The following is a 113541-nucleotide window of genomic DNA, read 5'->3' on the forward strand; positions in this document are numbered from 1 at the left end:
CTACGAGTCCAGAAACCCCACCGTCACCCTCGCCGCATGACCATCCCAAACACCCGCACACCAGGCACCACGTCCTTGACGAAGGACATAGAGACACCCCCCCCAAGGCCGAGACGGCATCGGGTGCACAACAGCCCGCGAACACATCGTCCGCATGACCGGCTGCTGGAGCAGCATGCGCGGTCGTGGTCCACGCCGAGGACGCGATCATCCTCCTCATCACCACAGAGTCCGCACCGGCCCTCATGGTCTCGCCTCATCGCCTCGTACTGCTTGGGCGATATCCGGTACGTGTCGCATACTCGGCAGGCGGAACAGTAAGGCGCCAGTCCGTCGGGGTAAAGCGGCGACGCGGGGAACTCCGTCGCGGCCTTCCACGTGCCGCACATCCCGCACTCCTTGCGCCCCTCATCGTCACGCACCTGAGAGGCTCCAGGACGCCTGGACACGGGCAGCCTTGTCAGCGTCCCCTTCCGGTCCCGCTGGGCAGCGTGGCGCCCGCACAGGCCCTCACGGGCAGCTGCTCTACCGCAGCCGTCGAACGAGCAGAGCCGACGGGGCGGGGCGGGCCGTTCCGGGCGTTGAGATGTAGTGAACCGGCGGTATCTGGCTATGGCGTGTCCGGGGCATCTGGGGCCCACCATCGCCGTGTTGGCGCACTCGGCTTCCGCGCACGGTGGCCCTACAGAGTCGTTCACGATTCCTCCCGAGGATGGGAGGAGCGTCCTCCCTACCTCGTAGTTATCGGGTGCACGACGTCAGATGTGACGGCCGGCGCCGCTTCAACTCGCTCAGCCCGGAGGAGAGTGCGGGGATCGAGGAGCGGCACCGGCCGTGGCAGGGGGCGACGAGTACGTCTTCCCCCTACGATCTAGTTATCGGGTACGAGTTCCTGTCGACCTGAAACGCATTTCTTCCCGCCTCCCAGGGGCGGGCGCAAACTGACAAACTAACCCCCTATTTCTACTTCTCTCTAACGCGCGTTAGGAGAAAGGAAAATAGGGGGTAGTTTGGCTTTCTGCCCAGACTCGGCACACTGTCACTACCCGCAGTGATAACAGTCAACTGAACGGTGACTCAATGGAGTTACCCACATCGCCCTGTGGATAACTCGACCGGAGGAGGTGGGCGGCCGACGTCGACGAGGCGGGAGGGAGAGGTGCCCGGGGAGGCTCATCTGCGACTGGGATCCCCGGACACCGCAATTGAACCGTTACCTTAGAGATCGGCCTGATACGCCGCGTCGTCCAACGCATCCCGCTCGGGGTCGATATGTCCGGGGGTCACGAACTCCACAGACAGCCTACCTCTGACGTCCCGAGAGCCCCTGTACGTCTTCCCCACCGTCACCCGAAGCCCAACATCGTGGAGCATCCGACGGCACCCCTCAACGTCCCCTCGCTCCTTGGCCTGGCGCCACGCGTCGCCGTACGTGACGCCCGTGCGGATCTCTTCGGTTCGCGCAGGCACTACAGGACGCTCCTGAAGGCGCTCCAGCTTGTCGGAGCGCCCCTGAATCTGCTTACCAACGGCGACTGCCGCAGCGCCGCGGAGATTACCCAGTTGCCCCGCCAGAGTGTCGATGTCAGCCATCAACTCCGCGATCTCGTCACGGTGGTCAACACCGGGGATGGTGATCACCTCAACCAGCTCGAAGCCGCCCATGCGGTCCAGGAACGCCTCTTCGACGCACGCGTCCACCGGGTCGGCTGTGACGTACGCGGGCTTCGTGCACGCCCTCCCGTGGGCGCGTGCAGCGCATCGGTATTGACGCTTGGCCACTTTCCGGTTAGGCCCCGGAGCCATCCACCCTTGGTAGAGCTTCCCGCAGCATGATCCGCAGAAGGCCACGCCCAGCAGCGGATGTGCGTCTGACTTATTGCGCAACTCCCCATCGCCGTTTCGGTCGTCCATCTCCTTCTGGAGGCGCCGCCATGTCTCGTCATCGATGAGGACATCCCCCATCAACACCGGGTCCCCCACTTCATCTCGTACTGGCTCGCCGTCAAGCGTCATCCAGCCGCGCAGGCTCGGCTGACGAAGCAGTGAGCTGACCATTCCGGGATTCCAACGGGCGCCGGGATTCGTTTCCCTCGGCGGGGTGGCAACCTCTTTACGGTGGTTGGCCGGCGTAACGCCCGAGTGTTTTTTGTTCAGCCAGGCCGAAATGGCGTGGTAGGACTTCTTGTCGAGCACGAGCGAGACCATGTCGTCGATTATCGACGCTGTCTTTTCGTGACGTCCTAGCCACCACCCTTCGTCTTCATCCGGGTGTGGAATGGGGACGCGGCCGAAAGGAACCCTACCTCCGCCCCACCGGCCGACGCTCCGAAGGTACTCGGCCGCCCCTTGCGTCCTTTCTTTAATTGCCTGGACTTCCATCTGAGCGGCGAACGCAAGGATCATCAGAATGAGTTCCGACATGGGGGATGTCATGTCGAGTTCAAGACGCCCTCCGCCCGGACCTTCCGCGAATATGAGCCGCTTCTTGTGGTCCCGAGCCCACCCCGCAAGCCATGCCATGTCCCGCATGCTTCGAACTGCCCTGTCGAGACGCCACCATGCGATAGCGTCGAATTCGTCGGGACGCTCGAACCACGGTCCTAGCTCCGGCCGGTCTGCTGGTGCCACCTTTGCGGCGCTGACGTCGAGATCATCGGCCCATGCGACAACGCGTCCCCCGACGGACGCCGTTACGACCTCAATCGCTATCCCCTGTCGATCAAAGGACGTTGAGTTGTCCTTGACACGACTGAGCCGCCTAGCGCCTAACACGCGGGTTGTCATAGGTGCACTATACATACGCAGGTATCCCCCTACACGCATTGTCATACTGAATCCATTCCTTGCCGCGCAGGGCGTGTCCGACGGGCGACTTGACGCGCTCGGCGAACTCCATCACCTCGGCGTGCGCACCGGCCGTACCGCTGCCGCAGAAGAGCGTGACGCGTTCCGCCTCGTCGATCATGCGGGCGAGCTTCTCGATCTCCGCGTCCCCGGGGCGTACGGACGGCCGCGAGGTGATCATCGCGTGCTCCACCGCCTTCTCCGGGGCGGGCGCGGAGGCGATGTCGCCGGGCAGGGTGACCACGCTGACACCGCTCTGTCCGATCGCGTGCTGGATCGCCGTCTGGAGCAGCCGGGGCATCTGCTTCGGGCTGGAGATCATCTCGCTGTAGTGGCTGCACTCCTGGAACAGCCGGTCGGGGTGGGTCTCCTGGAAGTAGCTGAGGCCGATCTCGCCGGCTGGGATGTGGGAGGCGAGGGCGAGCACGGGGGCCATGGAGCGGTGGGCGTCGTACAGACCGTTGATGAGGTGCAGATTGCCGGGGCCGCAGGAGCCCGCGCAGGCGGCGAGCTTCCCGGTGATCTGGGCCTCGGCGCCGGCCGCGAAGGCGGCGGTCTCCTCGTGCCTGACCTGGATCCAGTCGATGGCGGGGGTACGGCGGATGGCGTCGACGACGGGGTTGAGGCTGTCGCCGACGACTCCGTACAGGCGCTGGACGCCCGCCCTGACGAGGATGTCGACCAACCCATGCCGGACGCGGTTACGCCTCCCAGACGCCGACGGCCGTGCGGTCGGCGGCGTGCCCCTTCACCTTGAGCTGGGTGTCCGACAAGTACTGGGACAAGCCCGGCGGATCCACGGGGCTCCAGCGGTCGGCCAGCTCACCGGCCAGTCCGGCCGCCCTTCCGTCTATCCTTCCGTCTGCCGGTCCGTCTGCCGATCCGTGTGCCGGGAAAGGCCCGGCGCGCAGCGGGTCGGCGAGACCGGTGCTGCACAGCAGGAGCGTGTCACCCCGTCTGGCGACGGAGGCCCGGAACCGGAACGGTTCGGCGGGCGGCACCGGCCGTTCGGCAGCGGGGGACGGCAGCTTCGTGATCCCCGGATCCATCGTGAGCCGCTCGCCCTCCGGGGTCTCGGCGGGCGGGGAGCCGAAACCGACGACAGGCTCGCCGGTGACGGCCGCGAGATCGGGGAGCGGCGGCTCCAGGTCCTGCCAGACTCCGTCCCTGAGCCGGAAGAGGCCGCCGTCGCCGACTCCGAAGAACACCCGGGTGCGGCACTCCGGATCGGCGGAGAGCAGCAGGCAGCGCAGGCTCGCGGTGTACTCGTGCGGCTCCACGCCGAGTTCGGCGGCGCGGGCCCGGAGCCGGCCGAGACCACGGTCGGTGAGCCGGTGCAGCCCGGATCTGAGATCGCCCCTGCGGCCGGCCCGGATGTCCTCGGACAGCCGGACATGGCTGCGCCCGACGGCGCCGCCCATCCAGCGGCAGGCGTCGATGGCGGCACGGGTGCTACGGGCCACGGCGACGAGGACGAGCGCGTCGGCGCCTTCCCCGAAGCGCGCGGTGAGCAGTGCGTCCCGTCGTGGCTCTCCCCGGTCGCGCGCGGAATCTCCCCGTACGGACACGGCCCGCAGGGTGTACGTCCCGTAACGCGCGCCGTCGAGGACGGTGTCGGCGACGATCTCGTCCACGCGCTCGGCGTGCGCCGGGGGCAGCGCGGTGGGATCGGGGTCATAGGCCGGTGGTCCACCGCCCGGAGAGGTGCCCGGGACGCGGGCGACGGGGACGCGGGCCGGGGGCGCGAGGTACGGGACGCGGGGGTCCGGGCGTTCCGCGCGGCGCGGTACGGCCGATGGAACTACCGCCGACGGAGGTACGGCCGGTGGTTCCGGCTGCTCCCACCAAGCGCGTTGCGCCGTTGTCCCGCCTTCCGCGAGGGTCTCCATGTCGAGGTCAAGGTCGATATCCGCGTCCACGTCCGTGCCCGGGGCCTCGTACGGGGGCTGGTCCGGGGTCTCGTCCGGAGTCTCGTCCGGGGTCTCCTGGGCGTCGGTCGAGGCGCCCGTCGACCCGTCCGTGTCTCCAGCCGCATACCCCGGCACGTCCCCCGCCGGGTGTCTCACCGCGTCCGCCGCCGAGTCGAAGCGGTCGTCGAGTGTGTCGCCCGCAGCCGTGCCGCCGGGGCCGGTGTCCGGCACGGACGCGTCGTACAGCCGGTTCCACCAGTCGTCGCCGGACGGCCTCTCCCGCTGCTGGCTCATGCTCCTATTGTCGACCGCGCCGCGCGTACGAAACGGCCCTTGCGGAAAATGAGTTCGCCGGACGGCCCCACCCCCCACGGGAAGGACGCCCGGCGAACCTTCACAGATTCAGCGCGGGGGCGGATACGCGGAAGCGGAGCCGCACGTATCGCTCTCCCGGGCAAATCCAGGCCATGAACACCGAAGAGGCATATGACCGGGGTCTGTTGCTGCTGTGATGGCGCCCACCCTGGCAGAGTGTCAGGCCGTACGGGGGATGATGGACCTGGCGGGTTTACGCCATGGCCGGTACCCGCCATGGCGCGCCGGAGAGGCCGTGCCGGCAGTCGGGGAACGACAGGTCCGGACCGGCAGGTTCAGGGAGGGAAACAGGGATGCTGGGAGCGATAGGTCTCGACGAGAGACAGGAATCCGCGTATCGCGCGCTGGTGGCGGTCGGAGCCTCGGATGTCGTTGATCTGGCCCACCGGCTCGCTCTCCCCGAGCCGGACACCGAAGAAGCCCTGCGCAGACTGGAACGGCAGGGTCTGGCCGCGCAGTCCTCGTCCGGAACCGGCCGGTGGGTCGCGGCGTCGCCCGCCGTCGCGCTGGGCGCGCTGCTCACCCAGCACCGCCATGAGCTGGAACGGGCCGAGTTGACCGCGGTACGGCTCGCCGAGGAGTACCGCGCTGAGGCCACCGAACAGGCCGTACACGATCTCGTGGAGGTGGTGACCGGCGCGAGTGCCGTGGCCCACCGTTTCCTCCAACTCCAGCTGAGTGCCGCCGAGGAGGTCCGCGCCCTGGTCACGGCGAAACCCGTCGCCGTCAACTGGATCGACAACGAGGCCGAGGAACGGGCGGCGGACCGGGGCGTCGGCTACCGGGTGGTGATCGAGCGCGAGGTGCTCTCGCTGCCCGCCGCCATGACCGAACTCGCCACGGTGCTCGGCCGGCACGAACGGGTCCGGACCACCGAGCGGGTACCCACGAAACTGGTGATCGCCGACCGAAGTCTGGCGATGGTCCCCCTGACATGCCGCGGGGCGGAACCCACCGCCCTGGTCGTCCATGCCAGCGGCCTGCTGGATTCGCTGATGGGCCTGTTCGAGGCGGTATGGCGCGAAGGGCTGCCCCTGCGGCTCGGCACGGACGGCGCGGTGACGGAAGGCGAGCTGCCGGGGCCGGACACCATCGACCTGGAGATCCTGTCGTTGCTGCTCGCCGGGATGACGGACGCCAGCGTCGCCAAACAGCTGGACCTGGGTCTGCGGACGGTCCAGCGCCGGGTGAGGGGACTGATGGAGCTGGGCGGCGTGACGACGCGGCTCCAGCTGGGCTGGCACGCGTACGAGAAGGGCTGGGTGGCACGCGAGCGGCAGACATGAAGCGGATGCCCCTGCCCCCGGGGCGGGCCTGCGGATACGAGCCGGATCGCGAACTGCGGGAAGGAGCGGGGTCCTGCACAGTTGGCAGATGGACGTGTGGCAGCTCGTGCTGGTGGGCCTGGTCCTGCTGCTCGGCCTGTTCGGCGTGCTGGTCCCGGGTGTGCCGGGGCAGGCGATCGTATGGGCCGCCGTGCTCTGGTGGGCGCTGACCTCCCCCACCCGGCTGGCCTGGTCCGTCCTGATCGGGGCGACGGCGCTGCTCCTTCTGAACCAGGCGCTCAGGCCCCTGCTGCCGACCCGCCGCACACGCAGCACCGGGGCCCCGCGCCGCACGCTGCTGGTGGGCGGGATCGCCGGGATCGTGGGCTTCTTCGTGGTGCCGGTGCTGGGCGGGATCCTGGGTTTCGTCGGCGGGATCTACGGCGCGGAGCGGGTACGGCTCGGCAGCCACCGGGACGGCCGGGCATCGGCCCGTACGGTCATGCGCACGGCGGGTTGCCCGCTGCTGGTGGAGCTGTTCGCGTGCCTGCTGGTGGTGGGCGCCTGGCTGAGCGCGGTGATCTGGGGCTGACGGATCAGGACCGGGACCGATCCCGGGACCGGGACCGGGACCGGGATCGGGATCGGGATCGGGACCATGACCGGCACCGCTTCCGATGCGGTGTACGGCGTAACCGTGTGACGCTGGGATCATGACCGAATTCAGCGAGGCCGAGCGCGTATATCTGAGATCCCAGCGGCTGGGACGAATGGCGACGGTCGACCCCAAGGGCCAGCCGCAGGCGAATCCCGTCGGCTTCTTCCCTCAGGACGACGGAACCATCCTGATCGGTGGTTTCGCTCTGGGGACGACGAAGAAGTGGCGCAATCTCCAGACGAATCCACGGGTGGCGCTCGTCGTCGACGATGTGGTGAGCACCGAGCCGTGGACGGTACGGGGCGTGGACATCCGGGGTGAGGCGGAACTGCTGACCGGGCCGCACGACCTGGGGCCGCACTTCAGCGAGGAGCTGATCCGTATTCACTCTCGTAAGATCCACAGTTGGGGCCTCGACTGAGGGCGTCTCAGCCATACGGGGCGGGGCAGCATCAGCCATACGTGGCGGAGCGGGCCCGTAGGTGCCGCACCGCGTAGGAACGCCAGGGCCGCCACGCCTCCTCGTCCTCCTCGCCCTCGGGCGCCACATCGGGATCGCCGAGCGCCCGCATCCGGATCAGCGCGGCGGTCCGGGGCGTCACACCGGACACGGCGAGGAGCGTGAGCTCGGCCTCGTCGCGGTCGGCTCCGGGATCGAGCCGTACGGTCCCGTCGGCGAGCGCGGCCGCGAGCGGGCCCGCGACGGGGTCGTCGCGCAGCGCCGACGGCTCCGGGAACAGCCGGGTGAGTTCGCCGCTCGGGTGCTCCAGCGCCTGCCCGTACCTCTCGACGAGCGAGCCGGCCGCCGCGTAGCCGACGAGCGCGCGCAGCGCGTACTCCTCCGGATCCGCGGCGCCGGGCGAGCGCAGCCCGGGGCGGGCGAGGACGAGAGGGGCGAGGCGCGGATCGGCGCCTAGGCGTTCGTCCACGGCGTACGGGTCGGCATCGAGGTCGAAGAGGCGGCGCAGCCGCTGGACGACGGTGGTGAGATCGCGCAGGTCAGTGAGGTGGATCCGGGCCTCCAGCCAGCCGCTTCTGGCCCGTGCGGCACCGGCCGGGAGGGTCTCTTCGACGGCTACGGTGCCGGGACCGTGAGGCAGCCGCAGCGTACGGCGGTAGGTGCGGCCGCCCGGTTCACCGGTGACCTCCTCGACGTGGGGGATCGCCTCGCGGGCGAGGAGGTCGAAGACTTCGCGTGCGGCGTACGGACCCCGGTAGGCGAGGCGCAGCGGAATGCCTGCGGAGGCGGGCACGTCGGTGGCGGTGCCAGGTCTGGTGCCGGTGCCGGGTCCAGTGCCGGTATCGCGTCCGGCGGATCCGCCGGAGGCACGGTCGCGCGGGGAGCGCGCCTCGCGCACCGGCGCCACCGAACTCGCCCTGTCCGTCGTACCGATCGCCCCCGCCGAACCGGCCGTACCCACCGCCGTACGCATACCCGCCCTCGTCGCCGTACCCGTACCCGCTCCCCTGCCCGCTCTCATCCCCGTACCGGACTCGGTCCGCAGCTCGCTGGGTGTACGGGCGTAGATCTGCCGGATCGTGTCGTTGAACTGGCGCACGCTCGCGAACCCCGCCGCGAACGCGATCTCCGTGACCGGCAGTTCGGTCGTCTGGAGCAGGACCCGGGCCGTGTGCGCCCGCTGGGCGCGGGCGAGCGCGACGGGCCCCGCGCCCAGCTCCGCGTTGAGCTGGCGCTGTACCTGCCGGGTGCTGTAGCCGAGGCGTCCGGCCAGCCCGGGGACCCCCTCCCGGTCCACGATCCCGTCGCTGATCATCCGCATCGCGCGGCCGACGACATCGGCGCGTACGTTCCACTCCGCCGACCCGGGGACGGCGTCTGGCCTGCACCGACGGCAGGCGCGGAAGCCCTGGCCCTGGGCGGCGGCCGCGGTCGGATAGAACCGGACGTTCTTCCGCTTCGGGGTCACCGCGGGGCAGCTCGGCCGGCAGTAGATGCCGGTGGTCTCGACGGCGAAGAAGAACGCGCCGTCGAACCGCGCGTCGCGGCTGGTGACCGCTTCGTATCTGGTCTCCTCGTCCATCACGAGTCCCAGTGTGCGGCAGCGCGGGCCGCCGCACTCGCGGATTTCGGACACGATCTTCGTACAGGTGCAGATGGGCCGGTACCGGTGGGCCGTACCCGGCCCCGGCCCACCGGGTACCGGCCCCTCAGAGCGACGGATCTCCGGGCCCGCCCCTACCGAACACGCCCCCGCTTGGCCTCCATGGCCGCACGCCCCTCGGCGCCCTTGCGCTTCCAGTCACGCCGGATCTCGCTGCGCAGCCGGGCGTCGGTCTTGGCGACGATGCGCTGGTTCTCCCGCAACAGCTTGCGGTAGCTCTCCAACCGGCGCACGGGCAGCGATCCGTACTCCACCGCGGCGAGCACCGCACACCCCGGCTCCGACTCGTGAGCGCAGTCGTGGAATCGGCACTCCTCGGCGAATCCCTCGATCTCCGAGAAGACCTGCCCGACGCCGGCCTCCGCGTCCCACAGCCCGACACCCCGCAGCCCGGGGGTGTCGATGAGTACGCCGCCACCGGGCAGCGCGAGGAGATTGCGGGTCGTGGTGGTGTGCCGCCCCTTTCCGTCGATGTCACGAATGGCCTGCACTTCCATGGCCTCGTCCCCGAACAGCGCGTTGGCGAGGGTCGACTTGCCCGCCCCGGAAACGCCCAGCAGCACGCTCGTACCACCCGACAGAACGGCGGACAGGACCTCGATCCCCTCCCCCGTCTCCGAACTGACGGCGAGCACCTGCACACCGGGCGCGGCGCTCCCGACGTCCTCGACGAGATGACCGAGCACGACGGGATCACTCACGAGATCGGCCTTGGTGAGCACGATGAGCGGCAGGGCGCCGCTCTCCCACCCCAAGGCAAGGAAGCGTTCGATCCGGCCCAGGTCGAGCTCGGCCGCGAGCGGGACCGCGATGACCGCGTGGTCGACATTGGCCGCCAGGATCTGCCCCTCGGAACGCTTCGATGACGTCGAGCGTACGAAGGCGGTACGGCGCGGCAGCAGCGTCCGTACGTACCGCGGCTCGCCGCCTTCCGGGTCGACGGCGACCCAGTCCCCCGTGCACACCACCTTCATCGGATCACGCGGCACGACGAACTCCGTGTCGGCCCGCACGGTGCCACCCGGGGTGACGACATCACACAGCCCACGATCCACCCGCACGACCCGGCCGGGCAGCAACCCCTGGGCGGCGTACGGGGCGAACTCGGCCTCCCAGCCCGCGTCCCAGCCGTACCGGGCCAGCGGATGCGAAGCGGAGGAAACCTGAAGAGAAGAGAAAGACAAGGGGAAACCCTTCAAAGGGTGGCCCCGGCACGCGCACACAGGCGCGGAAGTGAAACGGGAAGGTCAGCCGGAGACCACAGGGATGAGAACGATGAACCTCTGAACCTGGGCGACACCCAGCGCAGTGACAGTCATCAATGTCCTCACCTCCTGCTTCTCAACGCTCCAACAACAGCCCAAAAGCGGCACGTTACGACCACCGCCCCGGACGACACTCACCCTAACCGGACCTCGCACACCACCGCGAGGCATTTACCCGGCCCCCTGTGGCAAGACCTGTGGGCCGCGATAATCGTGCGTGTCGTCAACGGCGCCCTGCCGGAATCAACTGGAGCCCGACATCATGAGCAACTCGCTTCAGGACCCCTATTTCCTGCGGGACCCCTACCCCGCCTACGCGAAGCTGCGGTCCACGAGCCCGGTGCAGGCCATTCCCACCGGCTCCGGTGGACACAACAGCTACCTCGTCACCGGATATGCCGAAGCCCGACAGGCCCTCGGCGACCCGCGGCTCTCGAAGGACACCGCCGCGTTCTTCGCCGACAAACCGTCACGACGCAATCTGCACCCCGCGGTGGCGCAGACCATGCTGGCCGGCGACCCGCCCCGGCACACACGCCTGCGCCGACTGGTCACCAAGGCGTTCACCACAGGCGCGGTGACCCAGTTGCGCCCGTACATCGCCCAGGTGACCGACGCTCTGCTGGACCACTGGCCCGCCGGCGGGGAAGCCGATCTTGTCGCCGGCCTCGCCGCACCGCTTCCCGTCATCGTGATCTGCGAGCTGCTCGGCGTACCGGAGACCGACCGGTCCGAGGTCCAGCGCTGGTCGGCCGAGCTGTTCGCCGCCGGGAAACCTGACGTGATCGACGCGGCCTCGCACGCCATGGCGGACTACATGGCGAGCCTCATCAGCGCCAAGCGCCGCCAGCCCGGCGACGCGCTCCTCGACCGCCTGATCTCGGCCCGCGACGGCGAAGACCAGCTGAGCGAGGACGAACTCGTCTCCCTCGCCGTGCTGCTCCTCGTCGCGGGACACGAGACCACCACCAACTTCGTCGGCAACGCCGTCCTGGCCCTGCTCCAGCACCCCACCGAGCTGGAACGTCTACGCGACAATCCCGACCGCGTCCCGACAGCGCTCGACGAACTGCTCCGCTTCGACTCCCCCATCAGCACGGCAACCTTCCGCTACGCCACGGAGGACATCACTCTCGGCGATACGCCGATCCCCGCCGGCGCACCCGTGCAGGTCGCCCCCGGGGCCGCCAACCGTGACCCCGAACGTTTCCCCTCCCCCGACCAACTCGACCTGGGCCGGGAAGCCGGTGGCCACCTCGCCTTCGGGCACGGCATCCACCGATGCCTAGGCGCACCCCTGGCCAAGGCCGAAGCGGAGATCGCTCTACGGGCGCTCCTGATCCGCTTCCCTCGAATGCGGCTCAGCGTCCCCTCGGATCAACTGCGGTGGCGGCACACACGCCTGATGCGCGGGTTGGCCTCTCTGCCCTTGCATACCTGAGTGTCCTGAGTGTCCTCCCTCCGCTCAGGTGCGCAGGAACCGCATGCGGTCGGTGACGTCCTCAAGGCTCCGGCGGGCCGGTTGTACCGAGACGCCGGGCGTGCCTATGTCCAGGGAGCCCAGGAGCTGTTCGTCCGGGCGGACGCCCAACAGGTTCCGGGTGCCCGGGCTTTGGCACAACCGGCCCGTACGCCAGATGCTGCCGAAGCCGCGTGCGTGCAGTAACAGCATCAAGCCGTAGGCGACGTTGCTCGCCGAAGCGAGCTGCTCCCATTCGGGCACCCGGTGCTCCGCCGTCGGGGAGAAGACGAGCACCGCCTTCAGGGGTGCTCGCATGAACTTCTTCTCGACCAGGGCCCGTTCCTCGGGCTCGGCCTCGGCGGCGAGGCAGGCGCCGACCGCCTCCAGGTCCGCGTCTCTCAGCAGGATCCAGCGCCATGGGCGCAGTCTGCCGTGGTCGGGAGCCGCGGCCGCTCCCTTCAGCAGGTAGGCGAACTCCTGGTCCGAGGGAGCCGGACCGCGGAGCGAGTGGATGCTACGGCGCGTCAGAATGGCCGTCATGACGTCCAAGGCAGGTGCTCCTCAGCGCAGATGGTGAACGGAAGACGGGTCGGTACAGCGGATGTGCGGCCGATGCACAGGAGCGTGCGGTTCACAGACGTGAGGGGCGGGGCCGAGCGGCATCGCCGTCCTGGACGAGCAGCCCCCGAGGGCTCTCGGGTGCCGCTTGTCCGCGGGCGATGGACCGGTCACGGGTCCTTGTGGATCGGTCACGAGTCCTTGAGGAGCATCAACTCGCCCTTGCCGATGGGCAGCAGGACTCCGGAGAAGTCGTCCGACGCCTCGACCAGCCGGTTGAAGTCCTCCAACTGGTGGGCGTGGGAAACGGCGTTGTCGACCACGAGCAGGCAGCCGTCCGCAAGGATCCGCCGCAGCGAGTCCCACCAGCCGACATACTCCGCGCGGTTACTGTCCAGAAAGACGAAGTCGTACTCGCCGACGTCGCGCGAGGCGATGAAACGGCCCGCGTCGTCGGTGATCTGCCGGATCCGGGACTGGAGGCCGGCACGCCGGAAGTTCCGCTCGGCCATCGTCACCTTGTCGTCGGCCTGCTCGACCGTCGTGACCGACCCTTCCGGGCCCACGGCGTCGGCGAGCCACAAGGTCGAGTAGCCGTTGGACGTGCCGATCTCCAGAACGTTCCGTGCCTTGCAGGCTTTGACGAGCAGCGCGAGAAACGTGCCGGTGTCGGGCGTGATGTTCAGCATCTTCCGGCTTCGTTCGTCCGTGGACGAGTCGTTGGCCTCGCCGAATTCCTCTAACTCGCGCAGCAACTCGGCGAAGGCCGGTTCCATGATGTATCCCCTCGTCAACTAATGGTTCGGTGTCACTTGGCCAGATTCTGGGCCGTGATGTAGAGGCCGAGGAGCACCAGAGCGGTACAGAGTACCGTGTGAAATTTCTCCTCGGGGATGCTGCGGCGGATCCTGTTCCCGATCGACATTCCCAGAAAGGCCGGCGCCAGGGACACCGCGGACATGGCGAGGAGGTTCGCGTCCAGGAGGTCCTGGGTGCGCAGCGACCACGCCAGGGAAACCGTCGACAGCGTGAAGAGGATCCCCATGCTCTGGATCAACTGGTCCCGCAGCAGGCCGATCGACTGAAGGTAGAAGACACCCGGGACGGCCGACGATCCGGTGATTCCCGTGAGAAATCCGTTGACGGCCCCGAGGAGCGCGCCCACGGGGTGATTCCACCATTTCTCCCTGATGTTCACCCGCAGTCGGAACAGACCGAGAATCCCGTAGACGGAGAGCCCGATGCCGAGCAGGGCGGACATCACGTCCGCCCGGAAGTAGCTCAGCGTCAGCGCGCCCGACAGGGTGAACAAAGTGGCGGCCAAGAGAAACGGCCAGGTGAGAAGGATGATTTTCCGCCCGTGGCCGCCGCGCACCGCCTGGAATACGTTGGTCAGGAACGTCGGGATGATGATCAGCGCCTTGGCGGGCTGAATTCCGATCGTTGCCGTGAGAATTCCGAGGACGACGGGCGGCAGGCCCAGGCCGGTCAGACCCTTGAACAACCCACCTACGAAGAACGTGAGAACGATCAGCACGAAAGTGGTCAGCTGGAACGAGAAGGGGGCAGCGTCGGTCACGGCTGGGCGGCGGCCTTCGGGTGCTCGGCTTCGATTCCGCAGTCCACGAAGCAGCGCAGCGCCTGCACCACGTCGGTCTGCTCGTCCGGGGTCAGGTCCGCCGGCTTCTCCGACGCGAAGCGGTCGACGAGTTCGAGGACGTCGGCCTTGCGATTCTCGATGTACACGTCGGCGTCCGCCACGTGTGTCGCCGTGCGGTCGGCGACCTTCCCCGCGAGCCCTTCGGCGGCCGGCACGAAGTTGATGTCGAACGTGCCGAGTTGGAGGAGGACGTACCGCGAGGGCGTTCCGACGGGTGCTCCGTTGACGAACCGGTGCTTGTTCGTGCGGGGCACCTGGAAGACCTCGCCGGGAAGCACGGTGAATACCTCGCCGGCTTCGGGGAGTTCGATGGCGATCTGTCCTCTGGAGCAGTACACCATGTCCGACACTTCGTTGTGGAAGTGGTAGGGAACGGCTTCGTGGTCGAGATTGAACACGCTGACCCGTATACCGTTCTGATAGTAGAACTCTTTCATTTCCATCGCTCAACTCCCTGTTTCGGTGATGATCAGCCCTGAGTCGTCCGGGGCGGTGGTGGGTTGCGGCGTTTCGGTCGCGGCGTCGGCCCAGTCAGCGGCGACCTGCTCGGCCGCCTTCACGAAGGCTCCGGCGTAATTGTGTTCGTTCTGCCAGAACCTGACGGGGGAACCGTACGAGGACAGATGCGGCGACGGTCCGTAAAGACTGCCCACACGCCTCGTCACCCGGTATGTTCCGAGCGGGTCGAGGGCCAACCCGCCGGTGACGTATCCCGATTCCTCGTGGCGCACGATCTCGCCCCGCCGGAGGAGGTTCCGCACCAGTGACGAAGGGTGGCGTTCCAGGCTGAAATCCTGTGTCTTGGCCCGTACTACGCAGTCGGCTCGCAGACTGGAACGCTCGCCGTCAGCAGTCTCGTACGCGATCACGAATCCGCCGTCCTCGTGCACGCTGACCGGTGGCCCCGCGTACCCGTGTTTCACGGTGGACAGAACTCCGGAGTCCATGAGGGCGATCAGTTTCTCCGCGTTCACCCTCGGCATCGGCACCGCCGTCCGAATGAAGTGCGTGTCGAACAGGCGGTCGTACACGGCCTTGTCACTGGGCGCCAGTTCCCGGTAGAAGCACATCCTTCGCGCTTTCAGGACAAGCGTGTGGACGAGGTTTCCATGATGTGAGTCCCGAAGGTCGCTTTCGAGTTTCTCCCTGGCCGAGGAGTGCCGGGGATTTTCGACGTCGTGCCACCCCAGCGCCCCATCGGTCGCTCCGCGCAGCTCCTTGTCCAACAGGTCCAGAATGGGCTCGATCCTCAACTGCCCCTGGCATTCGCTCCGGATACCGGCGAGGGCGTCCGGGGTGAGGTGGGACAGTTCATGGTCGGCGAGCGGGCCCCGGACGGGGGGAAAGAACCCGGAGCGTGATCCGACGACGATGTGGAGCGGTTCCTCTCCCGGTCCCGACGGCGCCGGCCGGTAGGAGGCGACGTGTCCGTCGGCCGTGTACGTGAACACGCCCTCGCCGCACAGCGTCATGATGGCGTCGATGCCGCTCGGCCCCATCCCCTGGACGTAGACGCGCGGACGCGCGCCCGGTGTCCGCCGTGACCGGACACGGCCGGCGACGACGGACCGGAGCCTGCCGGGCGGATAGGGCGCCGGGATGTACCCCTCTTGTTCCGCGAGCGCGTCGCTCTCCGTGGACTGCCAGTGCCCGGTGCTCAGCAGCACCCGGTCGAGTCCGTCCAGGCTGAACTCGCGGCCGGTGCCGAGGTCACGGACCAGGACGGAGAAGCCGTCCTCCGCCATCCGCCCGTCGAAGACCTCGTGCCCCACGTACTGCTGCACTTCGATCCCGTGGTCCCGGGCAATTTTCACGGCGTCCTGGAACCGGTGTTCCAGGTACAGGCCGAACAGGGCCCGCGGATAGAACTCGCCGTCCTCGGGCTTCCATTCCGTCGGCTCGATCCCGGGGTGGGTCTCCAGGATGAGTTCCGGATGGTCGGCGACGAGCCAGGTCTTGCTCTCGGCGAGCCAGTCGACGAAGTCGTTGCCATGGATCCCCATGGTGCTCGCTTCGTTGTTGCACCGGTGCCCGAGTTGGGCGTTGTCCTTGGCGTAGGGGTATCCGGGGCCGTTCACCGACCCCCGCTCCACCGTGGCGATCGTGATCGCGGAACGGTGGAGCGGGGACAGACGGCCTGGAATGGTCAGTTCTCGGACCAGATGCCACAGCGCGCAGGTACCGGCGAATCCGGCGCCGATGACGCAGTATCTGACCGTTCCTACCGAGTTGGCTTTCAGCTCAGGGCTCCAGACGGCTGAGGGCATGCCTGATGCGTATGCCGGCTTGGCTCAGGATGGAACTCGTGCGGCCGCAGTTGATCCGCACGAAGTGGCTGAGGTCCTTCTCCTTCGCGAAGTGGTTGCCGCAGATCGTGGCGACCTTCGCCTCCCCCAACAGGAACTGGTCGGCCGTGACGTAGCCGTGCTCCTGGTAGGCGTGGGCGTAGCTCGACAGGTCGACGAAGAGGAAATACCCCCCTTGGGGAGGCCTGACCCGCAGCGAGGGAACGGCCTCCAGCTCGCGAAGCATCGCCTCCAGGTTCGTGCGCGCGGTCCTGGCCCTCGCCGTCGCCACGTCGTCCATCTCCGGCTGGAGCGCGATGTGCGTCGCCACCTGGCCGTAAGTGGACGCGAACGACGTGAGGTTGACCTGGGCCCGGGAGGCGGCCTCGACGATGTCCGCCGGCCCGCACAGATAGCCGATCCGGTCCCCGTGCATGCCGTACGTCTTGCCGGGGCCGGTCACCGTGAGCGTCCACGGCCGCATCGGTGAGAGGCTCCCGTCGGGAAGCAACGCCTCGATGGCGGCGAACGTCTGGGCGCGGTCATCCAGGACATGAGCCTCGTAGGGGCAGTCGAACAGGACGTAGATCGGGCTCGCGCCGTCGGCCTCGCGCCGCAGGTTGTGCCGGGCGACGACCTGTGCCAGCGCGGAGAGTTCCTCCGTCGAGTAGATCTTGCCCGTCGGGTTGATGCAGTCGCCGAGCACCACGATCTTGGTGCGGTCGGAGATCGCCTGCTCGAGCGCCGGCGCCGTCAGCCCGTCCTCGGCCGTGACCAGGACCGTCGTCGGTACGGCCTCGTGCAGCAGCACCATGTCGGAGTAGTGCGGCCAGTTGGGCACCGGGACGACGACCTCGTCGCCCGGGTCCAGCAGGGCATGGAACGCCACGGAGATGGAACCCTTCACGCCACCGGGCGTCACCAGGATCTCGTTCTCCGGATCGTATTCGATCCCGTGCAGACGGCTCACGCGCGCCGCAATGGATTCCCGCAGAAAGGGAAATCCCTTGACGGGGGCGAACGCATGGATCACGCCGGATTTCTTCTGGATGAAATCGATCACGCCGCGGTCGATCCGAGGATCGGCGGGAGTATCCAGAGCGCCTATGCTGAGGTCGATCACTTGGTCTTCCGCGGCGAGCCCGCTGTTCAGCGCAACGAGCTTGGCGGCGGTTCCGTGCGTCGCCGATTCCGGAATGTTCAGAATGGCTCTGGAGATTCCTCGATTTTTCTGCACAGCCGTGTGGACCACCTCTCTGGAGCTACGGACTCAGCTGGTGACGGCCTTGTGCATCGCATTCCACATCTCCAACTGGATGTCCAGCGTCTCCGTCGCGGCGGCGGCGATGGCCGCCACGTCCGCCTTGCTGTGACAATTGTTCACCACGCACTTCTTGGCGTCCGCGGCATGGCGCTCCTCGACCCCCGCGTCGCCCACGTGGACGTTGAAGTAGATCTCGACGTCGTGCACGAACTTGTCCTGCGGGAGGACCTTGTTGGTGTTGCGGAACGCCGTACGGCAGATCTTGAGCATCCGGTCGGCGTGGGACTCCAGCGCCATCGCGACGCCCAGCATGCTGTGGTAGCTGGTGACCAGCAGGTCCAGGGTGCGCCGACGGTATTCCAAGGTCTCCGGGATGACGAGCTTGCTGTCCCGCGCTTCCTTCACCAGCATCGGAGCCACGCCGAACTCGACCTGACCGTGCAGATTGTGGGTGTTCTCCATCAGCACCTCGTGACAGTGCGCCGCGTTGCCGTCGCCGGTCTCCTCGTTGAGGATGTGCGAGAACAGGACCAGGGTGTCCATGTCGTCGTGGGCCGCCGCCTGGGCGCACACGTGGGCGATGCCTTTCACGGTTCCTTCGGTGCGGTGGTAGAAGTTCGCCCGGTGGAACTCGAACGATTCGCCGGTCCAGGGCGTTCTCTCAAGGTGCTTGAAGTACTCGTTCTCGTAGACCGGGTGCCGGTCCAGGTCGTCGATGAGTGAGGTGACCGAGTCATGGATGGCCGAGCCGGGAAACGTTGTCATTCTCGTATCCACTCCTGTTTCAGGCGCGATTGACTGGCATGACGACTTTGCCGAGCAATGGAGCAGGGAACGCACAGGGCCGAGGCGGGGATCGGATCGAAAAGAAGGTGAATTCATCCGTCCGCTTCATTACGGCACGGGATGGGTGGCGCATCCATTCTTCTACTCGCCGAAATCCCTGCCGACCTGCCGCGGTCATCGTGTCCGACGGCTCTCCAGCTCCACAGGGCAGAAACCGGCCATTGGTCGAAGATATGCCAGATGAGTAGGCGCGCACCGGAGTCGCGCGGAAAGCGTGACGCGGCTGGTCTGCGGAAACGCATGTGTCCACTGGGCGTCAACAACGCATATCACGACAGGGGCTTCGGTAGGAATCAGGACAGCGATCGCGAGAGCGCCGAGCAGTGAACTCCGCCCGGTCGCGAACGTGTTCTGGGCGAAGGTGACCACCGGGGAGCGGCACCGCGCCTCAACTCCGGGTTTCCGCCATCGACGGGACCGGCGATCCGAGTGGGCGCGTGTCCGGCCGGCTGGCCGGCGGCCGGACGGCCTGATTGCGCTCTTGCCGTCAATGTGCGAGCGGCGACATGGTGACGGCGTTCGGGTCGGAACACACTCCGACGTACTCTCCTCGCTCTCCGCCCCCCTGCCAGCCAAGTCAGCGACCTCTGCGTGAGGAGCGGGGCCAACCGGGGCCAACCGGGGCCGGCCGGTTCGATGCAGCGGATCCGGCTGGCTGGGGGGCCGGAACCACCCGGCGGAGGCAGACCTCTCAAGCGGCTCGCGGGGGTCAGGCCGGGCTGTGCTCCGCGGGGGCGTCGTAGACCAGGCCGTACCGCCAGAACAGGCGACGCCGGATCCAGGCGCCGGGCAGTTCCTGGGCGGCCGCAGCCCGGACGTCCGCCAGAGTCTCCCGCGGCGCGGTGGTGGGCGCCGTCATGTGCAAGGGCAGCGTGCCGGCGCGGGCCGGATGCTTGACCAGCCCCATGACCGGATTCAAGAGCAGGGCCAGCAGGGAGACGAGCAGATCGACGCGCGCGGCCTCCCGATAGCAGCCGACGACCACGAGACGCCCACCTGGAGCGAGACAGCCGCGCAGTTCCCGCAAGGTGGGCACCAGCGGCAGGTGATGCAGGACGGCGACCAGGGTGACGGCGTCGAAGCACCGGTGCGGGTCGCGCCCGGCGAAGTCGGCTTCGACGATGGTGACCGCCGGGTCGTCGGCGAAGCGCTTCGCCGCCGCGCGGGCCATCCCGGGGTCGGGTTCAAACCCGGTGACAGTGACCGCCCGACGACGCAGAAGCGCGGCAAGATTCCCCGCACCGCACCCGACATCGAGGACATGGTGGGCCTTGGACGCAGCCACCCGGCGGGCGATCCAGGGGCCGTAATGGTCGTTGTGGCTCCATGGGTGCCGCTGATTGAAACGGTGGAGGTAGGAAAGTAACGCCATGGGGTCACGGTAGACAGGAACGGCACCTCACCGGGAGTGGTCCTGGCCGGCGGACGGCGGCCGCGTTCCAGATCGTGGTCAGCCGCATGGGGGTTCAAGAGTGCGAGCGTCACACCGCCCGGGATCGCTCCAGCAGCTCCACGACCTCCGCGTGAGGCATGCCGGGCTCCCGCCAGCCACGGGCCCAGTACAGCGCGCTGCCGCCGGTGCCTTCGTGCTCCTTCAGCTCAGGGTCGGCACCATGAGCCAGCAGTAACCCCACCATGGCGGTATCGGCATGGGTGGCTGCCGCCGCCAGCGGGAGCCCGTCGCGAGGGCCATGGGACTCCAGATTCGGCGACGCTCCGGCCGCCAGCAGAAGCTCCGCACAGCGGACCTCGCCCTGCGCCACGGAAAGATACAAAGCAGTCCCACCGTCCGGGCGCCGATCGTCCGGCGCGGCACCCAGACGCAGCAGACGGGCCAGCCCTCCCACTCGGCCTTGCTCTGCCGCCTCGCACAGGCGTCGGGGGAGCTTCTTGCGCTGCCTGTTGTTCACAATGCTCCTTACCTTGAAGCAAGGGTTCGGCCGGCCGTGCACCGCGGCCTGCCCCGTCGCTCACTTGAACACACTGCGGAACGTGCCGTGATGGGCCCGGTACCGTTCCTGATCGGTGAGCAGGAGTGAGTCTGAACGTCACTCTGTGCCGCGTTCTCGGCAGCCTTCTCGCTCTTGCCCGTTCCACTCTCCCTTGAACTGCTTGTTGCCGAAGAAGGCGCGAGGATGTCGTCGACTGGGAGGGCCGATTCCGTACGCCTCTCCAGGAGTTCACCTCGTCGCCCCGGCCTCTGGACGGCATCCCGCCCTTCGTCTGGCACGGCTCCGTCCGCAGCCCCGAGATCGCCGAACAGGCCGCGTACTACGGCGACGGCTTCTTCGCGAACAACCTCTTCGGACCCAAGGATCACTTCCAGGAACTGATCAGCCTCTACCGCCGCCGCTACGCCCACTACGGTCACGGCACCGAGGAGCAGGCCATCGTCGGGGTCGGCTGCCACGTCTCCCTGCGCGAGAACTCCCAGGACGCCATACGTGAGTACCGCCCCTACTTCGACAACTCCCCCGTCTACGGCGGCGGCCCGTCGATGGAGCAGTACATGGAGCAGACCTCGCTCACCGTCGGCAGCCCGCAGGAAGTCATCGACAAAACGCTGACGTTCCGCGACCACTTCGGCCACTACCAGCGCCAACTGTTCAATATCGACATGGCCGGCCTGCCGCTGAAGACGGTCCTCGAACAGCTCGACCTGCTCGGCTAGGAGGTCATCCCCGTACTGCGTAAGGAGATGGACTCCGCACGCCCCAGCCATGTTCCGGAGGCCCCCACCCACACCTCCCTGCTCGCCGAGCGCACCGGGCACTCCGTGCAGACGGACAAGTGAACGCGACCGGCGCGTTCAGCCGCGGCACCTCACGGTCGTATCCCGGACAAAGGCAATGAGCTCCCTGCCCAGGAAGCCCGGGTCGCGCACCGGAATCAGTTGATCCATCGCGGTGTTGACCCTTCCGTTCGTTCCCTTCCGTTCCCTCCGTTCCGCTCCGCTGTCTGTGACCGAAGGTGCCTATCTTGTCCTCCAGCTCCGCCAGCTCCTCCAGCTCCGTTAGCTCCTCCAGCTCCTCCAGCTCCTCCCGCGAAACCGGCGTCCGGGCCGCGCAGGTGCTCGACCGTCCGTTCTCCCTGGGCAGCCTCGCCCTGCGGAACCGGATCGTGATGGCACCGATGACCCGGCAGTTCTCACCCGGTGGTGTACCGGGGCCCGACGTGGCGGAGTACTACGCCCGCCGCGCCGCGGGCGGTGTGGGACTGCTCATCACCGAGGGAACGTACGTCGACCACCCCTCGGCCGGTACCAGTGACCAGGTGCCGCGGTTCCACGGTGAAGACGCACTCGGCGGCTGGGCGCATGTTGTCGAGCGGGTGCACCAGGAGGGCGGCCGGATCGTCCCGCAGCTCTGGCACGTCGGTATGGCCAGGGCCGCCGGGGCGCCGCCCTTCCCGGACGCCCCGCGCGTCGGGCCGTCCGGCCTGGACATGGAGGGCGGGGAAACCGGCCACGCGATGACCCAGGCCGACCTGGACGATGTCGTCGCGGCCTTCGCTGCCGGTGCGGCCTCGGCGGAACGGCTCGGGTTCGACGGCATCGAGCTCCATGGTGCCCACGGTTACCTCATCGACCAGTTCCTGTGGAAGGGCACTAACCGGCGCACCGACGCCTACGGTGGCGATCTCCGCGCCAGGACTCGTCTCGCGGCCGAGATCACGGCAGCATGCCGACAGGCGGTGTCGCCCGACTTCCCGATCATCTTCCGGATGTCCCAGTGGAAAATGGGCAGTTACGACGCCAAGCTCGCCGAGTCGCCGCAGGAACTCGACGCCCTGCTCGCCCCGCTGAGCGAGGCGGGCGTGGACTCCTTCCACTGCTCGACGCGCCGGTACTGGCAGCCGGAGTTCGAGGACTCGGACCTCAACCTGGCCGGCTGGGTCAAGAAGCTCTCCGGCAAGCCCACCATCACGGTCGGGTCGGTCGGCCTCGACAACGAGTTCACCGCCGCCTTCCAGGGCACGCGTGGCGAGATCACGGCCATCGACCAGCTGCTGGACCGGCTGGAGCGCGACGAGTTCGACCTCGTGGCGGTCGGCCGGGCGCTGCTCGGCGACCCCACCTGGGCGGCGAAGGTCCTGGAGGGACGCACCGACGAGCTGGTGCCCTTCGAGGCAGATCTGCTCAAGGCGCTGCACTAGCCAGGGCGTTGTCCGGTCGGTCTTGCCGATAGCTGCTGGGCGACAGCTCCTGGGCGATCTGGCTTCCTTTTCGTACGGTCGGTCGTCGCCTGCGCGCGAGGACCGACCGTACGGACACGGCTCTCAGGCCCTGACCTGGACAAGCGCGTGCGTGCCGCTCGTACGCCAGGGCATTCCGCTGTCTTCGAGGCCGGTCAGCGTGCCGGGATCGAGGCCGACGATCACGTCCGACTTGAGGGTCCGTAGTGCGGCCACAGGTCCGGGGAAGTATGCGGTGCGGTCGGCGAACGAGGTCGTCGGCGCCCAGGACCGGTCGCCGACGAGCCGCCGGTAGTTCAGATCGCCCTTCACGACGGTCACCGTGGCTTCCGCGAGGTCCTGTCGGAGATCGTCGGGCATCGCGCTGTACGGGAGCGGCGCGCGGAAGAAGTCATGGGCGTCCACCACGAGGCGCCCCGTCGCCAGAGCGGACCAGAGACGCTCGCCGGCCTCGGCGGCGTACCCGGAGGCGTGGCCGAGTCGGCGCAGGCTGTCGATGACGTCCGTCATGGTCGCGTCGGAGACGTAGTACGGATACGGCTTGACGTGCAGGACGGCCCGGCCGGCCCGGCCGGTGCGCAGGAGGTGGTCCAGCAGGAGGAGGTCGGGGATGAGCTCCCGGCCCGCGTTGTCCGCCACCAGGTGCACCGGGGCGCCCGCGCCGGTGGGCAGCAGGGACCACAGCCGGGCCGTGTCGTCAGCCACGAGATGGGGGTCGACCCCGCCGGTGTGGGTGGCGTCGGAGGAGAGGCTGAAGCCGAGGTCGGCTCGGTTGCCCCACAGCGAGGCGCCCAGCAGTGCGTCCGCCTGGTCGCCGTCGGGCTGTCCGGTGAGTCCGTCCAGGGCTGTGAGTTCGTCGTCCACCACCGTGCCGCGCAGTTCGGCCCCCTTGAAGGGCGCGAACGGGTCGATGCCCTGCCAGGGTCCGACCGTGAAGTACCCGACGGCTTCGAGGAGTCTGCGGTAGAAGAAGCTCTCGGCCCACAGGAACGGTACGTCGAACCAGGACCGGCCGAAGTGCTCGTGTCCCCAGGCCTGCCACTGGCCCTGATCGTGGGCGTCCGGGGCCAGCGGCTGGATCACCCCGTCCGTGATCTCCTTGAGAAGGGCGTCGAGAGACCGGTGCTGAGCGGGGCCGTACGGGAAGGCGTCGCGTACCTGCTGGATGAGCGCCGGATGGCGGTTGGCCAGTACTCCCCAGGCGAACGAGCCCGGCTCGTTGCTCAGGATCACGGGTGCGTCGTCTGTTCCGGGGGTTCCGGGCATCGCCTTCACGTCCTCCTCGATTGTTCGGCCGCCATCGACCAGACGTCGACCGCGTATCAGCTCGCCACCGCGTCGGCGGTCACGCGACAGGGGTGACAGGGATGATCAGTTCGGGTCGGTCCCACATCACGGCCGGCGGATTCGCGGCCTCGGTGCCCGTCCGCCGCCCGCCCACGCTGAGATAGAAGCCCTCGGCCGGCGGGTGGGAGACGACCCGCACACCGTCGAGCCCGGCATCGCGCGCCTGGCCCATCATGTGCTCGACGAGCCGGCGGCCGATACCGCGCCCCTGCGCGTCGTCGGCGACGAACATCAGGTCGAGTTCCGGTGGCGCGAGCACGAGTGAGTAGAAGCCGAGCAGCCGGGCGCTGGCGTGGACGTCGGCGCTGCCACCGGCCTCGGCTGCGCTGGCTCCGGCACCCGCACCCGCATCTCCCTCAACGGCCACGAAGACCCGATGGGTCTCTATGTAATCGGGGCCCACACGGTACCCGGCGATCATCGGCGCGTACGGGCCCTCGTATGCCCCGGACCGCTGGACGAGCCTGGTGAGCCGCTTGGCGTCCCGTGCGGTCGCCCGCCTGATCGACACGGTCCCGCCGCGCACCCTGCCGCCGCCCACATCCGTAACGCGTGAAGTCATGTTCGACATCCATTGGAGTTCGTCCCAGCTGCCCCCATGGGAGTGGGCAACGGTTCCTCCACACGGTAGTCCCCCTGGGGGAAGTGTCCCCGCGTCTCAGTCCACCAGCAGTCCGGCGTCGTGTGCCAGGACCGCGAGCTGTACGCGGTTGGTACGGCCGGTGCGCGTGAGGATGCGGCTGATGTGCGCCTTGACGGTGCTCGCGCTGAGATGCAGCCGGTCCGCGATCTCCGTGTTGGACAGGCCGGTACCGAGCAGCCGCAGCACATCCCGCTCGGCGGTGGTCAGGTCCTCGGTCCGGCGCTGGGCCGCGTCGGTGTCGGGCCCGGACAGTACGTGCCGTTCCAGAAGCCCTCGGGTGATGCGTGGGGCCAGCACCGGATCGCCGCTCGCAGCCACCCGTACCGACCGGATCAGCTCGACCGGACCGGTGTCCTTGAGCAGGAAGCCGGTCGCGCCCACACGCAGCGCGCGCGTGACGCTCTGCTCCTCGCCGAAGGCCGTCAGCATCACCACGTGCGTACGGGGGGAGGCATGGGCGATGTCCTCGGCGGCGGCGATTCCGTCCCTGCCCGGCATCTGGATGTCGAGCAGTGCCACATCGATGTCCTGACCACGGCACGCCGCGACCGCCTCATGGCCGTCCGCCGCCTCGGCCACGACCTCGATGTCGTCCGCGTTCTCCAGAATCAGGCGGATCCCGGCACGCATCAGGGTCTCGTCATCGGCGATGAGTACTCGGATCATCGGCTTATCTTAGGACCGCTATCGCCAGAAACACGACCAGGAAGATCACGGTGGGCAGCACCACAAGTGCCGCCACGCAGCCCGCGCCCAGCAGACGCGGCCAGGTCAACGCCTCGGCGGACAGTGGCGCGTAGACCTCGGTTTGTACGGCGTCGATCGACGGGGCGTCGCTGGAGAGAGAGTTGACCGGCGCGGAATCCACCGACGGCGCAGTGGCAGCGAATGCCACTGCCCCGGCCGGGACGGACGGCAGCCGGGCGGCGACCCGGAATCCGCCCTTGGGCACCACGCCCGCGACGAACGACCCGCCGAGCAGCCTGACCCGCTCGTCCAGCCCGGCCAGCCCGCTCTGGTTCCCGGCCAGGGCGTGACCTGTCACGCGGGGCACTTCGTTGGTGACGGAGACCTCGATCCGGCCGTCGGCGTTGCGGACCTCGACCAGGGTGGGCGCCCCCGCCGCGTGCTTCAGTACGTTGGTCAGCGCCTCGCGCACCACACGGTGCACGGCCTGCCGGGTGCGCGGGCCCGCGTCGGGCGTGTCCGGCCCGGCCCAGGTCAGCTCGACCGTGACACCCGCCTTCCGCGATTCCGCCACCAGCTCCGCTATGTCCTCGCGAGTGCCCCGGTTCCCTTCGGGGGACTGCGTCGTGAGCTCCTCGCTCCGCAGCACGCCGAGGATCTCGCGCAGCTCGTTCATCGCCGAACCGGCGGTGGTGCGCAGGAGTTCGGCCTGTCCGGCCAGCGGCGGCGCCTGCCGCGCGGCGGTCAGTTCCAGCGCCCCCGCGTGCACCGAGATCAGGCTCAGCCGATGGCCGAGCAGGTCATGCATCTCTCCGGCGATCCGCGCACGCTCCTCCATCCGCGCGGCGGCGGCGGTCAGTGAACGGGCCTGTTCCAGATAGGCGTTGCGCTCGCGCAGCAGCCTGACCAACGGCCGCCGACGGCCGAGCAACGTCCCGGAGAGCGCCGGGAGTACGAGCAGAAGGAGCACGGACAGCACGCGGCCGGCCAGTTCCAGGAGCAGCGAAGGGGCTTCGCGCACACCGGCGAATGCCGACAGGGACAGGGCGAGCGCACCGGTCACCAGGACGGCCCGCCACGCTCGGCGCGACGGCGTGATGTCCCGGGTCGCGGACAGCACGATCAGGGGTATCGCCACCAACGTCCACACGTTGTGGCCGACGAGCAGCGGAGCGGTTCCCAGTACGGCCAGGACCGGCCAACGGCGCCGTACGGGGACCAGCAGCGCCGCCCAGCATCCTTCCAGCACCGCCGGTACCGGCCGGTCCGGGTGCACCGCCAGCAGCGGCAGCAACCCGATGGTCGCCACCAGCAGACCGGCCGTGGCCTCGGCGATCACCGTACGGCGCGGGGCCGCGCGCAGAGCGGCGCTTCCCGTCCGGGCCTCGCGTACCACCGCCCGCCACGTACGTTCGAGTACCTGCGACACGACCGCTCCCGTTCCTTTTCCTGGCCTTACCCGTAGAACCATGATGCGGCGGCCGGCAGGCCGGACCGGACGCCGCGCTGCCGGACCGTAACCCTCGCTGTGCCGCACCGGCCACAGCGGGTCCCTGGGTCACCCGCCCAGCCGGAGGACGAGCTGCCTGAGCAACTCGGCCGGATCCGCGCCCCCTTCGCGGAGCAGCCGCGAGGGCAGGGAGCCGTTGCCGGACTCATCCTTGTCGGCGCCGTTCCCCTCGCCCTCCACGGTCGCCTCGCCCGCCACGTTTCCCTCGCCCGCGCCGTCTCCCTCGCCGTCGGCGAGCAGCGCGGCCAGCAGGTGTACGGTGCCGACCGCACGGGAGCCGTGCTCGGCGGCCAGCAGGCGAGCCGCGGCTATCACCCGTTCCGTCTCCGTCGAGTACGGCACCTCGGCGGTCACCGGAGCCGGTTCGGCCTCGATGGCCCCGGCGATCAGCGTGCTCGGCCGTACCCCGTGCGAACGCATCAGCGCGGCGGCGGTGTTGAGGGGCACTATGCCCTCGGGGAGCGACCGCCCGGCGACGGTCAGCGCCCGGTCCAGCCCCTGGATCGCCAGCAGCAGATCGACCGGCTCGACCTCGCGCCGGCCGCACCGTACCGCCTGGCGGTTGGCCTCGCTCCGGACCGCGAGCAGGACCGGCGACCCGTCACCGGCTGCCCGGGACATCCACGACATCAGGGCCCGGGTCCACCATGTCCCACGCTCACCCAGCAGTCCGGCCCGCCGCAGCAGTACGACGGTCCGGGACTCCGGTCCGGGCGTCCCGGCCTCGGCCACCGCCTGCGCGTCGAGTGCCGAGGCCGCGCTGGTCAAGTCCACGCGCCGCAGCTTCAGGGCCTCCACCGCCCGGCTGCCGGGAAGGTCCAGCAGTACCCGGGCCACATGACGGCAGCGCACACCGGGAGTTCCCTCCTCGCGCGCCAGCCGCAGGGCCCGGAGCAGGCAGCTTCGCAGCGCCTCGGACGGCTCCGGCCAACCGTCCCAGCCGTCCGGCAGCGAACGCGAGTAGTTCTCGGCGGCGAGCCACTGCGCCTCCCGCCACGCGGCGGTGACCTCGACCTCGTCCTCGGGGGCCGGCGCCGCACCGTCGTCAGCGTGTTCGTGATGAACCCAGACCCCGTCCTCGCGGGCGGCGACCACGCCGCTCAGCGCACCCGCGTCGCTGACGCCCGGAGCCAGCGCGGCACCGGCCTCGGTGTCGCCGCGTACCAGCGCGAAGAGCAGGTGTTCGGTGCCCACCGTCCGGATCTCCAGCCGGGCCGCGCGGCGCAGCATCCGCACCAGCGTCTCCATGACGTCGGACTCGATCTCGACGCTCGGCGCATCCTCGACGTCGGCGTTCACGGCAGGTGTCGGTCGCTCTCTCGTCATGGGTTCCCCTTTGTTGGACTGCGGACTGCGGACTGCGGACGGTCACCGAACCCGTCTGCGACCGACGCTAGGTGAGTGCCTCACGTCCGCACGTCGGCCGACCGGCCACAGTCACTGTCCGATCGGCCATGATCCGCGGGCCGATCGGCCGGACGGCCCGCGGAACGCGCCCCGGGGCCGGTCCGCCCGGTCCGCCCGGTCCGCCGGGTCCGCCCGAACCGCCGGGGCACCTGCCGCCCCCGGGCCATGTTCGTCCCTCCCGGCCCGTTGACCTCTCCATAACACGCCCTTACCGTTTCGGCGTTCGGAATCACAGATGACGTTCGACACGTCGAACGGTGACCTCCGCCCCCACAAGGGAGACTGCATGAGCCGCAGTGAAATCCCCAGCCGCAGGGTGGTGTTGAAGGGAGCCCTGGCCGCGGGCGCCCTCACCGCCGCGCCCGGCCTCGCCCACGCCGCCCCACCCGGCTTCAGCTACCGCAACCCCCTGGTAGAGCAGCGCGCCGATCCGTACATCCACCGTCACACCGACGGCCGTTACTACTTCACGGCCACCGCTCCCGAATACGACCGCATCATCCTGCGCCGCTCCCGCAATCTGCGGGGCCTGGCGAACGCCGAGGAGTCGGTGATCTGGAAGAAGCACACGAGCGGCGACATGGGCGCGCACATCTGGGCGCCGGAGATCCATCACATCGACGGGAAGTGGTACATCTACTTCGCGGCGGGCCGCGCCGACGACGTGTGGAAGATACGCGTCTGGGTCCTGGAGAACGAGAACCCCGATCCCTTCCAGGGCACCTGGACGGAGAAAGGGCGGATCACCACCGCCTGGGACACCTTCTCCCTCGACGCCACCACCTTCACCCACCGGGGCACCCGCTACCTCGCCTGGGCGCAGCACGAGCCTGACATCGACAACAACACCGGCATCTTCCTCTCCGAGATGGCGAATCCGTGGACTCTGACGGGCCCTCAAATCCGGCTCACCACACCGGAGTTCGACTGGGAGTGCGTCGGCTTCAAGGTCAATGAGGGCCCGGCCGTCATCACACGCGGTGGCCGTGTCTTCATGTCGTACTCGGCGAGCGCCACGGACCACCACTACTGCATGGGTCTGCTGACCGCCGACGCCCGTGACGACCTGCTCGACCCCGCGACCTGGACGAAGTCCCCCGAGCCCGTCTTCAGCAGTCATGAGGCGACGGGGCAGTACGGTCCCGGCCACAACTCGTTCACCGTCGCCGAGGACGGGCACACCGACGTCCTCGTCTACCACGCCCGGCAGTACAAGGAGATCAACGGCGACCCGCTGAACGACCCCAACCGCCATACCCGTATCCAGAGACTGGGCTGGAAGCAGGACGGCACACCGGACTTCGGGGTCCCCGTGGCCGACTCACCGGTGCGCGACGTCCGGGCGACGACGCGGTACACGATGACGGCGTTCACCAACAGCAGCGAATCCAACATGTACGTGTACCAGTCGGCGGACGCGCTGACGTACTCCCTGCTGAAGGGGCCCGCGTACACCCCGCCCTCCGGGCTGATCCGCGATCCGAGCCTGATCAAACACACCGACGGCTACTACTACATCGTCTACACGACCAACTGGACCGGGAACACGATCGGGTTCGCCCGCAGCAGGGACCGTACGAGCTGGCAGTTCTTCGCCCAGCACACCCTGCCGGTGAGCGGGCTCGCCCGTACGTGGGCACCCGAGTGGTTCGTGGACGTGGACGGCAGCGTCCATGTCGTCGTATCGCTCGACACGACCAACACCTCGGTCTTCCGCCCGCATCTGCTCACCGCGACCAACGCGTCCCTGACCGCGTGGACGACTCCGCAGCCGGTGGCGGGCCTCGACCGGGCCAACTACATCGACACCTTCGTCGTCCGGGACGGCGGCAAGTACCACGCGATCACCAAGCAGGAGACGACCAAGTACCTCGAACACGCTGTCGCCGACCGTCTCGCGGGCCCCTACACCTTCACCGGTACGGGCAATTGGGCGGGCTGGGGCAGCTGGCGCGAGGGCCCGGCGCTCGTACGGCTGGACAACGGCGGCTGGCGGATCTACTTCGACGGCTACGCGGAGAAGAAGTACTACTACAGCGACAGCCTGGACGGGCTGCGCACCTGGACGCCGATCAGGCAGCTGCCCCAACTGTCGGGCTTCGCCCGCCACTTCACCGTGCTGAGAGAGCAGGTCTGAGATGAGACGTGTACGCACACTGCTGCTCACCCTCGGCGTCGCTCTCGGCCTCGTTCTGGGCCTCGGCCTCACCTGGCTCCCGCTCCCCGCGAACGCGAGCACCGCGCGGGACCTGGACCGGGGCACCGCGCGCGTCACCGACCGGGGCACCGCCCGCGTCACCGACCGGGGCGGCGACCAGCTGACCGACCGGGACGCCACGCGGGTCCCCGGCCGGCGCGTCGCGGGCCCGGTGACCGTCACCAGCGGAACCCAATTCACCGACACCACAGGCGGGTTGGTGCATGCCCATGGTGGCGGGGTACTCAAAGTCGGTGCCTGGTACTACTGGTTCGGCGAGAACCGCAACGCGGACAACTCCTTCCGGTATGTCTCCGCGTACCGTTCCTCGGACCTCAAGAACTGGGAGTTCCGCAAGCACGTCCTGACCCAGGCCACCGCCCCCGAACTGGCAGACGCCAATATCGAGCGGCCGAAGGTCGTCTACAACGCCACGACCCGTCAGTTCGTGATGTGGATGCACAAGGAGAGCGCCACGGACTACAGCCAGGCGCGCGCCGCCGTCGCCACGTCGTCCACGGTCGACGGCGACTACACCTGGAAGGGCAGCTTCCGGCCGCTCGACGTCCATATGTCCCGGGACATCACCCTCTTCACGGACACGGACGGCACCGGCTACATGGTGTCGGCCGCCCGCGAGAACTACGACCTCCAGATCTACCGGCTCACGGCCGACTACACCGCCATCGCCGGCCTGGTCGCCAACCCCTGGCCGGGCGGCCACCGCGAGGCTCCGGCGCTCTTCAAGCGGAACGGCGTGTACTTCATGCTGACCTCCGGCGCCACGGGCTGGAGCGCCAACCAGCAGCAGTACGCCACCGCCACCTCGGTCGCCGGGCCGTGGAGCGCGATGCGGAACGTGGGCGACTCGACGACGTACAACTCGCAGACCACGTACGTCCTGCCGGTCCAGGGCACGTCGGGGACCTCGTACCTCTATATGGGCGACCGGTGGGGCAACTCCTTCGGCAGGACCGTCAACGACTCGCGCTACGTGTGGCTGCCGCTGGCCTTCCCGACCACTACCTCCATGACCATGAACTGGTACCCGGAGGTCACCATCGACACCACGGCGGGCACGGTCTCGGGGTCGGGCGGTCCCTACGAGACGCTGACCGCGCGGCACAGCGGCAAGTGCGCGGACGTCCCGGGGCAGTCGATCCTCGAAGGTGCCGCGCTCTCCCAGTACGCCTGCAACGGCGGCGGCAACCAGAGGTTCTGGTTCAAGAACACCGGCGCCGGTTACGTGTGGCTGATGGGCCGGCAGAGTTCGCTCTGCCTCACCGAGACCGCCGCCGATGTCCAGCAGCAGGCGTGCGGCGGGGCATCCGCGCAGCAGTGGAAGGTGACCGCGACCAGCGGCGGGTACGTCACGCTGACCGCGCGCGCGAGCGGCGAATGCCTTGACGTCTCGGCCGCGTCCACGGCCGACTCGGCCAGGCTCATCACGTACACGTGCTCGGGCGCCACCAACCAGCAGTGGCAGAGGGCCGCCTGAGCCCCGCGTGAGCCGTAAGGCATGACACGGCGCCCCGGTCGAGTACGGACGCGGACGGGGCGCCGTGTCATGCGCCCGCTGCTTGCCACCGGCGCAGAGAGGAGGGCGAGTCAGGGCGCGTTGAACGAATTTGACCGATTGACTTCGCTTACTTCCGCTAGCACCCGCAGTGCGAAACGAAAGGAACAGGATTATCTTTCGGGAACGCTCGACAACCGCAATGGTCCCATTAACGGACAGTAGCGATGGAGTTCCGCATGAGTGAGCGGGTAGCGTCGCGGCACGAGCCAGCTCCTGTACGGCCGCAAACCATTGTCCGGAGCCGGCTCGTCCATCCGCGAACCGTCGATCGAGGAGGGCTCAGTGCCTCCTGACCACATATCCGGACCGCCGCCCGAGGGCGCCAGTCCGGGGCGTTCAGAACGTAGCATCCCTCGCACGCGGGGGGCTAAAACCCGGGAGCTGCATGACAATCAGGTCAATGTCCAGCTGACGCCCTTCGTAGCCATACCTTTTCTCGGCATTGTCCTGGTGTTCCGCCCGGACGCCGCCGATGCCGCCCTCGCGGTGACAGGTGCCGCGGTCCTCGGTACGCGCCGCTCGTATCTGCGCCACCGGCGGCTTCGCTGGGGCTGACGCTCTGACAGAGGCCGGGCCACGGTCCGCCGTGGCCCGGCCCTACGCGAACCGGAAAGTCGCCCCCGGGTACATCGGGGCCGCGAAATCCGTTCCGCAGGCCGGAAATTTGCCATTTCCGTGCCGGATTCCCGGAAGCAATCCCCGAAAAGGACCAGATCGCATGACCCAGAAGGGCCACGACGGCCTTGATGAGTGCAAGGGCCCAGGCTGCTCCAACTCCGTCCAGCAGAAACCCGGATCGGGCCGGCCCCGCCTGTACTGCTGCGACAACTGCGGCGCGAAATACCGTAAGCACCGCGGCAACCGGCACAAGGCCGTCGACAACGACGCCTACGCCGCCCTGGTCGCGGACGATTACGTCCAGCATGCCCTCCAGCTCGCCCAGTTGATTCACGAAGGCCGGCCGGAGGAGGCGCTCCATCTGCTGGTGCAGTGCGAACAGGACTGGAAAGACGTGCGTGCCGCGACGGTCCAGCTCGCCCGCGACCGCAAGATGAAAGGGGCCGATATCGCCGCCGCCCTGCACATCAGCCAGGACACGGTGAGCCGTGCGATCAGCGCCGACCATATAGCCACCCGCCGCAAGCACCGCGCGCCGCGGCCGGCCGCGCCCGGAGCGCCCGGCGCACCCGGTGCTCCCACCGCTCCGACCACAGCGGCGACTTCCGCCAGGCCCGCGGCTTCCGCTCCGGCCGGTACGGGCACCCCGGCCGCCCCGGCCGGTACGGGCACCCCGCACCAGCACCACCCGCTGCCCGCCCCCGCTCCCCCGCCCCGTCCGGCGGGCGGATTCCCCGACCGGGACAACGGGCCTCCCGCCCTGGGGCCGGCGGCCAGCCTGGCCCGCGCCCTGTCGCATCTGCACCGCCTCAGCAACAAGACGTTACGGGCCCTCAGCGAGGCGGCCGCGGTGGACCCCTCGTACGTGTCCCGCGTACTGAGCGGCGAGCGCCTGCCGTCCTGGAAGGTGACCCGGAATCTCGTACTGGCCTGCGACGGCGACCCCGACGAACTGCACCCCTTGTGGAACGCCGCCCGCGGCTACCGCATCATCCAACCCACCAGTCTGCACGCGGCACTTCGCGGACTGCACCTGGCCGCCGCCCTCCCCGAGCCGGACCTGATCCGCGCACGGGCCCACGACAGTCTGTCCGTGGAGGACATCACGGGCATGCTCAACGGCTCCCGCCTCCCGGACTGGAACAGGGTCGACCATCTCGTGGGCGCCCTGCACGGTCAGCCCGAGGCGATCCGCCCCTTGTGGGAGGCCGCCAAGTCCGCCTCGCAGAAGGCCGGTTCCGATGCCCCGGCGGTAGCGAATGCCCCGGCGGTATCCGGTGCCCCTGCGGCATCCGGAGTCTCGCGAAAGCCGCCCAGCCTGCCGGCCGCCGCTTTCGGATGACCAGGACCGCCACCACTCAGCCGCTCGCACCGAGGGGAAGAGGTGCCATGCCCGTCGCACCGCCCGGCACCACGACCACCACCACCGGCACCATGACAACCGGCACCGGCACCGGCACCGGCACCATGACCACCGGCATCATGGCCCTCGACACCACTACGGTCCCCACCGGCACCGCCCGCGCGGTCGGTGCCATGGACGTGGCGCTCCCCGCGACCTTCGAGGCCTTCTACGCGCTGCACCACGACCGCTATCTGGCCTACGCGCGGGCCCATATGAACAGCACGGCCGCCGCGGCCGCCCTGCGCGAGGCGTTCGGCGAACTGGCCACCCACTGGTCCCATATCCTCCGCCGCCCCAACCCCACGGCGGAGGCCTGGGAGAAACTGGTCCGCCGGGTGGGGAGGCGCGCCCCGACCCTGGCCGCCGGCACCAGCTCGTACATCCAGTACCAGGTGGTCGTCCTCCACCACCTGGCGGGCTGTTCCGTCAACGCCGTCGCGGACACCACCGGACTGGAGCCCTGCCGGGTCCGGTATCTGCTGCGCACATGGTTACCGGCGGGCCAGGAGCAGCTCTTCGAGAAGCGGCGCGAACCTTTCGAAACCACTCCCAGATGATGTTCTTGGAACCGATTTGACCTGCACAGTTCAAGCCGCTTATCTTCTGCGTTCTGACCTGGACATCATGGACAGGTCAGCTTCGCTTCATCATCTCTGGGGGATACACAGTGCACTGGTTCACGGACGTCCTGAAGAAGTACGCGGTGTTCAGCGGTCGGGCGCGCCGCAAGGAATACTGGATGTTCGTCCTGTTCAACTTCATCATCGCGATAGTCCTGGCGATCGTCGACGCCGTGGCGGGCGCGAGCGGTGTCATCAGCGGCCTCTACACCCTCGCCATGCTGATTCCCTCCCTCGCCGTGGGCGTGCGCCGGCTTCACGACACCGGCAGGTCCGGCTGGTGGCTCCTCATCGCGCTGGTCCCCCTCGTCGGCGGCATCATCCTGCTGGTCTTCCTCGCCTCCGAGGGCGAGCAAACCTCGAACGCGCACGGCCCGAACCCCAAGCACGTGCAGGCGTACCCGTAACGCCGAGGTTTTCTCCCACGCATGCCCGTCAGCACACAACTGACGGGCATGCGTCGTTTCCGCCCCGGGTGTCAGACACCCTGGATGTCCAGCCAGACGGCCGTGTCCGGCGGCAGCGAGATCCCGGCCGTCCCGTCACCCGTCAACTCATCGCCCGCCAGCAGCAGTTGGGCACCCTCGGGCAGTGTCAACGGCAGTGGGGCGTCGGAGAGGTTGACCCGGCACACCAGTCCCGCGCCCTTACGGAAGGCCAGTTCGCCCTCCGCCGACGGCAGCCAGGTGAAGCTCTCGTCGCCGAGGAAACCCCGCCGCAGGCTCAGCGCCGTACGGTACAACTCCAGGAAGGACCCCGGCCGGCCCGTCTGGGCCTCGACCGACCGTTCGCCCCAGCCCTCGGGCTGCGGCAGCCAACTGCCGCCGGAGCCGAAGCCGTACGAGGAACCGGTCCTGGTCCACGGCAGCGGCACCCGGCACCCGTCGCGGCCCTTGTGGGCGTGTCCGGTGCGCTCCCACATCGGGTCACGCAGGGCGTCCTCCGGCAGGTCGGCGACCTCGGGCAGCCCCAGTTCCTCGCCCTGGTAGAGGTACGTCGTACCGGGCAACGCGAGGGTCAGCAGCGCGGCGGCCCTCGCCCGGCGGCGCCCCCGTTCCTCGTCGGGCGCCGGTTCGCGGCCACCGGTCAGCAGCCAGGCGGGGAAGCCGGTGCCGTCGGGCAGCGCGTACCGCGTGCGGTGGCGCACCACATCGTGGTTGGACAGCACCCAGGTCGGCAGGGTGCCGGTGGGTGCCGCACCCGCCAACGAGGTGTCGATGACCTGCCGGAAGGAAGCCGCGTCCCACGGGCAGCGCAGATGGAAGAAGTTGAACGCCTGGTGGAGTTCGTCGGGCCGGGTGTAGAGGGGCAGCCGGGCGGCGCTCACACTGGCCTCGGCGACCATGATCCGGGGCGGGGCGTAGGAATCGGTGATCTTCCGCCAGGTGCGGTAGATCTCATGGACCTCGTCACGGTCCCAGAAGGGGTGATTATCGCCGCTGGGCGGGGAGTTGAGAGGCGCGGTGTCGCCGCCCCGGGTGTCGCGCAGCGGCGGGGTGAGGTCCTTGCGCAGTCCGTGGGCCACATCGATACGGAAGCCGTCGACGCCCAGGTCCAGCCAGAAGCGCAGGGTGCGCTCGAAGTCGGCGATGACGTCGGGGTTCTCCCAGTTCAGGTCGGGCTGTTCGGCCGCGAAGATATGCATGTACCACTGGCCGTCGGGGACCTGGGTCCAGGCCGCGCCGCCGAACTTGGACTGCCAGTCCGCGGGCGGCTCACCGCCGTCGGGGCCGCTGCCGTCCCGGAAGACGAACCGGTCGCGCGCGGCCGAACCGGGCGCTGACGCCAGCGCCTCGGTGAACCACGGATGCCGGTCGGAGCAGTGGTTGGGCACGATGTCGACGATGGTACGGAGACCGAGCTCCCTGGCCCGGTCGAGCAGCGCGCGAAAGTCGTCCAGGGTGCCGTGACGTGGGTCGACATCCCGGTAGTCGGCGACGTCATAGCCGCCGTCGGCCAGCGGGGAGCGGTAGAACGGAGTGAGCCAGACGGCGTCCGCGCCGAGTTCCGCGACATGGCCGAGCCGGTCGGTGATCCCCCGGAGGTCGCCCATTCCGTCGCCGTCGGCGTCGGCGAAACTGGGAACGTAGATCTGGTAGACGACGGACTCCCGCCACCAGTCGCGGCCACCGCCACCGCCACCGCCACCGCCGAGACCAGCGCCGTCGAGACCGCCCGAGCCGCCGAAGCCTCCGAAGGCGCTCAGACCTCCGCCGCTATCGCTGCCGCCACCGCTACCGCTGCTGCCTCCGCTGCCGTCACTGCCTTCCGGGAACACGTGCTGTGTCACTGGTACCTCTCGTGCCGGGATGAAAAGACGTTCAAGTAGAGAGAACGCCAAGTAGAGGGAACTCCAATGGAATTGTGCGGTGCGATCATCCCTTGACCGCACCGGAGGCCGGAGGTACCAGGTATCGGGCCAGGCAGTGGGGTCGGGGGCCACGGAGGGAATGGGGCCGGGGGCCGGGGCGCCTACCGGTCCGGCTTGGACCGGTAGGTCTTAAACGCCCCGGCGCCGATCAGCGGAGAGAGCGCGCTTGGCACGACCGGGCCGGGCCGACTCGTAAGGCAGCAACGTCGCCTCGGCCGAGCGCAGCGAGCGGAGGGCCAGCAGCAGAACCCCGATGTCATCGAGGTACACCGGATCCGGCATCAGATCCGTGGGGAGCACCAGATAGACCATGCCCGCCCAGAACACCCAGCGGTTCTGGACCGGTACGCCCGCCCGGCTCAGCGCGCGCCGGGCCCGTACCAGCCGGACGGCCAGGACGATCGCGACGCCCAGGGTGAGTGCCGCCACAATGACGGCTACGGCGATGAGGATCTGGACTTCGCTGCTCACGGCGGTCTCCTGGTCTTCGGGTCTCCAGCCGTCGGTCGCTCGGCCTCTGGACTTCTGCTACCCGACTACCCCACGTACCCGGCCCGGCACCAGAGATGTGCCCCGGCCGGTACGGATCCCCGGCCGGAATCCGGGCCGGACGGAGGAGAGACGGCTACAGCGCCCGGTGGAGCGCCGCCGGTACCACGGTACGCGGAAGCGGTCGGTACGGCGCCGGCGCCGGCGCCGCCCCGTGTGATCAAGGGGCGGCGTCGGCGCCGCCCCCTGATCACACGCGTACACACGTACACACGTACACACGACAGCGGCGTGTCCGTGGAGTCGCGACACTCCACGGACACGCCGCCGATCATGTGGCACGGCCGACCCTTCGGGAGGTCGGCCGCCAGGTCGTCAGACCGCCGCGCCGGCCTTGAGCGTCCGGGCGATACGGACGACCCGCTCGGCCTGGATACGCGCGGCGGTACGGGTCTCGTCGCCCACCGGGTTGTTGCCCTGCGCGTCGACGTGCGAGGTGCCGTACGGGTTGCCGTCGGCGAACTTCGCCGGGTCCGTGTAACCGGGGGCCGCCACGATGCCGCCGAAGTGGTGGAAGGAGTTGTACAACGCGAGCAGCGTGGACTCCTGGCCGCCGTGGCGGGTCGCGCTGGACGCGAAGCCGCTGTACACCTTGTCCGCCAGCTTGCCCTGCGCCCACAGTCCGCCGAGGGTGTCGATGAACTGCTTGAGCTGCGCGGCGACATTGCCGAACCGGGTGGGGCTGCCGAAGATCACGGCGTCCGCCCACTCGATGTCGTCCGGGGTCGCCACCGCGAGTTCCGCGGTCGCCCGGTGGTTCGCCGCCCACGCCGGGTTCGACTCGATGGCCTCTTCAGGGGCCAGCTCGGCCACACGCCGCAGCCGTACCTCGGCGCCTGCCTTCTCGGCCGCCTCGGCCAGCGTCCTCGCGACCTCGGTGTTGGTGCCGGTGGAGGAGTAGTACACAACGGCGAGCTTTACGGGGTCAGTCATGACGGGGGTCCTCCTTGGGTCGCGTGCGCGTCGGACACACACACGAGTCGCTTGTGCGCATCGGTGACGCGCCCTTTTCTAGTTCAACCGTAAACCAATTTGGTTTAACCGTAAACCATGTGGGGCTCGCATGGGATCTTCCCGTCAATCCAGCCAATCGGTAACTTTCATGACAGTCAGATCACCACAGGCCGCCCGGTCCGCCGGGACTACGGAACGGTTGACCCGATGACAGAGCACGTATCGGAGCACTCACGGGAGCGCGAACCGGAACACTCGGCAGCGCGCGTACCGGAGCACTCGGCGGCGCGCGAACCGGAGCACTCGGCGGCGCGCGAACCGGAGCACTCGGCGGCGCGCGAACCGCGGATCCATGGCTTCTGCGACGCACGGTTCGGCGCGGTGCGCACCGCTTTCGAGAACAACTTCCGCGAGCGCGGCGAACTGGGCGCCGCCGTCACCGTCCTGGCCGACGGAAAGACCGTCGTCGACCTGTGGGGCGGCTGGGCCGACGGCGCGCGCGACCAGCCGTGGGAGCGGGAGACCCTGGTCAATGTGTGGTCGACGACCAAAGGCCCGACCTCTCTGTGCGCGCATGTGCTGATCGACCGCGGGTTGCTCGACCCGGACGCGCCGGTCGCCATGTACTGGCCGGAGTTCGCCGCGGCGGGCAAGGAGTCCGTCCTCGTACGGCACCTGCTCTCGCACCGCTCCGGACTCGCCGGATTACGTGAGCCGCACACCCTGGAACAGCTCTACGACTGGGAGTTGACCGTCTCCCGGCTGGCGGCGGCGGAGCCGCTGTGGGAGCCGGGCACCCGGTCCGGCTATCACGCGACGACCCACGGTTTCCTCGTCGGCGAGGTGGTCGGACGCATCACGGGCCTGCGGCCGCGCGCGTTCCTGCGCCAGGAGGTGACGGGGCCGCTCGGGATCGATTTCGGCATCGGACTGCCGGAGAAGGAGACCGCGCGCGCCGCCGAGCTGGTACATCCACCCGTCGAGACCGACAGCGAACAGGCCGCCGTCCTCGGACAGTTGGGCCCGGTCGCCGTGGCCGCCCTGGGCAATCCCCCGATGGGCGCGGCCGATGCCAATACGGCGGCCTGGCGGGCCGCCGAGATCCCCTCGGCGAACGGCCACGGCACGGCCCGCGCGGTCGCCGCGCTGTACGGGATCTTCGCCGGCCGGGGACGGCTCGGCGCCCACCGCGTGCTGTCCCCCGAGACCGTCGAGCGGGTCCGCGAGGGGCAGGGCAGCTGCCGGGACCTGGTACTGGGGCCGGGTTTCACCCATGAGACGGAGATCGCCCTGGGGCTCTGGCTGAGCGGGCCGAACGGCTCGTACGGGCCCAATCCGAAAGCGTTCGGACACGACGGCTTCGGCGGTTCCTGCGGTCTCGCCGACCCGGAGGCCGGGATCAGCATGGGATACGTGATGAACCGGATGGGGCCGCACATCGCCGACGACCCACGAAAGATGGCGCTGATCGACGCCCTCTACAGCGCGCTGTAACGGTCGACGGCACGACCGACCACTCACCGCCACATCAATCGTGATCCTCGACCGATCAAATTCAGCCATGATCACCGCGAGGGCAATTCGGTGGTACAACACCCAAACGGACGCCCGCCGCCCCGAGATACAGCCTTCCCGACCGCCACACCACCGGTGCTCCGATCCACTGGGTCATACGCCCAACACCCACGGTGAACCATGTGTGTTTGTGACGGCCTTTCGTGTGGCCGGATGACGACCAGGTTCACATCTGGTGCTATATGCGGGTACTGACGGGCACTCACCAGCACCTTTTACCTCCCCGTGGGATTTGCAGCAATTCGCAGTCGCCCCCGGTACGGACCCCGTGACCGGCCGGGCGGGACGGTCACGGAGCCGAACTCCGGACCTCACCGCCCGGCCGGCGCCACAGGTCCAGAAGTGGACTTTGCACCGACACCAGCCGGAGCCGACGATCTCAGGGCGAGGAATTGACAGGTCCACGACCAGCACCACATGGCCGTGAACCGTCGCATCCGAGCGGCCCGCTCACCCAACGGGCCGGGACGTTCCCCCCACCTACGGAGGATGTTGTGACCTTCAAGCGCTTTTCCCCCCTCGGCGCGGTGTCCAGACACGCGCGGCTTCTCGCCGTCTCGTCCGGTCTGGTGACCGCCGTCGCGCTTGCGGCCCCTACCGCCGTCGCCCAGACAGCGCCGGTCGCCCCCGCCGTCTCGGCGGCGCAGCTGGCCGAGGCCGGTGACGCCCTCCGCGGCGCCGACGTCGCCGGTACGGCCTGGTACGCGGACAAGGCCTCCGGCAAGGTCGTCGTCACGGTCGACAGCACGGTCTCCGACGCGGAGATCGCCACGATCAAGAACTCCGTGGCCGACACCGCCGCGGGCATCACGATCAAGCACACCGAAGGCACGTTCAACAAGCTCATCGCGGGCGGCGAGGCCATCTACACCGGCGGCGGCCGCTGCTCCCTCGGCTTCAACGTCCGCAGCGGCAGCACGTACTACGCGGTGACGGCCGGGCACTGCACCAACATCGGCAGCACCTGGTACACCAACTCCTCGAACAGCACCGTGCTCGGTTCCACGGCCGGTTCGAGCTTCCCGGGCAACGACTACGGGCTGATCCGCCACTCCAACTCGGCCGCGGCCGACGGCCGGGTCTCCCTGTACAACGGCTCCTACCAGGACATCACGTCCGCCGCCAACCCCACCGTCGGCCAGAGCGTACGGCGCAGCGGCTCGACCACCGGTCTCCACAGCGGTACGGTCAGCGGCCTGAACGCGACCGTCAACTACGGCGGCGGTGACATCGTCTCCGGCCTGATCCAGACCAACGTCTGCGCCGAGCCCGGCGACAGCGGCGGCGCGCTCTTCGCCGGCAGCACCGCGCTCGGCCTGACCTCGGGCGGCAGCGGCAACTGCTCCTCCGGCGGCACCACGTTCTTCCAGCCGGTCGTCGAGGCCCTCAACGCCTATGGCGTCAGCGTCTTCTAAGCCCTTCTGAGAATCTCGCGGTACCTGGTGGCGGGCCACGCGGCACACGCGTGGCCCGCCGTACTCGTACGCGCGGCCGGGACCGGCGCCGGCCGTCACGTCCGATTCGTTCAAGACCCACCGGAGCGGGCGCTCCTACGGTGGGCGCATGTCCACTCAACCGACTGCTCCACGACCGGCCGCTCCACTACCGGCTGCTCCACGACCGGCTGCTCCACGACTCGACGCGATCGGCCTGGTCGTCTCCGACATGGCCGCCTCACTCGCCTTCTACCGCCGGATGGGCATCGACGTACCCTCCGACGCGGACACCGCGCCCCATGCGGAGGCGACCCTCCCCGGCGGATTGCGGATCCTCTGGGACACGGAGGAGACCGTCCGCTCCTTCGATCCCGGCTGGACCCGGCCCCAGGGCGGCGAGCGGACCGGTCTCGCCTTCCTCTGCGGCAGCCCCGCCGAGGTGGACGCCACGTACGAGACGCTGCTGGCGGCCGGATACGCAGGGCACCTGAAGCCCTGGGACGCGGTCTGGGGCCAGCGTTACGCGGTCGTCCTCGACCCGGACGGCTGCGGTGTCTCACTCTTCGCCGGCGCCGCGTAGGCGCGTTCGTAGGCGCCAAGGGTGAGTCCGGCCAGGTCGCGCGTCTCGCGGGCGAGGTGCGCCTGGTCGGCGCAGCCCGCGGCGAGCGCCGCCGCCGCGAACGACTCCCCCGCCCGTACGAACGCCAGGGCCCGTTGCAGCCGCAGCACCCTGGCCAGGGTCTTGGGCCCGTAGCCGAAGGCGTCCAGGGAGCGGCGGTGCAACTGGCGGGCGCCGAGACCGACCGCGTCGGCGGTCGCGGCGACCGTACGGCCCGCGTTCAGTCCGCCGACGACGGCCCGCAACAGCGGGTCGGGCGGCGGAGACCCGGCGGCCCGCCGCAGCGCGACATCCTCCAGAGCGACGGCCTGGTCCTCGGCGGCGGCGAGCCGGGCGGTGATCCCCCGTACGTCGGCCGGGGACCACAGGTCCGCCAACTCGACGCGCCGGTCCCGTAGTTCGTGCGCCGGTACGCCGAGGAGCGCGGGCGCGGCCCCGGGCGCGAAGCGCACTCCGGCGCAGTGCAGCCCGGCGATCCCCTCGGGCACGTACGCGCGGGTGTCGGGCCCCGCGACCAGCAGCCTGCCCCCGATCCAGAGCAGGTCCATGCAGCCGTCGGGCAGTACGGGATAGGGGGCAGGCCCGGGACCCGGCCCCGCCGCCTCCGCTGTCACGGTCCGGGTCCAGACGATCGCGCCGTCGAGCCGCGACGCCCGTTCCTGGTACATGGGGACAAGGCTATGCCCGGCCGGGAAAAGCGGCGTCCACAGCTACCCGCTGCCGGGGCGGCCTGCCGGGCCGGTCCGTCAGGGCCCCTCGCCCTTGTCCCGGCCTTCCCGGTTCTCCCCGCTCTCCCCGCTCTCCCCGCTCTCCCGGCTCTCCCGGCTCTCCCGGCTCTCGGGAGTCTCCTTGCCTTTTCGGCTCTCCCACCCCGTGTGCAGCCGGGCCTTCACCCGGGACTTCACATCGTCCGGCGGCAGGAACTTGGACCAGCGCTCCGGGAACTCCGAGGGCATGTCCGGATCGGTCACGTCGTCGTCCTGTGTCTCCGCGCAGGCCACCGCACGCGCCACCAGCTCCGCCGCGTGTGCCGCGCGCAGCCGTTCGTTGGCCGCGCGGGCCGCGGCCGTGGCGACCGACGGCCAGACCCGGTCGATGGCCGCGTTGACGGCGGCGCCCACCAGCACCGCGAACGCGGAGACGCCGATCCACAGCAGTACGGCGATGGGCGCGGCCAACGAGCCGTAGATGGTGGGGCCTTCGACCGTGCTGGTCAGATAGATCCGGAGCAGGAAACTGCCCAGCACCCACATCCCGAGGGCGACCAGCGCGCCCGGCATGTCCTCTATCCAGCGGGACCTGGCCGGCACCGACACGTGGTACAGCGTGGTGAGGAAGACGATGGAGAGCACGATCACCACCGGCCAGTAGAAGACGGTGACGACCTCCGTGCCCCACGGGACGAACTCGACCACCCGGTCGGGGCCGACCACCGCCAGCGGCAGCACGACCGCGCCGATCAGGATCGCCACGATGTAGAGCAGGAAGGCGAGCAGCCGGGTCGCGACGATGCCGCGCCGGCCGTCGAGTCCGTACATCACGGTGATGGTGTCGACGAAGACATTGACCGCCCGCGACCCCGACCACAGCGCGATCGCGAAGCCGAGGGAGATGACATCGGGCCGTCCGCCGTGGGTGATGTCCTTCAGCAGGGGCTTGGCGATCTCGTCGACACCCCGCTGCGAGAGCACCGTGCCCGCCGCCGCGAGGATGTTCCGCTCGATGGAGGCGACCGTCGTGGTGCTGGTCCAGTCGTCCACGTACCCGAGCAGGCCGATCAGGCCGAGGAGCAGGGGCGGCAGCGACAGGAGGGTGAAGAAGGCAGCTTCGGCGGCGAGGCCCAGGACGCGGTATTCGATGCACGAATTGACCGTGTCCTTGAGCAGCAGCCAGGCCATCTTCCTCTTGGAGACGTTGCGGTAGAGGACTCGGGCCCGGTGGAGTCGACCCGACGGCCGCTCGGGTGTTTCTTTTGCTGCCTGCACCTCCTTACCGTATCGGCATGGCAGCGAGCACCCACACAGTGACCAACCAGGTTCCGCCCCTGGTGGGGTACGACGTCTTCGGCTCCGACCGGGCTCTCACGGAGGGCGTGGAACGGCACAGCGCGCCCGCTCTTCTGGACGAGTCCCGTGCGGAACTGACCGCGCTCGGCCGCATCGCCGGGTCGGCCGAGGCACAGGAGTGGGGTGCGCTGGCCAATGAGAATCCGCCGGAGCTGCGCACCCATGACCGGTACGGGAACAGGATCGACGAGGTCGGCTTCCACCCGGCCTGGCATCAGTTGCTGGGGCAGGCCGTCTCCGCCGGGCTGACCGACGCCTGGGGCAGGCCCGGGGGCCATCTGCGCCGTGCGGCCGGGTTCCTGGTGTGGACTCAGGCGGAGGCCGGGAACGGCTGTCCGGTGTCGATGACCCACGCGGCGGTTCCGGCGTTGCGTACGGATCCGGAGCTCGCGGCCGAGTGGGAGCCCCGGCTGACCTCCCATCGGTACGAGCCGGGGCTGCGGCCAGCCGCCGAGAAGGCCGGTGTGCTCTTCGGGATGGGCATGACGGAGAAGCAGGGCGGCAGCGACGTACGCGCCAACACGACGGCCGCGCGCCCGCTGGACGCCGACGGGGAGTATCTGCTCACCGGTCACAAGTGGTTCTGTTCGGCGCCGATGTGCGACGGCTTTCTCGTCCTGGCGCAGGCGCCCGGCGGGCTGACCTGTTTCCTCGTACCGCGCGTGCTGGCCGACGGAACGCGCAACGTGTTCCTGATCCAGCGGCTCAAGGACAAGCTGGGGAACCGTTCCAACGCGTCGAGCGAGGTCGAGTTCGACGGTACGTGGGCCCGCCGGGTCGGTGAGGAGGGCCGCGGGGTGCGCACCATCATCGAAATGGTGGCGGCGACCCGGCTCGACTGTGTGGTGGGGTCGGCCGCGCTGATGCGGCAGTCGGTGGCCCAGGCGGTGCATCACGCCACGTACCGCCGCGCGTTCGGCGGCGAGCTGATCGACAAGCCGCTGATGCGGAACGTACTGGCCGATCTGGCCCTGGAGTCGGAGGCGGCGACGACGCTCGCGCTGCGGCTGGCGGCCGCGTACGACACCGTCCAGAACGGCGACGACGGCGCGGACCAGGAGCGGGCCTTTCTGCGGCTCGCGGTGCCCGCCGCCAAGTACTGGGTGACCAAGCGGTGTACGCCGGTCGCCGCCGAAGCCCTGGAGTGCCTGGGCGGCAACGGCTATGTGGAGGAATCCGGCATGCCGCGGCTGCTGCGGGAGTCGCCGCTCAACTCGATCTGGGAAGGCTCGGGGAACGTACAGGCACTGGACGTACTGCGCGCCCTCCAGCGGGAGCCGGAGGCGATGAACGCCTTCCTCCGGGAGATCGGCAAGGCGCGCGGCGCCGATCACCGGCTCGACGGCGCGATCAAGGGGCTGCTGACCGAACTGGCCGACCTGACCGGGATCGAGGCCCGCGCCCGGCGGCTGGTGGAGCGGATGGCGCTGGTGCTCCAGGGCGCGCTGCTGGTGCGCTGGGCGCCGTCCGAGGTGGCGGACGCGTTCTGCGCCTCGCGGCTGGGCGGGGACTGGGGTACGGCCTTCGGCACCCTGCCGCACACCCTGGATCTGGCTTCGGTCGTGGACCGGGCGCGGCCCGTCGGCGGGGAGTGAGACGGTGACCTCCCTGCCGGAAGACCCGTCTTCGCTGATCGGCGAAGACGCTCGCGACACGGCCGTGCGACGCCTGCAGGAGGCATACGCCGAAGGGCACATCTCCCATGAGGCGATGGACGAAGGCCTCGACCAGGTGCTCACCGCCAGGACACACAGCGAGCTCGTGTCGGTCCTGGCCTCGCTCCCGGCGGAGGATGCGGGCACTACGTCCACGATCGCCGCCGCCGGCGGACGGATCCGGCGGCGCGGCACATGGCGGGTACCGAGGAGGCTCAAGGTCGAGTCGGCGTTCGGAATCACAGCGCCGGCGAGCCGGGGCCGCGTTCGAGCATCGTCCGCCCCCGTGGTTCTCTGGCGCGTATGAGCATCACCGTGACCACCTGGTCCCTGGAGCAGACCTCGCCCGCCGATCAGCGCCCCGCCGCCGAGCCCCCGGCCGATGTCAGGGTCGTACGCGCCGAGGTGCCCTCACCGGAGTTCAGCCGGTTCCTGTACACGGCCGTCGGCGACGACGTCAGCTGGCGCGACCGGCTCCCGATGTCGTACGAGCAGTGGCGCGAGACCGTCTCACGGCCCGGCGTCGAAACGTGGGTCGCGTACGAGAAGGGCACCCCGGCCGGCTACATCGAGCTGGCGGCCCAGGACGAGGGCACGGTGGAGATCGCCTACTTCGGCCTGATCCCGGCCTTCCGCGGTCGCCGCATCGGCGGCCACCTGCTGTCGTACGGTGTGGCACGGGCCTGGGACCTGGCCGAACGCTGGCCCGGAACGGCGCCGACGAAGCGGGTCTGGGTGCACACCTGCTCCAAGGACGGCCCGCACGCCATGGACAACTACTTGCGGCGCGGCTTCACGCTCTTCGACACGAAGGTCGAGGAGGAGCCGGGAAATGACGGCGCTTCGGGAGATCGAGTGCGATCCCCGGGCCCCTGACGATCCGGGTTCGGTCAGCCGGGGTTGACCACTTGAGTCTCCAGTAGGGGGAGACAGCAAAGTGGAGGACATGAACGGCGACACGCTCTACGCGATCGGTGACCTTGCCCGGCGAACAGGGCTGACGGTGAAGACCATCCGGTTCTACTCCGACGCGGGAATCGTGCCGCCGACCGACCGAAGCCCGGCCGGCTACCGGCTCTACGACATCGACGCCGTCACACGCCTCGATCTCGTGCGTACCCTGCGCGACCTCGGACTGGACCTTTCCGCCATCAGGAGGGTCCTCGACCGAGAGGTCTCCGTCCCCGAAGTGGCTTCAGCGCACGCCGATGCCCTGGACGTGCAGATTCGTACGCTCCGTCTGCGTCGATCCGTACTGAGAGCGGTAGCCAAGCGTGGCCCTACACCTGAGGAACTGGATCTCATGCACAGACTCGCCAAGCTTTCCGACAGCGAACGGCAGCGGCTGGTGACCGACTTCATCGATGACACCTTCGGCGGGCTTGACGCCAACCCGGAGTTCGTAGCCATGATGCGGTCGGCCATGCCCCAACTCCCCGACGATCCGGCGCCCGAACAGGTCGAGGCATGGGTCGAACTCGGAGAACTCTGCCAGGACACGGACTTCCGGGCGGCCGTCCGAAGGATGGCCGAACATCAGGCGGCGGAGCGGGCGCAGGGCGACACGACCGGCCTGCATCATGATCTGACCACTGCGGTGCGTGAGCAGGTCGGAGGAGCCCTCGCGGCAGGAATCCAGCCGACGTCCGACCAGGCGGCGCCCGTCGTCGATGCCCTCACCGTTCTCTATGCCGAGACTTTCGGCCGCGCCGACGATGCCGACCTGCGGCACTGGCTCGTCACCCGATTGGAGACCGGTGCGGACCCCAGGGCGGAGCGCTACTGGCAGCTTCTGTCGACCATCAACGGCTGGCCCGTACCGCCTACTCTCACACCGGTCTTCAGCTGGTTCATCACCGCTCTGCGCACTCAGCTGAGCCGATAGAACGCCGCCCGGCCCTGGCCCTGTCTGCCGCAAGGATGGCGAACCGCCGAGCATGCGGGGTGGGGCCGTCGGTTGGCCTTCCCCCGCTCTCCGGCGCAGGCGCGGACGGCGGCGAGGCGGTATGGGTCGGGCCAAACTCTGGACTTGCGAGTCCATTTTCTCCGTCACAGAGTGGGACCTGCGCCCTGGCTGTCCAGGGTCCCGCCCGGCCGAAGGCGGATCGCGGTTCGGCCGTCGGGTTCACGGTGGAGAACCGAGCAATGGAGTGGATCATGTCGATGCGACTTGAGGGCAAGACCGCCCTGGTGACCGGAGCGACCAGCAACATCGGACGGGCGATCGCGGAGGCCTTTGCCACCGAGGGGGCGCACGTCGTCGTCTCGGGTCGCAGCGCCGAGCGGGGCAAGGACGTGGTCGACGGGATCCGGGCACACGGTGGTCGCGCCGACTTCGTGCAGGCCGACCTGGACGGCAGCGCCGCGGCCTCGCAGGCGCTGGCGCGGGAGACGACGCAGGCCCTCGGTGGCCGTATCGACGTCCTGGTCAACAACGCCGGCATCTACCCGGGCAGCACCACGGCGGCTACCGACGAGAAGACCTTCGACCAGGTCTACGCCGTGAATGTGAAGGCCCCGTTCTTCCTCACCGCGGCCGTCGCGCCCTCGATGGTGGCGGCCGGCGGCGGGGCGATCATCAACCTGGGCTCCTGGGTCGCGCGCCTGGGCATTCCGATCGGCGCCCTCTACAGCTCCACCAAGGGAGCTGTGGAGACGCTGACCCGGGCTTGGGCGGCGGAGTTCGGGCCGCAGGGGGTACGGGTGAACGCGATCTCGCCCGGGGTGGTGCAGACGCCCGCGACCGGAGAGGTCCACCCCGCCGAGATCATGATGAAGGGCACCCCCGCGGGGCGGATGGGCACACCCGACGCCATCGCGAACGCCGCCGTGTACCTGGCCAGTGACGAGACCTCGTTCGTGCACGGCATCGTGCTCGACGTCGACGGCGGGCGCACCACGACAGCCGTCATCGCCGCCTGACGCAAGCCGCTCGCCCCGGCCTCACGTCCGGACGCGAACGTGAAAACCGGGGTTTCACGTCCGGACGCGAACGTGCCGTGCGCAGGAATTGAGTGGCCGCGGCCGGGGAGGGTCACCCGCCCGACCCGAGGTCGGGCGTGTGACCCAGCCGACGCCCGGTCACACCACGGGACCGCCCGCGCCCCGCAGGTCGGCGATCCCTTGATCGAGAGCGGCGCGCAAGTGGCTGGACTGCCCCGTCGACAGCAGGATCGACACGCCCCCTTGGATCGCGGCCAGCAGCGCCGCGGCCCTCATGTCGACATCAAGCTCGGCGGGAAGCCTGCCGGCCGCCTGCAGCGCGCGGATGCCCGCCGCCAGGCTCTCCTGCCAGCGGCACATCAGCTCGACCACGATCGCCCGGGTCCCGGGAGTCGAACGCCCGATCTGAAGGAACAGCGACCCGAGGGGACACTGGTCCCCCTGCGCCTCGTAGCGCTTGACGACCACGTCCCGCCACTGGCCCCAGGCCTCCCACGAGTCGAGACAGCCCAGATGGGGCTGCTGGTCCTCCAGGACTTGATCCGCCTCGAACTGGGCCACCGCGACGAGGAGTTCGTCCTTGCCCGCCGGGAAGTAGTGGAACAGCTGACTCTTGCTGGTGCGGGTCCGCGCCATGATGTCGTCCAGCGTCGCCGAGGCGACGCCCTTCTCCCGCAGCACCGCCGCGGCCCCCTCGACGATCCGGCTCCGCGTCGCCTTCCCCTTCGCCGTCAGGTCACCGCGCATGCCACACGCCTCCTCGAAATGGACTGACCAGTCCACTGTATCGTTGCGGCCGTGCGGCCGTGCGGCAAAAGATGCCCAGCGGGCCGTCCGCGCCATGGACGTGGGAGCCGGCTCCCACGATCCGGATCGGTATCGGTAGCGCCGTACACCCGGGTACACCCCGGCCGGATGTGCCGACCGGAACAAGCGCGGACCAAGACCGGCCGACCTAAACCCCGGTCCCCCGTGACAGACAACACATCGTCTCACCTGTCAGGACGATGTGGTCCACATGATGGATAACAGTGGACTGCCCAGAGATGCGCGTGACACGCTTCCGTCATGTCTAGCTCTGGAATCGCCTTGGTGAGTCGGCGGCACGTCGACCTCTGCCGCATGTCCAGCGCCATCTGTCCAGCGGGCTGAGAGTCCCAGCACCGCCGCGATTTCCTTATCTCTGTCACCTGGCTGCGCACCGCCGCGTCTCGCGTGAGTGTGCCGTTCAGAGCCGCCCTCCTGTCATGTCTCGAAGGACGTACCCGCCATGGCCGCCACCCCGGAAAAGCCGTCCCCAGCCACGCCACGCCGCAAGGTGAGCCGTCACCGCGGTGAGGGCCAGTGGGCCGTGGGCCACTTCACTCCGCTCAACGGCAATGAGCAGTTCAAGAAGGACGACGACGGTCTCAATGTGCGGACACGCATCGAGACGATCTACTCCAAGGCGGGCTTCGACTCCATCGACCCCAACGATCTGCGGGGCCGGATGCGCTGGTGGGGGCTGTACACCCAGCGCAAGCCCGGGATCGACGGCGGCAAGACCGCGGTCCTGGAGCCGGAGGAGCTGGACGACGAGTACTTCATGCTGCGCGTGCGGATCGACGGCGGGCGGCTGACCACCGAGCAGCTGCGGGTCGTCGGTGAGATCTCGCAGGAGTTCGCGCGCGGGACCGCCGACATCACCGACCGGCAGAACATCCAGTACCACTGGATCCGGATCGAGGACGTGCCGGAGATCTGGCGGCGCCTGGAGGAGGTCGGGCTCTCCACGACCGAGGCCTGCGGTGACACCCCCCGGGTCATCCTCGGATCGCCGGTCGCCGGCATCGCCGAGGACGAGATCATCGACGGCACCCCGGCGATCGACGAGATCCAGCGCCGGATCGTCGGCAACCCCGACTTCTCGAACCTGCCGCGCAAGTTCAAGTCGGCGATCTCCGGATCGCCGCAGCTGGACGTGGCACACGAGATCAACGACATCGCGTTCGTCGGTGTGGACCACCCCGAGCACGGCCCCGGGTTCGATCTCTGGGTGGGTGGCGGACTCTCCACCAACCCCAAGATCGGCCAGCGCCTCGGCGCCTGGGTGCCGCTCGACGAGGTCCCCGACGTCTACACCGGTGTCATCTCGATCTTCCGCGACTACGGCTACCGGCGGCTGCGCACCCGCGCCCGCTTGAAGTTCCTGGTCGCCGACTGGGGTACGGAGAAGTTCCGCCAGGTCCTGGAGGACGAGTACCTCAAGCGCAAGCTGGTCGACGGCCCGGCCCCGGCGCAGCCCGTACGGCAGTGGCGTGACCATGTCGGCGTGCACCGCCAGAAGGACGGGCGGTTCTTCGTCGGTTTCGCGCCGCGCGTGGGACGGGTGGACGGCGCCACGCTGACGAAGATCGCCGAGGTGGCCGCGGCGAACGGGTCGGGCCGGCTCCGTACCACCGCCGAGCAGAAGATGATCGTCCTCGATGTGGCCGAGGACCGGGTCGACTCGCTCGTGGCGGGCCTCGAAGCGCTGGACCTGCGGGTCAAGCCGTCGCCGTTCCGGCGCGGCACGATGGCGTGCACCGGCATCGAGTTCTGCAAGCTGGCGATCGTCGAGACGAAGCAGCGCGGCTCCACGCTGATCGACGAACTGGAGCGCCGCATCCCGGAGTTCGACCAGCCGATCACCATCAACATCAACGGCTGCCCCAACGCCTGCGCCCGTATCCAGGTCGCGGACATCGGTCTCAAGGGCCAGCTGATGCTGGACACGGACGGCAATCAGGTCGAGGGCTACCAGGTCCACCTGGGCGGCGCCCTGGGGCTGGAGGCCGGTTTCGGCCGTAAGGTCCGCGGGCTGAAGGTCACCGCCGACGAGCTGCCCGACTACATCGAGCGCGTACTGGGCCGCTTCCAGAAGGAGCGCGTACAGGACGAGCGTTTCGCCACGTGGGCGGCGCGCGCGTCCGAGGAGGCGCTGTCATGAGCGAGCGCGCCGCACCGTTCTACTGCCCCTACTGCGGCGACGAGGATCTGCGTCCGAACGAGCAGGGCCACGGCGCGTGGGAATGCGCGGCATGCAATCGAGCCTTCCAACTGAAGTTCCTCGGGCTGCTCGCCCGCGGACTTCAGAGGAGTGACGGAGGGGAAGAGATATGACGGCACTGACGGAGACGGACAATCCCCAGGCCCTCGCCGAGCGGGCCGGTATCGAACTCGAAGACGCCTCGGCCCTGGAGATCCTGACCTGGGCCGCGGACACCTTCGGCGCGAAGTTCTGTGTGACGTCCTCGATGGAGGACGCGGTGGTCGCCCACCTCGCCTCCCGGGCGATGCCCGGTGTCGATGTGGTCTTCCTCGACACCGGCTACCACTTCCCCGAGACCATCGGCACCCGCGACGCGGTGGACGCCGTGATGGACGTCAACGTCATCACGCTCACCCCGCGCCAGAGCGTCGCCGAGCAGGACGCGGAGTACGGTCCCCGGCTGCACGACCGCGACCCCGACCTGTGCTGCGCCCTGCGCAAGGTCGCGCCCCTCAAAAAGGGCCTGACCGGATACGAGGCGTACGCCACGGGCCTGCGCCGCGACGACTCCCCGACCCGGGCGAACACCCCGGTCGTCGGCTGGGACGCCAAGCAGCAGAAGGTCAAGGTCTCCCCGATCGCCCGCTGGACGCAGGACGACGTGGACGCGTACGTCGCCGAGCACGGCGTCCTCACCAACCCGCTGCTGATGGACGGTTACGCGTCCGTCGGCTGCGGACCCTGCACCCGCAGGGTCCTGGAGGGCGAGGACGCCCGCGCCGGCCGCTGGGCCGGCCGGTCCAAGACCGAATGCGGGCTGCACGGATGACGGCGGCTCCGCATCACCATCAACGTCACGACCAGGAGGAACGGTTGAGCGGGACGGACGCGACCGGGCAGGGCGCCACGGTCTGGCTCACCGGCCTGCCGAGCGCGGGCAAGACCACCATCGCGAACGAGCTGGCGGGCCGGCTCCGTACCGAGGGCCACCGCGTCGAGGTGCTCGACGGCGACGAGATCCGGGAGTTCCTCTCCGCGGGCCTCGGCTTCAGCCGCGAGGACCGGCACACCAATGTGCAGCGCATCGGCTTTGTCGCCGAGCTGCTCGCGGCGAACGGCGTCAAGGCGCTGGTGCCGGTGATCGCCCCGTACGCGGACAGCCGCGAGGCCGTCCGCAAGCGCCATCAGGCCGAGGGCACCGGGTATCTGGAGGTGCATGTGGCCACGCCGGTCGACGTGTGCTCCGTACGCGATGTGAAGGGGCTGTACGCCAAGCAGGCGGCCGGCGAACTGTCGGGTCTCACCGGGGTGGACGACCCCTACGAGGCACCGGAATCGCCTGACCTGCGGATCGAGTCGCACACCCAGTCCGTTCAGGAGTCCGCCGCCGCGCTCTACGCGCTGCTCACCGAGAGGGGTCTCGCGTGACCACGACCGTCGCAGCTGTCACCGAGGGCACGGACGCCCCGTGGGCGCTGAGCCACCTGGACGCGCTGGAGTCCGAGGCCGTCCATATCTTCCGCGAGGTGGCGGGCGAGTTCGAGCGGCCGGTGATCCTCTTCTCCGGCGGCAAGGACTCGATCGTCATGCTGCATCTGGCGCTGAAGGCGTTCGCGCCGGCGCCGGTGCCGTTCTCGCTGCTGCATGTGGACACCGGGCACAACTTCCCGGAGGTGCTGGAGTACCGCGACCGCACGGTCGCCGAGCACGGGCTGCGGCTGCATGTCGCCTCCGTGCAGGAGTACATCGACGCGGGCAAGCTGCGCGAGCGGCCCGACGGCACCCGTAACCCGCTCCAGACCGTCCCGCTCACCGAGAAGATCCAGGAAGAACGTTTCGACGCGGTGTTCGGCGGCGGGCGGCGCGACGAGGAGAAGGCGCGCGCCAAGGAGCGGGTGTTCTCCCTGCGCGACGAGTTCTCCCAGTGGGACCCGCGCCGCCAGCGGCCCGAGCTGTGGCAGCTCTACAACGGCAAGCACGCGCCCGGTGAGCATGTCCGGGTCTTCCCGCTCTCCAACTGGACCGAGCTGGACGTGTGGCAGTACATCGCCCGCGAGGAGATCGAACTCCCGCAGATCTACTTCGCGCACGAGCGCGAGGTCTTCCGGCGCAGCGGCATGTGGCTGACCGCCGGCGACTGGGGCGGCCCGAAGGACTCCGAGACCGTCGAGAAGCGCCTGGTGCGCTACCGCACGGTCGGTGACATGTCCTGCACGGGCGCGGTGGACTCGGACGCCACCACGCTCGACGCGGTGATCACCGAGATCGCCGCCTCCCGGCTGACCGAGCGCGGCGCGACCCGCGCGGACGACAAGATGTCCGAGGCCGCGATGGAAGACCGCAAGCGCGAAGGGTACTTCTAGCCATGACGAGTACGAACACGAGCACCGCCGAGCAGTTCGCCGAGCAGCTGTCGGCGACCACGCTGCTGCGCTTCGCCACCGCGGGTTCCGTGGACGACGGCAAGTCCACGCTGGTGGGACGGCTGTTGCACGACTCGAAGTCGGTACTGACCGACCAGCTGGAGGCCGTCGAGCTCGCCTCCCGCAGCCGCGGCCAGGAGGCACCCGACCTGGCGCTGCTCACCGACGGGCTGCGGGCCGAGCGCGAGCAGGGCATCACGATCGATGTCGCCTACCGCTACTTCGCCACGCCCCGGCGGCGGTTCATCCTCGCGGACACCCCCGGGCATGTGCAGTACACCCGGAACATGGTGACCGGCGCGTCCACCGCCGAGCTGGCCGTGGTCCTCGTGGACGCCCGTAACGGTGTGGTCGAGCAGACCCGTCGCCACGCCGCGGTCGCCGCGCTGCTGCGCGTCCCGCATGTCGTCCTGGCCGTCAACAAGATGGACCTGGTCGACTACGCGGAGCCCGTGTTCGCCGAGATCGCCAAGGAGTTCACGGCGTACGCGGCCTCCCTGGGCGTCCCGGAGATCACCGCGATCCCGATCTCGGCGCTGGCCGGTGACAACGTCGTGGAGCCGTCGGCGCACATGGACTGGTACGGCGGCCCGACGGTGCTGGAGCACCTGGAGACCGTTCCGGCCAGCCATGATCTGACGGACTGCCCGGCGCGCTTCCCGGTGCAGTACGTGATCCGCCCGCAGACCGCCGAGAACCCGGACTACCGCGGCTACGCGGGCCAGATCGCCTCCGGGGTGCTGCGCGTCGGCGAGCCGGTGACCGTACTGCCGTCGGGGCGTACGAGCACCGTCGAGGCCATCGACGCGCTCGGCGAGAGCGTGGACGTCGCCTGGGCGCCGCAGTCCGTGACCGTACGGCTCAGCGACGACATCGACATCTCGCGCGGCGACCTGATCGCCCCGAGCGCGGACGCGCCCGTGACGACCCAGGATGTCGAGGCGACGGTCTGCCATGTCGCGGACCAGCCGCTCGCGGTGGGCCAGCGGGTGCTGCTGAAGCACACCACCCGTACGGTCAAGGCGATCGTGAAGGACATTCCGTCCCGGCTGACGCTGGCCGATCTGTCCCAGCACCCGGCTCCCGGGCAGCTGGTCGCCAATGACATCGGCCGGATCGTCGTCCGTACGGCCGAGCCGCTGGCGCTCGACGCGTACGCCGACTCCCGCCGTACCGGATCGTTTCTGCTCATCGATCCCGCGGACGGTACGACGCTGACCGCGGGCATGGCGGGCGAGGCCTTCGCCGCCGGGACCGCGACACCCACGCCGGTCGCCGAAGCCGACGACGAGGGCTGGGACTTCTGATGACCACGGACGTGTACGACGTCTTCGCGACGTTCGCGAAGGAGGGCGGCCGGGTCGGCAGCGGCGCCCTCGGCGCGGGGACGGGCGGGGTGTCGCGATGTGCGCGATGACGTACGCGCACCGCTCGCGCGCCCATGTTCTCCACCCGCCCCGCCCGTCGTACCCAGCGTTTCGAAGACCAGCCGACGTCCCGGCCGCGCCCCGCATTCCGTGAGGGCGTGAGCACCGGGCCACCGAGAGGAAAACCTCCCGTGCCTGCCTCGTCCCGTATCAGAGCGCGCCGTCGTGTCGCCGCCGCAGCCGTACTGCCCCTGCTCGCCGTTGTGCTGACCTCCTGCGGTTACGGCTCCAAGGCGGCCAAGACGGACGACCAGCCGGGGCCCGCCGCCTCCGGCAAGGCGCTCTCGGCCGACAAGGTGAGGATCGGCTACTTCCCGAACCTGACCCACGCGACCGCGCTGGTGGGCGTGCAGAACGGGATCCTCCAGAAGGAGCTGGGCGGCACACAGGTGTCGCCCAGGACCTTCAACGCGGGCCCCTCCGAGATCGAGGCCCTCAACGCGGGCAGCATCGACATCGGCTTCATCGGCCCCTCTCCCGCGATCAACGGCTACACCCAGACCAAGGGCAAGGGCCTGCGCATCATCGGCGGCTCGGCCTCGGGCGGTGTGAAGCTCGTCGTCAACCCGAAGAAGATCAAGACCCTGGACGATGTCAAGGGCAAGAAGATCGCCACCCCGCAGCTGGGCAACACCCAGGACGTGGCGTTCCTCAACTGGGTCTCCGAGAAGGGCTGGAAGGTCGACGGACAGTCCGGCAAGGGCGATGTGTCCGTCGTCCGTACGGACAACAAGACCACCCCGGACGCCTACAAGTCCGGCTCCATCGACGGGGCCTGGGTGCCGGAGCCGACCGCGTCCAAGCTGGTGGCCGAGGGCGCGAAGGAGATCCTCGACGAGTCCAGCCTGTGGCCGGACAAGAAGTTCGTGATCACCAACATCATCGTGTCGCAGACGTTCCTCGATGAACACCCGGACGTGGTCGAGGCCGTCCTGCGCGGTTCGGTGAAGACGAACGACTGGATCAACGCGAACCCGGACCAGGCGAAGGCGTCCGCGAACAAGGCGCTCAAGTCGCTCTCCGGCAAGGCACTGCCGCCCGAGGTTCTCGACCCGGCGTGGAAGTCGATCCAGTTCACCAATGACCCGCTGGCCTCGACGCTCCAGACGGAAGCCGGTCACGCGGTCAAGGCCGGTCTGCTGGAGAGCCCCGACCTGAAGGGCATCTACGACCTGAAGCCCCTCAACAAGGTGCTCAAGGCGAACGGGGAGTCCGCGGTCGGCGACGCCGGGCTCGGCGTCAAATGACCACCGCACCCGACCGCTTCCGGCCGACTCGCGCCGATCACACGGATCACACGGATCACACGGATCAGGGTGATCACACCGATCAGGGTGATCACGGTGATCGCACGGATCACGGTGATCGCACCGTTCATACCGATCGCACCGTTCCCAGGAGGTGACGACCATGGCCACCACCCTCGCCAAGGCCGCCGACAGCACCCCGGCGGTGGACCACGCCGCCCGTATCGCGCACGTCTCGAAGTCGTTCGCGACGCCGGCGGGGCAGCAGCTCGTACTGGACGACATCACCCTCGATGTCGCGCCGGGCGAGTTCGTCACCCTCCTGGGAGCCTCGGGGTGCGGCAAGTCCACGCTGCTCAATCTGGTCGCCGGGCTCGACCGCCCGTCGGCCGGGTCCATCGAGACGTCGGGCCGCCCCGCGCTGATGTTCCAGGAGCACGCGCTGTTCCCGTGGCTGACCGCGGGCAAGAACATCGAACTGGCGCTGCGGCTGCGCGACGTGCCGAAGCAGGAGCGGCGCGAAGAGGCCGAGCGGCTGCTGGGACTCGTACGGCTGGAAGGCGCGTACGGCAAGCGGGTGCACGAGCTGTCGGGCGGTATGCGCCAGCGGGTCGCGCTGGCCCGCGCGCTGGCGCAGGACAGTCAACTGCTGCTGATGGACGAGCCGTTCGCCGCGCTCGACGCCATCACCCGGGATGTGCTGCACGACGAACTGACCAGGATCTGGCGCGAGACGAACCTGTCGGTCCTGTTCGTCACGCACAACGTGCGCGAGGCCGTGCGGCTCGCGGAACGCGTCGTGCTGCTGTCCTCGCGGCCGGGGCGGGTGGCCCGTGAGTGGCGTGTGGACATCCCGCAGCCGCGCCGTATCGAGGACACCGCCGTCGCGGAACTGTCCGTCGAGATCACCGAAGAACTGCGTGGGGAGATCCGCCGCCATGGCCAGCACTGAGACGACGACGCCCAAGGGCGCGACGCCGGACGGGACTGTGCCGGACGGGACTGTGCCGGACGGCCCGGCTCCGGACCACGCCAAGCGGCAGCGCGACATGGCCGGGCTGGAGGCCGGGCTCGACGCGCTGGACACCGTACAGACCGGGCGTACGCCGCTGCGCGAGACCCTCGTCAAGAAGGTCCTGCCCCCGGCCGTCGCCGTGGTGCTGGTACTGGCCGTCTGGCAGATCCTGGTCTGGGCCCAGGTCACCGACAGCTACAAGCTGCCCTCACCGGGCGCGGTGTGGGGCGAGGTCACCGACGCCTGGCTCCAGGGCACACTGCTCGACTACATCTGGACCAGTGTCTCGCGCGGCCTGCTGGGCTTCCTGCTGGCGCTGGTGATCGGCACCCCGCTGGGGCTGCTCGTCGCCCGCGTGAAGTTCGTCCGCGCGGCCATCGGCCCGATCCTGTCCGGACTCCAGTCGCTGCCCTCGGTGGCGTGGGTGCCGCCGGCCGTGATCTGGCTGGGGCTGAACGACTCGATGATGTACGCGGTCATCCTGCTCGGCGCGGTTCCCTCGATCGCCAACGGTCTGGTCTCCGGAGTCGACCAGGTCCCGCCGCTCTTCCTGCGCGCCGGGCGCACCCTGGGCGCGACCGGGCTGCGCGGCACCTGGCACATCGTGCTGCCGGCCGCGCTGCCGGGCTATCTGGCCGGGCTGAAGCAGGGCTGGGCGTTCTCGTGGCGTTCACTGATGGCCGCGGAGATCATCGCGTCCTCGCCCGATCTCGGGGTGGGACTCGGCCAGCTGCTGGAGAACGGCCGCACTGCCAGCAGTATGCCGATGGTGTTCCTCGCGATCTTCCTGATCCTGATCGTCGGCATCGCCATCGACCTGCTGATCTTCAGTCCGCTGGAGCGGCGGGTACTGCGCAGCCGTGGTCTGCTGGTCAAGAGCTGATCTGGTGAAGAGCTGATCCGATGAAGAGCTGATTCCTATGCGCATGCGCCCTCCAGTGCACCGACATCCTGTGCACCGCCACCGCACTCACGAGACCCACGAGCCGGTTCTGCTGCTCGTGGCACACGGCAGCCGCGATCCCCGGCACGCCGCGACCATGCACGCCCTGACCCGGCGGCTGCGCTCACTGCGCCCGGGGACGCGTGTGGAGTGCGGATTCCTGGACTTCGACACCCCGTCGGTGTCCCAGGTGCTGGACCGGCTGGCGCTGGAGGGCGTACGGGACGTGATCGCCCTGCCACTGCTGCTGACGCGCGCGTTCCACGCCAAGTCGGACATCCCGTCGGTCCTGAGCGAGGCGTCGGTCCGCCATCCGGCGCTGCGCATCCGGCAGGCCGGGGTGCTGGGCCCCTCGCCGCTGCTGACGGACGCGCTGGAGCGGCGGCTGTACGAGGCCGGTCTCGCCCCGGCCGACAAGCGCTCGACCGGGGTCGTGCTGGCCTCGGCGGGCTCCTCGGACCCGGAGGCGATCGCAGTGATCGCTCACATCGCGCGGGAGTGGCGGCACACCGGTTGGTGCGCCGTGCGGCCTGCGTTCGCCTCCGCCTCCCTCCCCCGCACCGAGGACGCGGTACGGGCGCTGCGCGCGGACGGCGTACGGCGGGTCGCCGTGGCCCCCTACGTGATCGCCCCCGGCCGGCTTCCGGACCGTATCGCGGCGGGCGCGCGGGAGGCCGGCGCGGACATCCTGGCCGGGGTACTGGGCCCGGCCCCCGAACTGGCGCGGCTGCTGCTGGAGCGCTTCGACGAATCGCTGCTTCCGAGCGCGGGCGCGGGCGTCCGGGCCGCCTGAGCGCGTGTCCCGGTCGTACGCCGTACCTCTCCCGTCGGCACGTCGTCGGTGTCACCTCGGTGCCACCTCGGTGTCACCGAAGCGGATACGGGCACCCGATCACGTGTCAGCCGCCGAGCGAGGCGAGGGACCGGCGCCCGACGGAGCTGAACCGATCCGGCCCGTGCCCGCCACCGACAACCCGCGGAGAACCGCCATGGCAGACTTTTCCGGACTCGAACTCGACGCGTTGTGGACGGAGTTCCACGACGTCATCAACATGACCTCCCAGGAGATCGCCGCCCAGCTCGGCGAGGACGACGCCGACGCCGACGGGGCGGACGACGCCGAGGGGGCCGGGCCTCAGGTGCTCTCGATCCTTCAGAAGCGGCGCACGGACCTGACCGACGAGGACATCCGCGTCATGTACCTGGTGGTCGACACCGTCGAGGCGGAGGAGAAAGCCGCCTCCGGGACCGACGCCGACGGCACGCGCCGACGACACCAGCTGATGAAGATGGGGCACGACCCGCTCAAAACCGCCTGATCTCGCAAGGGCCCCTCAGGACTCATGGGCCCCTCAGGACCCAAGGGCCACGGCGAAGGGCCGGCCGACACTGTTGTGTCGGCCGGCCCTCGGCCGGATCGTGACTGGTCGGCCTTCTCACGCCTGATCGTTCAGATCCGGCCGCCGGTCAGCCGCGTCAGAGGGCCGCTCCCCGTCTTGGCGGAGTGACGGCCCGCGGCGAACGCGGCGCTCATGACACCGGCCAGCCCAGCGCCCGCACCAGCGGCGATGACTTTCCTGTTCTTCACCACCGTCCACGCTGTGACAGCGGTGGAAGCGACCTTCCCGCCGGCGGAGATCGCGGCCTGCTTGCCCCTGTGGACTCCACCGGCCGCCACCCGCCCTACGCGCGTGGTAGCCGCACCGACCGCTCGGGTGCCGGACTTCGCGGATTCCTCGGCGGCGAGCGCCGAGGAGTGCGCCTTCGACGCGGACCGGGATGCCTCCTGCCTGGCCCGATCGCCGTCCGCCTCGGCCTTGCGCCGCGCCGCGGTTCCCGTACGGGAAGCGGTCTCCCCGCTCTTGGAAATCGCGGCCTTGGCGCTACGCGTCGGCTTACCGTTATTGCTGGCATTCGCATTCTTGTTCTCTTCGGCCATGACCACCGTGTAACCCCTCAACTGCGCGCAAAACATGGGGACCACGCGTGCGTCAGGAATCATTGCGCGGCAGCAGCGACCCCAACGGGCCGAGATCCAGGTTGAGATCGTCCATGGTGAGGCCGTACCGGTCGCAGAGTTCGGACATACGGTCCTGCAGAATCATGAGCGTCATACCGATCCGTTCTTCCTGATCCTCACTCAGATCTCCCTGGTCGACACGGTGCAATGCGGTGCGCTCCATGAGCTGACGCAGCAACTCGACAATCGTCAGTACCAATTTGATCAGATCGCGTTCCACCGTTTCCGGATCGGTTTTCAGCCGTTGTGCGATGTCACCACCGGACTTCGGATCGTCGGACGACGCGGGTACCAGATCGAATGCCCGTGCCGCCGCCCGCGCCACGTCCTCGAATCCGGAACTGGGATCGGCTTGTGTCTCTTCGGATTCATGCGTCATGTCAGGACACTCATCACCAGGGGGACGGATTGTCGGGTGTGACCGAGTGGATGACGGCACGCAGATTGATACGGACCAGATCCACGTCGGCGACGGACAGCACGAGATCCCCGGTGAGTACGGCGCCGCCGGTCAGGAGGCGGTCCAGGAGATCGATCAGGGCGACCTGCCGGCCGGCGAGCGAGTCCTCGTCGGCGAAGCCGTTGCCACTCGCGGGGAGTTCACCGCTCATCGCGTTCTCCGGTCCCGGTCGGGGTGGGGTTCACGGCCGAGTTCGGGGCCGGGTTCGGGGATGGGTTCGGGGATGGGGTCAGGTCCGGGGTCGCGAAGGAGTACGGCGCCCAGGGGCCCGTCACCTCGACGCGCACGCCGGAGACACCGTCGTCCGTCAGGCAGTTCGGGGCCTGACGGAACTCCTCGACATGCTCGACCGGGACCAGATAGGCCTCATTGGCGATGTTTTCGCCGGCTCCCGACGCGAGTTCGCCCTGCTGAGGGCGGTGCGCGACCCTGGCCCGTACGAGAGCGGCCACCCGTCCCGGCACCTGTGCGGCGACGGAGCCGGCCGCCCGGTACGCGTCCTGATGGCCGCGCCGCTGCTCCCGGCGCTGCCGTAAGTAGGCCCGCCCGGGGCTTTCCTGACGGTCGGCGACAGCCGGGACAGGCCGCCTCGTGACGGCCGCCGCAGGGTCTGCGTACACCTTGACGCCCATCTCGACCCGGCCCTCCAGCCGTGCGAGCAGTTCGCCGAAGTCCTGGCCACGTTCCTGGAGCATGGCCGCCACGCGCGTGTCGTCCAGATACACCGTGGCCAGCCGCATCGGCAGGACCGTGGTCGTCCCACAGGCGGCTTCGACCACCGCGTGGTGCGAGCGGGCGATCATCTCCAGCCGCTCCAGGTCCTCCATCTGGGCCTTCATGCCCTCCGCACCGAACGCGTCGGCCGGGACGGAGGAGACGAGAGCCGCGAGCGCGCCGTCGCTCACCGTCCGCAGGACGCCGCCCCCCACTCCCGTCAGCCGCGAGACCGTCGTACGGAGGAGGGTATCGCTACGGCCGATGGCGTAGACGTAGGACATCCACGCCCGCGGCGGCGCGCTCGTCCGAGGCTCCGGCATGTGGCCGGCTTCCGGCTGTGTGTCGTCATTCACCGGGCTGTCCCCCCGCTTTCCGTTTCCCCGCTGCCCGTTTCCCCGCTGCCCGTTTGTCCGCTGCCCGTTTGTCCAAGGGCCGTTTCTCCAAGGGCAGCGCCATCCGCGACCGCGTCCCGCGACCGTGCCGCCGTCCGACCGGGCAGGCCCGCCGCCGCCCGCAGTTCGGCGATCTCGGCCCGTAGGAGGGCGATCTCCTCAGCGGCTCCCGGGGCGTCCACGGCCGTCCTGGGGGCGTCCCCGCCGGAGACGTCCTGCGGGACACGCGCCCGGGAGGAGAGGGAGGGGTCGTGCTCCCACCAGTCGATGCCCATCTCCTTCGCCTTGTCCACGGAGGCGACGAGGAGGCGAAGCTTGATCGTCAGCAGTTCGATGTCGAGCAGGTTGATCTGAATGTCGCCCGCGATGACAACGCCTTTGTCCAGGACACGTTCGAGGATGTCGGCGAGGTTGGCGGAAGACTCTTGCCGGCCGTACGGGCTCCCGGAGGAAGGTCCCATACGGCCGGCCAGGGAATCGGACACGTGAGGTCAGCCTCATCTTTCTCTGTGCTGGTGAAAGATCTCTCCGCGCTGGTGACAGCGGTTGGACGGATCAGGAGGATCGACGGATCAGCGACGCGCCGAGGCCGTACGGCGCCGGGGGCGGCGAGCCGGGCGCTCATGCACGGGCTCCTCGTCCTCCGCGTTCTCCGCGTTCTCCGCGGGCTCCGCGGCCTCGTCGAACCGGGTGTCGCCGTCGACCTCGATCTCTGGATCCGGCTCGTCCTCGACGCCGTACTCGTCCTCGTAGTACTCGTCCTCCTCATCGACGTCGTCGTGCCGGTCCACGAATTCGTCGTCGGAGTCCGCTTCCTCGTCCACGTCGGAGTCCGCGTCAAGGTCCGCGTCCGCGTCCGCGTCGTGGAACTCCTCGTTCCCGTCGATCTCTTCGGGGTCGCGGTCGACGCCCTCTTCTGCGCGCTCTAGCTCCTGCTCCTGCTCGACGGCTTCCTCGTGGCCGAGCACCACCTCACCGTCCTGGATCTCACCGCGCCAGCCGTCCGTGGCCTCGCCCCGCATCATGATGAATGTGCGGTAGAGCTTCAGGTCCAGCCGGGCCCGACGGCCCTGGGCGCGCCAGACATTGCCGGTCTTCTCGAACAGACCCTTCGGGAAGTATTCGAGCACCAGCAGGACGCGGGTCAGTGTGTCGGTAATCGGATGGAAGGTCACCACACCCTTGACGGTGCCCTTCGCGCCTTCCGTCGTCCAGGTGATCCGCTCGTCCGGCACCTGCTCGGTGACGTTCGCCTTCCAACTGCGCGTGGACTTGGCGACCTTCACCTTCCAGTTGCTGCTGGTGTCATCGGCCTTCTCGACGCTGACGACGCCCTTGGCGAACGTGCTGAACTCCTGGAACTGCGTCCACTGGTCGTAGGCCTCGCGAACGGGTACGCCGACGTCGATGTCCTCGACGATCGTCACGCTCCTGGACTTGCCACCGCCGCCCCTGCGGCCCTTGCCGAACAGCCCCTTGACCTTGTCCTTGACCTTGTCCTTGACCGTGTCCTTCAGCCGGGAAGCACCCACCGCGAGCGCGGCCTGCCCCGGCGTCCTGCCCTCGCCGAGCGCCTTGCCTCCCGGGGCGAGACCGCTCACGAGTCCGCCCGGCCCCCGGCCGGGTTCGGCGAGCTTGCTGACGCTCTCTCCCAGCTTGTACCCGAGGCCGGTCACGGCGTGCTGGGCACGAGCCTGGAGGTAGTTCCGCAGTTCTTCCTTGAGCCGGTCGGTGGCCGGGTTCTTCGCCACCTCGTCCTTGATCCTGCCGAGAGTCGAGTCAGCCATTGCGGCCTCCACTCGGCCTCCGCGCCGACGAGGCGGCGGCCCTGCCGGCCCCGGAGGCGGTCTTACGGACCCCGGAAGTGGCCTTACGGGTCCCTGACGCTGCTTTACGGGTCCCGGAAGCGGTCTTACGGGCAGCCGCCGGGGCGGTCTTACGCGTCGCGGACGTGGCCTTTCCCGCGCCGGACGCGGGTTTCGGCTTCTCCTCCGCCCCGTTGACCTCGTCGTCCTGGGCGCGGCCCCGGCCAGTCGGATCGTCGAGTTCGAGCGTCCGGTCGTGGAGCGAGTCGGCGAGACCGGAGATCCGCTGGGTGAGGGCCGTGGTGGCCGCCGACTTCGTGGCATCCACCAATTCCCTGCGCACCTGGTCGTTAAGTCCGCCGAGAACCGGGGAATTGGCCACAAGCTTGCTCAGTTGCCGCGGGTCCAGGCTCAATTTCCGGCCGGCCAGGAACATACCCAGACCGATGGCCAGCTTCGCCTTCTTCGTACGTCCTAAGAAGTAGCCCCCGACGAGGGCCACTCCTATCTTGGCGTTGTTCATCATCTCTCGTACACCTCGTTCTCCCCCGGGTAAGTGTTCCCTCTCGCGACAAGGAGTCAGCTCCTCAGATTCCGCTGATAGGACTCCAGCCATTGCAGCCGGTCCAGCAGTTCGTCCTCGCGACGGTCGAATTCCTCTTCCCCCACCCGGCCGGCCAGCAACTCCCTTTCCAGTGCGACCAGCTCCCTGCGTACGGGTTCCGGGTCGTAGTACTCGCGCTCCGCGGTGAGCAACACCTGGTCGAGAACCCAGGCCGTGCCACGCATCGGCGCCAGCGGAAAGGTCAGAATCTGAGTGATGAGGCCCATGGCGGAATCCTCCGCATCCTGGTGTCAGACAAAGCTGTAGGGCGGCAGCGGCCCGTGCAGACTCACCGTGTAGGCCTCGCCGCGCCGTTCGGCTTCTTCATGTACCGCTTGCGAAAAGGCCGCTGCCTTTTCGCGCTTGACGAGGAACGACACATTGAGGAAGTGGCTCTGGCTCGGCTCCCCGACGGCGGTGCGGACAGCAGCCGGCGTGAGGCGGGCCACCATGTCCCTTCCCTCGTCCGCCTGGCGGGCCTGGATCTCGTGCGAGATCAGCTCGCCGAGCGCCATCTTCTCCTCGTGGGCGGCGGGGTTCTGCCGCGTGACGGCGTTCAGTCGCCGCGCCTCACCGGACTCGTCGAGGACCTCGCGCAGCAGGTCGTCCTGGTCGCGCGACACTTTGAGGTGGTACTCCAGGCAGCCGTCCAGTTCCTTGAGCCGGTCGGTGTACGCCTCCCGGTGTTCCTCCAGGGCGGCGCGCACCTGCTCGTCGTCCGGACCGACCAGCCCGAACCGCATCGGCAGCGCGGCACCGTCCGCCATGAGACGTTCCAGTACGCCTTGGTGCGCGACCAAATCCCGGCGCTTGGCGCGCAGTTGCGCCGGTGCGTCACTGACCACCGCGTTGAGCGAACCCGAGCTGACCGTACGTAACTCCGCGGCGGGATCACCGATACCGTGCACACCGTCCAGGCGCAGCGGATGGTCCCCCGCGGTGACCGCGTAGATGTACGTGGACACTGTCTACTCCCCTCCCCGGCGGGATGTACGGCGGCTCGCGGAGCCGGCGGAGGCGGACTTGCGTGCGGAGCGTTCCTCGCGTTCCGCGGCCTCCTCCTCGGCGTCGTCACGGCCCCGCTGGAGGGAGTCGCCTAACGCTTCCGCGGCGCCCGTCAGCACGCCCTTCGACTTGCCTTTGGCGCCGTCCTCGGTCATGTCACCGACCAGGTCGGTGAGTTGGCTCGGCGCCTTGCGTCCGGACTCCAGGTCCAGCCGGTTGCACGCCTCGGCGAACCGGAGGTAGGTGTCGACACTGGCGACGACGACACGGACGTCGATCTTGAGTATCTCGATGCCGACGAGAGAGACCCGTACGAAGGCATCGATCACCAGCCCACGGTCCAGGATGAGTTCGAGGATGTCGTAGAGATTTCCTGTGCCGCTCCCACCGCCGGATGAACTGGATTGCTGGACAACACTCACGGTTGTTCTTCCTTTCGTTGATCTGGTTGTTCGACGCCTCTTCCGGCGTCGATTCCGGCGTCGATCCCGACGTCGATCCCGACGTCGATTCAGCGGCGGTCGATCTGGCCCCTCGCGTAACGGCGAGTCCGTTCGTAGCCCATCAGTTGGCCCTGTCCGTCGAGGTGGACCCGGTACGACGCCATCACGCTCGACGTGTCCGGGACTCTTTCGACCTCCACCACTTCGACGTCCGCCGTCCACCCGTCGTCGGTGGCCTTGAGCGCGGATACGGAGCCGGGTTCACACCGGAGCATCTCCGCGAGCTGCTCCACCGCGAGCCGCATCGCCGCGGGAGCCGCGAGCCGTCCCTGGCGGTCCTGGATGTCCCGGGTGTCCTGGCGGTCCTGACCGCTCGTACCGCTCTTGCTGTCCGTTGTCGCCATGATCCCGTCCGCCGTCCGTCATGAGGGGTTTCGGTGAAGCAACTGCGCCTTTTTTGCGGCCAGTTGAGGACCGAGTGCCCCTGCGATCCGAACGTATGCCCAAGGATTCGACGCAGGCCGGAACCCGTCACCGGGCCGTGAGCATGTGATAGCGGCGCCACACGTCCCGGGTTCGAACAGGGACGTATGGCGCCGCTACGGAGATCCTGGCCGCTACGGCGGCGGGGACAAGCCTCACTCCACGCGCGACCGGTCCCGCGAACCGCCGTCGCCCTCGTCGTCGGCCCCCGGTACGTGTACGTCGAGGACGCTCACATTGACCTCGACGACTTCCAGCCCCGTCATCGTCTCCACCGCGTCGGCGACGTCGGACCTGATGGTCTTGGCGGCGTCTGCGATCGGTGTCCCGTATTCGACGACGATTTCAAGATCGATGGCCGACTGCTTCTCGCCCACCTCCACCTTCACGCCCCGCGAGGGGTCGTCCGAACCGGACACCCTGCCGCGCATGGCGCCCAGGGTGCGGGACATGCCGCCGCCCATCGCGTACACCCCGGGCGACTCGCGGGTCGCGATGCCGGCGATGGCCGAAACGACCGAGTCGGCGATGACCGTCCTGCCCGCCACCGCACCGTCCCTGCCCTTGGTCCTCGCGGTGCCGGTGTTCCTGCCGGTACCCGTGTTCTTGTCAGTACCGGTGGACGTGGAGGCCGTCGCGAATTGATTGGTTGTCATGAGGAGTTCCTTCCCGGAGAAGGCGGGCTGTCGGTAGGGACGGGCTCAGTGGCCCGCGCCGGAGGCACCACCGAAGAGTCGGGCCAGCGCCCGGAACGGGAGTGTGACGACGGTAGCGATCGTTCCGCCGATCGCACGGAGCACGTCCGCGATGGCACTGAGCATCTGGGCCTCCTGAAGGGTGCGGATCTGCTGTGGCGGCGGGCATGGACGCGGCCGAACCGCCGCTGGTGACAGCGGTGCAGTCTCAGCGGAACCCCGCTGGTGACGGCGGTGCGGACTCAGCCGGACCGCTTCGAGGGCGGGTCCCGCGGATCCTTCGGATCCTGTGGGTCCACTCCCGTGACAGCCGAGGCGTCCCTGGTGCCACTGGGGCGCCGTGTCCGCCCCTTGGGGCCGGTGTCGTGGGTGCCTTCCCCTCTCGATTTCTTGGCGTGATCCTCACCGCGCCGGGAGCGACTCTCGACCGGCGTGCCCTCCATCGACTTCTTCTTGTCCTCGTCGGAGGCCTTACCGCTCGCGTCCGGCTCCGGGGCGTACCGGTCGGGATGGAAGGAACGATGCGCGCTGGGATTGGGCCGCTGAGCGGCCTCGTCCACATCCGGCGACCACCCGTGCTGCTCCCGACCCTCGAAACGGCTCGCACCCTCGCCGTGCGGGGGATGACTGTGCTTCTTCGACATCAAAAGCCTGCCCGTCCGCGCCTCAGGCGCATATCGGCATTTACTCCTCATGATACGCAAATCACCCCATAGAGTGATGTGGGCGGAGGACCGGACGGCCGTGACCGTCGTCTGCCGCCCCGTCCGGCGGGCCATCACCGGGGACCGCTCATGATGCGGCGGGCGGAATATTGATGAGACTTGCCCTATGGCAGATCAAGGTCGTTCACGGGTCGGCCCCACGTCGTCCGTGCCCCGTCGGCACGCTTCCGCCGCTCGGGGCCGGGAACTCGATCGGTACGGCGTCCTCCTCGCGGGCGGGCCCCCACGTCGTTCCCCGGCGGGCTGACCGGTGGCACGCCTTGGTGTGTACGTCTACGGCATCGTCCGGGCTGAGCGGCCGGTCCCGCCGGGCATCGGGGGAGTGGGAACCCCTCCCCTGCCCCTTCGCGTCCTTACGGAGGGGCCGGTCGGCGCCGTCGTCAGCGCGGCCCCGTCGAAGCTGCGCGCGCGCCGCCGCGATCCGCTCGCGCATCAGGAGCTGCTGTTACGGCTCGCCGAGACCGGGCCGGTTCTGCCGATGCGGTTCGGTACGGTCGCGCCCGACGAGGCGGCGGTCCGTGAGCAGCTGGCCATCACCGGGAACCGGAACCGCCATCTGGCGGCTCTGGACCAGCTGGCCGGCCGGGTCGAGGTGAACGTCAGGGCTCTCGCGGCCCCGGACGCCCTGGCGGGCCTCGTACGCGAGGACCGGACCATCCAGGGGCTGCGCGAGGAAGCTCACCGCCGTCCGGGGTACGAGGCGAACATGCGGCTGGGCGAAGCGGTGCTCGCCGCGCTGTCGCGCAGGGCCGTCGAGGCCGGCCGGCACGCCGTCCACGAACTGACACCACTGGCCCACGCCGTCGTGGCCGGGCCGCGGGTCTCCGGCTGTCTGCTCAATACGTCGTTCCTCGTCGACCGGACGGCCGTCGACCGGTTCCGGACCGCCGCGGCGGATTTCGCCACGCTCCGGCACGAGCACGTGGTCCTGCGTGTCGCGGGGCCGCTGCCCTGCTACAGCTTCGTACCCGAACGACCTCGCGCGGGCGCGGGAGCACCCGCGGGCCCTCTCCCGGCAGCAGGAGGGGAAGCGGAAGCGTGACAGGGGCCGCCGAGGCCGTGCGGCCGTCCGCGTACGGAGCCCGGCCCGCCCGGACACCGCCCCACGACGTACCGTCCCGGGCATGATCCAGGACACTTTCCCGCTGGGCGGGGATCTTGCCGTACGGCGGCTCGGGTTCGGCACGGCGCAGCTGACCGGACCCGGCTACTGGGGCCCGCGCGGCGCGCGGGCGGATGCCGTCGCCGTACTGCGCCGGGCCGTGGCGCGCGGGGTGACGCTCATCGATACGGCGGACAACTACGGCCCCTGGCTGGCGGAGGAACTGGTCGCCGAGGCGCTGCACCCGTATCCGGCCGGGCTGGTCATCGCGACCAAGGGCGGGGTGGTGCGTACGAGCGACAGCGCCTGGCACGCGGCGGGCCGCCCCGAGCAGCTGCGGGCGATGTGCGAGGCGAGTCTGCGCCGGCTGCGTACGGACACGATCGATCTGTACCAGCTCCACCGGCTCGATCCGGCGGTACCGATGGCGGAGCAGCTGGGCGCCCTGGACGATCTGAGGCGCGAGGGCAAGATCCGTCATATCGGTCTGGACACCGTGACGGCCGGCCAACTGGAGCGGGCGCTCTCCCTGACCGGGATCGCCTCGGTGCAGAACCGCTTCAATCTCCTCGATCGCGCTTCGGCGGCCGTGCTGCGGGTGTGCGAGTCACACGGTCTCGCGTTTCTGCCGTGGTTCCCGCTGGCCAACGGCGCGTTGACCGGTGACGCGGTGGCGGCGCTCGACTCCGTCGCCGCCCGCCACGGGGCGACCGGGAGCCAGACAGCCCTGGCCTGGCTGCTGCACCGCTCCCCCGCGCTGTGCCCCACTCCCGGCACCGGCTCGACCGCCCATCTCGACGAGAACCTGGCGGCCGCGGACATCCGGCTGTCCGCCGAGGACATGGACAGCCTGGAGACACTCAGGCCCCTGCGTTCCCCGGGGCACGGGTCAGCTCCACCAGCTTGAGGACGGTGTTCCAGTTGCGGCTCGTGGCGGTGATCCCCTTGAACAGGGCCGGCCTGGCCAGCGCGTCGCCGAGCTTGGAGCGTCCGAGGCCGTTCGGGGCGTACAGATACAGCGCCCGGTCGCCCAGCCGGAATTCCTCGGGAAGGTACCTGTCCTGGTCGAGCGAAGCGAACCGCTCGGGGCCCACCGGCTCGGAGAAGAAGGTCAGATGGAGTTGCTTGCCCTCAAGCGTGTCGGCGGGGAACGGGCAGGCGTCGGCCACGGCCCGCAGGTACGCGCCGTCGCGCACCAGGCAGTCGACGCCGAACCCGAAGCGCTGCTCGATGGCGCGTTCCAGGGCGGTGGCGAGGGCGCTCTCGTCCTCGGACGCGCTGGTGAAGACGGCGTTGCCGCTCTGGAGGTAGGTACGGACGTCACCGTGGCCGAGCCCGGAGAGCAGCTCACGGAGATCCGCCATCGGGACCCGTCTGTGGCCGCTCACATTGATGCCGCGCAGCAGCGCCGCGTACGTCGTGGTCATGAGCACACGATAGGACGGCGGGTTTTCGGCCTGGGGCCGCCTCCGTACGCACGGGGGTCCGCGGCCCCGGGAGCCGGTCCGATCGGAGGGCGGCCGCCGTGCTCCGTGGGGGAGAGCACGGCGGCCGCCGGTTCCGGGATCTTCTCGTCGTCGGCTTCGTGGATCTCCGACACACTGGTTCGAGAACCCTGACCGATTGACGCGCTCAGTTCAAGTGCTTCATGCAGCTGTGACTTGGCGAACAAACCTCTGTAACAAGAAACAGGCCAGTGCGGGACACGTCGGACTCACCCGCCAACCCCCTTCGGGGACAAGGGACTTCGGTCCTTCCTGGCAGGGAGCCACCCACTCGTCGCGGAGAGCCGTATCGTCCTGCCGGGCCGTCGGCGGGCAGGACGATACGGCTTGAACCCGACCCCGACTCGGGCGTCAGGCCACGCCTCTCGGCTGCTCCGCCCCACCCAGGCCCGCGCCACCCGCCCCTCCGGGCCGGGCGACCGGGCCTCTCCAGACCGGGCCTCTCTAGGCCAGGCCCGTCTGAGCCAGGTCCGCCCCTGTCAGCTCCGCCTCGATCAGGTCCGCCGCCCGTCGCGTGCCGCCCTCCGCCGCCATCTCGCGCTTGATCCCGGCGAGCCTGTGGGCCACATCGGGATCCGAGTCCAGCGCGAGGACGGCCTCACGCAGTGCCTCTGCGGTCGCCTGCTCCGTGTCGAGCCGACGGGCCACCCCCAGGGAGACGAGCATGTCGGCGTTGCCGAACTGGTCGACCGCCTGCGGTACGGCGACCATCGGGGTGGCCGTCGCGAGGCCTTCCTGGCTGCCACCGGCGCCCGCGTGCGTGATGAAGGCGTCGGCCTGCTTGAGCACGGCGAGCTGCGGGACCCAGTTCCGTACCTCGAAGTTCGCCGGGATCTCGCCCAGCTCCGACTCCTCGACGTTCTTGCCGATCTGGAGCACCACATGCCAGTCGGGCAGGTCCCGGAACGCCTTGACACACTCACGGTAGAAACCGGGCTGCTTGGTGAACGAAGAACCGAGCGAGACCAGCAGCACCTTCTCCGCCCCGGCGGGCCGCTGCCACTCCCCCTGCTCCGCGCGGTCGCCCTGGCAGGCGCCGACGAAGGTGAACACGGACTCGTCCACGCTGTCGGCCTTGTACTGCAGCGCCTTGGGGATCAGCACGATGGAGCGGGCGGGCTCGGCGACCAGCAGGTCCAGGTCGGTGTGGCCCATGTCGTGCTCTTCGAGCCAGTGCGCGAAGCGCGCGCGGTACGCCCTGCCGCGCTCGGATGCCGTGAGCTCCGCGAGCATCGGCTCGGCGACCTCCTCCTTGTATCCCTTCCAGGCGACCATGTGCGTCGAGAACTGCATGAACGGGACGCCCCACCGGTGCGCGAGGACAGGCGCCGGAAAGGAGGTCGTGTCGCCGAGGACCAGGTCGGGGCGGTCACCGTCGAACGCGTCGGCCAGCTGCGGCAGCGCCTGGATGGCGTCGTCGAGGAACGGCTCGAGATTGTCGATCAACTCCGTGCCCCAGTCCTCGGGGTCGTCGTCGGGGGTCGGCAGGGCAGAGGTGTAGATCACCGGCTCGGCGCCGGTGGCCGCTACCTTCTCCGCGAAGAGGGCGGGGATCGCGTAACTGACGCGGTGCCCCCGGTCGACCAGTTCGCGGATCACTTCCAGGCTCGGATTCACATGGCCGTGGGCGGCGATGGAGAACATGGCGATATGGGCACGCTTCGATACGGTCACGCACAGACCGTAGGCGAGACGAAACGCCGCGTGCAATGTCATTTTCGCCCTCGGCTCCTCCCCCTCCGTGTCCTCGCCCGCACCCTTCTCGGCACTCTTCTCGCGTACGCCCCGGCCCGTCAGCGCTGGTAGCGGGCCAGCACCCTGTTCCCGTCCTCGACCAGGCGTTTCTCCAGCTCTGCACGGTCGATCGCCCCGCTGTAGTACTCCTGGAGCGCCGGCGTCGCCACCTTGTCCTTCCACTCCGGATAGCCGCGCACCGACTGGGCGGGGGCCGGGCGCAGCTCACGCGCGAGCGCGGCGCCCGTCGCCCAGCCGTCCTTCGCGACGCGCAGGGACGGGTCCTCGATCGCCTCCGTACCCGTCGGCAGCATCCAGTCGCCCTTCGCCAGCCGCACCATGTTGTCCGGCCGGAGCAGGAAGTCGATGAACTCCGCCGCCTCCCTCTTGTGCGGGCTGTCCTGGGCGATGGAGAGGGTCTGCGGACTCACGCCCTGCGCCAGGCCGTCCGTACCACCCGCCGGAGCCGGCAGTACGGTCCACTCGAAGCCCTTCGGTGCCTGCTGGATGATCTGCTGCCGGTACGAGAAACCCAGCGGGACCATCGCGTACTTGCCGCCGAACAGGCCGGGCAGTGTGTCGGAACCGCCCATGCCGAGGGTGGCGCCCGACGCGCTCCGGTCGGTCGCGACCTGATCGTGGATGGTGCGGGGGACGACCGCGTCCTCGTCGGTGAAACGGATCGTCACCTTCCCGTCCGCGCCCCGCTGGAACAGCTGCCCGCCGGTCGACAAGCCCAGATTGAGCGTGGCGGAGACCGGGTCCTTGAGCGGCCAGGCGACGCCGTACTTCCCGCTGCCCATCCGCTCGGTCAGCCGCTTGGCGATCCGCCGGAACTCGGGCCAACTCCAGGGATTCCGGGCGGTCGGGATCCGTACGTTCGCGGTGTCCAGGATCTTCTTGTTGGCGATCAGGACGCGCGGCTCCTGGAGGAACGGCACACCGTAGACACCGTCCCCGAAAGTCGCGGTGTCCCAACTGCGCTGCGGGATATCCCGCTTGAGCCGGTCCGGCAGCACGTCGCTCAGGTCGGCGAGACGGCCTCCGTACGCGAAGTCCGCGAGGTCGTCGGAGGCGTCGTGGATGATGTCCGGCGCCTCACCGCCCTCGAAGGAGGTGAGCAGCTGATCGTGGACACTGTCCCAGCTGCCCTGGACGTACTCGACCCGGACGTCCGGATGCGACGCGTTCCACTCCTCCACCAGCTCCCTGTTGGCCCGCACCGACTCGTCCTGCCAGGCCAGGGACTGGAAGCGCAGCGTGATCCGGCCGGTCCGGGAGTCGCCGCCGCCTGCGCCGGAGCAGCCACCGAGCAGCAGGGCGAGCGCGAGAATGGTGGCGGCAATGGCCGCGAGCCCAGGGCGCGTCGGCGCTGTCCGTGGTACCCGCGCTGTCCGAGGTGTCCGCATCAGCTCTTCACCGCCCCGGCCAGCATTCCGCCCGTGATCCGCCGCTGGATGAGCGCGAAGAGGACGAGCGAGGGCAGTGTCGCGAGGAACGCGGCGGCGGCGAGCGGTCCGAGATCGGCGACGCCCTCCGCCCCCAGGAAGTGGGTGAGGACGACCGGCAAGGTCTGCTTCTCCGGGGTCTTGAGCAGGACGAGCGCGAAGAAGAACTCGTTCCACGCGGTGATGAACGCGAAGAGCGCCGTGGCGACGATGCCGGGGGCCAGCAGCGGGGCGGTGACCGAGACGAGCGTACGGAACCGGCCCGCGCCGTCCACCGCCGCGGCCTCCTCCAGCTCGGTCGGCAGAGCCCGTACGTATCCGGTCAGCATCCAGAGCGCGAACGGCAGCGCCCACACCACGTACACCATGACCAGCCCGACGAGGGTGTTGATCAGCTGGAGGTTCTTCAGGACCAGGAAGAGCGGAATGATCACCAGCACGAACGGGAACGCCTGGCTGACCACCACCCAGCCGGTGGCCGCCGCCGCGAGTCTGCCGCGCCGACGCGCCATCACATAGGCCATGGGGGTCGCGATGACGACGGCGATCAGGGCGGCCGAGAAGGCGACCAGCAGGCTGTTGCCCGCGGCGCGCAGCAGCGGCTGTTCGTCGAAGGCCTGCCGGAAATTGCCGAGCGTCGGGTGGTCCGGGATCCAGCTGGGGTGGAGGCTGCCCAGCTCCTGGGCCGGTTTGAAGGCCGTGGAGATCAGCCAGAGGAACGGGACGGCGAGAAAGACGAGGTAGCACAGGAGCGCGGCATACTGTCCGGCGCGCACCGGCCGCCCGGTGTGAAGGCTCATCGCTCGGCCCCTTCCCTGAGCCGTCCGACGAGATGGAGCGCGAGGAGCACCGAGACCAGCGCGACCATGACGCAGCCCATGGCGGCGGCGTAGCCGAACTGGCCGTAGCGGAAGGCCTCTTCGTACGCGAAGAGCATGGGCAGCCGCGTACGGCCGCCGGGCCCGCCGTTGGTCAGCACGTAGACCAGGGCGAAGGAGTTGAAGCTCCAGATGAAGTTGAGCGCCGTGATGGCCAGCGCGACCGGCTTGAGCGCGGGCCAGGTGACGGTACGGAACCGGCGCCAGGCGCCGGCGCCGTCGAGCGCGGCGGCCTCGTGCAGCTCCTGCGGGGTGTTCTGGAGTCCGGCCAGCAGGGCGACGGTGGTCTGCGGCATCCCCGCCCAGACGCCGACGACGATCACCGCGGGCAGGGCGGTGGCCAGTCCGGTGAGCCAGTCCCGACCTTCCCCGAGGCCCAGATCACGGATCGTCTCGTTGAGGATTCCGGCGTCGGCGTTGTAGACGAGCCGCCACATGATGCCGACGACCACCTCGGGCATGGCCCAGGGGATGATCGCGAGGGCGCGGGCCAGCCAGCGGAACCGGAGGTTCTCGTTGAGCAGCAGGGCAAGACCGAGCGCGAGCACGAACTGCGGCACGGTCACCCCGGCCGCCCACAGCAGGCCGATCCCGAACGAGTCCCAGAAGAGCGTGTCGTGGGCCAGATCCTGGAAGTTCAGCGTCCCGATCCACTCGGTCGGGTCGGTACGGCCCGACTGCGCGTCGGTGAAGGCGAGCAGGATGCCGTAGAGCAGCGGGCCGACGCTGAGCACCAGGATCGGGATCAGCGCGGGCAGCACCAGGAACCACGCGCCGTGGTCCATGGCCCGTCCGGACCGCGCTCGCCCGGAGGCTTTCCCGGAACGCCCCGGGCCCGGAGGCCGGGCGCCGGACCGTCCCGGCCCGGACCGCTCGCCGTCGGGCGGTTCTTCCCCGGACCGCTCCGTCGCGGTCGCCGATGTCACGGATTCGACTCCTTCGGGCGGCTTGTCCTGGTGAAGGCCGCCCCGGCGGCCTTCGTCATCGTGCTGACGCCCCCTCGGTTCGTCAAGCGGGCGTGCGGAGGTGCGAGACTTTGGCGGTTCCACACCACCACCGGACGTAAGTGAGAGCCATCGATGGACGAGGCGCGGGCGCGGGAGATTCTGGCCGAGGCGGGCCTGCCGTACGACGCGGAGCTGCTGGCCCTGGGGGAGAACGCGGTCTTCGAGGCGGGCGAGCTGGTCGTCAAGATCGGCCGGAACGCGACGGCCCACCCCGAACTGCTGGCCCGCGCGCGGCACGAGGTCGCCCTCGCCTCCTGGCTCGCGGAGTGCGGCATTCCGGCCGTACGGGCCGCGGAGCCCGAGGCACGGTCGGTGGACGGCCACCCCGTGTCGCTCTGGCACCGGCTGCCGGAGGCCACCCGGCCGGCCGCGGCCGGTGATCTGGCGTCCCTGCTCCGTCTCGTTCACGCACTGCCCACCCCCTCGTTCCCCCTCCCGCGTCGCGAGTTGCTCGGCGGCGTCGAGCGCTGGCTGCGGATCGCGGGCGACGCGATCGACCCGGCCGACGCCGACTATCTGCGCGGGCGCAGGGACGGCTTCGCCGAGGCCTCGGCCACGCTCGTCCCGCACCTGCCGCCGGGCCCCATCCATGGCGACGCGCTGCCGCGCAACGTCCATGTCGGCCCGGACGGCCCCGTCCTGGTCGACCTGGAAACCTTCTCCTCGGACCTCCGCGAACACGACCTGGTGGTGATGGCCCTCTCCCGCGACCGGTACGGCCTGCCCGCCGAGGCGTACGACACCTTCACCGCGACCTACGGCTGGGACGTACGCGAGTGGGCCGGCTGCCCGGTCCTGCGGGGAGCCCGCGAAACGGCGAGCTGCGCCTGGGTGGCCCAGCACGCCCCGACCAATCCCAAGGCCCTCGACGAGTTCCGCCGCAGGGTCGCCTCGCTGCGGAGCGACGACCCCGAGGTCCGCTGGTACCCGTTCTGACAGGACCGTCCCGACCCGGCAGAGGACCGGCACGGCAGACGCCCCCCCCGGCCGCCCGATCCCGATCCCCGCCCCCGGCAGAGGGCCGCTGAAAAGCCCTCAGGCGTCCTGGGCGGCGGCCGACGGCACCGGTTCGCGCAGCGGCCACCCCGCGTCGATCACCGCGTCCGCGTTGCCCTTCTTCCGCAGGAACTGCTGGAAGTCCGCCGCCCAGTCCGCGTACCAGTCGACCTGACGCTCATGCAGCTCCGCCGGGGCCAGCGCCGCCACCGAGGCATGGCGCTCCGCTATCGCGGCCCCCACCCGGACCGCCGCCAGGGCGTCCGCCCCCGCGTCGTGCGCCGCGTCGAGCACCACGCCGTACTCCGCGCAGACCGCCTCCAGCGTGCGCTTGCCCCGGCGGTAGCGGTCGACGGCGCGGTCGATGGTGTACGGGTCGATCACCGGGCCGATCGTTTCGAGCGGCGGCAGGCCGTGCCGGCGCAGCTCCGCGGAGAGCAGCGTCAGGTCGAACGGCGCGTTGTACACCACGACAGGCACCCCGCGCGCCCAGTAGCCGGCGAGCACTTGGGCGATCTCGGCGACCACGTCACGCGCCGGGCGCCCCTCCGACGCCGCCCGCTCGCTGCTGATGCCGTGGACCGCGGACGCCTGGGCGGGGATACGGATACCCGGGTCGGCGAGCCAGCTCCGCTGCCGTATCACTTCGCCGCCCCGGACCTCGACCACCGCGGCCGTCACGATCCGTGCCTCCAGCGGCTCCGTGCCGGTCGTCTCCAGGTCGAATCCGGCCAGCGGTTCACCGTGCCAAGTCATCATGCCCCTCCCTCGTGGTGCGGTGGCGCTTCCCCCGTCATGGTGCGGCGGTGCTTTCCCCGTTGGACATTCACCCTGCCACGCGCCACTGACAACGCCGCTCGCACCCGCGACACCACGCCCCGGGACCGGCAGCCGATTCCGGGTCAGGAGACCGGCCGGGAGTCCGTCCAGACCGACTCGAACTCCTCGCGGTAGGTCTGGAAGAGCCCGTGCTCCGGTTCCTGCCCCGAGCGCACCACTCCGCGCCCGCCGCCCCGCAGCACCAGCACCGGCGCCTCCATGCCCCGGGCACGGCGCAGATACGACTGGACGACGGCCAGGCCGTCGGAGCCGTCCCCGTCCACGAGGTACGCGGTGAAGCGCGGGGTCTCGTCGAACACATGGATCTCGAAGGCGCCCGGATCGCGCAGTTTGGAGCGCACCCTGCGCATGTGGAGGATGTTCATCTCCACCGAGCGGCTCAGTTCCGCCTTCTTGAGCCCCAGCTCGCGTTCACGGCGTTTGACCGCGCTGCTCGCCGGGTTGAGGAAGATCAGGCGTATCCGGCAGCCCGATTCGGCCAGGCGGATCAGCCGCCGCCCCGAGAAGTTCTGGACGAGCAGATTCAGCCCGATGCCGATCGCGTCGAGACGCCGGGCTCCGCCGAAGAGGTCCTCGGCCGGGATCTGCCGTTGCAGCCGGACCCGGTCGGGGTGGACGGAGACCACGTCCGCGTACCGGTCACCGACCAGGTCCTCGACCGCGTCCACCCGCAGCCGTGAGCCGGACGGCACTCCGCTGCCGCCGCCCAGGATCTCCAGCAGCCGGGCCGAGGCCCGTTCCGCCTGGGCGAGGACCGTCTCGGAGAGCGCGCGGTTACGGGAGACGACATTGCGCGCGACCTCCAGCTCGTCCAGCGCCAGCTCCACATCGCGACGGTCGTCGAAATAGGGTTCGAAGCACGGCCAGTGCTGGACCATCAGCTCCCGCAGCTGCGGGAGGGTGAGAAAGCTCAGGACGTTGTCGTCGGCCGGGTCGAGGAGATAGCCCTTGCGGCGCGACACCTCCCGTACGGCGACGGCGCGCTGCACCCATTCCTGCCCGGCGGGTCCGGCGGCGGCGACCACCCATTCCTCGCCGTGCACGGGTGCGTAGATGGGCTGGAGCACCGCGGCGACGACCGCGCGCAGCCTCTGCTCCACCAGATTCAGCCAGATATAGGCCCGTCCGGCCCGCTGCGCGCGCGTACGGACTTCGCTCCAGGCGTCCGCGCCCCAGTCCAGCTCCGCACCGATTTCCATCGGTCGTGCGAGCGAGACCGCTCCGGGCGGAATATCGCCGGAGTCCCCCGCGTGACCTGCGTCACCAGGGGGCAACTCCAGCCCTCCCGAGCTCACTCGCGCACCGCCTTCTCCCACCCCTTCAACGATCAAGGAAGGGTACTCCGCCGAGCGGAGGCGGTGCAGCCTGATGCACCGGCTTCTTTCTCAACTCCCTTGTCGAGGGGGCTTGTTCTCGGCGCCGAGTTCAACCGGAGTGAGTTGATTCATAGTGATTACGCCTGGTACGCGCCGGGTCTCCGCGCCCTTTCGGGACCTCCGCCCCAAGTCCACCACCTGGGCGACGGCCGGGAACGCGAAGTTGACCCCGGCGCCGACGGGCCGCCCGGGACAAAGAAGAGGCAAGAACCTATCGGGTTCCTAGGTGGTTGCCCTTCTTTCGGGGAAGATCTGGCCCAAGAGCCCCGCAGCACCCGGATCAGAAGTGGAAGAGTCATATCTATGCAGGTCTGGCCGGGACAGACGTATCCCCTCGGCGCCACGTACGACGGCGCCGGCACCAACTTCGCGGTCTACTCAGAGGCCGCCCACCGAATCGAGTTGTGCCTGCTGCACGACGACGGTTCAGAAACGGCGGTGGAGCTGCGCGAGACGGACGCCTTCGTACGGCACGCCTATCTGCCGGGCATCATGCCTGGTCAGCGGTATGGCTTCCGAGCCCATGGCCCGTACGAACCGGAGCGGGGACAACGCTGCAACTCCGCCAAACTGCTCCTCGACCCGTACGCACGTGCGATCAGCGGCAGCATCGAATGGGGTGAGTCGGTCTACGGCTACCACTTCGGCAGACCGGACTCCCGCAATGACATGGACTCCGCACCGCACACGATGACCTCGGTCGTCGTCAATCCGTACTTCGACTGGGGCGACGATCGTCTACCGCGTACGGACTATCACCGTACGGTGCTCTACGAGGCCCATGTGAAGGGTCTGACGATGCTCCACCCGGCCCTCCCCGAGGAGCTGCGCGGCACGTACGCGGGGCTCGCGCATCCGGCCGTGATCGAGCATCTGACGGAGCTGGGCGTCACCGCGCTGGAGCTGATGCCGGTGCACCAGTTCGTCAACGACCACCGGCTGGTGGACGCCGGCCTCAGTAATTACTGGGGCTACAACACGATCGGTTTCTTCGCCCCGCACAACACCTACGCGTCCTGGGGCGACCGGGGCGAGCAGGTCCTGGAGTTCAAGCAGGCCGTACGGGCGCTGCACCAGGCCGGTATCGAGGTCATCCTCGACGTCGTCTACAACCACACGGCGGAGGGCAACCATCTCGGCCCGACCCTCTCCTTCCGGGGCCTCGACAACACGCAGTACTACCGGCTGGGCGAGAACGCGCGCTACTACACGGACACGACGGGGACCGGGAACTCGCTGCTCATGCGCAGCCCGCACGTGCTCCAGCTGATCATGGACTCGCTGCGCTACTGGGTGACCGAGATGCATGTCGATGGCTTCCGCTTCGACCTCGCGGCGACGCTGGCCCGCCAGTTCCACGAAGTGGACCGGCTGTCGTCGTTCTTCGATCTGGTGCAGCAGGACCCGGTGGTCAGCCAGGTGAAGCTCATCGCCGAGCCCTGGGACGTGGGCGAGGGCGGCTATCAGGTGGGGAACTTCCCGCCGCTGTGGACCGAGTGGAACGGCAAATACCGCGACACCGTACGGGACCTGTGGCGGGGCGAACCGAGAACGCTGGCGGAGTTCGCGTCCCGGCTCACGGGCTCGTCCGACCTGTACCAGGACGACGGGCGCCGGCCGCTGGCCTCGATCAACTTCACCACCTGCCACGACGGCTTCACCCTGCACGATCTGGTCTCGTACAACGAGAAGCACAACGAGGCCAACGCCGAGGGCAACCGGGACGGCGAGAGCCACAACCGGTCCTGGAACTGCGGGGTGGAGGGCGAGACCGACGATCCCGAGATCATCGAATTGCGCAACCGCCAGATGCGGAACTTCATCGCGACGCTGATGCTGTCGCAGGGGGTGCCGATGCTCAGCCACGGCGACGAGTTCTCCCGTACACAGGGCGGCAACAACAACGGCTACTGCCAGGACAGCGAGGTCTCCTGGGTCCGCTGGCCCGAGCCGGGCGCGGAGACCGACAAGGGCATGCTGGCCTTCACCCAGTCGATGGTGTGGCTGCGGCGCGACCATCCGGTGTTCCGGCGCAGGCGCTTCTTCCACGGCCGTCCGGTGGAGGGCACGCACGACGACCTGTCGGACATCTCGTGGTTCACGCCGGAGGGCGGCGAGATGACCCAGCAGGACTGGCAGGCGGCGCATGCCAAGGCCATGACGGTCTTCCTGAACGGTGGTGCCATCTCGGAGCCGGGGCCGCGCGGTGAGCGGATCTCGGACGACTCGTTCCTGTTGATGTTCAACGCGAGCGCCGAGGAGCTGGAGTTCGTGGTGCCGGTGAATCACGGCAGGGAATGGCAGGTCATGGTGGACACGGCCCGCCCGGAGGGAGTGGTACGGGGACAGGGGGAGAAGGTCGACGCGGGTGAGCGGCTCAAGATGATCGGCCGCAGTATGACGGTGCTGATGCGTCCGGCGTAGACGATTTGGTACGGCGGGGCGGCGAACCCTGGGCCCTGGCGCGGGCTCGGGCGCCGGGAAATCCGGTTGCCACGCTGCCCCGCCGGTGCTCCAGTGGCCTGATGAATCATGACGCGGTACTGGCACTGTTCGACCGGGAGATGCGACGGGACGCGCGGGACGACGGCTCCGGCGCCCGGGTCGAACGCGCCGGTGCCGTCGTACGCCAAGTCGGCGCCGCGCACGACTGGAACGGCGTGCTCTGGTCGGACCTGGACGACGGCACGGCGGCGTCGGAAATCGCCGCGCAGACCGCGTACTTCACCTCGCTCGGGCATGGCTTCGAGTGGAAGCTGTACGCCCACGACCGCCCCGACGACCTGGCGGCGCGACTGCTGGCGGCCGGGTTCGCACCCGAGCCCACCGAGGCACTGATGGTCGCGGAGACCGCGGGCCTGCCGACCGACGTCGAGCCGCCCGAGGGCGTACGGCTGCTTCCCGTGACCGACGCGGCGGGCGTGGCTCTCGCCGCGGAGGTTCACGAGCAGGCGTTCGGCTCGGACAGCACCCGGTTGAGAGAGCGGCTGTCGGCCCAGCTGTCCGAGGCTCCCGACACGGTCTGCGCGGTCGTCGCCGTGGCGGGCGGCAGACCGGTGAGTGCGGCCCGGATGGAGCTGCCGCCGGGCGCGCCGTTCGCCGGGCTGTGGGGCGGAGGCACGGTGGCGGAATGGCGCGGCCGGGGCATCTACCGGGCCCTGATCGCCCATCGGGCCCGGATCGCCGCCGCCCGCGGCTACCGCTACCTCCAGGTGGACGCGTCGGACGAGAGCCGCCCGATCCTGGAGCGGCTGGGCTTCACGGTGCTGAGCACGACAACGCCGTACGTGTACGAGCGCCGGTGACGATGACGCCCAACAGGGACCCCGAGGCGGGAAGGGACAGCTCTCTCAGGACCGCAAGAGGCGGGCACACAGGGGCGAAACGGACAAGCACGCCGGAGCCTCCCGCCCGCCGTGCCCGTACGCGTGAGCCGATGAGGCAGAAGCCGCTGAGCTGGGTACGTACGATCGTATGACGCCCACCGCGACCTACCGGCTCCAGCTCCAGCCTGACTTCACCTTCTCGGCCGCCGCGAAAGTGGTGCCGTATCTCGCGGCGCTCGGGGTCTCACATCTGCATCTGTCGCCGGTCCTGGAGGCCGTACCGGGCTCGGCTCACGGCTACGACGTCGTCGACCACGCGTCCGTCCGCGCCGAGCTGGGCGGCGAACAGGCGCTGCGGCGGCTGGCCGGCACCGCCCGTGAGTACGGTCTCGGGCTCGTCCTCGACATCGTGCCCAACCACATGGCCGCGGCGCCCCGGCACAACAAGGCCCTGTGGGACGTGCTGCGCGAGGGCCGCGACTCGTCGTACGCCCGGTGGTTCGACATCGACTGGGAGGCGGGCGGCGGCCAGATGCTGCTGCCGGTGCTCCCGGCCCCCCTCGGGGACGAGCTGGGCGCGCTGCGCGTCGAGGGCGGCATGTTGCACCACGGCGATCAGCGGTTCCCGCTCGCGGCCGGCACCGCGCACCTTCCGTTGCCGGCGTTGCTCGACGCCCAGCACTACCGGCTCGCCTGGTGGCGGCTGGCCCGCACCGAGCTCAACTACCGGCGCTTCTTCACCATCCCCGAGCTGATCGGCGTGCGCGTCGAGGACCCGGAGGTCTTCGCCGCCACCCATGCCAAGATCTTTGAGCTGGTACGGGACGGCGTCGTCGAGGGGCTGCGCGTCGACCATCCGGACGGGCTCGCCGACCCGCAGGAGTACCTGCGGCGGCTGAACGAGGCGACGGGCGGCGACTGCTGGACGGTCGTGGAGAAGATCCTCGCCGACGACGAACCCCTGCCCGCCGGCTGGCCGGTCGCCGGCACCACCGGCTATGACGCGCTGCGCCATATCGACGGAGTGTTCACGGACCCGGCGGGCGCCGCGGCGCTGGAGCGGCGCTACCGCGATGTCACGGGCCCCGTCGGTGACCGGGGCGGCTACTGGGAGGGCACGGTCCGCCGGTCCGCGTACAAGGTGGTCATCCACGAACTGGCCGCCGAGACCGCCTTCCTCGTCCGTACGGCCGGGCGCGTCTGCGCCGCCGACCCCGCGCTGCGCGACCACGCCCCCTGGGCGCTTCGCACGGCGATCCAGGAACTGCTGGTGCGCGTCCCCGTCTACCGTCCGTACACGACGGCGGGCGGTCCCTGCCCCGAGGCCGCCGAGGCGGCGGTCTCCGAAGAGGCGGTCCGGCAGGCGAAGGCCGCGTTCCCGGTGGAACAGGAGGCCAGGGCCGTGGACGTGGTGCGGGAGCTGGCACTCGGCAGGCTCGGTACGGGACCGGACCACACCGCGTTCTGCGCGCGCTTCGCCCAGACCGCGTCCGCGCTGCGCGCCAAGTCCGTCGAGGACACGGCGTTCTACCGCTATGTGCCGCTGATCAGCGCGAACGAGGTGGGCGGCGATCCGGGGAGCCCCGCGGTGAGCCCGGAGCGGTTCCACGCGTACTGCGCCCGGCTGGCGCGTGACTGGCCGTCCACCGGCACCGTACTGACCACGCACGACACCAAGCGCAGCGCGGACGTACGGGCCGCGATCGCCGTCCTGTCCGAATGCCCTGAGCGCTGGGACCAGTTGCTGGAACGGGTGGCCGGGGTCGTGGCGCCGGATCCGCAGTTGGCCTGGCAGGCGTGGCAGACGGCGGTGGGCTTCACTCCGTACGGCGAGAGCGGGGAGAGCGGTGCTCCCGACGGCGCGCGGATGGTGCCCGCGCTGCTGAAGTCCGTACGGGAGGCGGGCCTGCACACCAGCTGGACGGAGGCCGATCCGCTGTACGAGCAGGCGGTGAGCGACTTCGTCGGAGCGGGCCCGGCCGGTCCGGGCCGGCGGACGGTCGCGGCGTTCAACCGCGGACTGGGTCCGTACGCACGGGCCGGCGCCCTGGGCGCGGCGCTGGTGCAGCTGACCATGCCGGGGGTGCCCGACCTCTACCAGGGCACGGAGCGGGAGTATTTCGCGCTGGTGGACCCGGACAACCGGCAGCCGTTCAGGACCGGACCGCCCGACGAGAAGACAGTGGTGACGACGGCGGCGCTACGGCTGCGTGGCGAGCGGCCGAAGGTGTTCAGCGAGTCCGGAACGTACACCCCGCTGTACGCGACCGGACCGGCCGCCGCACACTGCCTGGCCTTCTGCCGCACGGGCGAGGTGATCACCGCCGTCACGCGGCTGCCGCTGCGGCTGGCGGAGGCGGGCGGCTGGGCGGGAACGGAGCTGACGCTGCCGGAGGGGCGATGGGCGGATCTGCTGGCGTCGCCGGGGCGGGAGTTCGAGGGCGGTGAGGGCGGCGGTCCGGTGGATCTGGCACTGCTGTTCGCGGAGCGTCCGGTGGCACTGCTCAGCCGCCAGAGCTGAGGGCCGTACGGCTGGTACGGCTCCTGCAACTGGTACGACGCGTACGGCTGGCTCCGCCTCCGGCGTGGGCCTACTTGGCCGAGTGCGCGGAGAGCCGGAAGCTCATCTGTCCGAAGCTGACCATGTCGCCGTCCCGTACCACGACCGTCGCGATCACCCGCCGCCCGTTGACGGTCGTGCCGTTGGTCGAACCGAGGTCGCGCAGGATCCACTGCCCGCCCCTCGTGGTCAGTTCGGCGTGCACCCGCGAGACCGTGTCATGGCTGAGCCGCAGCCCGTTCAACGGGTCGCGGCCGATCCGCAGCGCGTACGGACCGGGTTCGGGCAGCAGCAGTTTCGGCAGCCGCTCGGACTGCCAGGCCCTGCGCAGCCGTGACGAGAACGCGGATATCCGGCCCACCGTCCCGAACACCCGCCGCGACCAAGGGCTTTCGGTCTCCAGGTCCGCGGTGAGCATCTTCAGTTCGTCGGACTGGCGGGCCACCAGCGCCAGATCCATCCGGCGCACGAAGGTGTCGTGCGACAGCTTGCCCTGCGCCGCGCCTTCCCTGAGTACCGCGAGGACACGGTCGCGCTCGGCGTCGGAAGGCCGCGCGGGAAACGTGGAGAACTCGGAGAAGGACGTCACAGAGCTGATTGTCCGTCGGACGGCCCTGGAGTGTCCAGACGGTTCGTGCCGGCCGGCCGCTCGTCGCGCCCCGCGCATCACCTCGCCGTCCCCCTTCGGCCACTCCGTCCTCACTCTCCAGCTGCTCTGTCGTCTCCCTCCAGCCGTTCTGTCGTCTCCCTCCAGCCGTTCTGTCGTCTCCCTCCAGCCGCTCTTTCGGCCGTCCCTCCCGGTCGCCCCCGGACCGCTCGCCAGAAAATCCGGGCACAGCCGTTTACAGAGTTGCCGGGCGGCGCTACGTTCCGAAATGGGAGCGCTCCCATTCTCCCCGTTGTCATGATCACGCCGAAGGGACTCGCGCGATGACACGCCCCCCACTGCGGTGGTTACACCCCCACAGAGCCGCACTCCTCGCCCTGCTGGCCGTTCTCCCCGCCCTCCTGCTGGTCTTCACCAGCGGTGACTCCTCCTCCGCCCACGGAACCCCCATGCAACCCGCCAGCCGCACCTTCATGTGCTGGCGCGACGGTCTCAGCAGCACCGGCGAGATCAAGCCCATCAACCCCGCCTGCAAGGCAGCCGTCGCGGAGAGCGGCACCACACCCCTCTACAACTGGTTCTCCGTGCTGCGCTCCGACGGTGCGGGCCGCACCGAGGGCTTCATCCCCGACGGCCAGCTGTGCAGCGGCGGCAACACCACGTTCTCCGGCTTCAACAAGGCCAGGAACGACTGGCCGCTGACCCACCTCACCTCGGGCGCGTCGCTCGACTTCTCCTACAACGCCTGGGCTGCGCACCCCGGTTGGTTCTACGTGTACGTCACGAAGAACGGCTTCGATCCCACCGCCACCTTCGGCTGGGACGACCTGGAGGACCAGCCCTTCCTGACCGTGGACCACCCGTCGGTCACCGGCCAGGTCGGCACCGTGGAGGGCGCGTACAAGTGGAAGGGCACACTGCCCAGCGGCAAGAGCGGCCGTCACATCATCTACATGGTGTGGCAGCGCTCGGACAGCAACGAGACCTTCTACAGCTGCTCCGACGTGGTCTTCGACGGCGGCAAGGGCGAAGTGACCGGCGTGGGTGACCCCGGCGACACGTCGACCGAACCGCCCACGGACCCCACGGCCACCTGCACCGCCACCCGGAGGACCACCGGCTCCTGGTCGGGCGGCTACCAGGCCGAGGTCACGGTGAAGAACACCGGCGCCAACCCGATCCTCGGCTGGATGGTCGACTTCGCCCTGCCCGCCGGCCAGAAGGTGGACAGCGTCTGGAACGGCAGCGCCACGTACAGCGGCCAGGAAGTGATGGTGCACAACACCGACTGGAACGGCTCACTGGCGGCCGGCGCCTCCACCACCTTCGGCTATGTCGCCTCCGGCGGCCCACCGGACACCGCCACCGCACCGCCCTGCACGGTCCACTGACCACCGCCCCCTGACCCCGGTCCACTGACCGCAGCCACCGACCCTGCCCACCGGCCCCGGTCGGTGCACCGGCCGACCCCGACCTCGACCCCGGCACCCGCACCCGCACCCGCACTCGCACTCGCACTCGCACTCGCACTCGCACCATCGGATGCCGGACCAGGCCCGGACCACCGCTCCCACCCCCACCCGGAGCGGCGGGCCGGGCCTCCCCCTTCCCCACGGGCCACTGCCCCCCCCTGCGGGAGCCCCCGTACGACACCCAGATGTGTCCACCGATTCACCGTGATCACCGGGCCCCCGGCCGCCTCTCTTGTCACCATGAGAGGGACAGTGCGGATGACAAGGCCGACGACAAGGGGGAACCACCCGTGCAGTTCGAGGTGTGGGCACCGCAGGCGCGGGAACAGGTCGTACTCCATGGTGAGCACGCCACCCGGCCCATGGACCGCGATCCGGACCGGCCGGGCTGGTGGACCGCCGAGGCGCCCGCCGGTGACGGGACCCGGTACGGCTTCGCGCTCGACGGCGGCCCCGTACTCCCCGATCCGCGCTCCCGTCGCCAGCCGGACGGGCCGGACGGTACGAGCGCGGTCGTCGACCCGACCGCCTACGAGTGGCGCGTCCCGTGGCCGGGCCGCGACCTGCTCGGCGCGGTCCTCTACGAGCTGCACATCGGCACCTTCACCCACGAGGGCACCCTCGACGCGGCGGCCGCGCGGCTCGCCCCGCTGGCCGAGCTGGGGATCACCCATGTCGAACTGATGCCGGTGTGCCCGTTCCCCGGTACCCACGGGTGGGGGTACGAGGGAGTGTCGCTGTGGGCGGTCCACGAGCCCTACGGCGGGCCCGAGGCGCTCAAGCGCTTTGTCGACATCGCGCACGGTCTGGGCCTCGGCGTCGTACTCGACGTGGTCCACAATCATCTCGGCCCGGCCGGCAACTATCTGCCACGCTTCGGCCCGTACTTCACCGACACCCACCACACCCCCTGGGGCGCCGCGGTCAACCTCGACGCCCCCGGCTCCGACGAGGTGCGCGCGTATCTCCTCGGCAGCGCGCTCGCCTGGCTGCGGGACTTCCGGCTGGACGGGCTGCGGCTCGACGCCGTACACGCCCTCGCCGACCACCGCGCGCTGACCTTCCTCGAAGAACTGTCGACGGCCGTCGACTCCCTCTCCGCCGATCTGGGCCGGCCGCTCTTCCTGATCGCCGAGTCCGACCTCGGCGACCCGCGCACCACCACACCCCGCACGCAGGGCGGCCTCGGGATCCACGCCCAGTGGAACGACGACTTCCACCACGCCCTGCACACCGCCCTCACCGGCGAATCCCAGGGCTACTACGCCGACTTCGCCCGCGCGCCGCTCGCCGCGCTCGCCAAGACCCTCACGCGTGTCTTCTTCCACGACGGTACGTATTCGAGCTTCCGGGGCCGGACGCACGGCCGCCCCGTCGACCGTACGAGAACGCCCGCGCACCGTTTCCTCGGCTACTCCCAGACCCATGACCAGATCGGCAACCGGGCCCTGGGCGACCGGCTGTCGGCCTCCCTCTCCCCCGGCCTGCTCGCCTGCGGCGCCGCGCTCGTCCTGACCGGACCGCACACCCCGATGCTCTTCATGGGCGAGGAGTGGGGCGCGTCCACGCCCTGGCAGTTCTTCACCGACCACCCCGATCCGGTCCTCGCCGAGGCCGTACGGGCGGGCAGGCGCCGGGAGTTCGCGGCGCACGGCTGGGCCGAGGAGGACATCCCCGATCCGCAGGACCCCGCGACCAGGGAACGCTCCTGTCTGGACCGCTCCGAGATCGCGAGGGAGCCGCACGCACGCCTGCTGGCCTGGTACCGCGAGCTGATCGCCCTGCGCCACGACCAGGCGGACCTCTCCGATCCGGACCTGTCGGCGGTGACGGTGGCCTACGACGAGGGGGCGCGCTGGCTGGCCTACCGCAGGGGCGAGGTGCTGATCGCGGTGAATCTCTCCCAGGAGACCCGGGAGATCCCGCTGAGCCCCGGAGGCCGGGTGCTCGCCGCCTGGGAGCGGGTCGAGCCGCCGGGCGAGGACGGGGTGCTGCGGCTGCCGCCGGAGTCCTGTGCCGTACTGGCCGAGGGCTGACGGCCGGCCCGCCCCAGGGCTGAGAGGCGGGCCGGCGGTGGACTGAGGGGCGGGCCGGCGCTGGGCTGAGGGGCGGGCCGGCGGTGGACTATTCGACGATCGCCAGTTCGCGGGGCGTGTTGTTGAGGCGGCGGCCGGCGGTCTCCGTGACCGTGACGATGTCCTCGATCCGGACGCCGAAGCGCCCCGGGAGGTAGATGCCGGGCTCGACGGAGAAACACATGCCCGGCACCATCGGCCGGTCCTCGCCCTCGATCATGTAGGGCGGCTCGTGGGTGGTGACGCCGATGCCGTGGCCGGTGCGGTGGATGAAGTACTCGCCGTATCCGGCCTGTTCGACGACCGCACGGGCGGCCCGGTCGACCTCCTGGCAGGCGGCTCCCGGCCGTACGGCTTCGAACCCGGCCTGCTGGGCCGCCCGTACGACCTCGTGGACGCGCCGCTCCTCGGCTCCGGGCTCGCCGACATGGACGGTACGGGTGGTGTCGGAGCCGTATCCGTCCTTGAGTCCGCCGAAGTCGAGGACGACCATGTCGCCCCGCCCGATGACGCGTTCGCCGGCCTCGTGGTGTGGATCCGCGCCGTTGGGTCCCGAGCCGACGACGGTGAAGTCCACCTGGGAGTGGCCGTGTTGGAGGAGGAGCGCCGCGAGGTCGGCGGCCACGTCCGTCTCCCTGCGCCCGGCGAAGCGGACCTTCAGGATCTCTTCGTACGTGGCGTCGGCGGCGGCGCCGGCCGCCTCGACCCTGGCCAGTTCCCGCGCGTCCTTGACGGCGCGCAGCATGGGGAGGGCCTCGGTCAGGGCCACGTACGAGGTGCCCGGCAGGGCCTGTTGCAGGGCGAGCAGATGCATCGCCCAGGCGTTGTCGCTGACGCCGAAGCGCCCGGCGGGGTCGAGGAGCGGGGCCGTCACGGCGTACGGATCCTTGCCGTCGGTCCAGTCGCGCAGAGTGAGCGCCGCTGCCCCGGCGGCCCGCGCGGCGTCCGGTGCCTCCAGCGTCGGCACCACCAGCACCGGCCCGAGGCCCAGGGCCTGGATCTGGGCCTCGTCCTCCTCCGGGGCCCGGCTCGCTGGGACGACGAGCATCGTGAGGCGTTCGGTGTCGGCGGTCGGCCGGTAGCCGGTGAGGTAGACGAGATCGGGGCCCGGCGCGACGAGCACTCCCGCCAGCCCGGCATCGGCGGCCGACCGGGCGGCACGGGCCATCCGGGCACGGTAGTCGTCCGCGGTGAAGGGCGCGGGTGTGGTGGGCATGGGGCCTCCCTGTCGGCTTTCGGCGGCGTGCCTCGTACCGAATCGAACGCGTGGAACGCTCAACTCGTGTGGAGCGTATGGCGTACTCGGCGTCAGTTGCCCGGGGAGCCCTGTTCGACCAGCCGCTCCAGCAGCTCCTGGAACTCTTCGCCGACGACGATCCGCAGCCCCTCGCCGTCCTCGTCCTCGTCGCTGAGCTGGGTGAGCGTACCGCCGCGCCACCAGTAGACGTACGGGCTGATGGCCCCCGGGGTGTCCTCGTACCCGGAAGCGGCGAAGGACGCCATGGCGTTCAGCGACGGGATCATGGTCGTGTCCCGGATGACGTGGAAGGCGAGCTGATGCCGGAAGGGCATCGCGACGAGCGCTCCGTCCGGTGGTATCCGCTGCCCGGTGACCTGCCGGACGACGGTGTCCAGCGCCAGGACCCGGCTGGCGGTGTAGAACGAGTCGCCCAGCACCACCTCGAAACGTATCCCTCCGGTGTTCTTGACGGTCTCCCTCCCCTCGACCGGCAGCTCGCGGAGATTGCCCAGCGCCCGGTCACGCAGCTGCTGGACCTCGCCGAGCGGCTCCAGCGCCTCGTCGGTGAGCATCATGACGCTCTCGGGGAGGTCGAGGGCGAGCACTTCGTACAGCCCGGGGGCGACGGACCGGGCATAGCCGAAGGCCTGCGGGTCGAGGCTGTCCTGACTGATCACCCGGGGGTAGAGCTGGGCGCGGATCTGCTCGGGCGACAGCGTTTCGAGGGCGGAGGGGCTGTCCATGGTGCGCAGCACCATTCCGGCGTGCCTGCGGGCCAGTTCGCCCCAGACGCGCGGGCCGCGGTCGTCGTTGTGACACACGGCGGCGAGATTGCCGAGGCCGAACTGGCGGCCGGCACTGTCGGTGGCCATGTCCGCGTAGAGAGTCACCTCCAGGCCGAGCTCGGCGAAGGCCTCCCGGACCTGGGCACGGAAGTGCGCGGCCTCGTCGACCGAGAAGAAGGAGAACGCGGGGTCCCGAGGCATGTCGCGTCCATCGCGCTTCGGGCCTCGCCGGAAGAGCCTCACACCATCGCCTCCACCTGTGTCTTTACGCGCGCTCGGCGCCGCGTCGTCACTGTCTGTCCGCCGTGTCGTCGTTGCCTGTTCGCGGTCTCGCTCGCTGTTGTCCGCTGGCCTGCACCGTCTCGTCCACTGCCTCACGTCACCTGACCGTGCAACCTTCGATGTTAGTCGCCGAGTGTGACAACGAGGTGTGCGCGGTCCCCGGGAATTGAGCGAGGCCGCCCGCCTTGCCCGGACAGTAGTCATACGTATAACGTCCGCCGCATGTCATATATCGCCCTGATCACCCTTGTCGTCGACGACTACGACAAGGCCATCGCCTTCTACCGGGATGCCCTCGGTTTCGAACTGGTCGAGGACACCGACCGCGCCGACGGCTCCCGCTGGGTCGTCGTCCGCCCGCTCGGAGCCGGGGGACCGACGGAGGCGATGGCCGGATCGGAGGCGAAGCCCGCGGCGGGATCCACCGGTCTCCTGCTGGCGCGCGCCAAGGACGACGCCCAGCGCGCGGCCATCGGCGCGCAGACCGGCGGCCGGGTCGGCTTCTTCCTCCACACCGAGGACTTCGCCCGCGACCACGCACGCATGCGGGCCGCGGGCGTCCGTTTCCTCGAGGAGCCCCGCCATGAGCCGTACGGCTCGGTCGCGGTCTTCGAGGACCTCTACGGCAATCGCTGGGACCTGCTCCAGCCGGCGCGGGGCGCGTAGGAAGCGCGGAGTTCGCGCCTGGACACGGCCTGACTCAGCTGTTGACCAGATCGATGTAGCGGTCCCAGTCCCAGAGCGGGCCCGGGTCGGTGTGCGTGGCACCGGGCACCTCGCTGTGCGCGATGATCCGGTCGCGCGTCTTGGGGATGCCGTACCTGTCGCAGACGGCGGCCGTGAGGCGCGCGGACGCCGCATACATCGCGTCCGTGAAGTACTCCGGCCTGTCCACCCAGCCCTCGTGCTCGATGCCGATGCTGCGGGTGTTGTAGTTCCAGTTGCCCGCGTGCCAGGCGACGTCCTTCTCCCGGACGAACTGGCCGACATACCCGTCCGCCGAGGCCACCATGTAGTGCGCGGAGACCTCCTTGGCCGGGTTCTGGAAGATGTCCCGCGCGTCCGGGAAGGTCTCCTGCGTCACGTGGATGACGACGAAATCGACCTTGTACTGCGTCGGGCGGGAGGCCACCGAGTAGTTGGAGGCGCTGGCCGGGATCCAGTGCGTGGGCGGGTAGTTGACGGCGGCACTCCGGCGGTCGGTGGCGAGGGCGGCGCTGGAGGGTGCGGCGGCGAGTCCGAGGGCTGCGGCGCCGAGATACGCACCGGACCGGAGCAACGTGCGCCGGGATGTGCGCCGGGGCGGGGTGGGGCCGTGGGTCTCCATGAGAGTCTCCCGAAATACGTAGCCGGGGCGAGGCGGGACAGAGCGGGGCAGGACGGAGCGAGGCGGGGCTGACGCACGGAGCGCATCCCGCCCCATACTGAATTTCCGACAGGGCCATGCCAAGAATCGCAGGCAAACACAGGCAGACAATCCCGGGCGAAGAGAGAAATCGCCTCTCGGCATGGACCTCCGACAGGTGAAACACGGCCCGGTCAGGGCACGTTGAACCCGTACAGGCCCCTGTCCTACCGCTCAGCCGCTCCCGCGCGGGGGAACGCCACGCGCTTTTCCCCGCGCCGGACCCCACTCGGCCCCGGAAGCGGGGAGCGGCGCTCGCCGGACAGGTGTGGGGGCGAGTGGTGCCGCGATGCGTGGCGCCGGTACCGTCGGGCGCGAGATCGAAGCAGCGACCACGGCGATCGCGGGCCGGACCCCAGCACGCACGAATCAGCGACGGCGCCGATGCCGACGTCAATGCCGATGCCACCGTCGACGCCGGTACCGGTGCCGGTCTCGATGGCGGCGACGAAAGGAGCCGGCGCGTGAGCCTGGCACAACTGCACTACGCCTCCGCCCCGCCGGGACCCGACGGAACGGGAGCCCGGTTCACGGCGGTCACTCCCGGCGTGCCCGATTCGCTGCTCCGGGAGGCCGAGCAGCTCATCGCATACGACCCACCAGACGACGCGCCGCCGCATCCGACGCCCGCCGAACTCTCCACGTTCCCCAGGGCGTTCAGCCACAGCGTGCTCTCCGACGGCAGTCGCCTGCTCGCCAGTACGGTCTGCACGGGGGCCGAACCCGGCGGAGACCGGGCCACCTTCCACGCCCACGCCGTACATCTGCCGGCGGATGCCGCACCACTCGCCGGGCCTCCTCCCATCAGCGCCTGGGACTCACCGCAGTGGGCGGTCGGCACCCCGGTCGGCGGTGCGCCCGCGCCGCTTCTGCGGCTCCCGGAGTCACGGAACTTCGACCGGCGTGAGCTGGTCGCGTTCGCCGCGTCCCGTTCGCCCTGGCTCCCGGGGTTCTTCGCCGCCCTGCGCCCGTCGGCCGGGGAGCGGACCGCGCCGCAACTCGTCCTGGTCGAGCGGGACAGCGCCGACGTGGCACGGTGGATCGCGCTGGCCAGTACCGTACTGCCGCCCGAGGACGCCCACCGGCTGACCTTCACCACCTATACGCGGCAACCGCGGCTCGCCCGGCAGCAGATCATCGGGGTGCTGCCCGCCGACGCGCGGGGGCTGACCGGCCAGGACCACCGCTACCGCGTGCTCGACTGCACCGTCGGCCCGCCCGCCCCGCCGTTCGCGCCCGCCACATCGGTCCCACCATCAGCACCGGTCGCGGACGCCTGGGCCGAGATCGCCGTACATGTCTGGCTCGGCAGGGCTCCCGAGCTGTTCGCGGAGGCGGCCACACTGCCCGGCGGCCGTTTCGCCCCCGGCCCGCTCGCCGTCGCCGCGCTGTGTTCGGGGATATCCCCGGGTGCGAACGGCCGTACGGCGGCGGCCACCTGGGTCTCCGAGCACGCGAACACGCTGGACGGCCAACGGCTTCACCGGGTCGTCGATGCCCTGAGCACCGCCGCCGAGGACCGGACTCCGGCCGAAACGGCGGCTCTGGCACGCCTGTTCACGGCACTGGACGGGAGGGCTCCGGCGACCACGACCGCTCCGCTCGGGGTCCTCGTACTGACCGAAGCCGTCAGGGCTCCGGGTTCCGGACTCGACCTGTCCGATCTGCGCCTCTCCTCGCTCCCCGACGACCTCAGGCGGCGCCTCGCCACCGAGCTGGCCCCCGAACTCCGCGCGGGCATCGACGGATTCACCGGCGCTGCTGACTCCGCTGACGCGACGGACGGGGCGGACGGGGCGGACGGGGCGGACAGCGGGGCGGACACGGAATCAGACACCGAGCCGGACACCGCATCGGACACCTCCCGGCCCGTGGAACTGCTGCGCCTGGCCGAGCTCCTCGGCGTGGACTGTACGGACCTGCTGCCCGGCCTCACCCGCCGGCTGTCCCGCGCCCTCATCTCCGATCCGGAGGCGGCCTGCACCCCGGCCGTACGGGCCGCGCTGGACGAACACTTCGATCTGCGCACCCTCCTGCTCAGCGAACTCGACGGTCTCGCCGCCGACGACCCGCCCGCCGCCGTCCGGCTGATCGGCCGAACGGCCCTTCCAGTCACGGGAGTTCAGTCCCTGCCGCATCTGCGGATGTGCGCTCGGGCAGCCGATTCGTCATCGCCCGACGCCGACCGCGTCGCCGTCCTGCGCTCCCTGCTGCGCGCCTGCGGCGTCTCTCCGTTCGCCGATCCGCTCGTACTGCGTACCGCGGTCCGGCTCGTGTGGGAAGGCGGCACCCCGACCCCGGGCGAAGCCAGGACGATGCTCGCGGAGACCGGCTCGGACGCCCACCGTACGGCGGGCACCTGGCCCGCACTCGTACACGCCGCGCTCGAAGGGCCGGGCGACAGTCCCGACTCCCCTGATCTCGCCCATGATCTGCTGCGCAGCTTTCCCGGCGAACTGGAACCGCGGGTACGGGGCGCCCTGCTGCTCCTCGAATTCGCCGGGGACCTGCGGGACGGCCGGGCCGCGGCCGGCTGGACGGACCGGGCGCTGGCCCTGCGCGCCGGCGCGGAGCCGGTGGAACCGGGCGTACTGGCCCAGGCGTTCGGGACGGTCGCGCACCATCTGCTCTCCGAGCAGCGGCCGGAGGGAGAGCTGTACGCCCTGGTGCACAGCGGCGACCCGGACCTCACCACGGCCTATCTCGCGGTCGCCCACGAGGACGGGGTACGGGACCGGCTGCGCACCGTCCCCGCGTTCATGGCCGACTGCTTCACCACCTGGACCGCGCTCCCCGGAGCGAACCAGACCTGGGACCGGACCCGTACGACCCTGCTCGACAAGGTGCTGCGTCCCGTCGTACGTACGCTGCCCGCCGATGACATCGCCGCCGTCGAGCGGTGCCTGGAGCGTACGGGGAGCCGCAAGGCCGACGAATTCCGGGCCTGGAACCGGCCGGGGGCCCTGAGCCGGCTCGGCCTGCGCTTCGGCGGCCGAGGCCGGGGCCGCACCCCCGCCGCGGAGCAACCGCCGCCCGCCGCGGAAGGTACGAGCGCCGACGCAACGGAAGAAGCGCGACCGGACGGCCACCGCACCTGAGCGCGATCGCCGCCGGTCACCGCCCGCGAACCCGCCACCGAACCCACTGCCCAATCCGTCGTCGGTGATCGCCGCCGGTCACCGACGCGGGCGGCTCAGCTCTCGTCCGGCGCCAGCCGCAGCGAGATGCTGTTGATGCAGTACCGCTGGTCCGTCGGGGTCGGGTAGCCCTCGCCCTCGAAGACATGGCCCAGGTGCGAGCCGCAGCGTGCGCAGCGCACCTCGACCCGGACCATCCCGTGCGAGCGGTCCTCGATCAGCTCCACCGCGTCCGTGTCCTTCGGGTCGTAGAAGGACGGCCAGCCGCAGTGCGATTCGAATTTCGTGTCGGACCGGAAGAGATCGGCGCCGCACGCGCGGCAGGAGTAGACGCCGGTCGTCTTCGTGTCCGTGTACTCGCCGACGAAGGCGGGCTCGGTGCCGGCCTTGCGGAGCACCTGGTACTCCGCCTCGGACAGCTCCGCGCGCCACTGCTCGTCCGGCTTCTCTATGTCGTAGGACATGCGCTCTCCCTCAGTCAGTCACAGGCAGTCACCCAACGAGCCACGGGTGCTCAGTCACGGGCTCAGCCGTTCAGGTGGGCCAGGATCTCCGGACCGAGGTCCGTGACGTCGCCCGCGCCCATGGTGAGAACAAGATCGCCGGGTCCCGCCATTCCCGCGACGGCCCCGGGGACCGCGCCCTTGTCGTGAATCGCCGTGACCGTGGCACCGGCCGCCTCCGCCGCGTCGGTGATCAGAGCGCTGGTGACACCGGGGATCGGGTCCTCGCGGGCCGGATAGATGTCGAGGACGAGCGACGCGTCGGCGAGGGCGAGGGCCTGGCCCATCTCCGTGGACAGTTCCTGCGTACGGGAGAAGAGGTGCGGCTGGAAGACGACCAGCAGCCGGGAGCCGGGAGCCGCCGCGGCGCGCATCGCCTCCAGGTCGGCGGCCATCTCGGTGGGGTGGTGCGCGTACGAGTCGATGACCTGCACACCCGCGGCCTCGCCTTTGAGCTGGAGACGGCGCTTGACGCCGGTGTACTTGCCGAGGGCCGAGGCCAGGTTGTGGGCCGGGATACCGAGGGCGACGCCCGCGGCGAGGGCGGCCACCGCGTTGTGGGCGTAGTGGCGGCCGGGGACGGAGACGGTGAAGGTGAGGTACTTCCCGTTCAGGATGACCGTGACCTCGCTGGTCAGACCGCGCGCGGTGACCTTGTGGACGCGGACGTCGGCGGTCTCGGCCTCGCCGTACGTGACGATCTTGAGCGGGGACGAGCTCTCGCGCGTGCCCCCGCCCGAGGCGTGTGCGTCCTCGCCCGTGTCGTGGGTGTCCTCAGCCGAGGCGCGTGCGTCCTCGCCCGTGGACAGCTCGCGCACCCGCGAGGCCAGCTCGACGGCGCCCGGCTGGTCGGCGGCGATCACCAGCGTGCCGCCGGGGACGATCTTGCCGGTGAAGGTCTCGAAGGACTCGTAGATCTCGTCCATCGAGGCGTAGTTGGCGTGGTGGTCCAGCTCGACGTTGAGGACGATCGCGACCTCGGGGTCGTACTTCTGGAAGCTGCGGTCGCTCTCGTCCGCCTCGGCGACGAAGATCTCCCCTTCGCCGTGCCGGGCGTTCGTGCCGGGTCCGGCGAGGTCGCCGCCGATCGCGTACGAGGGGTCCAGGCCCAGCTCGGTGAGGGCGACGGCCAGCATCGATGTCGTGGTCGTCTTGCCGTGGGTGCCCGCGACGGCGATCGACCGCAGGCCCCCCATCAGCGAGGCGAGCGCGTCGGAGCGGTGCACCACCGGCACGGACAGTTCCGCGGCCCGCGCCAGCTCGGGGTTGTCGGCCCGGATGGCGCTGGAGACGACCACGCACGACGCGTCGTCCGCGAGGTGCCCCGCGGCGTGACCGATGTGCACGGTGGCCCCCAGCGCCCGCAGCGCCTGCGCCGTCTCCGACTCCTTCGCGTCACTGCCCGCGACCTTGGCCCCGCGCTGGGCGAGGATCTTGGCGATACCCGACATTCCTGCGCCGCCGATACCGATGAAGTGCGGCCGTTCGAGGGCTGCGGGGATACCGGGTGCCGGTGCCATACGTGACTCTCCAAGGTGCGGCGGGCGCGGCCCCAGGTGCGAGCGGGGGCACTGCGCGAGGTGTACGCGTCTCGGACGCGTCGTGTCTCGTACGCGTCGTATACGCGCCGCCCCAGACTATTCGTTGTGCGCGAAGAGTTTGAGCACCGGTACGCCGACCTTGTGACGGGCCCGGGAGGCCCAGTCCCGGTGGAAGAACTCCTCCACGTAGTGGGGTTCGGTCAGCACGATCACCTCATCGGCCCCCGAATCGTCGACGACCACCTTCAGATGGTCCAGCGGGTGTTCCTCGACCACATGACCCGTGGCCTCGGACCCGTGGGCGCGCAACGCGGCCAGCGAGTGTTCGAGCGCCAGTTCGGCCGGCTGTCTGGCCTGGAGGCCCTCCGGCTCGTCTCCCTCCCTGGTGGCGTCCCTCAGCTCGCCGATCGCGACGTCGTCGATGGCGCGCAGCAGCACATCCGCCTGGTCGCCGCGGGGCTGCATGAGGACGACGAAGGACACCGTCTCGTCGCCGTGAAGGGTGGTGACGAACTCCACGTCCTCGGGCGTCAGCGGCTTCTCGATCATCAATACGCTTGTGAACACGACGGGCGCCCTTCGTCTTCATGGACCCCTCGGCCCACTGCGGAAACCATCCTTCCCCGTGCCCGCACGGGGTCTGCGAGATAAGTCTGCCCACCGGACGCTAACCGGAACGACAAATTCCACCGATTGTCAGATGTGACGGTATCGGGTGAAAAGAAAGCCGTCCTCCTCCAGCAGCGATGCCAGGGCAAACCGTTCGGGTACGGCGAGAGCCGGCCCGCCCGCGATGCGCTGCGCGTACCCGGAAGTAAGCGTGGGAGACATGGTCAGGCACAGTTCGTCCAGCACTCCCGCCGCCACGAACTGTCCGAGCAGCCGGGGCCCGCCCTCAGTGAGCAGCCGGACGAGACCGCGGTCCGCCAGGGCCCGTACGGCACGGGCGGGGTCCACGCCCGGACCGTCCCCGGCGATCACCACCTCGGCGCCCGCCTTCTCCGCGGCGAGGATCCGTTCCGGGGACGCGGCGGCCCCCGTCAGTACGAGCGTGGGAACGAGGGGGCTGGTGAACAGCGGCAGCGAGAAGTCCAGCTCCAGGCTCGCGCTGACCACGGCGATCACCGGCGCGGGGCCCTGACCGGCGGCGGCCCGCCGCCCGGCGAAGGCGTCCCGGGCGCGGGCCGGCCGGTAACCCTCCTGGCGTACCGTCTCCGCCCCCACCACCACCGCGTCGGCGAGCCCCCGCAGGGTGCCGAAGATCCGCATGTCCGCCGGGGAGGAGATGGCCTGGGAGCGGCCTTCGTGGTGGGCGGCGCCGTCCAGGGTGGAGACCATGTTGGCCCGCAGCCAGAGCGGGTCGGCCGGGCGTCGGTCACGGCCCGTGTGGCCGGAATCATCCCCTGCCCCCGTCCCCACCGCTGTCCGCGTACCCGACGCCGTGACAGTGGCCGCCGTCGGGTACGCGTAGGCGTCGGCCAGCTCGTCGAGCGTCCATTCATGGTCCGCGGCGGAGACTGTCTGATCGGTCACAGGGAACAGGCGTCGCATGTCGAGCAGTCTGGCACGGCGCATAGAGTGAAGAGTTGTGTCGTACTCCACCACCGCTTCCGGCCATTCTCCGCTCACCGGCGCGGCCCCGCTCTCCCTCTGCGCACGTGAGCCGCGCGTCCCCGCCGACCGGCTGGTCGCGGAGATGGTGCCGCCGCCGCGTTTCGATTCCGTACGTTTCGATACGTACGTCCCCGACCCGAACCAGCCGAGCCAGCCCGAGGCCGTCACGGTCCTGAGTGAATTCGCCGCGGGACTGGGCGGGGCGCACGCGGCGCGGAACGGGAAGGGCCAGGGGCCGGGGCAGGCCAAAAAGCGCTGGTTCGCCAGAAAGCCGCAGGCGCCCACCGGCCCGCGCGGGGTCTATCTCGACGGCGGGTACGGCGTCGGCAAGACGCACCTGCTGGCGTCCCTGTGGCACGCCACCCCCGCCGTGCCGGAGCTGAAAGCGTTCGGCACGTTCGTGGAGCTGACGAATCTGGTCGGTGCGCTGGGCTTCCAGCAGACCGTGCAGACGCTCAGCGGCCACCGGCTCCTCTGCATCGACGAATTCGAACTGGACGACCCGGGCGACACCGTCCTGGTGTCCAGCCTGCTCGGCAGGCTGGTCGACGCGGGCGTCGCACTGGCCGCGACCTCCAACACCCTGCCGGGCAAGCTCGGCGAGGGCCGGTTCGCCGCCGCCGACTTCCTGCGGGAGATCCAGGGCCTGTCGGCACAGTTCCGGCCCCTGCGTATCGACGGCGAGGACTACCGCCACCGCGGACTGCCCGAGGCTCCTCCCCCGTACACCGACGAGCAGGTGACCAAGGCCGCGTACGCCACCGAGGGCGCCAGCCTGGACGACTTCCCCGGCCTGCTCGACCACCTCGCCACGGTCCACCCGAGCCGGTACGGGGCGCTCACGGACGGACTGCGGGCCGTCTGCCTCACGGATGTCTCGCCGGTGCCCAACCAGTCGACGGCGCTGCGGCTCGTCGTCCTCGCGGACCGGCTGTACGACCGGGAGGTTCCGGTGCTCGCCTCCGGCCTGCCCTTCGACCGGCTGTTCGGTGAAGAGATGTTGAACGGCGGCTACCGCAAAAAGTACTTCCGTGCCATCTCCCGTCTGACCGCACTGGCGAGGGACGCGAAGGGGCTGGTCACCCAGTAGGTTGGGGGCTTTGGGGGCGGCAACCCTTCAGGGGCGGCGGTCCCCCGTGACCATCCTTGACCATCGGAAGGAACCACCATGGCTACTGTTCGCACCGCTCACACGGTCTGGGAAGGCGAGCTGATCAAGGGCTCGGGCACCGTCTCTTTCGACTCCTCGGGCATCTCCGACCAGGCGGTCTCCTGGCCGTCCCGCGCAGAGGAGGCGAACGGCAAGACCAGCCCGGAAGAGCTGATCGCGGCCGCCCATTCCAGCTGCTTCTCGATGGCTCTCTCGCACGGCCTGACCGGCGCCGGTACGCCGCCGACCAAGCTGGAGACCAAGGCCGATGTCACGTTCCAGCCGGGCGAGGGCATCACCGGCATCCACCTCACGGTGAAGGGTGAGGTCCCGGGTCTGGACGCCGAGGCGTTCCAGGCCGCGGCCGCCGACGCCAAGGCGAACTGCCCGGTCAGCCAGGCGCTGACGGGGACGACCATCACGCTGAGCGCCGAGCTCGCCTGACTCGGACCGCATCACGGTTCGCGTTGGATTCGCTTCGGGTCCGAACCTGGTTCGGACCCGAAGCGAATCAGCCGTCCGGCGGATCGTCGGAAGCAGCCGTACCACGCGACACCCGAGGCTGGCGGTGACTCGCATGGTTCACGTGTCCGACACCACGTGATACACACATGCGGGTCACATCTCCTGTCCGCCAGCAGGGAGTTGCCTCATGTCCGCAACACGACGTCAGATCCTCGCCCGTACCGGAGCGACCGCCGCGGGTATCGCCTTCAGCGGTGCCGTATCGGAGCTCTTCACCGGCTCCGCGGTCGCTCAGGGACTGGGCCACAGCGGCTACGGTCCGCTCGTGCCCGACCCGGACGGTCTGCTCGATCTTCCCAAGGGATTCCGCTACAAGGTCCTGTCCAGAGAGGGCGACCAGCTCCGCTCCGGCGAGGGCAAGGTACCCAGCAACCACGACGGCATGGCCGCCTTCGCCGGCCGTCGCGGCCGTGTCCACCTCGTACGCAACCACGAGAACCGCCCCACCGCCTCGATCTCCGTGCCGACAGTCTCCGGCATCACGTACGACCCGATGGGCAAGGGCGGCTGTACGGCGCTCGAACTGGACGGCCGCAACAACGTCCTCGCCGAACACGTCGCCATCGCCGGCACCGCCGTCAACTGCGCGGGCGGGCCCACGCCTTGGGGCACCTGGCTCACCTGCGAGGAGACCGAGGACCGGGCCGGCACCAACGGCTACACCAAGGACCATGGCTTCATCTTCGAGGTCGACGGCGCCGATCCGCGCCGCACCGGAGCCGTACCGCTGACCGCCATGGGCCGCTTCCAGCACGAGGCCATCGCGATCGACCCCGGCAGCGGCACGGTCTACGAGACGGAGGACGCGTTCGACAAACCGTTCGGGCTCTTCTACCGCTTCCTGCCGGAGAAGCCGCGCGGCGGAATCGGTTCGCTGCGCGCGGGCGGCGCCCTGGAGGCCATGCGGGTGCCGGGGGTACCGGACCTCTCGGCCGTGCAGGAGACGGGCGCGAGCTTCGACGGGGTCGAGTGGGTCCCCGTACCCGACCCGCTGGCGAAGGAGACCCCCATCCGCCTCCAGGACTTCGGCCCCCGGGGCATCACCCACGCGCAGAAGCTGGAGGGCTGCTACTGGGGCGGCCGCTCGGTCTATTTCGTGTCCAGCTTCGCGCACCGCTCTGAGGGCTCGGCCGCGACCCACTTCGGGCAGGTGTGGAAGTACGAGCCGCACCGGCGCCGGCTCACGCTCGTGATCGTCTTCGGCCCGGACACGGACATCCAGCTGCCGGGCGAGTCCCCCGACAACATCTGCCTCGCGCCCAGCGGCGGCCTGATGGTGTGCGAGGACGGCGGGGGCGCCCAGCATGTGTACGGGGTGACGCGGCAGGGCGAGGTGTACGCGATGGCGCGCGGCGCGCAGAACGTCGGCACGCCGGAGGTTCCGGAGTGGGGCGAATTCGCCGGGGTCACCTTCTCGCCGGACGGCGACACGATGTACATGAACTGCTACCGGCCGGGGACGACCTTCGCCGTGACCGGCCCCTGGCGCTCATAGCCGTACCGGCCCGACGTCCGCGGCCGCTGCTCCACCAGCGGTCGCGGACCGCGTCGATCCGACGCAACCTCGGAAGGAACTGACCGGAAGGGGTGCGCAGTGGCCAAGAAGGTGGCGAAGAAGCCGGAGAAGAAGGACAAGAAGCGGAAGCAGCCGCCACCGGCTCTCCGCGAGCTGCTGCGCATCCCCGAGGCCGACGCCGTCGACCTCTCCTCGTACGACTCCCGGGCCACCCCGGGCGGCCCCAAGGACAAGGCGACGGCACTCGCGGCCACCACCCGGCTGGCGGAACATCTCACCGGCGCCCAGGAACGCCTGTACGCGTCCAGCACGGCGGGCGACACCCGCCGGATCCTCCTGGTCCTCCAGGGCATGGACACCAGCGGCAAGGGCGGCACGGTCAAGCATGTGATCGGCCACCTCAACCCCGCCGGCTGCCGGGTCAGGGCGTTCAAGACCCCGACCCCGGAGGAGCGGAGACACCCGTTCCTGTGGCGCGTCAGACGGGCACTCCCGGACTCCGGCGAGATCGGCATCTTCGACCGCTCGCACTACGAGGACGTCCTGGTCGCCCGTGTCCGCGAACTGGTACCGAGGCGCGACCTCGGCCGCCGCTACGGGCAGATCAACCGCTTCGAGCAGGGGCTCGTCGATGGCGGCGTGACGATCGTGAAGGTGTTCCTCCACATCGGCTACGAGGAACAGCGCGCCCGCCTCCTGGCCCGCCTCGACAACCCGGACAAGCACTGGAAGTTCAGCCCGTCCGACATCGACGACCGTGCCCTGTGGCCCGACTACCAGGAGGCGTACGAGCTCGCCCTGCACCGCTGCTCGTCGGCCGCGGCACCCTGGTACCTGGTCCCGGCGGACCGTAAGTGGTACCGCAACTGGGCGATCAGCACGCTGCTGCTGGAGCATCTGGAAGCGCTCGACCCGAGGTATCCGCAGGCCGGCTTCGACGTCGAGGAAGCCCGTCAGCGACTCCTGGCGATGCCCTGACTCTGGGCCGGGGAGACGTTCTGACCCCGCTCCAGGCCATGCCCGGAACTCCTCCTGACCCCGCTCCGGGCCATGCCCTGACCCCGCTCCGGTGGCTTCGGCTCGCGGGCGAGCGCCGTACACCCATTCCGGACAGATCATCATATATTTTCCGTGAATGATCACATTCGCGCGTGCGCTCGCCACTGTCGTCGTCCTGGGTGTCGCCCTCGCCGGGTGCGGTGGCAGCGCCGACAAGCCCGTGACCCCCGGGTCGCCCGCCTCTCCTCAGTCCGCCTCCCCCGGAGCCGCCGCAGTGAAGGGGCCCCCGACCCTGGCTCCCGCTCCCGGCGGGCTGACGCCTGTCTTCAAGCGCGGCGGCCCGGCCGCAGGGAAGACCGTGGCACTCACCTTCGACGCCGACATGACGGCCGATCAGGGGCCACGAGCGGCGCGTGGCGAACGCTTCGACAATCCCTCGCTGATCGCTCTGCTGCGACGGCTCGAAATCCCGTCGACGGTCTTCATGACCGGACGGTGGGCCGAGGAGTACCCGACCCAGGCGAACGCGATCGGCAACGACCCCCTCTTCGAGATCGCCAACCACTCCTACAGCCACTACGCGTTCACCGCGGACTGCTACGGGCTGCCGAGGGTCGGCGGCGAGCAGATGAACGCCGACGTACAGCGTGCCTTCACCGCGTTCCGTGAGGCGGGGGCGACGAATGTGGTGCCGTACTTCCGCTTCCCCGGAGGCTGTTACGACAAGGCGTCGCTGCGGGCCCTCGCCCCGGCCAAGGTGACAGCGGTGCAGTGGGACGTCGTCAGCGGCGACGCCTTCGCCACGGACGCCGAAGCCGTCGCCGAGCAGGTGCTCAAGGATGTGAAGCCGGGCTCACTGGTGGTGATGCACTGCACGCGCAGCGCGGCGCCGGTGACGGAGGAGGCCGTGCAGCTGATCGTTCCCGAGCTGCGGAAGCGTGGCTACCGCTTCGTCAAGGTCTCCGAGCTGATGAAGCACTGAGCGTGAGCGGCGAGCGTACTCACCGTCGCGTCTCAGCCTCGCCGCACGGCCACCGCGCAGGCCGTCGCCGCCGCCACCGCCGCCGCCAGGGCCGCCGCGACGAACGGCAGGGCCGGTATGTGGACCGCACCTGTCAGCGAACCGGTCACCAGTCCGCTGATCGCGTACTTCGCCGGTGACCCGCCGACGACCAGAGCCGCCAGGGCCACCACCGCGTTCACCGCGATCGACCAGCCCCGGCGGCGCAGCAGCGGCCTGCTGCACAGCGCGCCGACCGCCAGGCCGAGCAGCAGGCAGACGGCGGCGGCGAGCAGTCCCGCCGTCCCGGCCGGGAGCAGGGGCACTTCCACGGTGTGGTCGGCGTTCAGCGGCTCACTGATCACCAGGACGATCAGCGTGCCGACCGCCGCGAGTACGACCGCGAAGACGGTCGCGGCCAGCAGAGCGGCGAGGTGGGCCCGGTGAGTCCCGGTCGCGGCCGCGGTGACGGCACGCGCGGCGGCCGGTTCCTGCGTGACACAGATCCGGACCAGCCAGGCGGTGACGGGCAGCAGCGCGGCTGCCGCGTAGCCGAGCGCGTCCAGGACCGGCTGTCCCGCCTGCACCCCGACCGCGAGGTATGTCCCGTACAGAATGATCGGCGGCAGCCAGCGCTGAGAATGCAGCAGCAGGGAGATCTGATAGCGCAGCAGGGCCGTCATGAGGAGGGGCGCCTCGTCGTCGTGTCTGAGCTTGCGGAGGTGGTGGAGGTGGCGGAGGAAAGGGGCTTGTCGGTGGCTCCGCGAGCGGCGGGATCGGAAGGCTCGGCGGCCTCACCGTGCTCTGCGGGCTCGACTTGCTCAGCGAGCTCGACTTGCTCTACGGGCTCAGAAGACCCCGCGGCCTCCGCGGACTCGGTGAATCCCACCTCCCTGATGTGCCAGGGCGGACGCGCCGTCAGCAACGCCCGCAGCAGCGTGTCGGAGTGCACCGCCGGTGCCGTGAGCAGTACGGAGCCGTCCTCCGGACCCGTCTCGTACGCCGGTGAGCCCGGCAGCCCGTCGGGCGGCGCGGCCCCCTTCGGGCCCTCGGCCACGATCCGTACCCTCGGACCCCGCACGGCCACGGTGGCGCGGCTGTCCCGCGTACCGTCCGCGCGCTCACCGGAGTCCGTACGGCGCACCAGGCCGGACTCCGCCACCACGTACACCTCGTCCTCGACGCCCGCCAGCCGCCGCGGGTCGTGGTCGACGAACACGACCGAGCCGCCCGCCGCGACGCGCTCGGCGACCGCCCGGTCCAGTTCCTCGCGGGCCGAGGCGTCGAGCCCGGTCCAGGCCTCGTCGAGCACCAGCAACTCCGGCTCGGCGAGCAGCGCCTGGGCGACCGCGACCTTCTGGCTGGTCCCCTTGGACAGCTCGGACATCTCCGTATAGGCGTGTTCCGCCGCCCCGAACCGTTCGAGCCACTCGTCGGCACCGGCCTCCGCGGCCTCGCGCCCCAGCCCGTGGATCCGGCCCAGATGGACCAGATAACCGGTGGCCGTGAAGGGCAGGGAGACCGGGAAGCGCTCGGGGACGTACGCCGTGCGGGCACCACCGGTGACGCGCCCCTCCGTGGGCGCTTCGATGCCCGCGAGTAACCGCAACAGGGTTGATTTCCCACTGCCGTTGGCGCCCTCGACGCGGACCAGGGCGCGCGCGGGCAGATCGAGATCGATCCCGCGCAGCACCCACGGTCCGCGGAGGCCGTAACGGCGGCCCACGCTCTGGAGTTTCATCACCACATGATCTCAGTACGGTTCTACGCCCGGGTCGGTTCAGCACCCGGGTCAAATGGGCTTCCGGGGCAGTTCGGCGCCCGGGGCGGTTCGGTTACCCGGAGGTTCGGTTACGCGGAGGCCTTCTGCGGAGTGGCCTCGCTCGGCCGGACGATCACGAAGCCCTCCCCCTGGAGCATGAGTTGGACGGCCTCGCCCGAACCCCCTCGGATCATCGAGCCGACGGACTGTGAGCGGTGCAGCGAGGTGCTGAGGTGCGCGCTCCACCCGACGAGCGCGTCCGTGTCGACGTACACCGGCGCCTGCCCGCTGACGGGGATGACGATGGGGGTGCCCTCACAGATGACGCCGAGCTTCCCTTGCCCGGTGAAGACGCTGTTGAAGAGGCCGCCACCGGTCATTCCGGCGCCCTTCACCGTCTTGATCTCGTACGAGAGGGTCGCGTCGAAGCAGAGCACGTTGCGGCCGTTGATCGTGAGCGCGTCGCCCTGCTCTATGTCGACGATGAAGCAGTTGGCGGCCTCGTGCGCGAACCAGGCCTCGCCCTGCCCCTTGACGGCCATCAGCGGCAGCCCCTCTCCCGTGACGGCCCGCTTGAGCATGCCGCCGATGCCCTGGCCCTTGCGCTCGAACTGGAGGCCGCCGCGGTAGGCGACCATGGATCCCTGCCGTGCGTACATCTCGCCGTTCACGGCGTACTTGATCGATTTGGTGTTCTGCAGGGTCATGCCGGGGACGGTCGCCGCCTGCGCCATGTGTTCCGTGGAGAAAAGATCGCTCTTCATGCCGTGCATCGTCGCCCGGAGGCCTGCCTTCCGCCAAGAAAGGTTCGGCCAAGAAAACGAGACGGTACGGCTGGCAGACTGGAGCCGTGAGCAGCGACACCAGCGATACGAACGAGACGAAGCGCCCTGACCGCGCGGACGACGGCGGCAGCCCTGACAGCGCCTCCCGGCCCTTGCGGCACGAGCAGGCCTCCCGCGACGCCGCTCGGCAGTACGTACTGCCGCTGGTGGTCCGGATCGAGAAGGCCTCCCCTCCCGCCCGTACCGACGCCCTGGAGACCGCGGCCCGCGCGGTGCTCGTCATGCTCTCCGACGAACGGTCGCTGGGCGAGGGCGAGTGGGCCCAGGCCATGCGCGACTGGCAGGACGCCCAGATCCGCAAGGTCGTACGGCGGGCGCGTGGCGCGGAGTGGCGCCGCGCCACGGCGCTCCCGGGCCTCACGGTCACCGGACCCGCAACCGCAACCGCAACCGCAACCGCAACCGCAACCGCAACCAGCGACAGCGAACCCGCCACAGACGCGGAACCGGCACCGGCACCGGCACAGACGTCGGTACCGCCCGCCGAGGTACGCGTCTTTCCACCCGTCCCGCTCGACGGCTGGCCCAAGGATCTGGCCAAGCTCCAGGTCTCGGGCACCGATCTGGCCGACCCCGAACCACCGCCCGCACCGGACCCGGCCCACCCCGTCCTGTGGCTGAACCCCGAGCTGGACATGTCGGCGGGCAAAACCATGGCCCAGGTCGGCCACGGCGCCCAACTCGCCTGGTGGGAACTGTCGGAGACCGACCGCAAGGCCTGGCGCGAGGCCGGATTCCCACTCGCCGTACGCACGGCCGACGCCCACCGCTGGCGCGAACTCACGGCCGGCGGCCTGCCGGTGGTCCACGACGCCGGCTTCACGGAGATCGCTCCCGGGGAGACCGTCGCGGTCGAAGGGGGCACCGGCTTCTGCCCTCTCCCGCGCGAACGACGGCCGTAGGCGGGCGACTTCCGGCGCCCGGCGCGGAAGCGACGGGGGCGTGCAGGTGCCTCGGCACTCAGTGGTTGCCGTGTGCCCACTGCGCGGCCCGGACCGTTCCTTCCTGGATGTCCTGCCGAGGCAGTTGAAGGCCGAGCGCGGTGTCCAGAGCGTGGAAGTACAGTTCGAACTCGCCGGTCAGTTCGGGGTGGTCCAGCTCGGCGCGGCGCAGGGCCTGGTTGAGGAAGTCGAGCTGACCGCCCCGGTAGTAGGGGGCGCGGCCCCGCTTGTACCCGATCAGTTCCAGGGTCCCCCAGTCGTCGTCGATGCGGTGGCCGTCACGCGTGTGGTCGAAGGTGTACATGCCCCTTGCCGGGAACGCGCCCAGCCGCACGGTTTCTGTGACTCCGAGCCGGGAGAGAGCCGTACTGTCGCCCCGGGTTCCGGGGGGTGTCTCGTGGTACATCAGAAACGCCCAGTCGCCCGCCTGCCCGAAGCAGAAGGTCTTCCAGACTGTTTCCCAGTAGTCGCGGGCGGTGCCGTCCATGCTGCGCAGGTCGGACAGACGTGTCCCGGTGGCGGTCTGCTCGGGGTCGGCTCCATGAAGCACGGCGATCTGTTCGGCGCTGATGCCGTCGCCGCGGAAGAAGGCAAGGTGGGTGTAGGGGTCCTGCTCATGCCAGGTGCCGGCGATCCAGGCGAAGCGTTCCAACGGGTCATGTCCGCACGGCTGTGCCGTCTCTGTACCGTCCATGCCACCGCTGCGGAATCTTCTTCCCCACGCGGGGTTGATCTCGTGCAGCATCTCGGCCTGCCCGGTGACCACGTTGGTGACCGGGCCGTGGCCGAGGGAGCGGGCCGCAATGTGCTCGGCGAGACGGTGGACGACTTCTTCGGCGGCGAAGTACAGCACCTGGTCGAGGTCTTGGGTGGCGAAGACCTCCCGGTAACGGCTGAGGTTGCCGCGCACGGTGCCGTCGTCTTCCAGGACCAATAAGAGGCCACCGGTGAGGCCCGCGCGCTGTTCGTACTGGTCGGGTGATGTGCCGATGGGCGGGAGCATGGCATCGTCGAGCAGGTCGGAGCGTCCGGCCATCTGGTGCCATGCCTGTTTGAGTGCGTGCTCGGTTATACGCATGGGCGTGATTATGTGGCGAGGCACTGACTTGGCCTGGCCGAAGTGCCCAGGCGTTGGCCGGCATCTGCTCGCTCGCGGTTCAGGCGGGCGCAGCGCTCGTCCGGTCATGGGTGAACCTCCGGACCGGGACGATCGGGTTCCGTCGGATGAGGGTGATGCCGTACCCGACGATCCAGACGACCCACAGCAGCCAGCCGACGAGGCCGAGGAGGCCCATGGCCCCGCCGTTGTCGATGACCCAGTGGGCGAGGGTGGCCGAACTGAACTGCAGTACGGCGGCGAGCAGCCCCAAGCAGGTGTGCCAGGGCCGGGTCAGACCGGTGCGCAGGCCGCCGACGGACAGGCCGAGGAGGGCAAGCGCCAGAAAGGTTCCGTTGAGGGTGAAGACCGCATCGTGCAGCGCCCACAATCCCGCGGTCGCGGAGGGGTCGTGCGGGGCTGTCGAGGTCAGCGCGAGGCGGATCGCGACGACCCCGGCGAAGGTGACGTTCTGAAGGACCAGGCCGGCGAGTCCGAGCAGCGACCAAGCCTCGCCTCGGCCGTGCTCGGACCGCCGTAACGCGACGAACGCTCCCGCGCCGAACAAGGTGGCCAGGATCCAGGCACCGGGTGCGAGCGCGCTTCCGATGCCGACGGCGGTGCCTTGCGTGGAGAAGAACTCGGTGACCTCACCGGCCTCCGCGCCGGTGAGGGGCATACCGGCGGGCACCATGATCACGTTACCGAGGGTGATCATGGCGGCGAAGCCGATGGCGGCCATGCCGCCGAGCCGGGAGAAACCGCTGGTGGTCAACTTGACTTGGTGTGACATATATTCATTATAAGCAGCGTAAAATCGGGAAGGTCAAGGCATGAACGAGGAGCAGGGCCGACGTCGCTACGACTCACTGCGCCGGACGACACAGGCGCTGGAGACCCGGGCCGGGATCGCCGACGCCGCGCGCCGGCTCTTCGACGCCCGGGGCTGGGCGGGCACGACCGTCCGAGATGTGGCGCGCGAGGCGGGGGTCTCCGTGCCCACCGTCTACGCGACGTACGGCAACAAGACCGGACTGACCCGGGCCGTGGCCGATTCGGCCGACCTGTCCGCCGACGCGCCGCAGATGCTCGCGGAACTGGAGGCCGCGGCGGCGGACCCCCGGCGCCAGCTGAGGGCGATGGCCGGCTATGACCGGCGGCTGTTCGAGCGTGCGGGCGACGTCATCACGCTGATCCGCGAAGCGGGCCGCAGCGAACCCGAGCTCGCCACGGCTTACCGTGACGGTCGCGAGCGGGGCGACGAAACCCGGGTTCAGGTCTTCGCGTCCTGGCCGGCCGGCACCCTTCGCCCCGGCCTGGATCTGCCGACGGCCGTCGACATCTACGCGGCCATCTGCACCATCGACGTCTACACCACACTCACCACCGAACGTGGCTGGCTGCCCGGTCGCGTTGAGGAGTGGTGGGGGCAGACACTGGTCCGCGAGCTCTTGAGTTAGCCGGCTGTCCGGCCTCGACGGGGGCCGTCTCTCCGGCGCAGCCGTCACGACAGAGCCGCCAGAACTGCTGAGGTCCACCGTCAGTTGATCATCCGTCGCCGGGGAGCTGAACGCTCCGGCTCCGTCGTACGTATCTCCCCGTGCCGCCAAGTAAGTTGAACGGCCCTTCGGTCAGCGGTTGATTCAGCGGTGTCACAATTCGGTTCGGGAGGCAGCACATTGTTGCGACGCATCAACGGTACGGCGCTCATCATCGCGGCATTGGCCGTCACAGTCGGGGCGCTGGCCTTCCCCGTCTGGTCCTACGCCGACCGTTCCGGTACGGGCCAGGCCAACCTCAACGCCTCCTCGGTGGCGACGCAGTGGGGCCCGCTCTCCGCGACCGACCGGGACTTCCTGGTCAAGGTGCGGCTGGCCGGACTCTGGGAGCTGCCGGCCGGGCAGCAGGCCATCGAACGGGCCCCCACCAAGGCCATCAAGGACTGCGGTGACCACCTTGTCGTCGGCCATACCGACCTCGACAAGCGGGCCCGTAACGTGGCGGCGAAGCTCGGTGTCCAGCTGCCGAACCAGCCGAACGAACAGCAGCAGGGCTGGCTCAGGGAGCTCTCGGCGGCCAGCGGCCAGGAGTACGAGAGGAAGTTCGCCAATCTGCTGCGCAACGCGCACGGCAAGGTCTTCGCCCTGATCGCCCAGGTACGTCACACCACCCGGAACACGCTCATCCGGCAGCTGGCCTCGGACACCAACCAGACCGTGCTGGACCACATCACGATGCTCGAGGCCACCGGCATGGTCGACTTCGACGGTCTCGCCAACGAAGCCGCGGGCGGCGCGACGGCCAGCCCGACCGGTCCGCCGCCGCCCAACGGCAACCTGCCGCCCGCGCCGAAGGCCGTCGAGCCGACCGGTAACGGGAACTTCACCTCCGAGCCCTCCACCCAGCCGGGCGCCCCGACGGCGGTCAACACCAACCGGCCGGACCCGGAGACCACATAGGGCCGGTCGCGGACACTCCGCGGTCCCGGGAGACTCCCGGGACCGCGACTCCGACAGCTCAGAACACACAGCTCAGAAAAACACAGCTCAAGCTCGATGGAACCTCAAATCAAGCTCTGAACGTCTCCCTCTGCGGATTCACCGGCGCCTGTCGGGGTCATGACCCCAAGCACCACGACGTGACAGGCGCCGAGGAGACCGTAGAGGGGGAGCCTTGAACGACACGCCACAGCTGGGGATCGGCATCGGCTGGCGGCCGGAGATCGCCGACGCGGTCGAAGCGCTGCCCGGGATCGACTGGGTCGAAGCCGTCGCGGAGAACCTCTGCCCCGGCCACCTGCCCGATTCCCTCCTGCGCCTCGGCGAGCGCGGTGTCACCGTCGTCCCGCACGGGGTCTCGCTCGGCCTCGGCGGCGCGGACCGCCCGGACGCACAGCGCCTGAGGGACCTCTCCGAGCGAGCCGAGGCCCTCGGGTCACCACTGGTCACCGAGCACATCGCATTCGTACGGGCCGGTGGCGCGCTCACCGGGTCGCCCGTACTGGAAGCCGGTCACCTGCTCCCTGTCCCGCGAACCTGGGACGCGCTGCGCGTGCTCTGCGAGAACGTACGGATCGCCCAGGACTCCCTGCCCGTGCCGCTCGCCGTGGAGAACATCGCCGCGCTGATCTCCTGGCCCGACGAGGAGATGAGCGAGGGACAGTTCCTCGCGGAGCTGGTCGAGCGCACCGGCGTCCGGCTGCTGATCGACGTCGCCAATTTGCACACCAATCACGTGAACCGCGGCGAGGACCCGGCGAAGGCCCTGGACGAACTGCCGGTCGAGGCCATCGCGTACGTCCATGTCGCGGGCGGCATCGAGCGCGACGGCGTCTGGCACGACACCCACGCCCACCCGGTCACACGGCCCGTACTCGATGTGCTGACGGAGCTGCGCTCGCGGGTCGCCCCGCCGGGCGTACTGCTGGAGCGCGACGACGACTTCCCGCCGGCGGCGGAGCTCGCGGGTGAACTGGCCGTGATCCGCGAGACGATCACGGCCACCGCGGGACGGGCCACCGCGGCTCCCGGGCCGACGCCCGGCGCCGAGCCGAACACCGGAACGGAGACCGGGGTGGTGACAGAGCCCGCGACCGTGACCGGAATCACCGACGCCGCCCGCGAGCGTCTTGCCCTCGCCGAGACCGCCCTTCTCTCCGCCCTGGTCGCCGGCGCACCCGTACCGCCGGGATTCGACTCCAGGCGCCTGGCCGTACAGAGCCGTGCCCTCGCCGCCAAGCGCGCCGACGTGATCGCCAAGGTGGCACCGGAACTGCCGGAGATCCTCGGCGACGGATACCGCCCGGCGTTCCTCGCGTACGCCGCGCACCGTCCCATGAGTGCCGGATACCGGCGCGACGCGCTCGACTTCGCCGAGCATCTGCTGATCGACGGGCGGCCCGAGCGATCCGCGGCCCGTCGTCGGCTGACGCTCTGGTGGGAGGAGCGCGCCGGAGCGCGTCCGCCCC

General features: G+C 69.7%; 106 protein-coding genes and 5 pseudogenes (1 of these 111 only partly in view). 51 read left to right on the forward strand and 60 right to left on the reverse strand.

All coding sequences use genetic code 11. From position 1 onward, the window contains the following. Window positions 1-23: 23 nt before the first annotated feature. From ACIQD6_RS18650 to ACIQD6_RS18665, 4 genes and pseudogenes are all read right to left on the reverse strand, one after another. On the reverse strand, window positions 24-644 hold the full coding sequence (locus ACIQD6_RS18650; RefSeq protein ID WP_401884423.1) for an endonuclease domain-containing protein: 621 nt from the start codon (window positions 642-644) through the stop codon (window positions 24-26). A gap of 574 nt (window positions 645-1218) precedes the next feature. Then, window positions 1219-2787, reverse strand: a complete 1569-nt coding sequence (locus tag ACIQD6_RS18655; protein ID WP_401883841.1) for a recombinase family protein — start codon at window positions 2785-2787, stop codon at window positions 1219-1221. Between the two features lie 37 nt (window positions 2788-2824). After that, window positions 2825-3532: pseudogene (locus tag ACIQD6_RS18660) on the reverse strand (thiamine pyrophosphate-binding protein); the annotation flags it as partial. 16 nt (window positions 3533-3548) lie between these two features. Next, window positions 3549-5051: a protein phosphatase 2C domain-containing protein gene (locus ACIQD6_RS18665; protein ID WP_401883843.1), complete on the reverse strand. Its 1503-nt coding sequence runs from the start codon at window positions 5049-5051 to the stop codon at window positions 3549-3551. A gap of 374 nt (window positions 5052-5425) precedes the next feature. Between ACIQD6_RS18665 and ACIQD6_RS18670 the strand changes: the two genes are divergently transcribed. From ACIQD6_RS18670 to ACIQD6_RS18680, 3 genes are all read left to right on the forward strand, one after another. Next, on the forward strand, window positions 5426-6418 hold the full coding sequence (locus ACIQD6_RS18670) for a helix-turn-helix domain-containing protein (RefSeq protein ID WP_401883845.1): 993 nt from the start codon (window positions 5426-5428) through the stop codon (window positions 6416-6418). A gap of 88 nt (window positions 6419-6506) precedes the next feature. Then, entirely contained in the window at window positions 6507-6989 is a 483-nt protein-coding gene (locus ACIQD6_RS18675; protein ID WP_401883847.1) for a DUF456 domain-containing protein, read from the forward strand. A gap of 121 nt (window positions 6990-7110) precedes the next feature. Beyond that, window positions 7111-7476, forward strand: coding sequence for a PPOX class F420-dependent oxidoreductase (locus ACIQD6_RS18680; RefSeq protein ID WP_401883849.1), 366 nt, complete (start codon window positions 7111-7113; stop codon window positions 7474-7476). A gap of 31 nt (window positions 7477-7507) precedes the next feature. On the opposite strand, the gene ACIQD6_RS18685 is transcribed toward ACIQD6_RS18680, so the two are convergent. Together ACIQD6_RS18685 and rsgA are read right to left on the reverse strand one after the other, a co-directional pair. Further along, window positions 7508-9097: an AlkA N-terminal domain-containing protein gene (locus ACIQD6_RS18685; protein WP_401884425.1), complete on the reverse strand. Its 1590-nt coding sequence runs from the start codon at window positions 9095-9097 to the stop codon at window positions 7508-7510. Window positions 9098-9252: 155 nt separating this feature from the next. Next, on the reverse strand, window positions 9253-10362 hold the full coding sequence (gene rsgA, locus ACIQD6_RS18690; RefSeq protein WP_401883850.1) for a ribosome small subunit-dependent GTPase A: 1110 nt from the start codon (window positions 10360-10362) through the stop codon (window positions 9253-9255). Window positions 10363-10705: 343 nt separating this feature from the next. On the opposite strand from rsgA, the gene ACIQD6_RS18695 reads away from it, so the two are divergent. Next, entirely contained in the window at window positions 10706-11884 is a 1179-nt protein-coding gene (locus ACIQD6_RS18695; protein ID WP_401883852.1) for a cytochrome P450, read from the forward strand. A 24-nt stretch (window positions 11885-11908) separates the two neighbouring features. On the opposite strand, the gene ACIQD6_RS18700 is transcribed toward ACIQD6_RS18695, so the two are convergent. The 9 genes from ACIQD6_RS18700 to ACIQD6_RS18740 all read right to left on the reverse strand — a co-directional run bounded on the left by ACIQD6_RS18700 (window position 11909) and on the right by ACIQD6_RS18740 (window position 20428). Beyond that, window positions 11909-12445 (reverse strand): nitroreductase family protein, encoded by a 537-nt coding sequence (locus tag ACIQD6_RS18700; RefSeq protein ID WP_401883854.1) that lies wholly within the window; start codon window positions 12443-12445, stop codon window positions 11909-11911. A gap of 209 nt (window positions 12446-12654) precedes the next feature. Further along, window positions 12655-13239 carry an O-methyltransferase gene (locus ACIQD6_RS18705; protein ID WP_401883856.1) on the reverse strand — a complete coding sequence of 195 codons (585 nt, stop codon included), beginning with the start codon at window positions 13237-13239 and terminating at the stop codon, window positions 12655-12657. A gap of 32 nt (window positions 13240-13271) precedes the next feature. After that, a complete protein-coding gene (locus ACIQD6_RS18710; RefSeq protein ID WP_401883858.1) occupies window positions 13272-14042 on the reverse strand; it encodes a sulfite exporter TauE/SafE family protein in 771 nt (256 codons plus the stop codon). After that, window positions 14039-14566 (reverse strand): cupin domain-containing protein, encoded by a 528-nt coding sequence (locus ACIQD6_RS18715; protein WP_401883860.1) that lies wholly within the window; start codon window positions 14564-14566, stop codon window positions 14039-14041. Before ACIQD6_RS18715 ends, ACIQD6_RS18710 begins: the two co-directional genes overlap by 4 nt. 3 nt (window positions 14567-14569) lie before the next feature. Then, on the reverse strand, window positions 14570-16390 hold the full coding sequence (locus ACIQD6_RS18720; protein ID WP_401883862.1) for an FAD/NAD(P)-binding protein: 1821 nt from the start codon (window positions 16388-16390) through the stop codon (window positions 14570-14572). Beyond that, window positions 16365-17531: a pyridoxal phosphate-dependent aminotransferase gene (locus tag ACIQD6_RS18725; RefSeq protein WP_401883864.1), complete on the reverse strand. Its 1167-nt coding sequence runs from the start codon at window positions 17529-17531 to the stop codon at window positions 16365-16367. Before ACIQD6_RS18725 ends, ACIQD6_RS18720 begins: the two co-directional genes overlap by 26 nt. Before the next feature lie 147 nt (window positions 17532-17678). Next, complete coding sequence (locus tag ACIQD6_RS18730; protein WP_401883867.1) at window positions 17679-18437, reverse strand: hypothetical protein; 759 nt, start codon at window positions 18435-18437, stop codon at window positions 17679-17681. Between the two features lie 790 nt (window positions 18438-19227). Next, a complete protein-coding gene (locus tag ACIQD6_RS18735; RefSeq protein ID WP_401883868.1) occupies window positions 19228-19890 on the reverse strand; it encodes a class I SAM-dependent methyltransferase in 663 nt (220 codons plus the stop codon). A gap of 109 nt (window positions 19891-19999) precedes the next feature. Next, window positions 20000-20428, reverse strand: a complete 429-nt coding sequence (locus ACIQD6_RS18740; RefSeq protein ID WP_401883870.1) for an ankyrin repeat domain-containing protein — start codon at window positions 20426-20428, stop codon at window positions 20000-20002. Between the two features lie 218 nt (window positions 20429-20646). Between ACIQD6_RS18740 and ACIQD6_RS18745 the strand changes: the two are divergent. Both ACIQD6_RS18745 and ACIQD6_RS18750 read left to right on the forward strand, forming a co-directional pair. Next, window positions 20647-21312 (forward strand): annotated as a pseudogene (locus ACIQD6_RS18745) (LLM class flavin-dependent oxidoreductase); the annotation flags it as partial. A gap of 275 nt (window positions 21313-21587) precedes the next feature. Further along, window positions 21588-22673, forward strand: a complete 1086-nt coding sequence (locus ACIQD6_RS18750) for an NADH:flavin oxidoreductase (protein WP_401883872.1) — start codon at window positions 21588-21590, stop codon at window positions 22671-22673. A 123-nt stretch (window positions 22674-22796) separates the two neighbouring features. Here ACIQD6_RS18750 and ACIQD6_RS18755 read toward each other — a convergent pair whose 3' ends face one another. From ACIQD6_RS18755 to ACIQD6_RS18775, 5 genes are all read right to left on the reverse strand, one after another. Further along, window positions 22797-23978: a damage-control phosphatase ARMT1 family protein gene (locus ACIQD6_RS18755; protein WP_401883874.1), complete on the reverse strand. Its 1182-nt coding sequence runs from the start codon at window positions 23976-23978 to the stop codon at window positions 22797-22799. Between the two features lie 79 nt (window positions 23979-24057). Beyond that, entirely contained in the window at window positions 24058-24621 is a 564-nt protein-coding gene (locus ACIQD6_RS18760; protein WP_401883876.1) for a GNAT family N-acetyltransferase, read from the reverse strand. A gap of 96 nt (window positions 24622-24717) precedes the next feature. Continuing rightward, window positions 24718-25368, reverse strand: coding sequence for a response regulator (locus ACIQD6_RS18765; protein ID WP_401883878.1), 651 nt, complete (start codon window positions 25366-25368; stop codon window positions 24718-24720). Window positions 25369-25372: 4 nt separating this feature from the next. Then, on the reverse strand, window positions 25373-26818 hold the full coding sequence (locus ACIQD6_RS18770) for a sensor histidine kinase (RefSeq protein WP_401883880.1): 1446 nt from the start codon (window positions 26816-26818) through the stop codon (window positions 25373-25375). Between the two features lie 129 nt (window positions 26819-26947). Then, complete coding sequence (locus ACIQD6_RS18775) at window positions 26948-28225, reverse strand: Clp protease N-terminal domain-containing protein (RefSeq protein WP_401883881.1); 1278 nt, start codon at window positions 28223-28225, stop codon at window positions 26948-26950. Window positions 28226-28592: 367 nt separating this feature from the next. On the opposite strand from ACIQD6_RS18775, the pseudogene ACIQD6_RS18780 reads away from it, so the two are divergent. The 6 genes and pseudogenes from ACIQD6_RS18780 to ACIQD6_RS18805 form a co-directional block, all read left to right on the forward strand. Beyond that, window positions 28593-29645: pseudogene (locus ACIQD6_RS18780) on the forward strand (family 43 glycosylhydrolase); the annotation flags it as partial. A gap of 54 nt (window positions 29646-29699) precedes the next feature. Beyond that, window positions 29700-30443, forward strand: a complete 744-nt coding sequence (locus ACIQD6_RS18785; protein ID WP_401884427.1) for a glycoside hydrolase family 43 protein — start codon at window positions 29700-29702, stop codon at window positions 30441-30443. A 1-nt stretch (window position 30444) separates the two neighbouring features. After that, the gene (locus tag ACIQD6_RS18790) at window positions 30445-32001 is read left to right on the forward strand and encodes an RICIN domain-containing protein (protein ID WP_401883882.1); all 1557 of its coding nucleotides are present in this window, start codon (window positions 30445-30447) and stop codon (window positions 31999-32001) included. A gap of 799 nt (window positions 32002-32800) precedes the next feature. Then, a complete protein-coding gene (locus ACIQD6_RS18795) occupies window positions 32801-34042 on the forward strand; it encodes a helix-turn-helix domain-containing protein (RefSeq protein WP_401883884.1) in 1242 nt (413 codons plus the stop codon). A 47-nt stretch (window positions 34043-34089) separates the two neighbouring features. Continuing rightward, window positions 34090-34662: a hypothetical protein gene (locus tag ACIQD6_RS18800; RefSeq protein WP_401883886.1), complete on the forward strand. Its 573-nt coding sequence runs from the start codon at window positions 34090-34092 to the stop codon at window positions 34660-34662. 110 nt (window positions 34663-34772) lie between these two features. Next, complete coding sequence (locus tag ACIQD6_RS18805; protein WP_401883888.1) at window positions 34773-35132, forward strand: DUF805 domain-containing protein; 360 nt, start codon at window positions 34773-34775, stop codon at window positions 35130-35132. Between the two features lie 71 nt (window positions 35133-35203). Here ACIQD6_RS18805 and ACIQD6_RS18810 read toward each other — a convergent pair whose 3' ends face one another. From ACIQD6_RS18810 to wrbA, 3 genes are all read right to left on the reverse strand, one after another. Beyond that, window positions 35204-36817, reverse strand: coding sequence for a glycoside hydrolase family 13 protein (locus ACIQD6_RS18810; protein WP_401884428.1), 1614 nt, complete (start codon window positions 36815-36817; stop codon window positions 35204-35206). Window positions 36818-37225: 408 nt separating this feature from the next. Next, window positions 37226-37567: a DUF1232 domain-containing protein gene (locus ACIQD6_RS18815; protein WP_401883890.1), complete on the reverse strand. Its 342-nt coding sequence runs from the start codon at window positions 37565-37567 to the stop codon at window positions 37226-37228. 393 nt (window positions 37568-37960) lie between these two features. Next, window positions 37961-38578 (reverse strand): NAD(P)H:quinone oxidoreductase, encoded by a 618-nt coding sequence (gene wrbA, locus ACIQD6_RS18820; RefSeq protein WP_401883891.1) that lies wholly within the window; start codon window positions 38576-38578, stop codon window positions 37961-37963. Between the two features lie 228 nt (window positions 38579-38806). Between wrbA and ACIQD6_RS18825 the strand changes: the two genes are divergently transcribed. The 3 genes from ACIQD6_RS18825 (at window position 38807) to ACIQD6_RS18835 (ending at window position 42190) form a co-directional block, all read left to right on the forward strand. Then, window positions 38807-40093 (forward strand): serine hydrolase domain-containing protein, encoded by a 1287-nt coding sequence (locus tag ACIQD6_RS18825; RefSeq protein WP_401883893.1) that lies wholly within the window; start codon window positions 38807-38809, stop codon window positions 40091-40093. Window positions 40094-40668: 575 nt separating this feature from the next. Next, window positions 40669-41589, forward strand: coding sequence for a S1 family peptidase (locus ACIQD6_RS18830; protein ID WP_401883895.1), 921 nt, complete (start codon window positions 40669-40671; stop codon window positions 41587-41589). Between the two features lie 148 nt (window positions 41590-41737). Further along, a complete protein-coding gene (locus tag ACIQD6_RS18835) occupies window positions 41738-42190 on the forward strand; it encodes a VOC family protein (protein ID WP_401883897.1) in 453 nt (150 codons plus the stop codon). On the opposite strand, the gene ACIQD6_RS18840 is transcribed toward ACIQD6_RS18835, so the two are convergent. Continuing rightward, on the reverse strand, window positions 42130-42897 hold the full coding sequence (locus ACIQD6_RS18840; RefSeq protein WP_401883899.1) for a DUF6597 domain-containing transcriptional factor: 768 nt from the start codon (window positions 42895-42897) through the stop codon (window positions 42130-42132). The genes ACIQD6_RS18835 and ACIQD6_RS18840 overlap by 61 nt on opposite strands. Before the next feature lie 78 nt (window positions 42898-42975). Next, window positions 42976-44214, reverse strand: coding sequence for a YihY/virulence factor BrkB family protein (locus tag ACIQD6_RS18845; RefSeq protein ID WP_401883901.1), 1239 nt, complete (start codon window positions 44212-44214; stop codon window positions 42976-42978). Window positions 44215-44231: 17 nt separating this feature from the next. On the opposite strand from ACIQD6_RS18845, the gene ACIQD6_RS18850 reads away from it, so the two are divergent. From ACIQD6_RS18850 to ACIQD6_RS18870, 5 genes and pseudogenes are all read left to right on the forward strand, one after another. Then, window positions 44232-45890 (forward strand): acyl-CoA dehydrogenase family protein, encoded by a 1659-nt coding sequence (locus ACIQD6_RS18850; RefSeq protein WP_401883903.1) that lies wholly within the window; start codon window positions 44232-44234, stop codon window positions 45888-45890. A gap of 4 nt (window positions 45891-45894) precedes the next feature. After that, window positions 45895-46188, forward strand: a pseudogene (locus tag ACIQD6_RS18855) (DUF1707 domain-containing protein); the annotation flags it as partial. A 65-nt stretch (window positions 46189-46253) separates the two neighbouring features. After that, on the forward strand, window positions 46254-46826 hold the full coding sequence (locus ACIQD6_RS18860; RefSeq protein WP_401883907.1) for a GNAT family N-acetyltransferase: 573 nt from the start codon (window positions 46254-46256) through the stop codon (window positions 46824-46826). Window positions 46827-46896: 70 nt separating this feature from the next. Continuing rightward, window positions 46897-47835 (forward strand): MerR family transcriptional regulator, encoded by a 939-nt coding sequence (locus ACIQD6_RS18865; protein ID WP_401883909.1) that lies wholly within the window; start codon window positions 46897-46899, stop codon window positions 47833-47835. Window positions 47836-48107: 272 nt separating this feature from the next. Next, complete coding sequence (locus ACIQD6_RS18870; RefSeq protein WP_401883911.1) at window positions 48108-48872, forward strand: SDR family NAD(P)-dependent oxidoreductase; 765 nt, start codon at window positions 48108-48110, stop codon at window positions 48870-48872. Between the two features lie 159 nt (window positions 48873-49031). On the opposite strand, the gene ACIQD6_RS18875 is transcribed toward ACIQD6_RS18870, so the two are convergent. After that, window positions 49032-49640 carry a TetR/AcrR family transcriptional regulator gene (locus ACIQD6_RS18875; RefSeq protein ID WP_401883913.1) on the reverse strand — a complete coding sequence of 203 codons (609 nt, stop codon included), beginning with the start codon at window positions 49638-49640 and terminating at the stop codon, window positions 49032-49034. A gap of 333 nt (window positions 49641-49973) precedes the next feature. Here ACIQD6_RS18875 and ACIQD6_RS18880 point away from each other — a divergent pair. The 12 genes and pseudogenes from ACIQD6_RS18880 to ACIQD6_RS18935 all read left to right on the forward strand — a co-directional run. After that, window positions 49974-50045 (forward strand): annotated as a pseudogene (locus ACIQD6_RS18880) (putative leader peptide); the annotation flags it as partial. A 118-nt stretch (window positions 50046-50163) separates the two neighbouring features. After that, window positions 50164-51861 carry a nitrite/sulfite reductase gene (locus ACIQD6_RS18885; protein ID WP_401883915.1) on the forward strand — a complete coding sequence of 566 codons (1698 nt, stop codon included), beginning with the start codon at window positions 50164-50166 and terminating at the stop codon, window positions 51859-51861. Continuing rightward, window positions 51858-52034 carry a hypothetical protein gene (locus ACIQD6_RS18890; RefSeq protein ID WP_249947791.1) on the forward strand — a complete coding sequence of 59 codons (177 nt, stop codon included), beginning with the start codon at window positions 51858-51860 and terminating at the stop codon, window positions 52032-52034. The genes ACIQD6_RS18885 and ACIQD6_RS18890 overlap by 4 nt, the downstream gene beginning before the upstream one ends. After that, the gene (locus ACIQD6_RS18895; RefSeq protein WP_401883918.1) at window positions 52031-52732 is read left to right on the forward strand and encodes a phosphoadenylyl-sulfate reductase; all 702 of its coding nucleotides are present in this window, start codon (window positions 52031-52033) and stop codon (window positions 52730-52732) included. Before ACIQD6_RS18890 ends, ACIQD6_RS18895 begins: the two co-directional genes overlap by 4 nt. Beyond that, window positions 52714-53331 (forward strand): adenylyl-sulfate kinase, encoded by a 618-nt coding sequence (gene cysC / locus ACIQD6_RS18900; protein WP_401883919.1) that lies wholly within the window; start codon window positions 52714-52716, stop codon window positions 53329-53331. Before ACIQD6_RS18895 ends, cysC begins: the two co-directional genes overlap by 19 nt. Next, window positions 53328-54266, forward strand: a complete 939-nt coding sequence (gene cysD, locus ACIQD6_RS18905; RefSeq protein ID WP_401883921.1) for a sulfate adenylyltransferase subunit CysD — start codon at window positions 53328-53330, stop codon at window positions 54264-54266. Before cysC ends, cysD begins: the two co-directional genes overlap by 4 nt. A 2-nt stretch (window positions 54267-54268) precedes the next feature. Continuing rightward, a complete protein-coding gene (locus tag ACIQD6_RS18910; protein WP_401883923.1) occupies window positions 54269-55633 on the forward strand; it encodes a sulfate adenylyltransferase subunit 1 in 1365 nt (454 codons plus the stop codon). 251 nt (window positions 55634-55884) lie between these two features. Continuing rightward, the gene (locus tag ACIQD6_RS18915; protein ID WP_401883925.1) at window positions 55885-57000 is read left to right on the forward strand and encodes an aliphatic sulfonate ABC transporter substrate-binding protein; all 1116 of its coding nucleotides are present in this window, start codon (window positions 55885-55887) and stop codon (window positions 56998-57000) included. A 163-nt stretch (window positions 57001-57163) separates the two neighbouring features. Next, entirely contained in the window at window positions 57164-57952 is a 789-nt protein-coding gene (locus tag ACIQD6_RS18920; RefSeq protein WP_401883927.1) for an ABC transporter ATP-binding protein, read from the forward strand. Continuing rightward, window positions 57939-58898 (forward strand): ABC transporter permease, encoded by a 960-nt coding sequence (locus ACIQD6_RS18925; protein ID WP_401883929.1) that lies wholly within the window; start codon window positions 57939-57941, stop codon window positions 58896-58898. The genes ACIQD6_RS18920 and ACIQD6_RS18925 overlap by 14 nt, the downstream gene beginning before the upstream one ends. A gap of 70 nt (window positions 58899-58968) precedes the next feature. Beyond that, a complete protein-coding gene (locus ACIQD6_RS18930) occupies window positions 58969-59751 on the forward strand; it encodes a sirohydrochlorin chelatase (RefSeq protein WP_401883930.1) in 783 nt (260 codons plus the stop codon). Between the two features lie 196 nt (window positions 59752-59947). Continuing rightward, the gene (locus tag ACIQD6_RS18935) at window positions 59948-60277 is read left to right on the forward strand and encodes a DUF3140 domain-containing protein (RefSeq protein WP_401883932.1); all 330 of its coding nucleotides are present in this window, start codon (window positions 59948-59950) and stop codon (window positions 60275-60277) included. 131 nt (window positions 60278-60408) lie between these two features. Here the strand turns inward: ACIQD6_RS18935 and ACIQD6_RS18940 are convergent, their stop codons facing one another. From ACIQD6_RS18940 to ACIQD6_RS19005, 14 genes are all read right to left on the reverse strand, one after another. Then, window positions 60409-60897 carry a hypothetical protein gene (locus ACIQD6_RS18940; protein WP_401883934.1) on the reverse strand — a complete coding sequence of 163 codons (489 nt, stop codon included), beginning with the start codon at window positions 60895-60897 and terminating at the stop codon, window positions 60409-60411. Between the two features lie 52 nt (window positions 60898-60949). Beyond that, a complete protein-coding gene (locus ACIQD6_RS18945; protein WP_401883936.1) occupies window positions 60950-61357 on the reverse strand; it encodes a gas vesicle protein K in 408 nt (135 codons plus the stop codon). 13 nt (window positions 61358-61370) lie between these two features. Next, window positions 61371-61589 carry a gas vesicle protein gene (locus ACIQD6_RS18950; protein ID WP_401883938.1) on the reverse strand — a complete coding sequence of 73 codons (219 nt, stop codon included), beginning with the start codon at window positions 61587-61589 and terminating at the stop codon, window positions 61371-61373. Beyond that, the gene (locus ACIQD6_RS18955) at window positions 61579-62508 is read right to left on the reverse strand and encodes a GvpL/GvpF family gas vesicle protein (RefSeq protein ID WP_401883940.1); all 930 of its coding nucleotides are present in this window, start codon (window positions 62506-62508) and stop codon (window positions 61579-61581) included. Before ACIQD6_RS18955 ends, ACIQD6_RS18950 begins: the two co-directional genes overlap by 11 nt. Further along, window positions 62505-63032 carry a gas vesicle protein gene (locus ACIQD6_RS18960; RefSeq protein WP_401883941.1) on the reverse strand — a complete coding sequence of 176 codons (528 nt, stop codon included), beginning with the start codon at window positions 63030-63032 and terminating at the stop codon, window positions 62505-62507. Before ACIQD6_RS18960 ends, ACIQD6_RS18955 begins: the two co-directional genes overlap by 4 nt. 87 nt (window positions 63033-63119) lie before the next feature. Next, complete coding sequence (locus tag ACIQD6_RS18965; protein ID WP_401883943.1) at window positions 63120-64334, reverse strand: SRPBCC family protein; 1215 nt, start codon at window positions 64332-64334, stop codon at window positions 63120-63122. Then, window positions 64327-64878, reverse strand: a complete 552-nt coding sequence (locus ACIQD6_RS18970; protein WP_401883945.1) for a hypothetical protein — start codon at window positions 64876-64878, stop codon at window positions 64327-64329. The genes ACIQD6_RS18965 and ACIQD6_RS18970 overlap by 8 nt, the downstream gene beginning before the upstream one ends. Before the next feature lie 53 nt (window positions 64879-64931). Then, window positions 64932-65183: a gas vesicle protein GvpG gene (locus ACIQD6_RS18975; protein WP_401883947.1), complete on the reverse strand. Its 252-nt coding sequence runs from the start codon at window positions 65181-65183 to the stop codon at window positions 64932-64934. Between the two features lie 24 nt (window positions 65184-65207). Then, window positions 65208-65921, reverse strand: coding sequence for a GvpL/GvpF family gas vesicle protein (locus ACIQD6_RS18980; protein WP_401883948.1), 714 nt, complete (start codon window positions 65919-65921; stop codon window positions 65208-65210). Between the two features lie 3 nt (window positions 65922-65924). Beyond that, window positions 65925-66383: a gas vesicle protein GvpJ gene (gvpJ, locus tag ACIQD6_RS18985; RefSeq protein WP_401883950.1), complete on the reverse strand. Its 459-nt coding sequence runs from the start codon at window positions 66381-66383 to the stop codon at window positions 65925-65927. Window positions 66384-66472: 89 nt separating this feature from the next. Beyond that, entirely contained in the window at window positions 66473-66709 is a 237-nt protein-coding gene (locus ACIQD6_RS18990) for a gas vesicle protein (protein WP_401884430.1), read from the reverse strand. Between the two features lie 333 nt (window positions 66710-67042). Beyond that, the gene (locus tag ACIQD6_RS18995; protein ID WP_401883952.1) at window positions 67043-67543 is read right to left on the reverse strand and encodes an Asp23/Gls24 family envelope stress response protein; all 501 of its coding nucleotides are present in this window, start codon (window positions 67541-67543) and stop codon (window positions 67043-67045) included. 45 nt (window positions 67544-67588) lie between these two features. Beyond that, on the reverse strand, window positions 67589-67708 hold the full coding sequence (locus ACIQD6_RS19000) for an LPFR motif small protein (RefSeq protein ID WP_401883954.1): 120 nt from the start codon (window positions 67706-67708) through the stop codon (window positions 67589-67591). 116 nt (window positions 67709-67824) lie between these two features. Next, window positions 67825-68226, reverse strand: coding sequence for a hypothetical protein (locus tag ACIQD6_RS19005; RefSeq protein ID WP_401883956.1), 402 nt, complete (start codon window positions 68224-68226; stop codon window positions 67825-67827). Window positions 68227-68557: 331 nt separating this feature from the next. On the opposite strand from ACIQD6_RS19005, the gene ACIQD6_RS19010 reads away from it, so the two are divergent. Together ACIQD6_RS19010 and ACIQD6_RS19015 are read left to right on the forward strand one after the other, a co-directional pair. Next, window positions 68558-69349, forward strand: coding sequence for a GvpL/GvpF family gas vesicle protein (locus ACIQD6_RS19010; RefSeq protein WP_401883958.1), 792 nt, complete (start codon window positions 68558-68560; stop codon window positions 69347-69349). A gap of 82 nt (window positions 69350-69431) precedes the next feature. Next, window positions 69432-70316 (forward strand): aldo/keto reductase, encoded by an 885-nt coding sequence (locus ACIQD6_RS19015; protein ID WP_401883960.1) that lies wholly within the window; start codon window positions 69432-69434, stop codon window positions 70314-70316. On the opposite strand, the gene ACIQD6_RS19020 is transcribed toward ACIQD6_RS19015, so the two are convergent. From ACIQD6_RS19020 to ACIQD6_RS19040, 5 genes are all read right to left on the reverse strand, one after another. Continuing rightward, window positions 70270-70836 carry a DUF1697 domain-containing protein gene (locus tag ACIQD6_RS19020; RefSeq protein ID WP_401883962.1) on the reverse strand — a complete coding sequence of 189 codons (567 nt, stop codon included), beginning with the start codon at window positions 70834-70836 and terminating at the stop codon, window positions 70270-70272. The genes ACIQD6_RS19015 and ACIQD6_RS19020 overlap by 47 nt on opposite strands. 522 nt (window positions 70837-71358) lie before the next feature. Beyond that, on the reverse strand, window positions 71359-72630 hold the full coding sequence (gene mgt, locus ACIQD6_RS19025) for a macrolide-inactivating glycosyltransferase (protein WP_401883964.1): 1272 nt from the start codon (window positions 72628-72630) through the stop codon (window positions 71359-71361). Window positions 72631-72707: 77 nt separating this feature from the next. Then, the gene (locus ACIQD6_RS19030; protein WP_401883965.1) at window positions 72708-74057 is read right to left on the reverse strand and encodes an extracellular solute-binding protein; all 1350 of its coding nucleotides are present in this window, start codon (window positions 74055-74057) and stop codon (window positions 72708-72710) included. Then, window positions 74057-74896 carry a carbohydrate ABC transporter permease gene (locus ACIQD6_RS19035; RefSeq protein WP_401883967.1) on the reverse strand — a complete coding sequence of 280 codons (840 nt, stop codon included), beginning with the start codon at window positions 74894-74896 and terminating at the stop codon, window positions 74057-74059. The genes ACIQD6_RS19030 and ACIQD6_RS19035 overlap by 1 nt, the downstream gene beginning before the upstream one ends. Next, entirely contained in the window at window positions 74893-75900 is a 1008-nt protein-coding gene (locus ACIQD6_RS19040) for a carbohydrate ABC transporter permease (RefSeq protein WP_401883969.1), read from the reverse strand. The genes ACIQD6_RS19035 and ACIQD6_RS19040 overlap by 4 nt, the downstream gene beginning before the upstream one ends. Before the next feature lie 153 nt (window positions 75901-76053). Here ACIQD6_RS19040 and ACIQD6_RS19045 point away from each other — a divergent pair, with 153 nt between their 5' ends. Continuing rightward, on the forward strand, window positions 76054-76917 hold the full coding sequence (locus ACIQD6_RS19045; protein WP_401883971.1) for a phosphotransferase enzyme family protein: 864 nt from the start codon (window positions 76054-76056) through the stop codon (window positions 76915-76917). A 99-nt stretch (window positions 76918-77016) separates the two neighbouring features. Here the strand turns inward: ACIQD6_RS19045 and ACIQD6_RS19050 are convergent, their stop codons facing one another. Beyond that, window positions 77017-77733, reverse strand: coding sequence for a 3'-5' exonuclease (locus ACIQD6_RS19050; protein WP_401884432.1), 717 nt, complete (start codon window positions 77731-77733; stop codon window positions 77017-77019). Window positions 77734-77879: 146 nt separating this feature from the next. Beyond that, a complete protein-coding gene (locus tag ACIQD6_RS19055) occupies window positions 77880-79112 on the reverse strand; it encodes an SAV2148 family HEPN domain-containing protein (RefSeq protein ID WP_401883973.1) in 1233 nt (410 codons plus the stop codon). Window positions 79113-79496: 384 nt separating this feature from the next. Between ACIQD6_RS19055 and glgX the strand changes: the two genes are divergently transcribed. From glgX to treY, 3 genes are all read left to right on the forward strand, one after another. Beyond that, window positions 79497-81617 carry a glycogen debranching protein GlgX gene (gene glgX / locus ACIQD6_RS19060; protein ID WP_401883975.1) on the forward strand — a complete coding sequence of 707 codons (2121 nt, stop codon included), beginning with the start codon at window positions 79497-79499 and terminating at the stop codon, window positions 81615-81617. A 101-nt stretch (window positions 81618-81718) separates the two neighbouring features. After that, entirely contained in the window at window positions 81719-82498 is a 780-nt protein-coding gene (locus ACIQD6_RS19065; RefSeq protein ID WP_401883977.1) for a GNAT family N-acetyltransferase, read from the forward strand. A gap of 169 nt (window positions 82499-82667) precedes the next feature. Continuing rightward, window positions 82668-85040: a malto-oligosyltrehalose synthase gene (gene treY / locus ACIQD6_RS19070; RefSeq protein ID WP_401883979.1), complete on the forward strand. Its 2373-nt coding sequence runs from the start codon at window positions 82668-82670 to the stop codon at window positions 85038-85040. A 70-nt stretch (window positions 85041-85110) separates the two neighbouring features. Here the strand turns inward: treY and ACIQD6_RS19075 are convergent, their stop codons facing one another. Next, window positions 85111-85668: an FHA domain-containing protein gene (locus ACIQD6_RS19075; protein ID WP_401883981.1), complete on the reverse strand. Its 558-nt coding sequence runs from the start codon at window positions 85666-85668 to the stop codon at window positions 85111-85113. Window positions 85669-86009: 341 nt separating this feature from the next. On the opposite strand from ACIQD6_RS19075, the gene ACIQD6_RS19080 reads away from it, so the two are divergent. Both ACIQD6_RS19080 and treZ read left to right on the forward strand, forming a co-directional pair. Then, entirely contained in the window at window positions 86010-87077 is a 1068-nt protein-coding gene (locus tag ACIQD6_RS19080; protein ID WP_401883983.1) for a lytic polysaccharide monooxygenase, read from the forward strand. A gap of 371 nt (window positions 87078-87448) precedes the next feature. Then, a complete protein-coding gene (gene treZ, locus ACIQD6_RS19085; protein ID WP_401883985.1) occupies window positions 87449-89194 on the forward strand; it encodes a malto-oligosyltrehalose trehalohydrolase in 1746 nt (581 codons plus the stop codon). Window positions 89195-89282: 88 nt separating this feature from the next. Here treZ and ACIQD6_RS19090 read toward each other — a convergent pair whose 3' ends face one another. Both ACIQD6_RS19090 and ACIQD6_RS19095 read right to left on the reverse strand, forming a co-directional pair. Next, the gene (locus tag ACIQD6_RS19090; protein ID WP_401883987.1) at window positions 89283-90449 is read right to left on the reverse strand and encodes a M24 family metallopeptidase; all 1167 of its coding nucleotides are present in this window, start codon (window positions 90447-90449) and stop codon (window positions 89283-89285) included. Between the two features lie 92 nt (window positions 90450-90541). Further along, window positions 90542-91501, reverse strand: coding sequence for a hypothetical protein (locus tag ACIQD6_RS19095; RefSeq protein WP_401883989.1), 960 nt, complete (start codon window positions 91499-91501; stop codon window positions 90542-90544). A gap of 261 nt (window positions 91502-91762) precedes the next feature. Here ACIQD6_RS19095 and ACIQD6_RS19100 point away from each other — a divergent pair, with 261 nt between their 5' ends. Next, complete coding sequence (locus ACIQD6_RS19100; protein ID WP_401883991.1) at window positions 91763-92206, forward strand: VOC family protein; 444 nt, start codon at window positions 91763-91765, stop codon at window positions 92204-92206. A 34-nt stretch (window positions 92207-92240) separates the two neighbouring features. On the opposite strand, the gene ACIQD6_RS19105 is transcribed toward ACIQD6_RS19100, so the two are convergent. Next, window positions 92241-92867, reverse strand: a complete 627-nt coding sequence (locus ACIQD6_RS19105) for an N-acetylmuramoyl-L-alanine amidase (protein ID WP_401883993.1) — start codon at window positions 92865-92867, stop codon at window positions 92241-92243. Window positions 92868-93409: 542 nt separating this feature from the next. Between ACIQD6_RS19105 and ACIQD6_RS19110 the strand changes: the two genes are divergently transcribed. Continuing rightward, on the forward strand, window positions 93410-96043 hold the full coding sequence (locus ACIQD6_RS19110) for a GTPase-associated protein 1-related protein (RefSeq protein WP_401883995.1): 2634 nt from the start codon (window positions 93410-93412) through the stop codon (window positions 96041-96043). Between the two features lie 95 nt (window positions 96044-96138). Here the strand turns inward: ACIQD6_RS19110 and msrB are convergent, their stop codons facing one another. The 4 genes from msrB to ACIQD6_RS19130 form a co-directional block, all read right to left on the reverse strand. Then, window positions 96139-96546, reverse strand: a complete 408-nt coding sequence (gene msrB / locus ACIQD6_RS19115) for a peptide-methionine (R)-S-oxide reductase MsrB (protein ID WP_401883997.1) — start codon at window positions 96544-96546, stop codon at window positions 96139-96141. Between the two features lie 62 nt (window positions 96547-96608). Further along, on the reverse strand, window positions 96609-98105 hold the full coding sequence (gene murC, locus ACIQD6_RS19120) for a UDP-N-acetylmuramate--L-alanine ligase (RefSeq protein WP_401883999.1): 1497 nt from the start codon (window positions 98103-98105) through the stop codon (window positions 96609-96611). A 117-nt stretch (window positions 98106-98222) separates the two neighbouring features. Continuing rightward, window positions 98223-98693 carry an indole-3-glycerol phosphate synthase gene (locus ACIQD6_RS19125; protein WP_401884001.1) on the reverse strand — a complete coding sequence of 157 codons (471 nt, stop codon included), beginning with the start codon at window positions 98691-98693 and terminating at the stop codon, window positions 98223-98225. 129 nt (window positions 98694-98822) lie between these two features. Beyond that, the gene (locus ACIQD6_RS19130) at window positions 98823-99701 is read right to left on the reverse strand and encodes a pyrimidine reductase family protein (RefSeq protein WP_401884003.1); all 879 of its coding nucleotides are present in this window, start codon (window positions 99699-99701) and stop codon (window positions 98823-98825) included. A 13-nt stretch (window positions 99702-99714) separates the two neighbouring features. Here ACIQD6_RS19130 and zapE point away from each other — a divergent pair, with 13 nt between their 5' ends. The 5 genes from zapE to ACIQD6_RS19155 all read left to right on the forward strand — a co-directional run bounded on the left by zapE (window position 99715) and on the right by ACIQD6_RS19155 (window position 104912). Beyond that, on the forward strand, window positions 99715-100830 hold the full coding sequence (zapE, locus tag ACIQD6_RS19135; RefSeq protein ID WP_401884005.1) for a cell division protein ZapE: 1116 nt from the start codon (window positions 99715-99717) through the stop codon (window positions 100828-100830). 78 nt (window positions 100831-100908) lie between these two features. Beyond that, window positions 100909-101334: an OsmC family peroxiredoxin gene (locus tag ACIQD6_RS19140; protein WP_401884007.1), complete on the forward strand. Its 426-nt coding sequence runs from the start codon at window positions 100909-100911 to the stop codon at window positions 101332-101334. Between the two features lie 208 nt (window positions 101335-101542). Next, entirely contained in the window at window positions 101543-102910 is a 1368-nt protein-coding gene (locus ACIQD6_RS19145; protein WP_401884009.1) for an alkaline phosphatase PhoX, read from the forward strand. Between the two features lie 99 nt (window positions 102911-103009). Beyond that, on the forward strand, window positions 103010-103909 hold the full coding sequence (locus tag ACIQD6_RS19150; RefSeq protein ID WP_401884011.1) for a PPK2 family polyphosphate kinase: 900 nt from the start codon (window positions 103010-103012) through the stop codon (window positions 103907-103909). 157 nt (window positions 103910-104066) lie between these two features. Next, window positions 104067-104912 (forward strand): polysaccharide deacetylase family protein, encoded by an 846-nt coding sequence (locus ACIQD6_RS19155; RefSeq protein ID WP_401884013.1) that lies wholly within the window; start codon window positions 104067-104069, stop codon window positions 104910-104912. Window positions 104913-104944: 32 nt separating this feature from the next. Here the strand turns inward: ACIQD6_RS19155 and ACIQD6_RS19160 are convergent, their stop codons facing one another. The 3 genes from ACIQD6_RS19160 to ACIQD6_RS19170 form a co-directional block, all read right to left on the reverse strand. Further along, entirely contained in the window at window positions 104945-105613 is a 669-nt protein-coding gene (locus ACIQD6_RS19160; protein WP_401884014.1) for an ABC transporter, read from the reverse strand. Then, the gene (locus ACIQD6_RS19165; RefSeq protein ID WP_401884016.1) at window positions 105610-106671 is read right to left on the reverse strand and encodes an ATP-binding cassette domain-containing protein; all 1062 of its coding nucleotides are present in this window, start codon (window positions 106669-106671) and stop codon (window positions 105610-105612) included. Before ACIQD6_RS19165 ends, ACIQD6_RS19160 begins: the two co-directional genes overlap by 4 nt. 110 nt (window positions 106672-106781) lie before the next feature. After that, on the reverse strand, window positions 106782-107456 hold the full coding sequence (locus ACIQD6_RS19170; RefSeq protein ID WP_401884017.1) for an AIM24 family protein: 675 nt from the start codon (window positions 107454-107456) through the stop codon (window positions 106782-106784). 173 nt (window positions 107457-107629) lie between these two features. Between ACIQD6_RS19170 and ACIQD6_RS19175 the strand changes: the two genes are divergently transcribed. Beyond that, window positions 107630-108439 (forward strand): peptidyl-tRNA hydrolase, encoded by an 810-nt coding sequence (locus tag ACIQD6_RS19175; protein ID WP_401884433.1) that lies wholly within the window; start codon window positions 107630-107632, stop codon window positions 108437-108439. Window positions 108440-108497: 58 nt separating this feature from the next. On the opposite strand, the gene ACIQD6_RS19180 is transcribed toward ACIQD6_RS19175, so the two are convergent. Next, window positions 108498-109556 (reverse strand): hypothetical protein, encoded by a 1059-nt coding sequence (locus ACIQD6_RS19180; protein ID WP_401884018.1) that lies wholly within the window; start codon window positions 109554-109556, stop codon window positions 108498-108500. 79 nt (window positions 109557-109635) lie between these two features. After that, window positions 109636-110367, reverse strand: a complete 732-nt coding sequence (locus ACIQD6_RS19185; protein WP_401884020.1) for a 2-oxoglutarate/malate transporter — start codon at window positions 110365-110367, stop codon at window positions 109636-109638. A 40-nt stretch (window positions 110368-110407) separates the two neighbouring features. Between ACIQD6_RS19185 and ACIQD6_RS19190 the strand changes: the two genes are divergently transcribed. From ACIQD6_RS19190 to ACIQD6_RS19200, 3 genes are all read left to right on the forward strand, one after another. Continuing rightward, the gene (locus ACIQD6_RS19190; RefSeq protein ID WP_401884022.1) at window positions 110408-111034 is read left to right on the forward strand and encodes a TetR/AcrR family transcriptional regulator; all 627 of its coding nucleotides are present in this window, start codon (window positions 110408-110410) and stop codon (window positions 111032-111034) included. A 222-nt stretch (window positions 111035-111256) separates the two neighbouring features. Further along, complete coding sequence (locus tag ACIQD6_RS19195) at window positions 111257-112033, forward strand: DUF4142 domain-containing protein (RefSeq protein ID WP_401884024.1); 777 nt, start codon at window positions 111257-111259, stop codon at window positions 112031-112033. A 214-nt stretch (window positions 112034-112247) separates the two neighbouring features. Then, window positions 112248-113541, forward strand: the 5' portion of a protein-coding gene (locus tag ACIQD6_RS19200; RefSeq protein ID WP_401884026.1) for a DUF692 domain-containing protein. The gene runs 53 nt beyond the window's last position; only the first 1294 of its 1347 coding nucleotides appear in the window; its start codon is at window positions 112248-112250; its stop codon lies beyond the right edge, outside the window.

The sequence above is a fragment of the Streptomyces sp. NPDC088400 genome (assembly GCF_044753355.1).
GTDB lineage: Bacteria > Actinomycetota > Actinomycetes > Streptomycetales > Streptomycetaceae > Streptomyces.

Excerpts from the sequence above, each read along its gene's own strand:
- ACIQD6_RS18650 (WP_401884423.1), bottom strand. The coding sequence starts at position 644 with ATGGTGGGCCCCAGATGCCCCGGACACGCCATAGCCAGATACCGCCGG.
- ACIQD6_RS18655 (WP_401883841.1), bottom strand. The coding sequence starts at position 2,787 with ATGACAACCCGCGTGTTAGGCGCTAGGCGGCTCAGTCGTGTCAAGGAC.
- ACIQD6_RS18665 (WP_401883843.1), bottom strand. The coding sequence starts at position 5,051 with ATGAGCCAGCAGCGGGAGAGGCCGTCCGGCGACGACTGGTGGAACCGG.
- ACIQD6_RS18670 (WP_401883845.1), top strand. The coding sequence starts at position 5,426 with ATGCTGGGAGCGATAGGTCTCGACGAGAGACAGGAATCCGCGTATCGC.
- ACIQD6_RS18675 (WP_401883847.1), top strand. The coding sequence starts at position 6,507 with ATGGACGTGTGGCAGCTCGTGCTGGTGGGCCTGGTCCTGCTGCTCGGC.
- ACIQD6_RS18680 (WP_401883849.1), top strand. The coding sequence starts at position 7,111 with ATGACCGAATTCAGCGAGGCCGAGCGCGTATATCTGAGATCCCAGCGG.
- ACIQD6_RS18685 (WP_401884425.1), bottom strand. The coding sequence starts at position 9,097 with ATGGACGAGGAGACCAGATACGAAGCGGTCACCAGCCGCGACGCGCGG.
- ACIQD6_RS18695 (WP_401883852.1), top strand. The coding sequence starts at position 10,706 with ATGAGCAACTCGCTTCAGGACCCCTATTTCCTGCGGGACCCCTACCCC.
- ACIQD6_RS18700 (WP_401883854.1), bottom strand. The coding sequence starts at position 12,445 with ATGACGGCCATTCTGACGCGCCGTAGCATCCACTCGCTCCGCGGTCCG.
- ACIQD6_RS18705 (WP_401883856.1), bottom strand. The coding sequence starts at position 13,239 with ATGGAACCGGCCTTCGCCGAGTTGCTGCGCGAGTTAGAGGAATTCGGC.
- ACIQD6_RS18715 (WP_401883860.1), bottom strand. The coding sequence starts at position 14,566 with ATGGAAATGAAAGAGTTCTACTATCAGAACGGTATACGGGTCAGCGTG.
- ACIQD6_RS18720 (WP_401883862.1), bottom strand. The coding sequence starts at position 16,390 with ATGCCCTCAGCCGTCTGGAGCCCTGAGCTGAAAGCCAACTCGGTAGGA.
- ACIQD6_RS18730 (WP_401883867.1), bottom strand. The coding sequence starts at position 18,437 with ATGACAACGTTTCCCGGCTCGGCCATCCATGACTCGGTCACCTCACTC.
- ACIQD6_RS18735 (WP_401883868.1), bottom strand. The coding sequence starts at position 19,890 with ATGGCGTTACTTTCCTACCTCCACCGTTTCAATCAGCGGCACCCATGG.
- ACIQD6_RS18755 (WP_401883874.1), bottom strand. The coding sequence starts at position 23,978 with ATGCCCGGAACCCCCGGAACAGACGACGCACCCGTGATCCTGAGCAAC.
- ACIQD6_RS18760 (WP_401883876.1), bottom strand. The coding sequence starts at position 24,621 with ATGACTTCACGCGTTACGGATGTGGGCGGCGGCAGGGTGCGCGGCGGG.
- ACIQD6_RS18765 (WP_401883878.1), bottom strand. The coding sequence starts at position 25,368 with ATGATCCGAGTACTCATCGCCGATGACGAGACCCTGATGCGTGCCGGG.
- ACIQD6_RS18775 (WP_401883881.1), bottom strand. The coding sequence starts at position 28,225 with ATGACGAGAGAGCGACCGACACCTGCCGTGAACGCCGACGTCGAGGAT.
- ACIQD6_RS18785 (WP_401884427.1), top strand. The coding sequence starts at position 29,700 with ATGTACGTGTACCAGTCGGCGGACGCGCTGACGTACTCCCTGCTGAAG.
- ACIQD6_RS18790 (WP_401883882.1), top strand. The coding sequence starts at position 30,445 with ATGAGACGTGTACGCACACTGCTGCTCACCCTCGGCGTCGCTCTCGGC.
- ACIQD6_RS18795 (WP_401883884.1), top strand. The coding sequence starts at position 32,801 with ATGACCCAGAAGGGCCACGACGGCCTTGATGAGTGCAAGGGCCCAGGC.
- ACIQD6_RS18800 (WP_401883886.1), top strand. The coding sequence starts at position 34,090 with ATGCCCGTCGCACCGCCCGGCACCACGACCACCACCACCGGCACCATG.
- wrbA (WP_401883891.1), bottom strand. The coding sequence starts at position 38,578 with ATGACTGACCCCGTAAAGCTCGCCGTTGTGTACTACTCCTCCACCGGC.
- ACIQD6_RS18825 (WP_401883893.1), top strand. The coding sequence starts at position 38,807 with ATGACAGAGCACGTATCGGAGCACTCACGGGAGCGCGAACCGGAACAC.
- ACIQD6_RS18835 (WP_401883897.1), top strand. The coding sequence starts at position 41,738 with ATGTCCACTCAACCGACTGCTCCACGACCGGCCGCTCCACTACCGGCT.
- ACIQD6_RS18840 (WP_401883899.1), bottom strand. The coding sequence starts at position 42,897 with ATGTACCAGGAACGGGCGTCGCGGCTCGACGGCGCGATCGTCTGGACC.
- ACIQD6_RS18850 (WP_401883903.1), top strand. The coding sequence starts at position 44,232 with ATGGCAGCGAGCACCCACACAGTGACCAACCAGGTTCCGCCCCTGGTG.
- ACIQD6_RS18860 (WP_401883907.1), top strand. The coding sequence starts at position 46,254 with ATGAGCATCACCGTGACCACCTGGTCCCTGGAGCAGACCTCGCCCGCC.
- ACIQD6_RS18865 (WP_401883909.1), top strand. The coding sequence starts at position 46,897 with ATGAACGGCGACACGCTCTACGCGATCGGTGACCTTGCCCGGCGAACA.
- ACIQD6_RS18870 (WP_401883911.1), top strand. The coding sequence starts at position 48,108 with ATGTCGATGCGACTTGAGGGCAAGACCGCCCTGGTGACCGGAGCGACC.
- ACIQD6_RS18875 (WP_401883913.1), bottom strand. The coding sequence starts at position 49,640 with ATGCGCGGTGACCTGACGGCGAAGGGGAAGGCGACGCGGAGCCGGATC.
- ACIQD6_RS18885 (WP_401883915.1), top strand. The coding sequence starts at position 50,164 with ATGGCCGCCACCCCGGAAAAGCCGTCCCCAGCCACGCCACGCCGCAAG.
- ACIQD6_RS18890 (WP_249947791.1), top strand. The coding sequence starts at position 51,858 with ATGAGCGAGCGCGCCGCACCGTTCTACTGCCCCTACTGCGGCGACGAG.
- ACIQD6_RS18895 (WP_401883918.1), top strand. The coding sequence starts at position 52,031 with ATGACGGCACTGACGGAGACGGACAATCCCCAGGCCCTCGCCGAGCGG.
- cysC (WP_401883919.1), top strand. The coding sequence starts at position 52,714 with ATGCGGGCTGCACGGATGACGGCGGCTCCGCATCACCATCAACGTCAC.
- ACIQD6_RS18910 (WP_401883923.1), top strand. The coding sequence starts at position 54,269 with ATGACGAGTACGAACACGAGCACCGCCGAGCAGTTCGCCGAGCAGCTG.
- ACIQD6_RS18920 (WP_401883927.1), top strand. The coding sequence starts at position 57,164 with ATGGCCACCACCCTCGCCAAGGCCGCCGACAGCACCCCGGCGGTGGAC.
- ACIQD6_RS18925 (WP_401883929.1), top strand. The coding sequence starts at position 57,939 with ATGGCCAGCACTGAGACGACGACGCCCAAGGGCGCGACGCCGGACGGG.
- ACIQD6_RS18935 (WP_401883932.1), top strand. The coding sequence starts at position 59,948 with ATGGCAGACTTTTCCGGACTCGAACTCGACGCGTTGTGGACGGAGTTC.
- ACIQD6_RS18940 (WP_401883934.1), bottom strand. The coding sequence starts at position 60,897 with ATGGCCGAAGAGAACAAGAATGCGAATGCCAGCAATAACGGTAAGCCG.
- ACIQD6_RS18945 (WP_401883936.1), bottom strand. The coding sequence starts at position 61,357 with ATGACGCATGAATCCGAAGAGACACAAGCCGATCCCAGTTCCGGATTC.
- ACIQD6_RS18950 (WP_401883938.1), bottom strand. The coding sequence starts at position 61,589 with ATGAGCGGTGAACTCCCCGCGAGTGGCAACGGCTTCGCCGACGAGGAC.
- ACIQD6_RS18965 (WP_401883943.1), bottom strand. The coding sequence starts at position 64,334 with ATGGCTGACTCGACTCTCGGCAGGATCAAGGACGAGGTGGCGAAGAAC.
- ACIQD6_RS18970 (WP_401883945.1), bottom strand. The coding sequence starts at position 64,878 with ATGATGAACAACGCCAAGATAGGAGTGGCCCTCGTCGGGGGCTACTTC.
- ACIQD6_RS18975 (WP_401883947.1), bottom strand. The coding sequence starts at position 65,183 with ATGGGCCTCATCACTCAGATTCTGACCTTTCCGCTGGCGCCGATGCGT.
- ACIQD6_RS18990 (WP_401884430.1), bottom strand. The coding sequence starts at position 66,709 with ATGCGGCTCGCGGTGGAGCAGCTCGCGGAGATGCTCCGGTGTGAACCC.
- ACIQD6_RS18995 (WP_401883952.1), bottom strand. The coding sequence starts at position 67,543 with ATGACAACCAATCAATTCGCGACGGCCTCCACGTCCACCGGTACTGAC.
- ACIQD6_RS19000 (WP_401883954.1), bottom strand. The coding sequence starts at position 67,708 with ATGCTCAGTGCCATCGCGGACGTGCTCCGTGCGATCGGCGGAACGATC.
- ACIQD6_RS19005 (WP_401883956.1), bottom strand. The coding sequence starts at position 68,226 with ATGTCGAAGAAGCACAGTCATCCCCCGCACGGCGAGGGTGCGAGCCGT.
- ACIQD6_RS19015 (WP_401883960.1), top strand. The coding sequence starts at position 69,432 with ATGATCCAGGACACTTTCCCGCTGGGCGGGGATCTTGCCGTACGGCGG.
- ACIQD6_RS19020 (WP_401883962.1), bottom strand. The coding sequence starts at position 70,836 with ATGACCACGACGTACGCGGCGCTGCTGCGCGGCATCAATGTGAGCGGC.
- mgt (WP_401883964.1), bottom strand. The coding sequence starts at position 72,630 with ATGACATTGCACGCGGCGTTTCGTCTCGCCTACGGTCTGTGCGTGACC.
- ACIQD6_RS19030 (WP_401883965.1), bottom strand. The coding sequence starts at position 74,057 with ATGCGGACACCTCGGACAGCGCGGGTACCACGGACAGCGCCGACGCGC.
- ACIQD6_RS19035 (WP_401883967.1), bottom strand. The coding sequence starts at position 74,896 with ATGAGCCTTCACACCGGGCGGCCGGTGCGCGCCGGACAGTATGCCGCG.
- ACIQD6_RS19045 (WP_401883971.1), top strand. The coding sequence starts at position 76,054 with ATGGACGAGGCGCGGGCGCGGGAGATTCTGGCCGAGGCGGGCCTGCCG.
- ACIQD6_RS19050 (WP_401884432.1), bottom strand. The coding sequence starts at position 77,733 with ATGACTTGGCACGGTGAACCGCTGGCCGGATTCGACCTGGAGACGACC.
- glgX (WP_401883975.1), top strand. The coding sequence starts at position 79,497 with ATGCAGGTCTGGCCGGGACAGACGTATCCCCTCGGCGCCACGTACGAC.
- ACIQD6_RS19065 (WP_401883977.1), top strand. The coding sequence starts at position 81,719 with ATGAATCATGACGCGGTACTGGCACTGTTCGACCGGGAGATGCGACGG.
- treY (WP_401883979.1), top strand. The coding sequence starts at position 82,668 with ATGACGCCCACCGCGACCTACCGGCTCCAGCTCCAGCCTGACTTCACC.
- ACIQD6_RS19080 (WP_401883983.1), top strand. The coding sequence starts at position 86,010 with ATGACACGCCCCCCACTGCGGTGGTTACACCCCCACAGAGCCGCACTC.
- ACIQD6_RS19090 (WP_401883987.1), bottom strand. The coding sequence starts at position 90,449 with ATGCCCACCACACCCGCGCCCTTCACCGCGGACGACTACCGTGCCCGG.
- ACIQD6_RS19100 (WP_401883991.1), top strand. The coding sequence starts at position 91,763 with ATGTCATATATCGCCCTGATCACCCTTGTCGTCGACGACTACGACAAG.
- ACIQD6_RS19105 (WP_401883993.1), bottom strand. The coding sequence starts at position 92,867 with ATGGAGACCCACGGCCCCACCCCGCCCCGGCGCACATCCCGGCGCACG.
- msrB (WP_401883997.1), bottom strand. The coding sequence starts at position 96,546 with ATGTCCTACGACATAGAGAAGCCGGACGAGCAGTGGCGCGCGGAGCTG.
- murC (WP_401883999.1), bottom strand. The coding sequence starts at position 98,105 with ATGGCACCGGCACCCGGTATCCCCGCAGCCCTCGAACGGCCGCACTTC.
- ACIQD6_RS19130 (WP_401884003.1), bottom strand. The coding sequence starts at position 99,701 with ATGCGCCGTGCCAGACTGCTCGACATGCGACGCCTGTTCCCTGTGACC.
- ACIQD6_RS19140 (WP_401884007.1), top strand. The coding sequence starts at position 100,909 with ATGGCTACTGTTCGCACCGCTCACACGGTCTGGGAAGGCGAGCTGATC.
- ACIQD6_RS19145 (WP_401884009.1), top strand. The coding sequence starts at position 101,543 with ATGTCCGCAACACGACGTCAGATCCTCGCCCGTACCGGAGCGACCGCC.
- ACIQD6_RS19155 (WP_401884013.1), top strand. The coding sequence starts at position 104,067 with ATGATCACATTCGCGCGTGCGCTCGCCACTGTCGTCGTCCTGGGTGTC.
- ACIQD6_RS19160 (WP_401884014.1), bottom strand. The coding sequence starts at position 105,613 with ATGACGGCCCTGCTGCGCTATCAGATCTCCCTGCTGCTGCATTCTCAG.
- ACIQD6_RS19165 (WP_401884016.1), bottom strand. The coding sequence starts at position 106,671 with ATGAAACTCCAGAGCGTGGGCCGCCGTTACGGCCTCCGCGGACCGTGG.
- ACIQD6_RS19170 (WP_401884017.1), bottom strand. The coding sequence starts at position 107,456 with ATGAAGAGCGATCTTTTCTCCACGGAACACATGGCGCAGGCGGCGACC.
- ACIQD6_RS19180 (WP_401884018.1), bottom strand. The coding sequence starts at position 109,556 with ATGCGTATAACCGAGCACGCACTCAAACAGGCATGGCACCAGATGGCC.
- ACIQD6_RS19185 (WP_401884020.1), bottom strand. The coding sequence starts at position 110,367 with ATGTCACACCAAGTCAAGTTGACCACCAGCGGTTTCTCCCGGCTCGGC.
- ACIQD6_RS19190 (WP_401884022.1), top strand. The coding sequence starts at position 110,408 with ATGAACGAGGAGCAGGGCCGACGTCGCTACGACTCACTGCGCCGGACG.